Origin of the sequence: Citrobacter sp. Cpo030 (genome assembly GCF_030333005.1) — a bacterium.
GTDB lineage: Bacteria > Pseudomonadota > Gammaproteobacteria > Enterobacterales > Enterobacteriaceae > Citrobacter > Citrobacter portucalensis.
In genome coordinates this window covers 1-115,343 of the sequence record NZ_JAOWGT010000074.1, presented here as the reverse complement: position 1 = coordinate 115,343, position 115,343 = coordinate 1, and the positions used below count along the sequence as shown (strand labels likewise).

Annotated in this window: 99 protein-coding genes and 1 pseudogene (1 of these 100 running past the window's edge); 61 read left to right on the top strand and 39 right to left on the bottom strand. The window is 53.1% G+C overall.

Annotation, left to right across the window (positions count from 1 at the left end; genetic code table 11):
* Nucleotides 1–522, top strand: partial view of a gamma-glutamyltransferase gene (gene ggt, locus OGY37_RS19845; protein ID WP_003827593.1) — the 3' portion only. The gene continues 1,224 nt to the left of window position 1, outside the view; 522 of the gene's 1,746 nt are visible here — the last part of the coding sequence; its start codon lies off the left edge, out of view; the stop codon is at nt 520–522.
* Nucleotides 523–566: 44 nt separating this feature from the next.
* On the opposite strand, the gene OGY37_RS19840 is transcribed toward ggt, so the two are convergent.
* The 6 genes from OGY37_RS19840 to yhhY all read right to left on the bottom strand — a co-directional run bounded on the left by OGY37_RS19840 (nt 567) and on the right by yhhY (nt 6,359).
* Complete coding sequence (locus OGY37_RS19840; RefSeq protein WP_003827595.1) at nt 567–1,601, bottom strand: phosphotriesterase family protein; 1,035 nt, start codon at nt 1,599–1,601, stop codon at nt 567–569.
* Nucleotides 1,598–2,569 carry a DMT family transporter gene (locus OGY37_RS19835; RefSeq protein WP_079934302.1) on the bottom strand — a complete coding sequence of 324 codons (972 nt, stop codon included), beginning with the start codon at nt 2,567–2,569 and terminating at the stop codon, nt 1,598–1,600. The genes OGY37_RS19840 and OGY37_RS19835 overlap by 4 nt, the downstream gene beginning before the upstream one ends.
* A gap of 53 nt (nt 2,570–2,622) precedes the next feature.
* Complete coding sequence (locus OGY37_RS19830; RefSeq protein WP_286621661.1) at nt 2,623–3,384, bottom strand: glutamine amidotransferase; 762 nt, start codon at nt 3,382–3,384, stop codon at nt 2,623–2,625.
* Between the two features lie 15 nt (nt 3,385–3,399).
* The gene (locus OGY37_RS19825; protein WP_286621659.1) at nt 3,400–4,614 is read right to left on the bottom strand and encodes a PfkB family carbohydrate kinase; all 1,215 of its coding nucleotides are present in this window, start codon (nt 4,612–4,614) and stop codon (nt 3,400–3,402) included.
* Nucleotides 4,615–4,939: 325 nt separating this feature from the next.
* Nucleotides 4,940–5,824, bottom strand: a complete 885-nt coding sequence (locus tag OGY37_RS19820) for a hypothetical protein (protein WP_286621657.1) — start codon at nt 5,822–5,824, stop codon at nt 4,940–4,942.
* 46 nt (nt 5,825–5,870) lie between these two features.
* Nucleotides 5,871–6,359, bottom strand: a complete 489-nt coding sequence (gene yhhY, locus OGY37_RS19815; protein ID WP_003827604.1) for an N-acetyltransferase — start codon at nt 6,357–6,359, stop codon at nt 5,871–5,873.
* Nucleotides 6,360–6,787: 428 nt separating this feature from the next.
* On the opposite strand from yhhY, the gene OGY37_RS19810 reads away from it, so the two are divergent.
* From OGY37_RS19810 to gntU, 5 genes are all read left to right on the top strand, one after another.
* Nucleotides 6,788–7,825, top strand: coding sequence for an oxidoreductase (locus tag OGY37_RS19810; RefSeq protein WP_286621655.1), 1,038 nt, complete (start codon nt 6,788–6,790; stop codon nt 7,823–7,825).
* A gap of 123 nt (nt 7,826–7,948) precedes the next feature.
* Complete coding sequence (yhhW, locus tag OGY37_RS19805) at nt 7,949–8,644, top strand: quercetin 2,3-dioxygenase (RefSeq protein WP_286621653.1); 696 nt, start codon at nt 7,949–7,951, stop codon at nt 8,642–8,644.
* Nucleotides 8,645–8,772: 128 nt separating this feature from the next.
* Nucleotides 8,773–9,768, top strand: coding sequence for a gluconate operon transcriptional repressor GntR (gntR, locus tag OGY37_RS19800; RefSeq protein ID WP_003023473.1), 996 nt, complete (start codon nt 8,773–8,775; stop codon nt 9,766–9,768).
* Nucleotides 9,769–9,909: 141 nt separating this feature from the next.
* Complete coding sequence (gene gntK, locus OGY37_RS19795; RefSeq protein WP_003023475.1) at nt 9,910–10,440, top strand: gluconokinase; 531 nt, start codon at nt 9,910–9,912, stop codon at nt 10,438–10,440.
* Entirely contained in the window at nt 10,440–11,780 is a 1,341-nt protein-coding gene (gene gntU, locus OGY37_RS19790; protein ID WP_003827609.1) for a gluconate transporter, read from the top strand. The genes gntK and gntU overlap by 1 nt, the downstream gene beginning before the upstream one ends.
* A 95-nt stretch (nt 11,781–11,875) precedes the next feature.
* On the opposite strand, the gene OGY37_RS19785 is transcribed toward gntU, so the two are convergent.
* Nucleotides 11,876–12,322, bottom strand: coding sequence for a hypothetical protein (locus OGY37_RS19785; RefSeq protein WP_003827612.1), 447 nt, complete (start codon nt 12,320–12,322; stop codon nt 11,876–11,878).
* 454 nt (nt 12,323–12,776) lie between these two features.
* Nucleotides 12,777–13,370 carry an NAAT family transporter YhgN gene (yhgN, locus tag OGY37_RS19775; RefSeq protein WP_003023480.1) on the bottom strand — a complete coding sequence of 198 codons (594 nt, stop codon included), beginning with the start codon at nt 13,368–13,370 and terminating at the stop codon, nt 12,777–12,779.
* Between the two features lie 190 nt (nt 13,371–13,560).
* On the opposite strand from yhgN, the gene asd reads away from it, so the two are divergent.
* From asd to glgP, 6 genes are all read left to right on the top strand, one after another.
* Nucleotides 13,561–14,667, top strand: coding sequence for an aspartate-semialdehyde dehydrogenase (asd, locus tag OGY37_RS19770; protein ID WP_003827614.1), 1,107 nt, complete (start codon nt 13,561–13,563; stop codon nt 14,665–14,667).
* 273 nt (nt 14,668–14,940) lie between these two features.
* Entirely contained in the window at nt 14,941–17,124 is a 2,184-nt protein-coding gene (gene glgB / locus OGY37_RS19765; protein ID WP_003827616.1) for a 1,4-alpha-glucan branching enzyme, read from the top strand.
* Complete coding sequence (glgX, locus tag OGY37_RS19760) at nt 17,124–19,100, top strand: glycogen debranching protein GlgX (RefSeq protein ID WP_286621649.1); 1,977 nt, start codon at nt 17,124–17,126, stop codon at nt 19,098–19,100. Before glgB ends, glgX begins: the two co-directional genes overlap by 1 nt.
* A gap of 14 nt (nt 19,101–19,114) precedes the next feature.
* Complete coding sequence (glgC, locus tag OGY37_RS19755; RefSeq protein WP_003827621.1) at nt 19,115–20,410, top strand: glucose-1-phosphate adenylyltransferase; 1,296 nt, start codon at nt 19,115–19,117, stop codon at nt 20,408–20,410.
* Nucleotides 20,410–21,843, top strand: coding sequence for a glycogen synthase GlgA (gene glgA / locus OGY37_RS19750; protein WP_286621646.1), 1,434 nt, complete (start codon nt 20,410–20,412; stop codon nt 21,841–21,843). The genes glgC and glgA overlap by 1 nt, the downstream gene beginning before the upstream one ends.
* 19 nt (nt 21,844–21,862) lie before the next feature.
* Nucleotides 21,863–24,310, top strand: coding sequence for a glycogen phosphorylase (gene glgP / locus OGY37_RS19745; protein ID WP_003827624.1), 2,448 nt, complete (start codon nt 21,863–21,865; stop codon nt 24,308–24,310).
* A 142-nt stretch (nt 24,311–24,452) separates the two neighbouring features.
* Here the strand turns inward: glgP and glpD are convergent, their stop codons facing one another.
* Nucleotides 24,453–25,961 carry a glycerol-3-phosphate dehydrogenase gene (gene glpD / locus OGY37_RS19740; protein WP_008786343.1) on the bottom strand — a complete coding sequence of 503 codons (1,509 nt, stop codon included), beginning with the start codon at nt 25,959–25,961 and terminating at the stop codon, nt 24,453–24,455.
* A 198-nt stretch (nt 25,962–26,159) separates the two neighbouring features.
* Between glpD and glpE the strand changes: the two genes are divergently transcribed.
* The 3 genes from glpE (at nt 26,160) to OGY37_RS19725 (ending at nt 28,341) form a co-directional block, all read left to right on the top strand.
* On the top strand, nt 26,160–26,486 hold the full coding sequence (gene glpE, locus OGY37_RS19735) for a thiosulfate sulfurtransferase GlpE (protein ID WP_220771317.1): 327 nt from the start codon (nt 26,160–26,162) through the stop codon (nt 26,484–26,486).
* A gap of 170 nt (nt 26,487–26,656) precedes the next feature.
* A complete protein-coding gene (glpG, locus tag OGY37_RS19730) occupies nt 26,657–27,487 on the top strand; it encodes a rhomboid family intramembrane serine protease GlpG (RefSeq protein WP_003827632.1) in 831 nt (276 codons plus the stop codon).
* Between the two features lie 95 nt (nt 27,488–27,582).
* Nucleotides 27,583–28,341, top strand: coding sequence for a DeoR/GlpR family transcriptional regulator (locus OGY37_RS19725; protein ID WP_003023499.1), 759 nt, complete (start codon nt 27,583–27,585; stop codon nt 28,339–28,341).
* A gap of 41 nt (nt 28,342–28,382) precedes the next feature.
* On the opposite strand, the gene malT is transcribed toward OGY37_RS19725, so the two are convergent.
* Entirely contained in the window at nt 28,383–31,088 is a 2,706-nt protein-coding gene (gene malT / locus OGY37_RS19720) for an HTH-type transcriptional regulator MalT (RefSeq protein ID WP_032945235.1), read from the bottom strand.
* Between the two features lie 618 nt (nt 31,089–31,706).
* Between malT and malP the strand changes: the two genes are divergently transcribed.
* Entirely contained in the window at nt 31,707–34,100 is a 2,394-nt protein-coding gene (gene malP / locus OGY37_RS19715; protein WP_286621642.1) for a maltodextrin phosphorylase, read from the top strand.
* A 9-nt stretch (nt 34,101–34,109) separates the two neighbouring features.
* On the top strand, nt 34,110–36,197 hold the full coding sequence (malQ, locus tag OGY37_RS19710; RefSeq protein WP_126317289.1) for a 4-alpha-glucanotransferase: 2,088 nt from the start codon (nt 34,110–34,112) through the stop codon (nt 36,195–36,197).
* 138 nt (nt 36,198–36,335) lie between these two features.
* On the opposite strand, the gene gntT is transcribed toward malQ, so the two are convergent.
* The 3 genes from gntT to gntX all read right to left on the bottom strand — a co-directional run bounded on the left by gntT (nt 36,336) and on the right by gntX (nt 39,349).
* Nucleotides 36,336–37,652, bottom strand: coding sequence for a gluconate transporter (gene gntT, locus OGY37_RS19705; protein ID WP_003023507.1), 1,317 nt, complete (start codon nt 37,650–37,652; stop codon nt 36,336–36,338).
* Nucleotides 37,653–38,031: 379 nt separating this feature from the next.
* Complete coding sequence (gene nfuA, locus OGY37_RS19700; RefSeq protein ID WP_003023509.1) at nt 38,032–38,607, bottom strand: Fe-S biogenesis protein NfuA; 576 nt, start codon at nt 38,605–38,607, stop codon at nt 38,032–38,034.
* 58 nt (nt 38,608–38,665) lie between these two features.
* On the bottom strand, nt 38,666–39,349 hold the full coding sequence (gntX, locus tag OGY37_RS19695) for a DNA utilization protein GntX (protein WP_126317290.1): 684 nt from the start codon (nt 39,347–39,349) through the stop codon (nt 38,666–38,668).
* 37 nt (nt 39,350–39,386) lie between these two features.
* Between gntX and bioH the strand changes: the two genes are divergently transcribed.
* On the top strand, nt 39,387–40,157 hold the full coding sequence (gene bioH / locus OGY37_RS19690; RefSeq protein WP_126956377.1) for a pimeloyl-ACP methyl ester esterase BioH: 771 nt from the start codon (nt 39,387–39,389) through the stop codon (nt 40,155–40,157).
* Nucleotides 40,158–40,201: 44 nt separating this feature from the next.
* Here bioH and OGY37_RS19685 read toward each other — a convergent pair whose 3' ends face one another.
* The 6 genes from OGY37_RS19685 to greB all read right to left on the bottom strand — a co-directional run bounded on the left by OGY37_RS19685 (nt 40,202) and on the right by greB (nt 47,548).
* Complete coding sequence (locus OGY37_RS19685; RefSeq protein ID WP_286621639.1) at nt 40,202–41,152, bottom strand: Rpn family recombination-promoting nuclease/putative transposase; 951 nt, start codon at nt 41,150–41,152, stop codon at nt 40,202–40,204.
* 245 nt (nt 41,153–41,397) lie between these two features.
* On the bottom strand, nt 41,398–41,634 hold the full coding sequence (feoC, locus tag OGY37_RS19680) for a [Fe-S]-dependent transcriptional repressor FeoC (protein WP_003023516.1): 237 nt from the start codon (nt 41,632–41,634) through the stop codon (nt 41,398–41,400).
* 11 nt (nt 41,635–41,645) lie between these two features.
* Nucleotides 41,646–43,964 carry a Fe(2+) transporter permease subunit FeoB gene (gene feoB / locus OGY37_RS19675; RefSeq protein WP_003827652.1) on the bottom strand — a complete coding sequence of 773 codons (2,319 nt, stop codon included), beginning with the start codon at nt 43,962–43,964 and terminating at the stop codon, nt 41,646–41,648.
* 18 nt (nt 43,965–43,982) lie between these two features.
* A complete protein-coding gene (feoA, locus tag OGY37_RS19670; protein WP_003023519.1) occupies nt 43,983–44,210 on the bottom strand; it encodes a ferrous iron transporter A in 228 nt (75 codons plus the stop codon).
* A gap of 432 nt (nt 44,211–44,642) precedes the next feature.
* A complete protein-coding gene (locus OGY37_RS19665; protein WP_148361389.1) occupies nt 44,643–46,976 on the bottom strand; it encodes a Tex family protein in 2,334 nt (777 codons plus the stop codon).
* 98 nt (nt 46,977–47,074) lie between these two features.
* Nucleotides 47,075–47,548 carry a transcription elongation factor GreB gene (gene greB / locus OGY37_RS19660; protein WP_003023524.1) on the bottom strand — a complete coding sequence of 158 codons (474 nt, stop codon included), beginning with the start codon at nt 47,546–47,548 and terminating at the stop codon, nt 47,075–47,077.
* Between the two features lie 225 nt (nt 47,549–47,773).
* Here greB and ompR point away from each other — a divergent pair, with 225 nt between their 5' ends.
* Nucleotides 47,774–48,493 (top strand): osmolarity response regulator transcription factor OmpR, encoded by a 720-nt coding sequence (ompR, locus tag OGY37_RS19655; protein WP_001157751.1) that lies wholly within the window; start codon nt 47,774–47,776, stop codon nt 48,491–48,493.
* Entirely contained in the window at nt 48,490–49,842 is a 1,353-nt protein-coding gene (gene envZ / locus OGY37_RS19650) for a two-component system sensor histidine kinase EnvZ (RefSeq protein WP_003827658.1), read from the top strand. Before ompR ends, envZ begins: the two co-directional genes overlap by 4 nt.
* A 74-nt stretch (nt 49,843–49,916) precedes the next feature.
* Here envZ and pckA read toward each other — a convergent pair whose 3' ends face one another.
* Nucleotides 49,917–51,539: a phosphoenolpyruvate carboxykinase (ATP) gene (gene pckA, locus OGY37_RS19645; RefSeq protein WP_286621638.1), complete on the bottom strand. Its 1,623-nt coding sequence runs from the start codon at nt 51,537–51,539 to the stop codon at nt 49,917–49,919.
* A gap of 378 nt (nt 51,540–51,917) precedes the next feature.
* Here pckA and OGY37_RS19640 point away from each other — a divergent pair, with 378 nt between their 5' ends.
* Entirely contained in the window at nt 51,918–53,636 is a 1,719-nt protein-coding gene (locus tag OGY37_RS19640; protein ID WP_286621635.1) for a DUF4153 domain-containing protein, read from the top strand.
* A gap of 109 nt (nt 53,637–53,745) precedes the next feature.
* On the opposite strand, the gene hslO is transcribed toward OGY37_RS19640, so the two are convergent.
* The 4 genes from hslO to igaA form a co-directional block, all read right to left on the bottom strand.
* Complete coding sequence (gene hslO / locus OGY37_RS19635; protein WP_003023531.1) at nt 53,746–54,624, bottom strand: Hsp33 family molecular chaperone HslO; 879 nt, start codon at nt 54,622–54,624, stop codon at nt 53,746–53,748.
* 24 nt (nt 54,625–54,648) lie between these two features.
* The gene (gene hslR / locus OGY37_RS19630; RefSeq protein ID WP_016157639.1) at nt 54,649–55,050 is read right to left on the bottom strand and encodes a ribosome-associated heat shock protein Hsp15; all 402 of its coding nucleotides are present in this window, start codon (nt 55,048–55,050) and stop codon (nt 54,649–54,651) included.
* Between the two features lie 10 nt (nt 55,051–55,060).
* On the bottom strand, nt 55,061–55,729 hold the full coding sequence (gene yrfG, locus OGY37_RS19625) for a GMP/IMP nucleotidase (RefSeq protein WP_003023533.1): 669 nt from the start codon (nt 55,727–55,729) through the stop codon (nt 55,061–55,063).
* A gap of 62 nt (nt 55,730–55,791) precedes the next feature.
* Nucleotides 55,792–57,927, bottom strand: a complete 2,136-nt coding sequence (gene igaA, locus OGY37_RS19620; RefSeq protein ID WP_003827665.1) for an intracellular growth attenuator protein IgaA — start codon at nt 57,925–57,927, stop codon at nt 55,792–55,794.
* Nucleotides 57,928–58,249: 322 nt separating this feature from the next.
* Between igaA and nudE the strand changes: the two genes are divergently transcribed.
* On the top strand, nt 58,250–58,810 hold the full coding sequence (gene nudE / locus OGY37_RS19615; protein ID WP_003827667.1) for an ADP compounds hydrolase NudE: 561 nt from the start codon (nt 58,250–58,252) through the stop codon (nt 58,808–58,810).
* A gap of 105 nt (nt 58,811–58,915) precedes the next feature.
* On the opposite strand, the gene mrcA is transcribed toward nudE, so the two are convergent.
* Nucleotides 58,916–61,468: a peptidoglycan glycosyltransferase/peptidoglycan DD-transpeptidase MrcA gene (gene mrcA, locus OGY37_RS19610; protein WP_166465280.1), complete on the bottom strand. Its 2,553-nt coding sequence runs from the start codon at nt 61,466–61,468 to the stop codon at nt 58,916–58,918.
* A gap of 120 nt (nt 61,469–61,588) precedes the next feature.
* Between mrcA and OGY37_RS19605 the strand changes: the two genes are divergently transcribed.
* The 20 genes from OGY37_RS19605 (at nt 61,589) to OGY37_RS19510 (ending at nt 79,350) form a co-directional block, all read left to right on the top strand.
* A complete protein-coding gene (locus tag OGY37_RS19605) occupies nt 61,589–62,368 on the top strand; it encodes a type IV pilus biogenesis protein PilM (protein WP_286621632.1) in 780 nt (259 codons plus the stop codon).
* Nucleotides 62,368–62,907, top strand: a complete 540-nt coding sequence (locus OGY37_RS19600; RefSeq protein ID WP_286621630.1) for a PilN domain-containing protein — start codon at nt 62,368–62,370, stop codon at nt 62,905–62,907. Before OGY37_RS19605 ends, OGY37_RS19600 begins: the two co-directional genes overlap by 1 nt.
* A complete protein-coding gene (locus tag OGY37_RS19595) occupies nt 62,891–63,346 on the top strand; it encodes a HofO family protein (RefSeq protein WP_286621628.1) in 456 nt (151 codons plus the stop codon). The genes OGY37_RS19600 and OGY37_RS19595 overlap by 17 nt, the downstream gene beginning before the upstream one ends.
* The gene (locus tag OGY37_RS19590; RefSeq protein ID WP_032934159.1) at nt 63,336–63,749 is read left to right on the top strand and encodes a HofP DNA utilization family protein; all 414 of its coding nucleotides are present in this window, start codon (nt 63,336–63,338) and stop codon (nt 63,747–63,749) included. Before OGY37_RS19595 ends, OGY37_RS19590 begins: the two co-directional genes overlap by 11 nt.
* Complete coding sequence (gene hofQ, locus OGY37_RS19585) at nt 63,652–64,899, top strand: DNA uptake porin HofQ (protein ID WP_003827676.1); 1,248 nt, start codon at nt 63,652–63,654, stop codon at nt 64,897–64,899. Before OGY37_RS19590 ends, hofQ begins: the two co-directional genes overlap by 98 nt.
* A gap of 404 nt (nt 64,900–65,303) precedes the next feature.
* Nucleotides 65,304–65,825, top strand: a complete 522-nt coding sequence (aroK, locus tag OGY37_RS19580) for a shikimate kinase AroK (RefSeq protein ID WP_003023552.1) — start codon at nt 65,304–65,306, stop codon at nt 65,823–65,825.
* A 57-nt stretch (nt 65,826–65,882) separates the two neighbouring features.
* Nucleotides 65,883–66,971, top strand: a complete 1,089-nt coding sequence (gene aroB / locus OGY37_RS19575) for a 3-dehydroquinate synthase (RefSeq protein ID WP_003827681.1) — start codon at nt 65,883–65,885, stop codon at nt 66,969–66,971.
* Nucleotides 66,972–67,067: 96 nt separating this feature from the next.
* Entirely contained in the window at nt 67,068–68,369 is a 1,302-nt protein-coding gene (gene damX / locus OGY37_RS19570) for a cell division protein DamX (RefSeq protein ID WP_126317302.1), read from the top strand.
* Between the two features lie 117 nt (nt 68,370–68,486).
* Nucleotides 68,487–69,323: an adenine-specific DNA-methyltransferase gene (dam, locus tag OGY37_RS19565; RefSeq protein ID WP_003827684.1), complete on the top strand. Its 837-nt coding sequence runs from the start codon at nt 68,487–68,489 to the stop codon at nt 69,321–69,323.
* Nucleotides 69,324–69,340: 17 nt separating this feature from the next.
* Nucleotides 69,341–70,018: a ribulose-phosphate 3-epimerase gene (rpe, locus tag OGY37_RS19560; RefSeq protein WP_003023561.1), complete on the top strand. Its 678-nt coding sequence runs from the start codon at nt 69,341–69,343 to the stop codon at nt 70,016–70,018.
* Nucleotides 70,011–70,769 (top strand): phosphoglycolate phosphatase, encoded by a 759-nt coding sequence (gene gph, locus OGY37_RS19555; RefSeq protein WP_003827686.1) that lies wholly within the window; start codon nt 70,011–70,013, stop codon nt 70,767–70,769. The genes rpe and gph overlap by 8 nt, the downstream gene beginning before the upstream one ends.
* Nucleotides 70,762–71,766: a tryptophan--tRNA ligase gene (gene trpS / locus OGY37_RS19550; RefSeq protein WP_286621623.1), complete on the top strand. Its 1,005-nt coding sequence runs from the start codon at nt 70,762–70,764 to the stop codon at nt 71,764–71,766. Before gph ends, trpS begins: the two co-directional genes overlap by 8 nt.
* A 165-nt stretch (nt 71,767–71,931) precedes the next feature.
* Entirely contained in the window at nt 71,932–72,837 is a 906-nt protein-coding gene (gene yhfZ / locus OGY37_RS19545; protein WP_286621622.1) for a GntR family transcriptional regulator YhfZ, read from the top strand.
* A 15-nt stretch (nt 72,838–72,852) separates the two neighbouring features.
* The gene (locus OGY37_RS19540) at nt 72,853–73,215 is read left to right on the top strand and encodes a PRD domain-containing protein (RefSeq protein ID WP_181510062.1); all 363 of its coding nucleotides are present in this window, start codon (nt 72,853–72,855) and stop codon (nt 73,213–73,215) included.
* A gap of 83 nt (nt 73,216–73,298) precedes the next feature.
* Complete coding sequence (locus OGY37_RS19535) at nt 73,299–74,462, top strand: YhfX family PLP-dependent enzyme (RefSeq protein ID WP_126317305.1); 1,164 nt, start codon at nt 73,299–73,301, stop codon at nt 74,460–74,462.
* Nucleotides 74,462–75,688 (top strand): phosphopentomutase, encoded by a 1,227-nt coding sequence (locus OGY37_RS19530; RefSeq protein ID WP_286621620.1) that lies wholly within the window; start codon nt 74,462–74,464, stop codon nt 75,686–75,688. Before OGY37_RS19535 ends, OGY37_RS19530 begins: the two co-directional genes overlap by 1 nt.
* Nucleotides 75,685–76,563 (top strand): phosphotriesterase-related protein, encoded by an 879-nt coding sequence (locus OGY37_RS19525; RefSeq protein ID WP_286621618.1) that lies wholly within the window; start codon nt 75,685–75,687, stop codon nt 76,561–76,563. Before OGY37_RS19530 ends, OGY37_RS19525 begins: the two co-directional genes overlap by 4 nt.
* A 10-nt stretch (nt 76,564–76,573) precedes the next feature.
* Entirely contained in the window at nt 76,574–76,927 is a 354-nt protein-coding gene (locus OGY37_RS19520) for a DUF2620 domain-containing protein (RefSeq protein WP_003023576.1), read from the top strand.
* A gap of 11 nt (nt 76,928–76,938) precedes the next feature.
* Nucleotides 76,939–78,243 carry a YhfT family protein gene (locus tag OGY37_RS19515; RefSeq protein WP_126317308.1) on the top strand — a complete coding sequence of 435 codons (1,305 nt, stop codon included), beginning with the start codon at nt 76,939–76,941 and terminating at the stop codon, nt 78,241–78,243.
* Nucleotides 78,244–78,255: 12 nt separating this feature from the next.
* Entirely contained in the window at nt 78,256–79,350 is a 1,095-nt protein-coding gene (locus OGY37_RS19510) for an aminotransferase class I/II-fold pyridoxal phosphate-dependent enzyme (RefSeq protein ID WP_286553889.1), read from the top strand.
* A gap of 66 nt (nt 79,351–79,416) precedes the next feature.
* On the opposite strand, the gene OGY37_RS19505 is transcribed toward OGY37_RS19510, so the two are convergent.
* The 7 genes from OGY37_RS19505 to tsgA all read right to left on the bottom strand — a co-directional run bounded on the left by OGY37_RS19505 (nt 79,417) and on the right by tsgA (nt 92,572).
* Entirely contained in the window at nt 79,417–79,587 is a 171-nt protein-coding gene (locus OGY37_RS19505; RefSeq protein WP_042311973.1) for a YhfL family protein, read from the bottom strand.
* A 197-nt stretch (nt 79,588–79,784) separates the two neighbouring features.
* Nucleotides 79,785–85,499 (bottom strand): pectate lyase-fold domain-containing protein, encoded by a 5,715-nt coding sequence (locus OGY37_RS19500; protein ID WP_286621616.1) that lies wholly within the window; start codon nt 85,497–85,499, stop codon nt 79,785–79,787.
* Nucleotides 85,500–85,869: 370 nt separating this feature from the next.
* The gene (gene cysG, locus OGY37_RS19495; protein ID WP_148361401.1) at nt 85,870–87,243 is read right to left on the bottom strand and encodes a siroheme synthase CysG; all 1,374 of its coding nucleotides are present in this window, start codon (nt 87,241–87,243) and stop codon (nt 85,870–85,872) included.
* An 11-nt stretch (nt 87,244–87,254) separates the two neighbouring features.
* Nucleotides 87,255–88,064, bottom strand: a complete 810-nt coding sequence (gene nirC, locus OGY37_RS19490; RefSeq protein ID WP_008786308.1) for a nitrite transporter NirC — start codon at nt 88,062–88,064, stop codon at nt 87,255–87,257.
* A gap of 187 nt (nt 88,065–88,251) precedes the next feature.
* Complete coding sequence (gene nirD / locus OGY37_RS19485; RefSeq protein ID WP_003023590.1) at nt 88,252–88,578, bottom strand: nitrite reductase small subunit NirD; 327 nt, start codon at nt 88,576–88,578, stop codon at nt 88,252–88,254.
* Entirely contained in the window at nt 88,575–91,118 is a 2,544-nt protein-coding gene (gene nirB, locus OGY37_RS19480) for an NADPH-nitrite reductase large subunit (RefSeq protein WP_286621614.1), read from the bottom strand. Before nirB ends, nirD begins: the two co-directional genes overlap by 4 nt.
* A gap of 272 nt (nt 91,119–91,390) precedes the next feature.
* Entirely contained in the window at nt 91,391–92,572 is a 1,182-nt protein-coding gene (gene tsgA, locus OGY37_RS19475) for an MFS transporter TsgA (protein WP_048215419.1), read from the bottom strand.
* Nucleotides 92,573–92,836: 264 nt separating this feature from the next.
* On the opposite strand from tsgA, the gene ppiA reads away from it, so the two are divergent.
* From ppiA to argD, 5 genes are all read left to right on the top strand, one after another.
* A complete protein-coding gene (gene ppiA / locus OGY37_RS19470; RefSeq protein ID WP_286621611.1) occupies nt 92,837–93,409 on the top strand; it encodes a peptidylprolyl isomerase A in 573 nt (190 codons plus the stop codon).
* Nucleotides 93,410–93,515: 106 nt separating this feature from the next.
* Nucleotides 93,516–93,683 carry a FicA/YhfG family antitoxin gene (ficA, locus tag OGY37_RS19465; RefSeq protein ID WP_003827708.1) on the top strand — a complete coding sequence of 56 codons (168 nt, stop codon included), beginning with the start codon at nt 93,516–93,518 and terminating at the stop codon, nt 93,681–93,683.
* Nucleotides 93,673–94,275: a putative adenosine monophosphate-protein transferase Fic gene (locus OGY37_RS19460; RefSeq protein ID WP_003827710.1), complete on the top strand. Its 603-nt coding sequence runs from the start codon at nt 93,673–93,675 to the stop codon at nt 94,273–94,275. Before ficA ends, OGY37_RS19460 begins: the two co-directional genes overlap by 11 nt.
* Before the next feature lie 31 nt (nt 94,276–94,306).
* A complete protein-coding gene (pabA, locus tag OGY37_RS19455) occupies nt 94,307–94,870 on the top strand; it encodes an aminodeoxychorismate synthase component 2 (RefSeq protein WP_003827711.1) in 564 nt (187 codons plus the stop codon).
* Nucleotides 94,871–94,955: 85 nt separating this feature from the next.
* Nucleotides 94,956–96,173, top strand: a complete 1,218-nt coding sequence (gene argD, locus OGY37_RS19450) for a bifunctional acetylornithine/succinyldiaminopimelate transaminase (protein ID WP_286621609.1) — start codon at nt 94,956–94,958, stop codon at nt 96,171–96,173.
* Nucleotides 96,174–96,243: 70 nt separating this feature from the next.
* On the opposite strand, the gene OGY37_RS19445 is transcribed toward argD, so the two are convergent.
* The gene (locus tag OGY37_RS19445; protein WP_286621826.1) at nt 96,244–98,331 is read right to left on the bottom strand and encodes a YccS/YhfK family putative transporter; all 2,088 of its coding nucleotides are present in this window, start codon (nt 98,329–98,331) and stop codon (nt 96,244–96,246) included.
* 51 nt (nt 98,332–98,382) lie between these two features.
* Entirely contained in the window at nt 98,383–99,015 is a 633-nt protein-coding gene (gene crp / locus OGY37_RS19440) for a cAMP-activated global transcriptional regulator CRP (RefSeq protein ID WP_000242758.1), read from the bottom strand.
* 308 nt (nt 99,016–99,323) lie between these two features.
* Between crp and OGY37_RS19435 the strand changes: the two genes are divergently transcribed.
* Nucleotides 99,324–99,728 (top strand): OsmC family protein, encoded by a 405-nt coding sequence (locus tag OGY37_RS19435; protein WP_043018552.1) that lies wholly within the window; start codon nt 99,324–99,326, stop codon nt 99,726–99,728.
* Nucleotides 99,729–99,826: 98 nt separating this feature from the next.
* Here OGY37_RS19435 and OGY37_RS19430 read toward each other — a convergent pair whose 3' ends face one another.
* The 4 genes and pseudogenes from OGY37_RS19430 to OGY37_RS19415 form a co-directional block, all read right to left on the bottom strand.
* Nucleotides 99,827–100,696: a phosphoribulokinase gene (locus OGY37_RS19430; RefSeq protein WP_003827751.1), complete on the bottom strand. Its 870-nt coding sequence runs from the start codon at nt 100,694–100,696 to the stop codon at nt 99,827–99,829.
* A 53-nt stretch (nt 100,697–100,749) separates the two neighbouring features.
* Nucleotides 100,750–100,968 carry a YheU family protein gene (locus OGY37_RS19425; protein WP_003023615.1) on the bottom strand — a complete coding sequence of 73 codons (219 nt, stop codon included), beginning with the start codon at nt 100,966–100,968 and terminating at the stop codon, nt 100,750–100,752.
* Nucleotides 100,965–102,033: pseudogene (locus tag OGY37_RS19420) on the bottom strand (hydrolase). The gene OGY37_RS19425 and the pseudogene OGY37_RS19420 overlap by 4 nt, the downstream one beginning before the upstream one ends.
* Nucleotides 102,034–102,208: 175 nt before the next feature.
* Nucleotides 102,209–104,110 (bottom strand): ABC transporter ATP-binding protein, encoded by a 1,902-nt coding sequence (locus OGY37_RS19415; protein WP_149280721.1) that lies wholly within the window; start codon nt 104,108–104,110, stop codon nt 102,209–102,211.
* Between the two features lie 132 nt (nt 104,111–104,242).
* On the opposite strand from OGY37_RS19415, the gene kefG reads away from it, so the two are divergent.
* The 4 genes from kefG to slyD all read left to right on the top strand — a co-directional run bounded on the left by kefG (nt 104,243) and on the right by slyD (nt 107,515).
* Entirely contained in the window at nt 104,243–104,794 is a 552-nt protein-coding gene (kefG, locus tag OGY37_RS19410) for a glutathione-regulated potassium-efflux system ancillary protein KefG (protein WP_003023629.1), read from the top strand.
* Nucleotides 104,794–106,599, top strand: a complete 1,806-nt coding sequence (kefB, locus tag OGY37_RS19405; RefSeq protein ID WP_286621607.1) for a glutathione-regulated potassium-efflux system protein KefB — start codon at nt 104,794–104,796, stop codon at nt 106,597–106,599. Before kefG ends, kefB begins: the two co-directional genes overlap by 1 nt.
* Nucleotides 106,600–106,608: 9 nt before the next feature.
* The gene (locus tag OGY37_RS19400; RefSeq protein ID WP_286621605.1) at nt 106,609–106,809 is read left to right on the top strand and encodes a YheV family putative zinc ribbon protein; all 201 of its coding nucleotides are present in this window, start codon (nt 106,609–106,611) and stop codon (nt 106,807–106,809) included.
* A gap of 94 nt (nt 106,810–106,903) precedes the next feature.
* Nucleotides 106,904–107,515: a peptidylprolyl isomerase gene (gene slyD, locus OGY37_RS19395; RefSeq protein ID WP_008786294.1), complete on the top strand. Its 612-nt coding sequence runs from the start codon at nt 106,904–106,906 to the stop codon at nt 107,513–107,515.
* 113 nt (nt 107,516–107,628) lie between these two features.
* On the opposite strand, the gene OGY37_RS19390 is transcribed toward slyD, so the two are convergent.
* Nucleotides 107,629–107,847, bottom strand: coding sequence for a protein SlyX (locus OGY37_RS19390; protein WP_003023639.1), 219 nt, complete (start codon nt 107,845–107,847; stop codon nt 107,629–107,631).
* Nucleotides 107,848–108,079: 232 nt separating this feature from the next.
* Here OGY37_RS19390 and fkpA point away from each other — a divergent pair, with 232 nt between their 5' ends.
* From fkpA to tuf, 9 genes are all read left to right on the top strand, one after another.
* Complete coding sequence (gene fkpA, locus OGY37_RS19385) at nt 108,080–108,898, top strand: FKBP-type peptidyl-prolyl cis-trans isomerase (protein WP_003827768.1); 819 nt, start codon at nt 108,080–108,082, stop codon at nt 108,896–108,898.
* 167 nt (nt 108,899–109,065) lie between these two features.
* On the top strand, nt 109,066–109,788 hold the full coding sequence (locus OGY37_RS19380) for a helix-turn-helix transcriptional regulator (RefSeq protein ID WP_003023643.1): 723 nt from the start codon (nt 109,066–109,068) through the stop codon (nt 109,786–109,788).
* Complete coding sequence (gene tusD / locus OGY37_RS19375) at nt 109,788–110,174, top strand: sulfurtransferase complex subunit TusD (protein WP_286621603.1); 387 nt, start codon at nt 109,788–109,790, stop codon at nt 110,172–110,174. The genes OGY37_RS19380 and tusD overlap by 1 nt, the downstream gene beginning before the upstream one ends.
* On the top strand, nt 110,174–110,533 hold the full coding sequence (tusC, locus tag OGY37_RS19370) for a sulfurtransferase complex subunit TusC (RefSeq protein WP_003827771.1): 360 nt from the start codon (nt 110,174–110,176) through the stop codon (nt 110,531–110,533). Before tusD ends, tusC begins: the two co-directional genes overlap by 1 nt.
* A gap of 7 nt (nt 110,534–110,540) precedes the next feature.
* Nucleotides 110,541–110,828 (top strand): sulfurtransferase complex subunit TusB, encoded by a 288-nt coding sequence (tusB, locus tag OGY37_RS19365; RefSeq protein ID WP_003023651.1) that lies wholly within the window; start codon nt 110,541–110,543, stop codon nt 110,826–110,828.
* A gap of 125 nt (nt 110,829–110,953) precedes the next feature.
* Nucleotides 110,954–111,328 (top strand): 30S ribosomal protein S12, encoded by a 375-nt coding sequence (gene rpsL / locus OGY37_RS19360; protein WP_003023654.1) that lies wholly within the window; start codon nt 110,954–110,956, stop codon nt 111,326–111,328.
* Nucleotides 111,329–111,423: 95 nt separating this feature from the next.
* Nucleotides 111,424–111,894 (top strand): 30S ribosomal protein S7, encoded by a 471-nt coding sequence (rpsG, locus tag OGY37_RS19355; protein WP_003023657.1) that lies wholly within the window; start codon nt 111,424–111,426, stop codon nt 111,892–111,894.
* 96 nt (nt 111,895–111,990) lie between these two features.
* On the top strand, nt 111,991–114,105 hold the full coding sequence (fusA, locus tag OGY37_RS19350; RefSeq protein ID WP_003023659.1) for an elongation factor G: 2,115 nt from the start codon (nt 111,991–111,993) through the stop codon (nt 114,103–114,105).
* Between the two features lie 69 nt (nt 114,106–114,174).
* Nucleotides 114,175–115,343, top strand: a 1,169-nt coding sequence (gene tuf / locus OGY37_RS19345) for an elongation factor Tu (RefSeq protein WP_049014834.1), incomplete at its 3' end; no start/stop codon positions are given.

Sequence of the window (115,343 nt, the reverse complement as noted above, 5' to 3'; positions counted from 1 at the left end):
TATACCCTGAATACCACCTTCGGGACAGGCATCGTGGCGGGTAACACCGGCATTCTGCTCAATAATGAAATGGACGATTTCTCCGCCAAGCCGGGCGTACCGAACGTCTACGGACTGGTGGGCGGTGATGCCAACGCGGTTGGGCCGAAGAAGCGTCCGCTGTCATCGATGTCGCCGACTATCGTGGTAAAAGACGGGAAAACCTGGCTGGTTACCGGCAGCCCTGGCGGAAGCCGAATTATCACTACCGTGCTGCAAATGGTGGTCAACAGCATTGATTTCGGGATGAACGTCGCCGAAGCGACCAACGCGCCACGTTTCCATCATCAGTGGTTGCCGGATGAACTGCGCATCGAGAAGGGCTTCAGCCCGGATACAATCAAGCTGCTGGAGCAAAAAGGACAGAAAGTGGCGCTGAAAGAGGCGATGGGCAGCACGCAGAGCATTATGGTTGGACCGGATGGCGCACTGTATGGTGCTTCTGACCCGCGTTCCGTGGATGATTTAACGGCGGGATACTGATTTTTGATTAATAGCCCGGTGTCAGGCACCGGGCGTTTTGTTGGCTATGCCGTGAGTAACCGCGCTGGATTATCAATACAGAGCTTGCGAAGAGTATCGTTGTCTACTCCACGGGCAGCCAGATAGGCGAGGAAAACATTCGGGACAAACCCCCAACCGTTCCCCCCATTTTTTGCCCACATCTGTTTGAGAAAAACATCATGGCTTAAAACTATCTGATCGGCGTAACCCAGTTCAATCAGATGAGCTACCGCATCTGCGGTCTCCTGAACGCCTGGGGCGATACCTTCTTTAGGGAAGGTAATGTCCAGACCAATCATGTCAAATTCAAGCCACACGCCGCGGTCGAGCATTTTACGTTGATAGGCAACATCTTTTCCTGACGGGTCCGAGTGTGCCAGCGAAACTTTTGCCGGAGAGACGTTCATCTCTTCAAGGACAATATCCAGTACCTCATCACCCAGCCGCAGCCACCCTGGCATATGGATATTCATCGCCGTATGGGGATTATTACGTTGTGCCAGAGACGCCGCTCGCAGACTGTTACGTTCCGCTTGGGTAAATGCGGGTGACACGCCAATTTCACCGATCATACCGGCGCGAATATCCGTTTCGCCAATCCCCTGATTCAGTTCCTTATCAATCAGTGCGGCTAATGAATCGACAGGTTTATGGATCCTGGTGCTTTCAAACTTCTCCAGATAAGGTCCTGATGAAGCAACGATATTCAAACCGGTTTTTATTGCCACTTCCCGTAACGATGAAGCGTCCCGACCGATAGACTCAGAACCCGTCGCGTCGACAATCGTCCTGCCTCCTAGTGACATAAAATTATTGATTTCAAAGATGACATCATCAATCTCTTTTCTGTCCATGTTATCGGCGCAGCAGTATGGGTCGTGTTTCAGTCCCCACTGAAGGTCAGCACTGACTTTTTTTCCTACCAGTTGCTGTGAAAAAGCATAATGTGGTTCATCAACAACGGATGACAGATCGTTAAACAGATGCTCATGCGGGAGCGTTAGCCCCATATCAGTGTGCGCCACTGGGCCTGTCACTGTTTGCAGGAAACCTTTCATCCTGACACCTCCATTTTTTGCGCCATTTTGGATGCTCTGTATTCTGGAATGGTGGTAACAATTGCGCCCACTAATGCGAACAACGTGCCGATGATGGTGACCAGATAGACCGTATTGCCTAAGGATGGGATCAATTCATCAATCAATACCGACCCAAGCAACTGGCCTGCGGTAGACGCTACCCCCAGCATTAGCAGACCTAAGCCTCTGACCAGAATCGCCATCAGCCCGATGGACAGCAGACCAAGCGGGCCACCGAGATACATCCACCACGTATCGGGTAACTGGACGGTGACATGGCCTAATGCGACACGTATTGCCAGTGCAGCGCCCAGCACACAAAAGCCGACAATGAAGTTCCAGGTAATGGAAACCAGCATAGAGCCCGTGGCCTCGGCAACTTTGGCATTTCCAGCAGGCTGCCAGCCAGCGAGTAATCCTGCCAAAAATGGAAGGATAGCGAGCAGGATAAAGGAGGTTGAATGCCACTGTGGCGACACGACAAAAATCGTGGCAATAACCGCGAACAATGCGCCAGCAACGCGCCATGGGGTGAAATATTTCTTCTCATCCACACCGACACCAAAACGGTCGCACAGTAGGCCGGAAAGGAGCAGGGCGGAAATTAATGCAGTTTGAAACGTGGCAACGCCCAACGCGCTGGCTGATGCCCCTTCCGAAAATACAACCATCGCTCCACATAATCCGGCAAACCAATTCCACAGTGGGATTTTTCTCTTTTTAATCAGCGTCGGGATCGATGCGAATTGCTGGCGTGTTTCTTTACGCGCAATAATAATGAAAAACATGACGACCAGACCGCTGGCGAACGAGATTACTGCACAAGCATTACCATCTTGCAACCAGTGTCCCAATTGCCCATTAACGGCAGACTGCATTGGGGAAAGCATACCGGCTAAGATGGTTGCAAGCATCAGTAAGGGAGTTGAGTACTTATTTTTGTTCATACATCAATCCTTTTATTTTATAAAAGGAGTAACTTTCGTTACTCCATTGTTTTTTATTTTCTGGCGATGAATTGAAGCGTGTTAACCCACAGGTCGGTATAAAACGGCCAGGACATAAATTGCTGTGTTCCCCAGTGTGGCGAACAGTCGCTCATGAAGCAGGCGGTTTTACCCTGTTGGTATTCACCGAACACTAACAGCGGGTCATTATTTATTGTTAAAACAACATCGGCATCTTCTCTGGCGACAACCTGGTTATATCCAAGAAATACCGGGTAGTCTGAGAATCCGTTAACGACAGGATGTTCCGGGGAGATAGCCTCAGCGCAGATACCCTCTGGTTTTTCTACCCGGTCATCGCCGTCAAGCATAATAACTGGCAAAACCTCGGCAAGAATGGTGTTCTTGTAATTAGCCTTGGCCTCAATGCCCATAAATGACAGATAGCCGCCAATCATGAGCAGACCACCACCATTTCTGACATACTCTTTAATTGATTCCAGAGCATTTGGCTTTATTTTTAGCTGGTAGAACGTCTCGTTTTGCAACAGGAACGTATTGCTGCCGATATCGCTAATAACAATGACATCATAACGGTTTAGTTCATCAATGTTTTCTGGAAATGCAATTTGCACGGTGTGAGCCGGCATATAATCAATTTCTACACCACCTTTCTTTAAGCATTCAAGCAACCATGTAGCACCTTCTTCATATTTACTGGAGGTAAAACTGTCATAGCCTTTTGAATGAATCATGTGAATATGCCAGGATTCTCCAATAAAGAGCACCTTTAGTTTTTTCTGCGTATTGTTCATAGTCTGCTCCTTGATTTAGTGAGTAGAGATAGTTTGTTTGTAATGTGAGCCCTGAATGCGATGAAGAACGGATTCGTTTTCTGGCATGTCAGAGGCATTGGGTGTTTCAACAGCAAGCGAGGCGAATGCGCTCGCGTAGCACAATGCAGATGCCAGTGATTTTCCTTTAGCAAGGCCAGACGCGAGTGCGCCATTGAAGGCATCGCCAGCGCCAGCCGTATTTTTTACAACGGCCGGAAATGCCGGAGAATAGATGAATTGCGTTCCGTCATAAGCGAGAGAACCTTTGCTACCCAATGTGATAATGGTATTTTTGACACCTTTTTGATGAATAATCTTTGCTGCACATTTGGCTGATTCAATATCGTTGACGGACATGTTTGCCAGCAGACCAGCTTCGGTTTCATTTGGCGTGATATAATCGATGTCATCAATGATGGTATTAACCATTTCATTATATGGCGCTGGGTTAATAATGACCGGGATATCATTTTTCTGTGCGAGACGAATGGTTTGTTGAAGTGCTTCGTAATTTGTCTCCAGTTGTACGAGAACAATATCTGAATGAACGATGGCTTCTTTTTGTATGGTGATTTCATCAGGTGAAATTGTCATGTTAGCACCTGGATAGATAGCGATGACGTTATCCCCGGTATCTCCATTCACCATAATAGTCGCTGTACCTGTCTGTGTTTCTTTGTTCTGATAGATAACGCTTTTATGGATTTTTGATGAGTTTATAAAATTAATGGCGTAATCACTGAAATGGTCTGACCCTACTTTAGTAATAAAATGCACATCAGAATCGGCATAGCTTGCCGCTAATGCCTGATTGCATCCTTTACCACCGGGCGAAAAAATAAATTTATCGGCAAGCAATGATTCGCCTGTCGAGGGTAGCCTCGGTAGGTAACTGATAATATCAACATTGAACGAGCCAATAACACATACATTATTCTTCATGGCAGAGAGACCTTTTTTTATTTTCTGCGCTGATTCATATTTTTCCAGCACATAAGCAATTTCGTTTTTTGCAACGTTATCAAGAGAGTCAAGGGTAATAAATGCACCACCATGACAGCGAGTGAGATATCCCTGCCCGGCAAGTTCATTGAGATCTGAGCGAATAGTTTCCTTTGTTACCTTGAGACTTTTCGCCAGATTTGAAACTTTTACAACTCCCGAAATACTGATTTCTTTCAATATTCTATGATGGCGTTCAAATTTCATTTTTTACCTCACCGTGGTTAAGTTAGTCCCAGGGGAAGTATATTGTTGTGATTGTCACCATAAAGTGATGGCAGAAACCAAAAAAAAACAAAAATGTAATATTAATATTATTAAAGTTACGAAAAATAGCGATGAAGATAGAAAGCTGAATAACCATATAATTCAGGTGGTTGTTAAGCCTGAACATGACGGTGGGGGAAGGCGATAGGCTGTAATCAACAATTCTATGTCAGGACTGGATGGCGCTTCCGTTCTTGAATTTTTCGGTGGGATATAAAAGAGAATGGCCTACAGCGTTTTGAACGATGTAGGCCTGACTGGTAGGTTATGGTGCATATCGCTGCAGTGATTCGGACCAGCGGAATATTTGGCTGCTTTTATCCTGTAGGTTAACGCGCTCTAAGTCATAAAATCCGTGCGTCTTTGCCGAGCGCATTTTAAGAATGTACTTACTTTCGCTGATGTCGTGCTGCCTTGTACCGTCTTTATTCCAGTCTCCAGCAATGTCCGAATAGTAATAAACAAGGTCAGAAAACACGTTGATTATCTTGCTGTCTTTGATGGTGTAGAGTTCCAGCACTTCATAAAATGCGCCGCCGCCGGAGTAGGCATCGGAGTATCCACCTCGTACCCCGAACGCCAGGGTATCGGGGGCGATCTGGTACGGTGCCAGATCCAGTTTTGTATAATAAGCCAGCGGTCTGACGGACTCATCATCGCTCTCTTTTTCAGCGGCTTTATTCCACTCTGAGAGCTGGTTTAACGGTTTTTCCGAGCGTGCAATCGGCGTTAGCTGTGGATTCTGCCAGGAAAAAACGCCGAGATATAATTTATTAGCGCGCCCGTTGCTGTAGTTTTCCGGGCAGGTGTTATCCGCGTATTTTTTTGCTTGCTCGGCGTCAGCCTTATTATTGGCAAAACAGGCAATGCCAATATATTTACCGTCTTTTCCCCAAGGTTTAGCACCGCTCAGGATCAGGTTGTCAGGATCTTCATTCGGTGCAACCCAGGCAATCCACTGCTTTTCAGATAAGCCCTGAGGAAGTTCACCAAATCCTTTCGCAGGGGTTGCTCCCGCCATTTGCTCAGCAAAAATCTGTTTTCCTTCAGGATGTTGGATGGCACTGGGTACGGAATCGAGATTTTGTACGGTAGTGGCAAAAGCAGGGGAGAGCGAGGCCAGCAAAACCAGGGGGAAAAACTTTTTCACTATTGCGTCCTTTCAATAAGCAGGGCGATATGACTCGCCCTTAAATTTATTTCACGCGCGCCATAAAGTAGGCATCAACATACTCACCGTTGCGCAGGCCGTATTTCTTACCGGTACCTTCGATTTCAAAGCCGTACTTCTTATAGACTGCTACAGCAGGCTCATTATCAACAAATACCGTCAGCTCAATGCGCTCGACGCGCAGCCAGTTGTCGCACATGTCGATCATCGTACGAATCAGCGCGCTGGCAACGCCACGATTGTGCCACCTGGCATCCACGCAGATACCAAAATCGGCCACGTGGCTGCGGCGCGGGCGCTGCGCGACCTCAATACAGAGATGCCCCACGACGATACCGTCAATGCAGGCAACCAGTTGTTTGACACCGGCTTGCTCGGTTAGCCGTGCTTGCCACATTTCGAGGGAAGGATGAGGAACCTGTAGCGTGTTGTGGTACACCTCCGGCTGGGCGTGGATCTGACGAATTGCGTCGTAATCTTTCGGTTCAGCGTGGCGTATCACTATCTCACTCATTCCTTATCTCCTGCAGGGTTAATTGTGCATTTACACTCGCTGAGAAAGAAAAATCCGTCAACTGCATTTTTTTGCAAAAAGAAGTAGACAAGTGCGAATGAGAATGATTATTATTGCTCTGCGTTCAGGGGAACCCCTACGGAGAACCTGAAAGCACGACATTGCTCACATTGCTTCCAGTATTACTTTAGCCAGCTTTTGCTGGCTTTTTTTTTGGGGTTTTGTTTCAGCCTGGCTTACTTGTCATTTTGTCCCCGGGGTGGGGCGACTGATGCCGGATGGCGCTTGCGCTTATCCGGCCTACAGCTGAGACCTGGGTTTTGTAGGCCGGATAAGGCAACGCCGCATCCGGCATGATGACAGGATGGATTCAGTCTCCAGCCGCTTTGCGCTATGGTGTAGACAATCATCTTCAAAAGGATCGTCTCATGACCTTACACTGCGCATTTATTGGTTTTGGTAAAAGCACCACCCGCTACCATTTGCCGTACGTCCTCAACCGCAAAAATAGCTGGCACGTCGCGCATATTTTCCGCCGCAACGCCAGGCCGGAAGAGCAGGCGCCGCAGTATTCACATATTCACTTCACCAGCGACCTCGACGAGATCTTAAACGATCCGCAGGTGAAGCTGGTGATCGTCTGTACCCATGCTGACAGCCATTTTGAATACGCCAAACGCGCGCTGGAAGCGGGTAAAAATGTGCTGGTTGAGAAACCCTTCACCCCAACGCTTGCGCAAGCAAAAGAGTTGTTTGAGCTAGCGCAAAGCAAAGGGCTGACCGTTACGCCGTATCAGAATCGTCGTTTTGACTCCTGTTTCCTCACCGCTAAAAAAGCGATTGAGAGCGGCAAGCTCGGCAAGATTGTTGAGGTTGAAAGCCATTTCGATTACTACCGTCCTGAAGCAGAAACCAAGCCGGGACTGCCGCAGGACGGCGCGTTTTATGGTCTGGGCGTACACACCATGGATCAGATTATCTCGTTGTTCGGACGCCCCGATCATGTGGCCTACGACATCCGCAGCCTGCGCAACAAAGCGAACCCGGACGATATCTTTGAAGCGCAGCTGTTTTACGGCGACCTGAAAGCCATTGTTAAAACCAGCCATCTGGTGAAAATCGACTATCCGAAGTTTATCGTGCATGGCACCAAAGGCTCGTTTGTGAAGTACGGTATCGACCAGCAGGAAACCAGCCTGAAGGCTAATATCATGCCGGGTGAGCCAGGTTTCGCTGCCGATGATTCCATTGGAATGCTGGAATATGTCAACGATGACGGCATCACGGTGAAAGAAGAGGTGAAGCCGGAAGTGGGGGACTACGGTCGCGTCTATGATTCGCTGTACCAGACGCTAACCGCCGGTACGCCTAATTACGTCAAGGAATCTGAAGTTCTTACCAACCTGGAGATCCTCGAACGCGCCTTTGAACAGGCAACGCCTGCCACGATAACCCTCGCCAAATAGCCTGCACAGACTCCTCTGGTCTTGTTCATATTTTTTGAACAGAGGAGTCAATTTTCACCCTCTATGATCCCAGACGGATTGAGTCCACACTTACTCCATCGAAAACATCTGGGGATGAACACAATGATCTACTTACGCAAAGCTAACGACCGTGGCCACGCTAATCATGGCTGGCTTGATTCCTGGCATACCTTCTCTTTTGCCAACTACTATGACCCGAACTTTATGGGGTTCTCGGCACTGCGCGTGATTAACGATGACGTGATCGATGCAGGCCAGGGCTTTGGCACCCACCCCCATAAAGACATGGAAATCCTGACCTACGTGCTGGAAGGCGCGGTAGAGCATCAGGACAGCATGGGCAATAAAGAGCAGGTTCCGGCCGGTGAGTTTCAGATTATGAGCGCCGGGACGGGGATCCGTCACTCGGAGTACAACCCGAGCAATACTGAGAAGCTGCATCTGTATCAGATCTGGATCATGCCGCAGGAGAACGGTATTACTCCGCGTTATGAACAGCGTCGTTTCGATGCCGCTCAGGGTAAACAACTGGTGCTGTCGCCGGATGCCCGTGATGGTTCACTGAAAGTGTACCAGGATATGAAGCTGTACCGTTGGGCGCTGGTCAAAGATGAGCAGTCGGTGCATCAGATTGCCGCTGAACGCCGCGTCTGGATCCAGGTCGTAAAAGGTAACGTGACGATTAACGGGACCAAAGCGACCACCAGCGACGGTCTGGCAATCTGGGATGAACAGGCAATTTCTATTCATGCCGACAGCGACAGTGAAGTGTTACTGTTTGACCTGCCGCCAGTATAACGTGCTGTAATCCTTGTAGGCCGGATAAGACGCGAAAGCGTCGCCATCCGGCTTTTCATCGTTTGTCATTAATTCCACACGTCCGTGGTAAACTGGGGGAATCTATCCCTTTTTAACGCTTCAGGACGATGAAAAAGAAAAGACCCGTACTTCAGGATGTAGCCGACCGCGTGGGCGTGACCAAAATGACGGTAAGTCGCTTTTTGCGTAATCCGGAGCAGGTCTCCGTGGCGCTGCGGGGCAAAATTGCCGCTGCACTTGATGAGCTGGGTTATATTCCCAATCGCGCTCCTGATATCCTTTCTAACGCCACCAGCCGCGCTATCGGCGTGCTGTTACCGTCTCTCACTAACCAGGTTTTTGCTGAAGTGCTACGCGGCATTGAGGCCGTCACCGACGCCCATGGTTATCAAACCATGCTCGCGCACTACGGCTATAAGCCTGAGATGGAACAAGAGCGCCTGGAATCGATGCTGTCGTGGAATATCGATGGCCTGATCCTCACCGAACGTAGCCATACGCCCCGTACGCTGAAAATGATTGAAGTTGCCGGTATCCCGGTGGTTGAATTGATGGACAGCCAGTCTCCGTGTCTGGATATCGCCGTCGGTTTCGACAACTTCGAAGCCGCGCGTCAGATGACTGCCGCTATTATCGCCCGCGGGCACCGTCATGTAGCCTATCTTGGCGCACGTCTTGATGAGCGTACTATCATCAAACAGAGAGGCTACGAGCAGGCAATGCGCGATGCCAACCTGGTGCCGTACAGCGTGATGGTGGAACAGTCTTCTTCCTACTCCTCCGGTATTGAACTCATCCGTCAGGCGCGGCGCGAATACCCGCAGCTCGACGGCATTTTCTGTACCAACGATGACCTGGCGGTAGGGGCGGCCTTCGAATGCCAGCGTTTAGGGCTGAAAATCCCGGATGACATGGCGATTGCCGGATTCCACGGTCACGACATCGGGCAGGTGATGGAGCCGCGTCTGGCGAGTGTGCTCACGCCGCGTGAACGGATGGGCAGCATTGGCGCAGAACGCCTGCTGGCGCGCATTCGTGGTGAAGCAGTCACGCCTAAAATGTTAGATTTAGGTTTCACCTTGTCACCGGGCGGATCTATTTAAGCCAACAACTTTGAAGTAGCTCACACTTATACACTTCGAGCACGAATGGATATTGCTTCTCTATTTATCCGGCTGGACAATGTTACCGATAACAGTTACCCGTAACAATTTCCTGATTCTTGTACCAGTGGGGGCAACGCTTTGAGCACGACTAATCATGATCACCACGTTTACGTTCTGATGGGCGTATCGGGCAGCGGTAAATCTGCTGTCGCCAGCGAAGTGGCGCATCAACTGCAGGCCGCGTTTCTTGATGGCGATTTTCTCCATCCGCGCAGCAACATCATGAAAATGGCTTCCGGTGAGCCACTCAACGATGACGACCGTAAACCGTGGCTACAGGCGCTGAATGACGCCGCTTTTGCGATGCAGCGTACCAACAAGGTTTCGCTGATCGTCTGTTCTGCCTTGAAAAAAGTCTACCGCGACCAGTTGCGCGACGGTAACCCGAACCTCTCTTTCATTTATCTGAAAGGGGATTTTGACGTTATCGAAAGCCGTCTGAAGGCGCGTAAAGGCCACTTCTTCAAAACACAGATGCTGGTTACCCAGTTTGAAGCGCTGGAAGAACCGGGTGCGAATGAAAACGATGTACTGGTGGTCGATATCGATCAACCACTGGACGGTGTGGTCGCCAGCACCATTGAGGTTATTAACCAAGGCAGTAAGTAGTGAGCACATTAACGCTTGTTTTAACAGCAGTAGGGTCCGTTTTATTGCTGCTGTTTTTAGTGATGAAGGCGCGTATGCACGCCTTCGTTGCTTTGATGGTGGTATCCATTGGTGCAGGTCTCTTTTCCGGTATGCCGCTCGATAAAATCGCGGCGACCATGGAAAAAGGGATGGGAGGCACGCTCGGTTTCCTGGCGATTGTGGTGGCGCTGGGGGCGATGTTCGGCAAGATTTTGCATGAGACCGGCGCGGTCGATCAGATTGCCGTCAAAATGCTGAAATCCTTCGGTCACAGCCGCGCACATTACGCGATTGGCCTGGCCGGTCTGATTTGCGCGCTGCCGCTGTTCTTTGAGGTGGCGATTGTGCTACTGATTAGCGTAGCGTTTTCAATGGCACGCCATACCGGTACTAACCTGGTTAAGTTGGTCATTCCGCTGTTTGCGGGCGTGGCGGCTGCCGCAGCGTTCCTGCTGCCGGGGCCTGCGCCGATGCTGCTGGCCTCTCAGATGCACGCCGACTTTGGCTGGATGATCCTGATTGGCCTGTGCGCTGCGATTCCGGGCATGATTATCGCCGGGCCGCTGTGGGGTAATTTCATCAGCCGTTACGTTGAGCTGCATGTACCGGAAGACATTACCGAGCCGCATCTGGGCGAAGGCAAAATGCCCTCCTTTGGCTTCAGCTTATCGCTTATCCTGCTGCCGCTGGTGCTGGTTGGTCTGAAAACCATCGCCGCACGCTTTGTTCCGGTCGGTTCTTCAACCTACGAATGGTTCGAGTTTATCGGTCATCCGTTTACCGCGATTCTGGTTGCCTGTCTGGTGGCGATTTATGGTCTGGCGGTGCGCCAGGGCATGCCAAAAGACCGCGTGATGGAAATCTGCGGCCATGCGCTGCAGCCAGCGGGGATTATTCTGCTGGTGATTGGCGCGGGCGGCGTGTTCAAACAGGTGCTGGTAGATTCCGGTGTTGGTCCTGCACTGGGCGAAGCGTTAACCGGTATGGGCTTGCCGATCGCTATCACCTGCTTCGTGCTGGCGGCGGCGGTGCGTATTATTCAGGGGTCCGCGACAGTGGCCTGCTTAACGGCGGTCGGTCTGGTGATGCCAGTGATTGAGCAACTGAACTACTCCGGTGCTCAGATGGCGGCGCTGTCTATCTGTATCGCGGGCGGCTCTATCGTGGTCAGCCATGTTAACGACGCTGGTTTCTGGTTGTTCGGTAAATTTACCGGCGCGACTGAAGCGCAAACGCTGAAGACCTGGACGATGATGGAAACCATCCTCGGTACGGTTGGCGCGATTGTCGGTATGATTGCTTTCCAGCTGTTGAGCTGATGGCATTGCCCGGTGGCGCTTGCGCTTACCGGGCCTGGAAACGAGCACATATCGACACCGTAGGCCGGGTAAGGCGAAGCCGCCACCCGGCTTTTTTACAGCACCATCACACCATCCTCGGTTTTCAACCAACGCGGCGCTTTTAACGTATCGGCGAAATAGCCTACCAAATCCTGCAGTAAATCGCCCGCCACGCGTTCCATCTCGTCAGACAGCGTTTTGCTCATCAGTAAATGCGTCAAAAGCTGGCAGTAACGCCCCATCTGATCTGGTTCGGGTTCAAAGAGGGGAGTGCGGGTCGGTAAGGTTTCTACCGTCAGGCTGGCCTGTAGATGCTGCGGTACAGGTTCCGTTAAGGTTGGTTGTAGTAGTGCCAGACAGGCCGACAGGCGCGCACAAATCGCCAGTTTTTCAACAGGGTCATGACATTCAACAAGCCCTTCGACAAAACGCTCACAGTTATCTGCCAGCTCGGTAAAATCCGTTGCATGGCTAAAGGGCAGGGTAAATAAAGAGTGTGAAAAGAGAGGGGTAGTCGCCATAGGGCAGCCTCCAATGAGTGAAATTTACCACCACCGAAGGGACCAACCTTTTGGTGGCGGGCTGAACGGAGTTGGTCCTACCGGCCTCATTGGATACCGGTGCGTCTTGTGACGCCACCGTCCAGCCCACCATTGAGGTGTAGCTGGTCGCACGACAAAAGTGAATTTTATCGCGAATGAGGTAATCAGGGGACCAATCCTGGCACCTGATTTTGCAAGTGCAGCGAGAAGATAATGCTTATCCGCGATGCTGACAAGAGCGTATTCCGGAAGGTGCTTCGCAGAAATGAAAATACGCTTTTTCAGAGACTTAAATGATTGAAGTGTTTCTCACAAACACATTCACGGCGCTGATTGCCCGGTGGCGCTAGCGCTTACCGGGCCTACAAACGAGCACATATCGACACCGTAGGCCGGGTAAGGCGAAGCCGCCACCCGGCATAAAGTGAGTGCGTTACCCCTTCATCCACATCCGAACGCCGTCGAGGAACATCTGGGTTGCCATCATCACCAGAATCAGCCCCATCAGGCGCTCCAGCGCGTTAACCCCTTTCTCTCCCAGCAGGCGTAAAAATAGCGAAGACTGCAGCAAAATCACGAATGTGCCGCCCCAGGCGATCAGCAGCGCAATCACCAGGTGCCCCATCTGGTTTGGATACTGATGCGACAACAACATTAATGAGGCCAGGATTGTCGGCCCGGCTACCAGCGGAATCGCCAGCGGTACGATAAACGGCTCTTCACCAGCCGGAAGCCCGGTGCTATTCCCGGTGGCGCTGGGGAAAATCATCTTAATGGCGATCAGGAACAGAATGATGCCCCCGGAGATCGATACGGTTTCTGCACGCAGGTTAAGAAATGCCAGAATTTTCTCGCCCGCAAACAGGAATATCAGCATCACCAACAGCGCAATAAACAGCTCGCGAATCATAATCGCGCGGCGACGTTTTGGTTCGGTATGTTTCAATACGGACATGAAAATGGGCAGATTTCCGAGCGGATCCATAATCAGGATCAATAAAACTGCCGCTGAAATGATTTCATTCATAACTCAAATTCCCTGATAATTACCGCGGACTTTCTGCTTGCTTGCGCAGCGGGATAAGTCGCATTACTGATGGCTTCGCTATCATTGATTAATTTCACTTGCGACTTTGGCTGCTTTTTGTATGGTGAAGGATAGGCCAGTAGGATACTGGTTAGCATACACAGCACACATCTCTGCAGGAAAAAACGCTATGAAAAATGTTGGTTTTATCGGCTGGCGCGGTATGGTCGGCTCTGTTCTCATGCAACGCATGGTTGAGGAGCGTGACTTCGACGCCATTCGCCCTGTTTTCTTTTCTACTTCCCAGCTTGGGCAGGCGGCACCGACGTTCGGTGGCACCGCGACCGGCACACTTCAGGACGCTTTTGATCTGGATGCGCTGAAGGCGCTCGATATCATCGTGACCTGTCAGGGCGGCGATTATACCAACGAAATCTATCCAAAGCTTCGTGAAAGCGGTTGGCAAGGTTACTGGATTGACGCAGCCTCTTCGCTGCGTATGAAAGACGATGCCATCATTATTCTCGATCCGGTTAACCAGGATGTCATCACCGACGGCCTGAATAAAGGTATTAAGACCTTTGTCGGCGGCAACTGTACCGTTAGCCTGATGCTGATGTCTCTCGGTGGCCTGTTTGCCAATGACCTGGTTGACTGGGTTTCCGTGGCAACCTATCAGGCGGCTTCCGGCGGCGGCGCGCGCCATATGCGTGAGCTGCTGTCTCAGATGGGTCATCTGTATGGCCATGTGGCCGAGGAACTGGCGACCCCTTCCTCTGCTATTCTCGACATCGAACGTAAAGTGACGACCCTGTCCCGCAGCGGCGAACTGCCGGTTGATAACTTTGGCGTACCGCTGGCCGGTAGCCTGATTCCGTGGATCGACAAACAGCTCGATAACGGTCAGAGCCGCGAAGAGTGGAAGGGACAGGCGGAAACCAACAAAATTCTCAACACGTCTTCCGTGATCCCGGTTGATGGTCTGTGCGTGCGCGTCGGCGCGCTGCGCTGCCACAGCCAGGCGTTCACCATTAAACTGAAAAAAGATGTGTCTATTCCGACCGTGGAAGAACTGCTGGCGGCACACAATCCGTGGGCCAAAGTCGTGCCAAACGATCGGGATATCACCATGCGTGAGTTAACCCCGGCGGCCGTTACCGGTACGCTGACCACGCCAGTAGGCCGTCTGCGTAAGCTGAACATGGGACCGGAGTTCCTGTCAGCCTTTACCGTGGGCGACCAGTTGCTGTGGGGTGCTGCGGAGCCATTGCGCCGTATGCTGCGCCAATTGGCGTAATAGTTTGTTAACGATCAAGGGGTGAGGAATCACCCCTTTTTTTGCGTAATACAGGAGTAAGCGCAGATGTTTCATTTTTTACCAGGAGTAAGATAAAGCATTGGCTATTCTTTAAGGGTGACTTAGTACCGGAGGTATTAAGTTGTTGCCTGAAGGTGGGACGACGCAGAGAGGATGCACAATTGTGCTGCGCCGTTCAGGTCAAAAAAAGTGTCACTACCTGATGTCGAAAATCAGTTGGAAGGGGTGACACCATAAAACAGGATGACAACCATGTCCGTTCGTATCGATAGAGACGTGATTAATGCGCTAATTGCAGGCCATTTTGCGGATCCTTTTTCCGTACTCGGTATGCACCAAACTGATGCTGGACTCGAAGTCCGCGCCCTATTACCTGACGCCACCGAAGTGTGGGTGATCGAACCCAAAACCGGACGCAAAGTCGGCAAGCTGGATTGCCTCGACTCTCGCGGTTTTTTCTGTGCAGTACTTCCCCGCCGTAAAAATTTCTTTCGCTATCAGCTGGCCGTTGTCTGGCATGGACAGCAGAATCTGATTGATGACCCTTATCGTTTTGGTCCGCTGATCCAGGATATGGATGCATGGCTGTTATCTGAAGGTACGCATCTGCGACCTTACGAAACGCTGGGTGCGCATGCGGATACCATGGATGGCGTCACCGGTACTCGTTTCTCCGTCTGGGCACCCAACGCCCAGCGTGTTTCGGTGGTTGGTCAGTTCAACTACTGGGATGGCCGTCGCCACCCGATGCGCCTGCGTAAAGAAAGCGGTATCTGGGAGTTGTTTATCCCCGGTGCGCAGCATGGTCAGCTGTATAAATACGAGATGATCGATGCCAACGGTAAGCTGCGGATTAAAGCCGACCCTTACGCGTTTGAAGCGCAAATGCGCCCGGAAACCGCGTCACTTATTTGCGGTCTGCCGGAAAAAGTGGTGCAAAGCGAGGAGCGTAAAAAAGCCAATCAGTTTGATGCGCCGATCTCTATCTATGAAGTACATCTGGGTTCATGGCGTCGTCATACCGATAACAACTTCTGGCTGAGCTACCGCGAGCTGGCGGATCAGTTAGTGCCTTACGCCAAGTGGATGGGCTTTACCCACCTCGAACTGTTGCCGATTAACGAGCATCCGTTCGACGGTAGCTGGGGTTACCAACCTACCGGCATGTATGCGCCGACCCGTCGCTTCGGGACTCGCGATGATTTCCGCTATTTCGTGAATGCCGCGCATCAGGCGGGGCTGAACGTCATTCTCGACTGGGTGCCGGGCCATTTCCCATCGGACGACTTTGGTTTGGCAGAGTTTGATGGCACTAACCTTTATGAGCACAGCGACCCGCGCGAAGGGTATCACCAGGACTGGAACACGCTGATCTACAACTACGGTCGCCGTGAAGTCAGCAACTACCTGGTGGGTAATGCTCTGTACTGGATTGAACGTTTTGGGATCGACGCGTTGCGCGTGGATGCCGTGGCGTCGATGATTTATCGCGACTACAGCCGCAAAGAAGGGGAATGGATCCCAAACGAATTTGGTGGTCGTGAAAACCTTGAAGCCATTGAGTTTTTGCGCAATACCAACCGCATTCTTGGCGAGCAAGTTCCGGGCGCGGTGAGCATGGCGGAAGAGTCCACCGACTTTGCCGGCGTTTCAAGACCACAGGATATGGGCGGTTTAGGGTTCTGGTATAAGTGGAACCTCGGCTGGATGCACGACACGCTGGACTACATGAAGCTGGACCCGATTCATCGTCAGTACCATCACGACAAGCTGACCTTCGGCATGCTGTACAACTACACCGAAAACTTTGTCCTGCCGCTGTCGCATGATGAAGTGGTACACGGTAAAAAATCCATTCTCGATCGCATGCCGGGAGACGCATGGCAGAAGTTTGCCAACCTGCGCGCCTACTACGGCTGGATGTGGGCCTTCCCGGGCAAAAAACTGCTGTTTATGGGCAACGAGTTTGCGCAGGGACGTGAATGGAACCATGACGCCAGCCTCGACTGGCACCTGCTGGAAGGTGGCGATAACTGGCACCACGGCGTACAGCGTCTGGTGCGCGATCTGAACCACACCTACCGTCATCACAAAGCGCTGCACGAGCTCGACTTTGACGCCTATGGCTTTGAGTGGCTGGTGGTAGATGACAATGAACGTTCGGTGCTGGCTTTCGTGCGTCGTGACAAGGTCGGCAATGAAATCATCGTGGTCAGTAACTTTACGCCTGTGCCCCGCCACGGCTATCGCTTCGGTATCAATCAGCCAGGCAAATGGCGTGAGATCCTCAATACCGACTCGATGCATTACCACGGCAGCAATACCGGTAACGGCGGTGCGGTGCACAGCGATGAAATCGCCAGCCATGGTCGTCAGCACTCACTGAGCCTCACGTTACCGCCGTTGGCAACGATTTGGCTGGTCCGGGAGGGGTAATGACGCAACTGGCAACCGGCAACGCCACCCCCCATGGTGCAACGTATGACGGCCATGGTGTCAATTTCACACTCTTCTCGGCCCACGCTGAACGCGTTGAATTATGCGTATTCGATGAGCAAGGGTGCGAACTTCGCTATGACCTGCCGGGGCGTAGCGGTGATGTCTGGCATGGCTATCTGGCCAACGCCCGGCCCGGTCTGCGCTATGGCTATCGTGTTCATGGCCCATGGCAACCGCAGCAGGGCCACCGGTTTAATCCGGCCAAGCTGCTGCTTGACCCTTGCGCCCGTCGGGTGGATGGCGAGTTAAAAGATAACCCGCTGCTGCACGGTGGGCTAAATGAACCGGATCATCATGATAATGCCACCATCGCGCTGAAGGGCGTGGTGGTGTCCGATCATTATGACTGGGAGGATGATGCCCCGCCGCGCACGCCGTGGGGCAATACCGTGATTTACGAAGCGCATGTCAAAGGGTTGACGTATTTGCATCCTGAGCTGCCGGAAGAGATTCGCGGAACCTACAAAGCGCTGGGCCATCCAGTGATGATCGATTACTTCAAGCGCCTCGGCATTACCGCGCTGGAGCTGCTGCCGGTGGCGCATTTTGCCAGCGAACCACGGCTTCAACGGCTGGGGCTGCCGAACTATTGGGGCTACAACCCGGTAGCGATGTTCGCGCTGCATCCGGCCTATGCCTGTTCGCCGGAGAGTGCGCTTGATGAGTTTCGCGACGCGGTAAAAGCGCTGCACAAAGCGGGGATTGAGGTCATTCTCGATATCGTTTTGAACCACAGCGCCGAGCTGGATCTCGAAGGCCCCGTCTTCTCGCTGCGCGGAATTGATAACCGTAGCTATTATTGGATCAGGGACGATGGTGATTACTACAACTGGACCGGTTGTGGGAACACCCTCAATCTGAGCCATCCCGGCGTTGTGGAATACGCATGTGAATGCCTGCGCTACTGGGTTGAAACCTGCCATGTGGATGGTTTTCGTTTTGATTTGGCTTCCGTCATGGGGCGTACACCTGCGTTTCGTCAGGATGCGCCGCTGTTTACCGCGATCCAAAACTGTCCGCAGCTCTCACGCGTTAAGCTGATTGCGGAACCGTGGGATATTGGTGAAGGCGGCTATCAGGTGGGGAATTTCCCTCCGCCGTTTGCCGAGTGGAATGACCATTTCCGCGATGCGACCCGACGCTTCTGGCTCCAGCGTAATCTCTCGTTGGGTGAGTTTGCCGGGCGTTTTGCCGCATCAAGCGACGTGTTTAAACGCAATGGTCGCAAACCCAGCGCGACGGTCAATCTGGTGACTGCGCACGACGGTTTTACGCTACGCGACTGTGTGTGCTTCACAAATAAGCACAATGAAGCGAATGGTGAGGAAAATCGCGACGGCACTAGCAATAACTACAGCGACAATCATGGTAAAGAAGGATTAGGCGGCACGCTGGACCTGATTGAGCGGCGGCGCGACAGCATTCATGCGCTGTTAACCACGCTGTTGCTCTCCCAGGGTACGCCGATGTTGCTGGCGGGCGATGAGCATGGTCATAGCCAGCACGGCAACAATAACGCTTACTGCCAGGATAACGCCCTAACCTGGCTGGACTGGCAGCAGGCAAACAGCGGACTAACCACATTTACCGCTGCCCTGATCCATCTTCGTCAGCAAATTCCTGCATTAACGGACGATCGCTGGTGGGAAGAGGGCGATGGCAATGTTCGTTGGCTGAATAAGTACGCACAACCCTTAAGTGCGGATGAGTGGCAAAACGGCCCGAGGCAGATGCAAATCCTGCTTTCAGACCGTTTTCTGATTGCAATAAATGCCACGCTTGAGGTGACAGATATCGTTTTACCTGAAGGGGGATGGTGCGCCGTTCCCCCATTTGCCGGAGAGGATAATCCGGTGCTTACGGCTGTCTGGCAGGGACCTGCGCACGGACTGTGTGTGTTCCAGAGAAGATAAAAAAGGAGTTAGTCATGGTGAGTTTAGAGAAGAACGATCGTGTAATGTTGGCGCGCCAGCTGCCATTAAAATCTGTTGCCCTGATCCTGGCCGGTGGCCGCGGTACCCGCTTAAAAGATTTAACCAACAAACGTGCCAAACCTGCTGTGCACTTTGGCGGTAAGTTCCGCATTATCGATTTTGCCTTATCCAACTGTATTAACTCCGGGATCCGCCGTATTGGCGTGATCACTCAGTACCAGTCCCACACGCTGGTGCAGCATATTCAGCGCGGCTGGTCGTTCTTTAGCGAAGAGATGAACGAGTTCGTCGATCTGCTACCTGCTCAGCAGAGAATGCAGGGTGAAAACTGGTATCGCGGCACGGCGGATGCGGTGACCCAAAACCTGGACATCATTCGACGCTATAAAGCGGAATATGTGGTGATCCTCGCGGGCGATCATATCTACAAGCAGGACTACTCACGCATGCTGATCGACCACGTCGAGAAAGGCGCGCGTTGCACCGTGGCCTGTATGCCAGTGCCTATTGAAGAGGCCAGCGCGTTTGGCGTGATGGACGTGGACGACACCGATAAAATTATCGAGTTCGTTGAAAAACCCGCCAACCCGCCAGCCATGCCTGGCGACCCGACCAAATCTCTTGCCAGTATGGGGATCTACGTTTTCAACGCCGATTATCTGTATGAATTGCTGGCGGAAGATGACCTTGATGAAAACTCCAGTCACGATTTCGGTAAAGACATTATCCCGAAAATCACCGAAGCTGGCATGGCGTATGCACATCCATTCCCGTTGTCCTGCGTGCAGTCTGACCCGGAATCCGAGCCGTACTGGCGTGACGTGGGTACGCTGGAAGCCTACTGGAAGGCGAACCTCGATCTGGCTTCGGTGACGCCTGAACTGGACATGTACGACCAGGACTGGCCAATCCGTACGCACATGGAATCGCTGCCACCGGCAAAATTTGTTCAGGACCGTTCCGGCAGCCACGGAATGACGCTGAACTCGCTGGTTTCTGGCGGATGCATAATTTCAGGTTCAGTGGTGGTGCAGTCCGTTCTGTTCCCGCGAGTGCGGGTGAATTCATTCTGTAACATTGATTCGGCAGTGTTGTTACCTGAAGTGTGGGTGGGACGTTCGTGCCGCTTACGTCGTTGCATTATCGACCGCGCCTGCGTTATTCCCGAAGGCATGGTGATTGGTGAAAACGCGGAAGAAGATGCGCGTCGTTTCTACCGTTCAGAGGAAGGTATTGTGCTGGTCACGCGTGAAATGCTGCGCAAACTGCAGATCAAACAGGAGCGATAATGCAGGTTTTACACGTTTGTTCAGAGATGTTCCCCCTGTTAAAAACCGGGGGACTGGCGGATGTTATTGGGGCGTTACCCGCAGCGCAAATAGCGGACGGCGTGGATGCCCGCGTGCTGCTTCCGGCGTTTCCTGATATTCGTCGCGGCATTCCCGATGCGCAGGTAGTGACGCGTCGGGATACCTTCGCCGGACGTATCACGCTGCTGTTCGGGCATTTCAACGGCGTGGGTATTTACCTGATTGACGCGCCGCATCTCTATGACCGCCCCGGTAGTCCGTATCACGACACTAACCTGTTTGCTTATACCGATAACGTGCAGCGTTTTGCATTGCTGGGCTGGGTTGGCTGTGAAATGGCCTGTGGCCTTGACCCATTCTGGCGCCCGGATGTGGTGCATGCGCACGACTGGCATGCGGGTCTGGCTCCGGCGTATCTGGCGGCGCGCGGCCATCCGGCGAAATCGGTGTTCACCGTCCACAACCTGGCGTATCAAGGCATGTTTTATGCAAAGCATATGGATGACATCCAATTGCCATGGTCGTTCTTTAATATGCACGGACTGGAGTTTAACGGGCAGATTTCGTTTCTGAAGGCAGGGTTGTACTACGCCGACCACATTACGGCGGTCAGTCCGACCTACGCGCGGGAAATTACCGAGCCGCAGTTTGCCTACGGCATGGAAGGTCTGTTGCAGCAACGTCATCGCGAAGGGCGCCTTTCCGGCGTGCTGAACGGCGTTGATGAAAAAATCTGGAGCCCGGAAACCGATCTCCTGCTGGCATCGCGATATACGCGCGACACGCTGGAGGAGAAGGCAGAAAACAAACGTCAGCTTCAGATAGCGATGGGACTTAAGGTCAACGATAAAGTACCGCTGTTTGCTGTGGTGAGCCGTCTGACCAGTCAAAAAGGGCTGGATCTGGTGCTGGAAGCGCTGCCGGGGTTGTTAGAGCAGGGTGGACAGCTGGCATTGCTAGGCGCGGGCGATCCGGTATTACAGGAAGGATTCCTCGCCGCAGCGGCGGAACATCCAGGACAGGTGGGTGTGCAGATCGGCTATCACGAAGCCTTCTCGCACCGCATCATGGGTGGGGCCGATGTGATATTGGTTCCCAGCCGTTTTGAGCCGTGTGGCTTAACGCAGTTGTATGGACTGAAGTACGGCACGCTGCCGCTGGTGCGGCGCACCGGTGGGCTGGCTGATACAGTCTCTGACAGTTCGCTGGAAAACCTGGCGGACGGTATCGCCAGTGGGTTTGTATTTGAAGATAGTAATGCCTGGTCGCTGTTACGCGCGATCCGGCGTGCTTTCGTATTGTGGTCCCGGCCTTCGCTTTGGCGGTTTGTACAACGTCAGGCCATGACCATGGATTTTAGCTGGCAAGTCGCGGCGAAGTCATACCGTGAGCTTTACTATCGCTTGAAATAGATATCCAGGAATCACCTATATGAATGCTCCATTTACTTATGCATCGCCCACACTCAGCGTAGAGGCACTTAAGCATTCTATTGCCTATAAGCTGATGTTCACGATTGGTAAGGACCCGGTCATTGCCAATAAACATGAGTGGCTGAACGCCACGTTGTTCGCGGTGCGCGACCGTCTCGTGGAGCGCTGGCTGCGTTCTAACCGTGCGCAATTATCTCAGGAAACTCGTCAGGTCTATTACCTGTCTATGGAGTTTCTGATTGGCCGCACGCTTTCCAATGCACTGTTATCGCTGGGCATTTATGACGATGTCAAAAATGCGCTGGAAGGAATGGGGTTGGATCTTGAAGATCTGATCGACGAAGAAAACGACCCGGGTCTTGGCAATGGCGGTCTCGGGCGCCTGGCGGCCTGCTTTCTGGACTCTCTGGCAACGCTGGGATTGCCGGGACGCGGCTACGGTATTCGTTATGACTACGGCATGTTCAAGCAGAACATTGTTGATGGCCGCCAGAAAGAGTCGCCGGACTACTGGCTGGAATACGGTAACCCGTGGGAATTCAAACGCCACAACACGCGCTACAAAGTGCGTTTTGGTGGGCGTATTCAGCAGGAAGGTAAGAAAACACGCTGGATAGAAACCGAAGAGATCCTCGCGGTCGCCTACGACCAGATTATCCCCGGCTACGACACCGACGCCACCAACACGCTGCGTCTGTGGAATGCCCAGGCCAGTAGCGAGATCAACCTCGGTAAATTTAACCAGGGCGACTACTTTGCGGCGGTGGAAGATAAAAACCACTCCGAAAACGTCTCCCGCGTACTGTACCCGGATGACTCCACCTATTCAGGACGCGAGCTGCGTTTGCGCCAGGAGTATTTCCTGGTCTCCTCCACGGTGCAGGACATTCTGAGCCGTCATTATCAGCTGCACAAAACCTACGACAACCTGGCGGATAAAATCGCCATTCACCTCAACGACACCCATCCGGTGCTGTCGATCCCTGAGCTGATGCGACTGCTGATCGATGAGCATAAGTTCAGCTGGGACGATGCGTTTGAGGTCTGCTGCCAGGTCTTCTCGTATACCAACCACACCTTGATGAGTGAAGCGCTGGAGACCTGGCCTGTCGATATGCTGGGCAAAATTCTGCCGCGCCATCTGCAAATCATCTTTGAGATCAACGACTACTTCCTGAAGACGTTGCAGGAACAGTATCCGAACGATACCGCTCTGCTGGGACGGACGTCGATTATCGATGAATCTAACGGCCGTCGTGTGCGTATGGCATGGCTGGCGGTGGTGGTGAGCCACAAGGTTAACGGTGTTTCTGAACTGCACTCCAACCTGATGGTGCAGTCGCTGTTTGCTGATTTTGCGAAGATTTTCCCGACTCGCTTCTGTAACGTCACCAACGGCGTGACGCCGCGCCGCTGGCTGGCGCTGGCCAACCCGTCGCTCTCTGAAGTGTTGGATGAGAACATTGGCCGTACCTGGCGCACCGATCTCAGCCAGCTCAGCGAGCTTGAGCAGCACTGCGATTACCCACTGGTAAATCAGGCGGTGCGCCGCGCGAAGCTGGAGAACAAAAAGCGTCTGGCCACGCTCATTGCCCAGCAGCTGAACGTGGTGGTGAACCCGAAATCGCTGTTTGATGTGCAGATAAAGCGTATTCACGAATACAAACGCCAGTTGATGAACGTGCTGCATGTGATCACCCGCTACAATCGCATTAAGGCCGATCCTGATGCTGAGTGGGTACCGCGTGTGAATATCTTCGCCGGTAAAGCGGCTTCGGCTTATTACATGGCGAAACACATCATTCACCTGATCAACGACGTCGCCAAAGTGATCAACAACGATCCGCAAATTGGCGACAAGCTGAAAGTGGTGTTTATCCCCAACTACAGCGTCAGCCTGGCGCAGGTGATTATTCCTGCCGCCGACCTTTCTGAACAGATTTCTCTGGCCGGGACCGAAGCCTCCGGTACCAGTAATATGAAATTTGCTCTTAACGGTGCGCTGACCATCGGGACGCTGGACGGTGCCAACGTTGAGATGCTGGAGCATGTGGGCGCAGAAAATATCTTTATCTTTGGTAATACGGCGGAAGAGGTCGAGGCTTTACGCAGCCAGGGCTACAAGCCGCGTGAGTATTATGAGAAAGACGAAGAGCTGCACCAGGTGCTGACGCAGATCGGCAGCGGCGTATTCAGCCCTGAGGAGCCGGGACGCTATCGCGACCTGGTGGATTCGCTGATTAACTTTGGCGACCACTATCAGGTTCTGGCGGATTATCGCAGCTACGTTGATTGCCAGGATAAGGTTGATGAACTGTATCGTCACCCGGAAGAGTGGACCACCAAGTCGATGATTAATATCGCCAACATGGGGTACTTCTCGTCGGACAGGACGATCAAAGAGTACGCCGAAAACATCTGGCATATTGATTCGGTGCGGTTGTAATAAGGGATAGGACTACCTGTAGGCCGGATAAGGCGCTAGCCGCCATCCGGCAAAAGGCCCGATAGCGATGACGCTTACCGGGCCTACAGGGCGCTCGTTGCCGGGGGCGCTTCGCTTGCCCGGCCTACGTTCGTGTACTTGCTTACGACGCCAGCGACAGCTGGTGTTTCTCGATATACTCCGCCAGCCACTGGGTCATGCGTGACTGCTGCTCAGCGTTCAGCCACATACCTTCTTTCGTGCGACGCCACAGCGCATCTTCCGCGCGACGAACCCATTCGTGATCGACCAGATATTTCAGCTCGGCCTCATAAAACTCATGGCCAAAGTCTTCACCTAACTCGGCAAGCGAGGTGGCTTCGCCGATGACCCATTCGGTGTTGCTGCCGTAGGTGCGAGAATAATGGCGTGCCAGCGACTCGGTCAGGAACGGGTATCGACGGCGCAGTTTGGCTGCGTAATCTTCGCGATCGCCGCCAATGTCGCCGCCAGGCAGAATGCACTCTTTCGTCCACGCCGGACCAATTCCCTGATAGTACGATGCCAGTTTTTCCATCGCGTGCTCAGCCAGCTTACGATAGGTCGTCAGCTTACCGCCAAAGACCGACAGCAGCGGCGCTTTGCCGTTTTCGTCGTGGATATCCAGCGTGTAATCACGGGTGATCGCCTGCGGTGAGTCAGACTCGTCATCGCACAGCGGACGCACGCCCGAGTAAGTCCAGACGATATCATCACGACCCAGTTGTTTCTTAAAGTGCGCGTTGTAGACCTTCAGCAGGTAATTGATTTCGCTTTCATCAATTTTCACTGCTTTCGGATCGCCTTTGTATTCAACGTCTGTCGTCCCGATGATCGAGAATTCGTCCATCCATGGGATAACAAACACGATACGCTTATCTTCGTTCTGCAGAATATAAGCTTGCTTCTGGGTATGTACGCGCGGCACTACGATGTGGCTGCCTTTAATCAGGCGAATGCCGTACGGCGATGGCAGGTGCATACCGTCGTCGAAGAACTCTTTCACCCACGGACCTGTGGCGTTGACCAGGCCACGCGCCTGCCAGGTGTATTTTTTGCCGGTATCGATATCTTCAGCTTCAACAATCCACAAACCGTTTTCACGGCGAGCAGAAGTGGCGCGAGTGCGGGTTAATACTTCTCCGCCTTTGCGTACGACCATTTGGGCGTTTGCCAAAACCAGTCGCGCATCGTCTACCCAGCAGTCAGAATATTCGAAACCGCGCACAATCTCAGGTTTCATTACGGAGTCTGCGCCAAAACGCAAACCGGTAGAACTTGGCAAACTGGTGCGTTTGCCCAGATGATCGTACATAAACAAACCAATGCGGATCATCCACGCCGGACGCAGGTGCGGGCGGTGGGGCAGACGAAAGCGCATCGGGAAGGCGATATGCGGTGCCATTTTCAACAGCACTTCACGTTCGGCCAGCGCTTCGCTTACCAGACGAAATTCGTAGTGTTCCAGGTAGCGCAGGCCACCGTGGATGAGTTTGGAGCTAGCGGAAGAGGTGGCGCAGGCTAAATCCTGCGCTTCCAGCATCAGCACGGATAAACCGCGTCCAGCGGCATCTGCCGCGATACCGGCACCGTTGATGCCTCCACCTATCACAATCAGATCTTTGGTTTCCATGCTGGCCTCTCGCACTTTCGTTATAGCTCATTAATGTTCGTTATCGAGCATAATAGCAAAGAATCGCGCCATTGGTAACATCGGATAAACAATTTACAGTGATACATATAACATTATGGTGTTTAACTGCCGTCGGGACGTACACTAAGCAGTAACATGTCTGAAAAGCGTCACCTGCTATATAAAGAAGAGAGAGCAATGGATCAGTTTGAATGTATTAATGTCGAAGAAGCGCATCAGAAGCTGCATCAGGGGAGCGTGGTGTTAGTGGATATCCGTGATCCGCAAAGCTATGCCATGGGTCATGCCCCGCAGGCGTTTCATCTGACGAACGACACGCTGGGGTCATTTATGCGCGAGCATGATTTCGACACCGCCGTGTTGGTGATGTGTTATCACGGCAACAGCAGTAAAGGCGCGGCGCAATATCTTCTTCAGCAGGGCTATGACGCGGTTTACAGCGTTGACGGCGGCTTCGACGCCTGGCATCGACATTTTCCGGCAGAAGTGGCATACGGTTCGTAAGGCTATACCCAAATTAATTCGAGTTGCATCGCGACGGCGACGCAGCGAATCTCCGGGAGCGTACGAACAGTACGTGACCGGAGTGAGCGAGGAAAGCCAACAAAGATGCAGCTCGAAGTAAGAAGGGTATATATACTGTCCTCTTTTGTGTGGATGAAGCGACAGCAACCATGTTGATGATTACCTCTTTTGCTAACCCCCGCGTGGCGCAGGCATTTGTTGATTATATGGCGACACAGGGCGTTATCCTGACGATTCAACAACATCAGCAAACGGATGTCTGGCTGGCGGATGAGTCCCAGGCCGAGCGCGTGCATGCTGAACTGGCGCGATTTCTGGAGAATCCGGGCGATCCGCGCTACCTCGCGGCAAGCTGGCAGTCGGGTCAGACCGACAGCGGTCTGCACTACCAACGTTATCCGTTCCTGGCCACATTGCGCGAACGCGCAGGTCCGGTAACCTGGTTGGTGATGGCCGCGTGTGTGCTGGTGTTTATTGCGATGAACGTGCTGGGCGACCAGGCGGTGATGCTCTGGCTGGCATGGCCGTTTGATCCTTCGCTGAAATTTGAATTCTGGCGTTATTTCACCCACGCTTTTATGCACTTCTCGCTGATGCATATTCTGTTCAACCTGCTGTGGTGGTGGTATCTCGGCGGTGCGGTTGAAAAGCGTCTGGGCAGTGGAAAACTGATTGTAATTACCGTGATCAGCGCCCTGTTGAGCGGCTATGTTCAGCAGAAATTTAGCGGCCCGTGGTTTGGTGGACTGTCTGGCGTGGTATATGCGCTGATGGGCTACGTGTGGTTGCGCGGCGAGCGCGATCCGCAAAGCGGTATTTTCCTGCAGCGTGGTTTGATTATCTTTGCTTTGATCTGGATTGTTGCCGGCTGGTTTGATCTATTCGGCATGTCGATGGCGAATGGCGCTCATATCGCCGGATTGGCCGTGGGTCTGGCAATGGCGTTTGCCGATACTATAAATGTACGAAAACGAACTTGACTCAAGTTTTGTGGTGCCGGAAGGCGGTGTGCGTTTGGACCAATTTGTAGGCCGGATAAGCGTCAGCGCATCCGGCAAAATTTCAGGGAACCATAATGAAGCAAACACAACGACATGACGCGATCATCGAGCTGGTAAAAAAACAGGGATACGTCAGTACTGAAGAGCTGGTGGAGCATTTCTCCGTCAGCCCGCAGACGATTCGCCGCGATCTTAACGATCTGGCCGATCAGAACATGATTTTGCGCCATCACGGCGGCGCGGCGTTGCCATCCAGCTCGGTCAACACCCCGTGGCATGACCGTAAAGCGACGCAGACTGCGGAAAAAGAGCGCATTGCCCGCAAAGTTGCCACGCAGATCCCGAACGGCTCTACGCTGTTTATTGATATCGGAACCACGCCGGAAGCGGTGGCTCACGCGCTGCTTAATCACAGCAATTTACGCATTGTGACCAACAACCTCAATGTGGCGAACACGCTGATGGCGAAAGAGGATTTCCGCATAATACTCGCCGGTGGTGAACTGCGTAGCCGCGACGGCGGTATTATGGGCGAAGCGACCCTCGACTTTATTTCTCAGTTCCGTCTGGACTTCGGCATCTTAGGGATCAGCGGCATCGACAGCGACGGTTCCCTGCTGGAGTTTGATTATCACGAAGTTCGCACCAAGCGCGCGATCATTGAGAATTCACGGCATGTGATGCTGGTGGTGGACCACTCGAAGTTTGGGCGTAACGCGATGGTTAATATGGGCAGCATCAGCATGGTGGATGCGGTGTATACCGACACGCTGCCGCCTGCTGGTGTGATGCAGGTGATTGCTGACCATCATATCCAGTTAGAGCTGTGCTAAGGTAATCCCAGGCCTGATAAGCGTTGCGTATCAGGCATTAACTAAACGCCGTACCCCATCATCTTCAGCAGCTTCTGCGCATGTTGCACCGCATCCTGGCGATGTGCGACGCCGAGCTTTTGGTACAAATTGCGGATGTGCGTCTTGATGGTCGTTGCCGCGACGGCCAGCTCTCCGGCGATCTGCTCGTTGCTGTAGCCCGAATAAATCAGTCCCAGAACCTGCCATTCGCGCTGGGTCAGCGGGCTGGTGCGGATAAGCTCCGGCACTTCCGGGTGAGTAAGCAGACGCTCAACGAACCCTTCATCGAAGTGGGCAAATTTATGGCGGTGGTGCTGGTTAATCTCACGCAAAATGCGCTGGGCGCGGTGCTGATCGAGTTCCGGTAAGGTATTGAGCTGAATCAGCTGACGCAGTTGTTGCGCCATGGCCTCGCCTTCGATAACAAAGTGGCTGATGAATCCGGTGCGGTTCGCCAGCTGTAGGGCGTCGAGTAACACACGCTGGGCGTCATTTTTGCGCCCTGCCTGCCAGTAGAGCTGATTAAGCAGCAACAGGTTACGGTTCAGATCGCTCATCAGGCGCAGATTGCGCGCATTTTCATTCAACTCTTCCAGCACAATCTCAGCCGGTTCAAACTCGCCGAGCAGGATTTGCGCGCGAGCGATGTTGCGCCACTGGCTTTGCAGGAAGTGGTTATTGGCGAATTCTGGTTTTGGCGTGTGGCGCAGCCAGTTGGCGGCCGAGTTTTTGTCGCCCACCATTTGCCAGTAAATCACCCGCACCTTATCGGCGTTGGAGATCCAGTCGCTGTGATAGTGACCGTTACCCAGCAGGTTTTCCAGGCGGTTGAGCAGGCTGCGAGCGTTATCGAGATCGCCCCGTGCCAGTGAACACTGAACCAGCAGCGCCAGACACTGTAGCTGTTGCTGCGGCTGGAAAGTGGAAAGCAGTTCAATACCGCTACGGGCAGAGGCTTCTGATTCGTCCAGACGCGCCCATGCCCACAGTAGCTGCGCACGAATACGTACCAGAAATTCGTGCATCGGCAGCTGTTCCAGGTGCTGCTCTTTGATCAGCTGGAATGCTTTTTCCTGAGTTTCCCAGGCGGCCTGTAAAAAGCCCTGGGCAAACAAAATTTCGCTTTGCTGGATAAGACTCCACAGCGCGTAATGCCAGACGTCATGATGACGCGCCATTTGCTCGGTTTGCTGCATTAACGCCAGAGAGCGCGTGAGATCGCCCTTACAGTGCAGGACTTCGCCGTGCACCGAGGTGGCGACGATCCGGCTATAGAACCAGGCGATGGGTAACTCATCCAGGGCCAGTTTCGCCAGGCGTTCGGCTTCGTCAGGGTTGCCGTCGTTAATCGCTACCTGCGCCCGTAAAGCGTTGAATTCGGCGTGCAGTGTCGGCTCCATGTCGCCTTTCATTTCCTGCTCTGCGCGCGCCAGCAAGGTGTTAACCTCTCCGTAGCGGTGCTGGCTTTGCATCAGCCAGGCTTGCAACAGAACCAGACGCGGATTTTCCAGCAGGCTTTCCCACGGCAGGGCTTTCAGCGACTCTTCCAGTAACGTCAGCTCGCTATGGTTAAACAGTCCCCACGCATGATTCAGCAGGATATCGCGTAGCATATGGGCGTCGCCGGCTGCCAGCGCGTGGTGGATAGCTTCGCTGGGGAAGCCTTGCGCCATCCAGCTTTCGGCGGCGGCGCGGTGTATTTCGGGCAGTTCGTTCGCCAGCTCCCATTGGCAGCGCTGGCGTAAAAAGCTGCCAAACAGCGGGTGATAGCTGAACCACTCGCCAACGTCATCCATCCGCTGCAGGAATAACCCCTGGCGCTCAATTTCTTCCAGCCGCATCTGGCCGTTTTCTTCCCCGGTAACGCGGACGATTAGCGCATCGTTCATGGAACGCAGAATGGCGCTTTTCAGCAGGAAGTGACGGGTGCCGAGGTCGACGCTGTCCAGCACTTCATCAACCAGATAATCGGACAAATGGCTGGCGTTGATCCCGGCGAGGCGTCGTGCCGACTGGTGAGCAGAGTTATTATTCTGACGGGCGGAAAGGGCGATCAGTTGTAACGCTGTGGCCCAGCCAGCAACGTCATCGCACATCCGGCTGCTTTCTGCCGCTTCGATGGGGGAGGACAAACGTCGGTCGAAAAATTGTTTGGCTTCCTGATGGTTAAAGGCCAACTGTTGGCTGCCTATCTCCAGCAGTTGATCGCGTACCCGCAGGTTGGCAATACCCAACTGCGGCAGATTGCGCGACAGCACGACCAGCGTGAGGTTCTCAGGCTGGTGACGCAGGAAGAAACGCATCGCTTCGTGAATGGCCGGGTTAGAGATCAGATGATAATCATCTACTACCAGGTAGAGCGGGCGGTGCCACTCGGCCAGTTCGATAAATAGCTGGGCAAACAGTGATGTCAGGCTGGCGTACTGACGTTTTTGCACCATTGCTTCACTGGTGGTGCAGTGTCCACCTGTTGCCTGTTGGATAGCGGCGATCAGATAACTGGCAAAGCGCTCTTGCTGATTATCGCCCTCATCCAGAGAATACCAGCCTAAATCATTTTTCCCTGCCGCCCATTGTGAAACCAGCGTCGTTTTTCCATAACCAGCAGGACTTGTTATCAGGGCAAGCCTGAAATTGTTCGCGCCGGAAAGTTTAGCCAACAGGCGCTCACGAACCACCGTATGGTCGAGTCGAACCGGACGACTTAATTTAGACGGAATCAACATAAGTTAGTCACTTCACTGTGTGAAAATAGGGAAGAATGATTTTTTTTGCGCTTCGTAATTAATAGATATAAGGTCGGCCAGATTGGTGTTTTATGCAAGCTAAGCGGACTTTTTGTGTGTCTGATTTTGCACTATGTCACAAATCTATACATCTATTGCAATAAATGCTTTAAAGAGTCGCAACAGGCGTGGCGACTGGATCCGTTGTAATTTTGACTGTGTCGAAAAATCCCTCTCTTTTTATATGGTTACTCAAATAGCTAATGAATATCACCGAATCTTGTGGCCGACTTAAAAGTTTTATGTGAATTATCTTATCGGGCACAGATATTTCAGGTTAGAAACTATTTCCCTATTTACACATTGTTTCTCATCGTCATATCGCTATTTGATATTGTCGATTAATCCTTTGTTACTAATGCGTCATTCGAAGAGCGTTATGCGGGGTTTGCGCGAATTTACGGGCAATTACCTCCCCTTTAAGTGGCGGAGATCACACTTTTATGCTCATCCCCGCTCCTCCTCCCTCCCTAATCCGTGCCAGGATGAGGAATGTCAACAACGAGCCAGGCAAACTAGCGATAACGTTGTTTTATTACCTAAGGATCTGGAACCCCTATGTCACAGCCTACTTTCAACAAAGATCAATTTCAGGCTGCCCTGACGCGTCAGTGGCAGCGCTTCGGTTTACTGTCGGCTCAAGAAATGACGTCGCGCCAGTGGTGGCAGGCAGTGAGTGGGGCGTTGGCTGAGTTACTCAGCGCCCAGCCTGCGGCAAAACCGGCAAAAAATCAGCGTCACGTTAACTACATCTCGATGGAGTTTTTGATTGGTCGCCTGACCGGCAACAATTTACTCAACCTCGGCTGGTATCAGGTGGTGAGCGATGAGCTGAAAGCGCATGACGTCAATCTGACTGACCTGCTGGAAGAAGAGATCGATCCGGCGTTGGGTAACGGTGGATTGGGACGCCTGGCGGCTTGCTTCCTTGATTCGATGGCGACAGTCGGCCAGTCGGCGACGGGCTATGGCCTCAACTACCAGTACGGCCTGTTCCGTCAGTCGTTTGCCGATGGCCAACAGATGGAAGCCCCGGATGACTGGCATCGTGGCAGCTACCCGTGGTTCCGTCACAACGAGGCGCTGGATGTGCAGGTTGGGATTGGTGGCAAGGTCACCAAAGAAGGGCACTGGGAGCCAGGGTTTACCATCACCGGCCAGGCATGGGATCTGCCGGTTCTCGGTTACCGTAACGGCGTAGCGCAACCGCTGCGTCTGTGGCAGGCCAGCCATGCGCACCCGTTTAACCTGACCAAATTTAATGACGGCGATTTCCTGCGCGCAGAGCAGCAGGGCATCGACGCTGAAAAACTGACGAAAGTGCTGTACCCGAACGACAACCACACCGCGGGTAAAAAGCTGCGCCTGATGCAGCAGTACTTCCAGTGCGCCTGCTCCGTAGCCGACATTCTGCGTCGTCATCATCTGGCAGGGCGTAAACTGCACGAACTGGCTGATTATGAAGTCATTCAACTTAACGATACTCACCCGACAATCGCGATCCCTGAACTGTTGCGTGTGCTGATTGATGAGCACCAGATGAGCTGGGACGACGCGTGGACCATTACCAGCAAGACCTTCGCTTACACCAACCACACCCTGATGCCGGAAGCGTTAGAGTGCTGGGATGAGAAGCTGGTGAAAGCGCTACTGCCGCGCCACATGCAAATCATCAAAGAGATTAACGACCGCTTTAAGACGTTGGTCGATAAAACCTGGCCGGGTGATGCTGAAGTCTGGGCGAAACTGGCAGTGGTACACAATAAACAGGTGCGTATGGCCAACATGTGCGTGGTCAGCGGCTTTGCGGTCAACGGCGTGGCGGCGTTGCACTCCGATCTGGTGGTGAAAGACTTGTTCCCGGAATATCACCAGCTCTGGCCGAACAAATTCCATAACGTCACCAACGGGATTACTCCGCGTCGCTGGATTAAGCAATGCAACCCGGCGCTTGCCGCACTGCTGGATAAATCGCTGAAAAAAGAGTGGGCTAACGATCTCGATCAGCTGATCAATCTGGAAAAATACGCCGACGACGCGAAGTTCCGCCAGCAGTATCGTGACATCAAACTGGCGAACAAAGAGCGCCTGGTGAAGTTTATTAAAGCGCGTACCGGTATTGAAATAACGACTAACGCTATCTTTGATATTCAGATTAAACGTCTGCATGAGTACAAGCGCCAGCACCTGAATCTGCTGCATATTCTGGCGTTGTACAAAGAAATCCGTGAGAACCCGCAGGCAGATCGCGTGCCGCGCGTATTCCTGTTTGGCGCAAAAGCTGCTCCGGGTTACTACCTGGCGAAAAATATCATCTTCGCCATCAACCAGGTTGCACAAACCATCAATAACGACCCGAAAGTCGGCGACAAGCTGAAGGTCGTCTTCCTGCCGGATTATTGTGTCTCGGCGGCGGAAATGCTGATTCCGGCGGCGGATATCTCTGAACAGATTTCAACCGCAGGGAAAGAGGCTTCCGGCACCGGTAACATGAAGCTGGCGCTGAACGGTGCGTTAACCGTAGGTACGCTGGATGGCGCAAACGTCGAAATCGCCGAGAAGGTGGGTGACGAGAATATCTTTATCTTTGGTCATACCGTGGAAGAGGTGAAGGCGCTCAAAGCCAAAGGCTACGACCCGGTGAAATGGCGTAAAAAAGACAAAGTGCTGGATGCTGTCCTGAAAGAGCTGGAAAGCGGGAAATACAGCGATGGCGACAAGCATGCCTTTGACCAGATGCTGCACAGTATCGGCAAGCAGGGCGGCGACCCGTATCTGGTGATGGCGGACTTCGCGGCCTACGTTGAAGCTCAGAAGCAGGTTGACGTGTTGTATCGTGACCAGGACGCCTGGACCCGGGCGGCGATTCTGAATACCGCGCGTTGCGGCATGTTCAGCTCGGATCGCTCCATCCGCGATTATCAGGCTCGTATCTGGCAGGCGAAACGTTAAGGAATCGCGATGGAAAGCAAACGTCTGGATAATGCCGCGCTGGCGGCGGGGATCAGCCCCAATTACATTAATGCCCACGGTAAACCGCAGTCTATTGGCGCCGAAACCAAACGGCGTTTGCTTGACGCCATGCATCGCACCACCGCTGCCACTCAGGTGGCGGTAACCCCGGTGCCGAATGTCATGGTCTATACCGCTGGCAAGAAAATGTCGCTGGCGGTTGAGGGAAGCGGAGAGTTTAACTGGCTGCTGACCACCGAAGAGGGCGTGCAGCACAAAGGGCATGCCGTCGGCGGTAAATCTTTTAACCTTCCGGCGAAGCTGCCGGAGGGGTATCACACGTTGACCCTGACCCAGGGCGAGCTGCGTTCCCATTGTCGTATCATCGTGGCACCAAAGCGCTGCTATGAACCGCAGGCGTTGTTAGCCGGGCAGAAGCTGTGGGGGGCATGTGTTCAGCTCTACACCCTGCGATCGGAAAAGAACTGGGGGATCGGCGATTTTGGCGATCTCCGCACCATGCTGGTGGATGTGGCGCAACGCGGCGGCGCGTTTATCGGGCTTAATCCGATTCACGCGCTGTATCCGGCGAATCCGGAGAGCGCCAGCCCGTACAGCCCGTCGTCACGCCGCTGGCTGAACATTATTTATATTGATGTGAACGCCGTAGATGATTTCCGTCTGAGTAAAGAGGCGCAGGCGTGGTGGCAGAAACCCGCGACTCAGCAAGCTCTGCAACGCGCCCGCGATGCCGAGTGGGTTGATTATTCTGCTGTTACCGCACTGAAGATGACGGCGCTACGTATGGCGTGGAAAAGCTTCTCTGCGCGTGATGATGAGCAGATGGCGGCATTTCGCCAGTTTGTGGCTCAGGAAGGGGATAGCCTCTACTGGCAGGCGGCCTTTGATGCGCTGCATGCGCATCAGGTGAAAGAGGACGCATTGCGCTGGGGCTGGCCGGTGTGGCCAGAAGCTTTCCAGTCAGTGGACTCGCCAGAGGTAAAACGCTTCTGCGAAGAACATCGTGATGACGTAGATTTCTACCTGTGGTTACAGTGGCTGGCGTATACCCAGTTTGCTGACTGCTGGAAAACCAGCCAGGGCTTTGCAATGCCGATAGGGCTGTATCGCGACCTGGCCGTTGGCGTGGCCGAAGGCGGGGCGGAAACCTGGTGTGACCGCGAGTTGTATTGCCTGAAAGCTTCAGTTGGCGCACCGCCGGATATTCTCGGTCCGCTTGGGCAAAACTGGGGACTGCCGCCGATGGATCCGCACATCATCGCGGCACGTGCTTACGAACCGTTTATCGAACTGCTGCGCGCCAATATGCAGAACTGCGGCGCGTTGCGTATCGACCATGTCATGTCGATGCTGCGTCTGTGGTGGATCCCTTACGGTGAAACTGCCGATCACGGTGCCTACGTGCATTATCCGGTCGACGATCTGCTGTCAATTTTGGCGCTGGAAAGTAAACGTCACCACTGCATGGTGATTGGTGAAGATCTGGGTACCGTGCCGGTGGAGATCGTCAGCAAGCTGCGTGACAGCGGCGTCTACTCCTACAAAGTGCTTTATTTTGAGAATGACCATGAGAAAAACTTCCGTGCGCCGAAAGCGTACCCGGAACAATCAATGGCAGTCGCGGCGACGCATGACCTTCCTACGCTTAAAGGTTATTGGGATAGCGGCGATCTGACGCTGGGTAAAGCACTGGGCCTGTACCCGGATGAAGTCGTGCTGCGCGGGTTGTATCAGGACCGGGAACTGGCGAAACAGGGGCTGCTGGACGCGCTGCACAAATACGGCTGCCTGCCAAAACGTGCCGGTCACAAGGCTTCCCTGATGTCGATGACGCCGATTCTGAATCGCGGCATGCAACGCTACATCGCTGACAGCAACAGTGCGTTGCTGGGCCTGCAACCGGAAGACTGGCTGGATATGGCTGAGCCGGTCAACATTCCGGGGACCAGCGACCAGTACAAGAACTGGCGGCGAAAACTCACCGCCACGCTGGAGCAGATGTTTGCCGATGAGGGCGTGAATAAGCTGATTAAGGATTTGGATAAGCGGCGAAAAGCGGCCGCGAAGAAGAAGTAAAAATGCCGGGGATTTCCCCGGCTTTTTTATGGTGATAGCTCGTAGCTCGTAGGCCTGATAAGCGCAGCGCCATCAGGCAATTCTGACGCACATTGCCGGATGGTGGCTTTACCTTATCCGGCCTACAAACTGTCTCGATTAAACCACCATACCCAGCAGCAGACACCCTACCAGACCGCAGACGGAGATAATGGTTTCCAGCATTGACCATGACTTGATGGTTTCACCGATGGTCAGGTTGAAATACTCCTTGAACAGCCAGAACCCAGGATCGTTCACGTGGGAGAAGATGACGGAACCGGAGCCAACCGCAATAACCATCAGCTCAGGGCTTACGCCGGTCGTTGCAATCAGCGGTGCCACAATCCCACCTGCAGTAATCGCTGCAACGGTTGCGGAACCCAGTGCGATACGCAGTACTGCAGCGATAGACCATGCCATCAGCAGCGGAGAAACGTTAGAGCCGTGCATCATTGAGGCGATGTATTTGTCCACGCCGCTATCAACCAGAACCTGTTTAAAGGCACCGCCACCACCGATGATCAACAGCATCATCGCGATGATTTTGATTGAGGACACCAGCGTGTCGTTAATCTGATCCATCGAACGTCCGCGGTTCAGACCAAAAGTGAACATCGCAATCAGCACCGCAATCAACGTTGCCATGACCGGGTCACCGAGGAATTCAGCAACCGTCAGGAAAGCATGGCCTTTCGGCAGAATCATCTCCGCCACGGCGCGCATTGCCATCAGGATAACCGGGACCAGAGAGGTCCAGACGCTGACGCCAAAGCCTGGCATCTCTTCTTCAGTGAAGGTTTTTGCGCTGTACAGACCTTCCGGGATTGGCTTATCGATGCCTTTCAGGAAACGCGCGTATACCGGACCGGCGAGAATAACGGTCGGGATTGCCAGAATCGTACCAAACAGCAGAGTTTTACCCATATCTGCGTGGAAAATGGTGGCAATAGCGGTTGGACCCGGGTGCGGCGGCAGGAAGCCGTGAGTAACGGACAGCGCAGCCGCCATCGGCACACCAACGTACAGCAGCGGGATGTTAGCAGCAGCGGCGATGGTGAATACCAGCGGCAACATCAGCACGAAGCCAACTTCGTAAAACAGGGCAAAACCGACGGTGAAGCCGGTTAATACCACCGCCCACTGAATGTGTTTTTTGCCGAATTTAGCAATCAGCGTGGTTGCGATGCGCTGTGCGCCGCCGCAGTCCGCCAGCATTTTGCCCAGCATGGCGCCAAAACCCATAATCAGGGCGAGGCTGCCAAGGGTTCCGCCGACGCCGGCTTTAATCGAACCGATGACTTTATCCAGTGGCATCCCTTGCATCAATCCGACAGCAAGCGCCACCAGGACGAGAGCGATGAAGCCGTTCATTTTGAAACGGATCATCAGGAGGAGTAACAAGATTACACCGATAGCAACGATGACTAATGGCATGATTTACCTGGCCTTTACTTTGTTATGGGTAACGTCAGTGTTTAGATGACAAATTCCGATTGTCCCGACCGGGAACAGAGTATTCTCAGCACCAATGCTGGTTGCCTTCAAAACTAATCAGTTTAACTGGCTATTATGTGTGTGTTAGGTGCTGATACGAATGATACGGGTAACATACTGCGCTTGAAAATCACCTGGATAGGCAAAATTTAAAATATGAGAGGCTGGTCAAATTATGCAGGGGATTGTTGCAGGATAAATGCGAAAAAATGTTGGGACGTAAGCCGGAGTCAGCGATTACGCTACCACCCGGCATTAATGCCCGATAGCGACGCGGGGGCGTCTTATCGGGCCTACGGATACTCTACAGGTTCAGGCGTTAGTAGTAAGAGTGCTCGCCGCGCTGGTGTTCGGTTAAATCGCGAACGCCTTTCAGTTCAGGGAATTCAGCCAGCAGCTGCTTCTCGATACCTTCTTTCAGCGTTACATCTACCATTGAACAGCCGTTACAGCCGCCGCCAAACTGCAGAATGGCGTAGCCTTCATCGGTGATTTCCATCAGAGAGACACGACCACCGTGGCCAGCCAGCTGTGGGTTGATCTGCGATTGCAGCATGTACTCCACGCGTTCCATCAGCGGCGCATCATCGGCAACTTTACGCATTTTGGCGTTTGGTGCTTTCAGGGTCAGTTGGGAGCCTAACTGGTCGGTAACGAAATCGATTTCTGCATCTTCCAGATACGGTGCGCTCAGTTCATCAACATATGCGGTCAGCAGGTCAAATTTAATGGCGGTGTCGGTTGCTTCCACGGCGTCCGGCGGACAATAAGAAACGCCGCATTCAGCGTTAGGCGTGCCGGGATTAATCACAAATACGCGGATTTGTGTCCCTTCTTCCTGATTTGCCAGCAGTTTGGCAAAGTGCGCTTGTGCAGCATCGGAAATATGGATCATAGTAATGGCCTAATAGTTGACTATTTTACTTGGTTATAATACGCCCATCATCGAGGCTCTACAAGGTTCGACACAGGCACCATACCTGGACAGTCGCCGCGCCGTTGCGTAAAAGCAGCTGCGCGATTTCCGCGACGGTACTTCCGGTAGTGACGACATCATCCACAATAACCATATGGAGTCCCTGCACCGGCAATTCAAGGCGAAAGGCATTTTTCAGGTTTTGTTTACGTAATCGGGCGCTGAGATGGTGCTGTGTGGCGGTTGCCCGAACCCGCGAGATGGTCCGGCTGTCCCAGTCGCAACCCAGCCAGCGTGCCAGCGGACGGCACAGTAAATCGCTCTGATTAAACCCTCTGCGCCAGTGTCGGCGTTGCCAGAGCGGGACGCTGACCAGCCTGTCCGGTAGAAGAAGGCCGCTGGCGCGCCGGGCCTGTAGTACCTCCAGCAATAACAAACGTGAAAGAGCTGAGGCTGTTTCGCTGCGTCGTGAAAACTTGAGCTGGTGGATAAGCCCGCTCAACGGCGGAACATAGTCGCTGACGGTAACCAGTCTCTGCCACGGCGGCGGTTTTTGCAGGCAGCGCCCACAGGGAATGACGGTATGAGCGGCAGGGAGTCCACATTGAGGGCACAGGCTGGCGTGTTGACGCGTTGCCCGCGTACAGACTGAGCAGATCCCCCAATGCCCTAACGTCAGGGGCATTCGGCATAGCCAGCACAATCCCGGTACTGTTAGCATAGATGCATCCTTTCAGGCTAAAAGAGAACAATAACTGATGAATGACATCTGGTGGCAGACCCAGGGTTCGGGAAATTGCCATCTTGTGCTGCTGCACGGATGGGGACTGAATGCGCAAGTGTGGCATTGCATAAGCGAGGAACTGAGCTCGCATTTTACGCTGCATCTTGTCGACTTACCGGGATTTGGTCGTAGCCAGGGTTTCGGTGCAATGTCGCTGGAAGAGATGGCTGAGCGGGTATTGAAACAGGCACCGGAGAAAGCTATTTGGCTCGGCTGGAGTCTGGGTGGGCTGGTCGCGAGTCAGGTAGCGTTAACGCATCCTGAGCGTGTTCAGGCGCTGGTGACCGTCGCGTCTTCCCCTTGCTTTAGCGCGCGGGATGAGTGGCCGGGAATCAAGCCAGAGGTGCTGGCAGGTTTCCAGCAGCAGCTGAGCGAAGATTTCCAGCGTACGGTGGAGCGTTTTCTGGCATTGCAAACGATGGGCACAGAAACTGCGCGTCAGGATGCGCGAGCGCTGAAGAAAACGGTACTGGCTTTACCCATGCCGGACGTCGAGGTGCTCAATGGTGGACTTGAGATCCTGAAAACGGTCGATCTGCGAGAACCGCTGTGCGCGGTGGCAATGCCTTTCCTGCGGTTGTATGGCTATCTTGACGGGCTGGTGCCGCGCAAAGTCGTCCCGATGCTGGATGCACTGTGGCCGCAGAGCGAGTCTTTGGTGTTTGCCAAAGCGGCGCATGCGCCGTTTATCTCGCATCCCGCCGAATTCTGTGCTGCGCTTGTGGCGTTAAAACAGAAACTATAAATTTGATGTGTTGCCCGGTGGTGCCATGCTCGCCGGGCCTGAGATTAATGGCTGCGCGTAGCCAGATCCTCAGCGGTCAGGCCAGTAATTCTGAAGATGGTTAGTGGGTCTATACCATCAGCCTGCATAGTTGATGCAATACGTAATGCTTCCTCTCGTTTGCCTTGTTGCAGACCCGTTTGCAACCCTTCTTGCAACCCTTTCCTATGGCCTTCCTGAAGACCATTAAGGTGCCCTTCCTGTCGTAATCTTTCGGCGATAGTCATCAACTTGTCCTTATGTTGGGGTAAACGTTCGGCGACTTCATGAAGAAACTCGGCAAAATGTGTGGTGTTACCGGCCTGCATTAAATAATTAAACAAGGCTTTCAACTGGTTGTCATTAGCGTGTCCTTTAACAAGCAGGATGGCCAGTTTTTCTACCAGCCCCATCAAATCGCGTTTACGAATATGCTTTTGGATGAGCTCCAACAGCGCCACCCGGCGATGCTGCATAATCTCGTCATCGGGCACAACAGTGATATCGATCAGTGGAAACGCGGTGCTATAAAGTTGTCTGGCGGACTCCGGGTCATCAAACTCGTCCAGCCAACAAAGTGAATAGGGGTATGGGCTTGCTGAGCCATGATAAAAAAGCATGGGTATCACCAGCGGGAGTTTCTTGTGGCCTGCCGCCAAATGACGATGCATTACCGCAATGGCGTAACGCATCAGTCGAAATGCCATATGGCTATCCGTGGTGCTCTGATGCTCAATGATGGTATAAATATAGCCATCACCTTCGCGAGTTTTTAACGACCACAGCACATCAGAGTAGTACGCGCGCAAATCGTCCTCAATAAAGCTACCCGATTCCAGTTGCAGCGTTTTAAGATCGCAAAGTTTTTGCAAAGAGGCTGGAAGATGAAGCTGAAGAAAGTCGCGTGCGGTCGCCGGGTGGTTTAAGAACGTTTTGAAAATCGCGTCATGCGGCGTAGCAGTCGTGTCAGTATTCATGGCGATCCGTCACCTGAGAAAAAAGATGACGAGACTCTACTTCCCAGGTTACCAGTAATCATCCACGAATTAATAACGATGCGTGGCTGGCTGGAGGATAGATCTTTTTTGCTGAAATAATGAAATCTGCGTGGAATCCATTTCGCAAAAAAGCTGGATATCAGCGTAAACGCGTTATCCGGCCTGGACGTTTGCATCATTTGTAGGCCGGATAAGCGTAGCGCCATCCGGCAAAGAGCATCTGATTAGCGTAAAGCCCACCACTCGCGCAGGCAGGCTTTACCTTCTGGGCAACTTTTGCAGCTTCCGGAAAGACACCCGTCGGCATCTTCCTGAATCCGCACCGCTTTGCCCATCTTTTCTAACTGATTCAGCATGGCGTCAATCATGGGCTGCGGGGTATGCAGCGTGTGGCTAATTTGTGTCGCCTCCATGCGCCCCCGCAAAGCCAGTAAATCACGAACCTGAATAAGCGATGCCATTGTCGATAACCTTAGTGGCAATCGCCAGTCGTGCTGGAACAGCAGGAACTCGCCGTTCTGTTGGTTGCCAGCAGTGCGAGGTCCACGCGGCTACGAGCGCGACGCAGCAGGCCCAGCAACACGATGTTAAACAGGATGACCGCTAAAATGCACACCAGGCTGTAGGTCGGGTGTTCTTTGTAGCTGACCGTCTGATAAAACAGCGTCGACAGAGAGTAGGCGATATTCAGGCCCCACAGAATCGAGAAGCTCATCCAGCCACGGCTGGATTCACGTGCGATAGCGCCCATCACTGAAATGCACGGTACATACAGCAGAACAAAGATCAGATAGCTGTACGCGGCGGCGGCGCTGCCAAATTTCTCGCCCATCACGCCCATTGCACCGGTAGCCATTTCACCGTCGCCCTTGCTGGCTTCGATAGGGTTAGCCAGCACGCTCAGGCTGAAAGTGTCTTTCAGGCTTTGCCAGGTTTCATCTACCGCGCCGAGCAGCTCGTCACCGAGGTGGAAATCTGCCGGGTTGAACTCTTCTTCCTGAATGTTTTCTGCGGTATAGAGCGTGTTCAGCGTACCGACAACCACTTCTTTCGCCATCGCGCCGGTGAACAGACCTACGGTTGCCTGCCAGTTATCTTCGTGAACACCAATCGGCTTAAAGACCGGGGTAATGACGCGGCTAACTGAAGCCAGAGCAGAGTCGTTGATGTTGTCGACGATTTTTCCGCTCAGTGAGAAGCTGTTAAACGCGCTGAGGAAAATGCTGACGATGATGATGACTTTACCTGCACGCAGAACGAAGCCTTTCAGACGTTGCCAGGTTTGAATGATCAGACTCTTAATGTGCGGTACGTGATATACCGGCAGCTCCATCACGAACGGCGTTGCTTCGCCACGCATGATGGTGTGTTTGAGCATCAGGCCGGTCAACACCGCCATAACGATACCCAGCACGTACAGCGAGAAGACCGCCAGCGCGCCGTTCTGACCAAAGAACGCGGCGGCAAAGACGGCGAAAATCGCCAGACGTGCGCCACAGGACATAAACGGCGCCATCATGATGGTCATCAGACGCTCACGCGGGGCGTCCAGCGTACGCGCGCCCATCACTGACGGTACGTTACAACCAAAGCCGACGATCAGCGGGACAAATGATTTCCCCGGCAGTCCCAGCGCCTGCATTAGACGGTCCATCACAAATGCGGCTCGCGCCATGTAGCCGGAGTCTTCAAGGAAAGAGAGGAACAGATACATCATGCCGATTTGCGGTACTAGCGGCAGCACGGTGTTAATCCCGCCGCCAAGGCCCTGGGCCAGGAAGATAGTCAGCCAGTCCGGGAAATGCAGCGTATAGCCAATCCACTGAATACCATGGATAAAGAGCGCCACGGAGCCAACATCAAACAACGGCTGCAGCGCGCCGCCAATGTTGATGGCAAGCAGGAACATCAGGTACATCACGAACAGGAAAATCGGTAGACCGAGGAAGCGGTTGAGGATAATTTTATCTACCGCTGTGGTGAAACGGCTCGGCTCTGCCGTCAGGGTATTACTGACGGTATCGCAGATAGCGGCAATGCACTGGTAACGTGCATCGGCAATATGTAGCGCCGGGTCGTCCATTGTCTCACTCAGGCGAGCAACAGCGGCATCAAGGTTTTGTGCTGCATCACCGGCGTAAGCACGGCTGTAGATATCGCCTTCGAGCATCTGCAGGCCTAGCCAGCGGCGCTGTTTGAGCGGCATATCTTTGGCCATTGCGTCGGCGAGGGAATCAGCTTCTTGCAGCAGCGGCTGGGCATAATGGACCAGCTCAACGGTGTCGTTTTCTTTGTAGCGATCGATCGCCAGCTTCAGTGCTTCAATGCCGCGCGCACGAGTGGAAACCAGTGGAACCACCGGACAGCCAAGACGAGCGGAGAGGGCGTCGATATCGATACGGATTTGCTGTTTCTCAGCAATATCCAGCATGTTCAGTGCAACGATACAGGGAATACCCAGCTCAAGCAGTTGCAACGTCAGGTAGAGGTTGCGTTCAAGGTTTGAAGCATCGACCACGTTGATCAACAGATCCGCGTCGCCGCTTAAAATATAGTGGCAGGCAATCTGCTCATCGAGAGAGGTTTGGGATGAGATTGTCGTCAGAGAATAAGTGCCGGGTAAATCGACCAGCGTGACCTGGTGGTCCGTCGTGGCGAAATGGCCTTCTTTACGCTCAACGGTAACGCCAGCCCAGTTGCCTACACGCTGGCGCGCGCCGGTGAGCTGGTTGAATAAAGTTGTCTTGCCGGAATTAGGATTACCAATTAAACCAATGGTTAGTTTTTTCATTTTTATAGACTCACTGTATTAACAGGAAACCGCTTCCACTTCTAATAACGCCAAATCCTTCTTACGCAATACCAGACTTACGCGACGCGTTTCGATATGGATAGGATCGCCGAGCGGGGCGACGCGTACCACGTTGAAGGATGAGCCGGGTAGCATGCCAAGTGACAACAGTTTCTGACGATAAGCCGGGCTGATTTCACGGGCAAAACCGGTAATTTTCCACGCACTGTCAGGAGTGAATTGCATAGGGACCTACTTATATCTCGCTAACTGGATGATTACCTCATGGGGCGACAGGGCGGCATGAGACCAGATGATTAGCCAACGTAAGGGAAGAGTAAATAATCAACAAATCAATGATAATGAGAATGGTTTCTATCATCAATAGAATAAATGTGACGGAATGTACAATTGGATAATAATTTAAGCCAATTTTGATATTCCTCAATATTTATTCTGGTTGGAAACGAGTGATTCGCGGAAGTAATTATTGGGGATCTTAATGTTTAATTAAGGTTTCATCTGTTAATGAAGTGATAAATATATTGTGGTGCAAAGCGGGGCATAGATTAAATATGCCGGATGGCGACGCTCATGCGTCTTATCCGGCCTGCAAATTAATTGCGATAACCTGGCCGGACAGGGCGTTTACACCACCATCCGGCACAGGGTTTAAACTTAGCGTTTTTTACCCATCGCCGCCGCCAACGCATCCATCATCGCACTGTTGCCTGTAGGCTGTGCGTCACGGCCACGCGGTTTCGCCGCTTTTGGTGCCGGGCGATTGCCCTGAGCGCGATCGTTATTCCCGCCGCCGCGACGCGCATTGGTTTCACCCGGCTGCTCGTCCAGACGCATGGTCAGCGCGATACGCTTACGTTGCAGGTCCACTTCCAGCACTTTCACCTTCACAATGTCGCCCGCTTTCACCACGGTGTGTGGATCTTCGACGAACTTATTCGACAGCGAAGAGATATGCACCAGACCATCCTGATGAACGCCGATATCAACAAACGCGCCGAAGTTGGTAACGTTGGTGACAGCACCTTCCAGAATCATTCCCGGCAGCAGGTCGTTCATGGTTTCGACGCCATCAGCAAACTGTGCGGTTTTAAATTCAGGACGCGGATCGCGGCCCGGCTTTTCCAGCTCTTTGATGATGTCGGTGACGGTCGGCACCCCGAAGCGTTCGTCGGTAAAATCAGCGGGTTTCAGATTGCGCAATTCGCTGCTGTTACCCATCAGATCACGCAACGATTGCTCGGTGGCGGCCAGAATGCGTTCCACAACCGGATAAGCTTCCGGGTGGACGGTAGAGGCATCCAGCGGGTTATCGCCGTGGTTGATACGCAGGAAGCCCGCGCACTGTTCAAAGGCTTTAGGTCCAAGACGGCTGACTTTTAACAGTTGCTGACGGTTCTGGAATTGACCGTTCTCATCACGCCAGGCAACGATATTCTGCGCCATCATGCGCGTCAGACCAGCAACACGGGTCAGCAGCGGTACGGAGGCGGTATTCAGATCGACGCCGACGGCGTTCACGCAGTCTTCCACCACCGCATCCAGCTTACGCGCCAACTGAGTCTGGCTTACGTCGTGCTGATACTGGCCCACGCCGATAGATTTCGGATCGATTTTCACCAGCTCAGCCAGCGGATCCTGCAGACGACGGGCGATAGACACCGCGCCACGCAGAGATACGTCGAGGTCCGGGAACTCCAGCGCCGCCAGTTCGGATGCAGAGTAAACCGACGCGCCGGCTTCACTGACGATCACTTTCTGCGCGGTCACTTGCGGGAACTGCTTTTGCACGTCGAGGAAGAAACGCTCGGTTTCGCGCGATGCCGTACCGTTACCAATCGCCACCAGTTCAACGTTGTGTTTTTCACACAGCGTCGCAACGGCAACGGCGGCTTTGGCGGCCTGACCGGTATGCGGATAAATAGTGTCGGTCGCGACCAGCTTGCCGGTACCGTCAACCACTGCCACTTTTACACCGGTACGCAGACCTGGATCGAGGCCCATGGTGGCGCGCAGCCCGGCCGGAGCGGCCATCAGCAGGTCATGCAGGTTACGGGCAAAGACGTTGATAGCTTCATCTTCCGCACGTTCGCGCACGGTACCCATCAGCTCCGTTTCGAGGTGCATCAGCACTTTGATGCGCCAGGTCCAGCTAACCACGCCTTTACGCCAGCTGTCTGCTGGGGCGTTGTTCAGGCGCAGCCCCAGATGATCCCGGATAATCTGCTCGCCGTGGCTCTCTTTTGGTGGCTCATCGAATTGCGGATCGGCATTCAGTGAAAGCTGTAACACGCCTTCGTTACGACCACGGAACATGGCCAGCGCACGGTGGGATGGCACGGTAGAAATCGGTTCGTGGTGATCGAAGTAGTCGCGGAACTTAGCGCCTTCCTCTTCTTTACCGCTTACCACGGTGGCGACCAGGTGGGCGTTTTTCCACAGATAATCACGTACTTTCGCCAGCAGAGCAGCATCTTCAGCGAAGCGCTCCATTAGAATGTAGCGCGCGCCGTCGAGGGCGGCTTTGGTATCCGCCACGCCGTTTTCGGCGTTGAGATATTTTGCGGCTTCCGTTTCCGGGTCGTGAGACGGTTCGTTCCACAGCAGGTCTGCCAGCGGCTCCAGTCCAGCCTCAATGGCGATCTGCCCACGGGTGCGGCGCTTTGGTTTATACGGCAGATAGAGATCTTCGAGTTCGGTCTTACTTAACGTGCCGTTGATCGCTTTCGCCAGATCGTCAGTCAGTTTGCCTTGCTCGCCGATAGATTTCAGGATTGCCTGACGGCGGTCTTCCAGTTCACGCAGATATCCCAGACGGGTTTCCAGATTACGCAGTTGCGTATCGTCCAGACCGCCGGTGATTTCCTTACGATATCGTGCGATAAACGGCACGGTGTTCCCTTCGTCAAGCAGGCGAACGGCAGCTTCTACCTGTTCAGCACGAGCCTGAATTTCACCTGCGATAATGCGGCAGAAAGAATCATTCATCATGGATAGCTTCGTCTATAGGATAAAAAATCAGGGGATAGTTATACGGATTGACTGGCAAAAATGCCAGCCATCTGCCGGGGCTTCGGATTGTTCCGGTCTCACTTCACGTATTCAATCTCATTCACGTACCAGCTGGCTTCGCCACCTGGGGTGTTTACTACTGCGAGATCGCCGACCTCTTTTTTCAATAGCGCCCGCGCCATTGGTGAGTCGATTGAGATGTAATCCTTACGACCGAAGATCTCATCGTAGCCAACAATACGGAATTTGCGGATGTCGCCATCGTCATTTTCAATCTCAACCCATGCGCCAAAGAAGACTTTGCCTTCCTGCTGCGGGGAGTAATCGACGATTTTTAGATTCTCCATGCACTTGGTCAAATAACGGACGCGGCGGTCGATCTCACGCAGGCGCTTTTTATTATACTGGTAGTCGGCATTTTCGCTGCGGTCACCCAGACTTGCAGCCCAGGTAACTTTTTTGGTGACTTCCGGGCGCTCTTCACGCCAGAGATAATTCAGCTCTTGTTTAAGTTTTTCATACCCTTCACGGGTTATCAGGGGCGTTTTCATCTTATTGTTTTACCTTCGACTCTGTGATGATGCGCACAATTAGTATTACGTGAGCATATCAACAGAATAAATAATGTATTGCGAGAAACATTGTATACTTAAGCTGCTGTTTAATATGCTTTGTAACAATTTAGCCTGGAATTCATACCAGAATTCGCTGGTGACTCACGTTAGCTTTCTTAAGAATATACACTTAATTGTTGCGAACCTTTGGGAGTAATAACAATGCAAGAGAACTATAAGATTCTGGTGGTCGATGACGACATGCGCTTGCGTGCGCTTCTGGAGCGTTATCTGACCGAGCAGGGCTTCCAGGTTCGAAGCGTCGCAAACGCTGAGCAGATGGATCGTCTGCTGACCCGTGAGTCCTTTCACCTGATGGTGCTGGATTTAATGCTGCCTGGAGAAGATGGCCTGTCTATTTGCCGTCGCCTGCGCAGCCAGAGCAACCCGATGCCGATCATTATGGTCACAGCGAAGGGTGAAGAAGTTGACCGTATCGTAGGGCTGGAAATCGGTGCCGACGATTACATCCCGAAACCGTTTAACCCGCGTGAGCTGCTGGCTCGTATTCGCGCAGTCCTGCGTCGTCAGGCGAATGAACTGCCGGGCGCACCTTCTCAGGAAGAAGCGGTTATCGCTTTTGGTAAGTTCAAGCTGAACCTCGGTACGCGTGAAATGTTCCGCGAAGATGAGCCGATGCCGCTCACTAGCGGGGAATTTGCAGTACTGAAAGCGCTGGTAAGCCACCCGCGCGAGCCGCTGTCGCGAGACAAGCTGATGAACCTCGCCCGTGGTCGTGAATATTCTGCGATGGAACGTTCTATCGACGTCCAGATCTCCCGTCTGCGCCGCATGGTGGAAGAAGATCCGGCTCATCCACGCTACATTCAGACCGTATGGGGTCTGGGCTACGTCTTTGTTCCGGACGGTTCTAAAGCATGAGGCGAATGCGCTTCTCGCCACGAAGTTCGTTTGCCCGCACGTTATTGCTCATCGTCACCTTGCTGTTTGCCAGCCTGGTGACGACATACCTGGTAGTGCTGAACTTCGCGATTCTGCCGAGCCTCCAGCAGTTTAATAAGGTCCTGGCGTACGAAGTTCGTATGCTGATGACCGATAAACTGCAGCTGGAGGACGGTACGCAATTGGTGGTGCCGCCCGCATTCCGCCGGGAAATTTATCGTGAGCTGGGTATTTCCCTCTATTCCAACGAGGCCGCTGAAGAAGCCGGACTGCGTTGGGCGCAACACTATGAATTCTTAAGCCATCAGATGGCGCAGCAACTGGGTGGCCCAACGGAAGTCCGCGTTGAGGTAAACAAAAGCTCGCCGGTCGTGTGGTTGAAAACCTGGCTGTCGCCCAATATCTGGGTACGCGTGCCGCTTACGGAAATTCATCAGGGCGACTTCTCACCGCTATTCCGCTATACGCTGGCGATTATGCTGTTGGCTATCGGTGGGGCCTGGTTGTTTATCCGTATCCAGAACCGGCCATTGGTGGATCTTGAACATGCGGCGCTGCAGGTGGGGAAAGGTATCATTCCGCCGCCGTTGCGTGAGTATGGCGCTTCGGAGGTGCGCTCCGTAACCCGAGCCTTTAACCATATGGCTGCGGGCGTGAAGCAGCTGGCCGATGACCGTACGCTGTTAATGGCGGGCGTGAGCCACGATTTACGTACCCCGCTGACGCGTATTCGTCTGGCGACGGAAATGATGGGCGAAGAGGACGGTTATCTTGCGGAGTCCATCAATAAGGACATCGAAGAGTGTAACGCCATCATCGAGCAGTTCATCGACTACCTGCGTACCGGTCAGGAGATGCCAATGGAGATGGCGGATCTGAACTCGGTGCTGGGTGAAGTGGTTGCGGCAGAAAGCGGCTACGAACGTGAAATCGAAACTGCGTTGCTGCCGGGCAGCATTCAGGTGAAGATGCACCCGCTGTCGATCAAGCGTGCGGTTGCCAATATGGTGGTTAACGCCGCCCGCTACGGCAACGGCTGGATTAAGGTCAGTAGCGGAATGGAGCAGCATCGCGCCTGGTTCCAGGTAGAAGATGATGGTCCGGGCATCAAGCCGGAGCAGCGTAAGCACCTGTTCCAGCCGTTTGTCCGCGGAGACAGCGCGCGCAGTACCAGCGGTACGGGCCTGGGTCTGGCGATTGTGCAGCGTATTATTGATAACCATAACGGGATGCTGGAGATTGGTACCAGTGAACGCGGTGGGCTGTCGATTCGTGCATGGCTTCCGGTGCCCTTCACTCGCGCGCCGGGCAACACGAAAGACGCATAACAAAGGGAGGCGAAATGCCTCCCTTTTTGTTGCTGTAGGCCGGATAAGGCGAAACCGCCATCCGGCACTTTTCGTTACAGCTTCGGTCCGGCGCTAACCAGCGCTTCACCCGCAGGGGTGTCGGTGTATTTCTCGAAGTTCTCGATAAACAGTTTCGCCAGTGCGTTGGCTTTTTCCTGCCACTGCTCCGGAGATGCGTAGGTATTACGCGGATCGAGAATGCGAGTGTCCACACCCGGCAGCTCGGTCGGGATAGCCAGGTCAAACATCGGCAGACGGAACGTTTCCGCGTCATCCAGCGAACCGTTCAGGATGGCGTCGATAATCGCACGGGTATCTTTGATAGAGATACGCTTGCCGGTACCGTTCCAGCCGGTGTTAACCAGATACGCCTGCGCACCTGCCGCCTGCATACGTTTCACCAGTACTTCTGCGTACTGCGTTGGGTGCAGAGACAGGAATGCTGCGCCGAAACAGGCAGAGAAGGTCGGGGTCGGTTCGGTGACGCCGCGTTCGGTACCGGCCAGTTTGGCGGTGAAGCCAGACAGGAAGTGGTACTGCGTTTGGTCTGCCGTCAGGCGAGAAACCGGCGGCAGCACGCCAAATGCGTCGGCGGTCAGGAAGATCACTTTGGTAGCATGGCCCGCTTTTGACACCGGCTTAACGATATTATCGATGTGATAAATCGGGTAGGAAACGCGGGTGTTCTCAGTTTTTGAACCATCATCGAAATCGATGGAACCATCTTCGCGCACGGTGACGTTTTCCAGCAGCGCGTCACGACGGATCGCGTTGTAGATTTCCGGCTCGGCATCTTTAGACAGTTTGATGGTCTTCGCGTAGCAACCGCCTTCGAAGTTAAACACGCCGTCGTCATCCCAGCCGTGTTCGTCATCGCCAATCAGGCGACGTTTCGGGTCGGTGGACAGCGTGGTTTTACCGGTGCCGGACAGGCCAAAGAAGACTGCCACATCGCCTTTTTTCCCAACGTTTGCTGAGCAGTGCATGGAGGCAATGCCTTTCAGCGGCAGCAGGTAGTTCATTACGGAGAACATACCTTTCTTCATTTCGCCGCCGTACCAAGTGCCACCAATCAACTGGATACGCTCAGTCAGGTTGAAAGCCACGAAGTTTTCGGAGTTCAGACCCTGCTCTTTCCACTGCGGGTTGGTGCATTTAGCGCCGTTCATCACGATGAAATCAGGTTTGAAATCAACCAGCTCTTCGTCGCTTGGGCGGATGAACATGTTTTTGACAAAATGCGCCTGCCAGGCAACTTCGGTAATGAAGCGCACGGAAAGACGGGTATCGGCGTTAGCGCCGCAGAAAGCATCAATGATAAACAGGCGCTTGCCGGAAAGTTGCTGGGTGACTAATCCTTTCAGATGCTGCCAGGTTTCCGGAGAGAGCGGTTTGTTGTCGTTCTTACCTTTACCTTTGTCGGACCACCACAGCGTGTCGCGCGTGGTGTCGTCACGGACAATGTACTTATCCTTTGGCGAACGTCCGGTAAAGATACCGGTATCAACGGCAACGGCGCCCAGATTCGTTAACACGCCACGTTCATAACCTTCCAGGTTTGGATCAAGTTCTTCCTGGAAAAGCGTGTCGTAGTCTGGATTGTAAACGATATCCTGAACGTCATTGATACCATAAGCCTTGAGATCTTGCGGGGTTAAACTGTTGTTCACACGCATTTCACTGCTCCTTAGCCAATATGTATTACCTGGAATAGTAAGGTTTTTTAGGGATTGTTAACCGCGACAAGGCTCATAGATTTACGCATCCGGGAAAAACACGGGCGACCGAATGCGCTGCGACTCCTGTCACAAAGAGGCAGATATTATGGCAGGAAACCCTTTTTTGTTGTGGAAAATGTTCTTAAAACGTTAATGGAGAGTGTTTTTGGCGGAAATCTTGTGAGTGTAATCGCATTCATGTAAGAAATGAGCGTGGGTTATACATAAACAATATCGATTCACTTCCCGTCGTCGTAGTCCGAAATCGTTCTACCAATGCTCAAAATTGTGAAGTTGATGCGATAATTAGCTTTTCCCTTCATTCTGGAAACTGACATGGATAGTGCTGAAATTTCACGTACGACGCGTTGGGGCATGATATTTATCGGCCTGTTGCAGGGGACATTATGCTATCTGCTGATGACATATCTGGCGCCCCATAATGACGGCTGGCTGTTCTATGGCCTGCCTGCGACGATTGCGATCACCTCGGCCCTTTTGCTTACTGTTGTTTCTTTCAAACAACGCGCGCTGTGGTACTGGATGGCGTTGATCTTTGTTGTCGTGCTGGCGATGAGCGTCTGGCTAAAGTGGCAAGTCGAGGACAGTGATAAGTGGCGGCAACATGAAGTTTTTATGTTCTACGGTTGGCGCTTACTGCTGATGGCGATGCTGGCTTTGCCCTGGATTCAGTACTCGCTTCATGTCTCTCGTGAGCAGGCGCGTTACCCGCATTTTTATCGGCAATTGTGGCTTAATGCGTTGACGTTGCTGATTGTCTTTGTCGCCAACGGTTTGTTCTGGCTGGTGCTCCTGCTATGGAGCGAGATGTTTAAGCTGGTCGGTATTCCCTTCTTCAGCACGCTCTTCTTTGATACCGACTGGTTTGGCTATGTGGCCTTTGGTCTGATTACCGCACTGGCAGTGGTACTGGCCCGTACACAGTCGCGTCTGGTCACGGCGGTACAAAAATTACTGACGTTTATCGCCACCGGTCTGTTACCTCTGGTCGCGCTGTTGGCGCTGATGTTCATACTGACCTTACCCTTCACCGGGCTGGAGGCTATTTCGCAACGCGTGTCTGCGGCTGGGTTGATGTCAACGCTGACGCTGCTCCTGTTGCTGTTGATAGCTATCGTGCGTGAACCGCAAAAAGAGGCGTTACCCTATCCTGGCGCGTTACGCTACCTGATCAAATGCTCTCTGATTGTCGCGCCCATCTATATGCTGATTGCCGGTTGGTCACTGTGGGTGCGAATACAGCAGTACGGTTGGACGCCTGAGCGCGTTTATGGCGTGCTGGTGGTCGTGGTGCTGCTGGTATGGTCGTTTGGCTATCTGGCCAGCATTTTGCGCCGCGGGCGCAATCCGCTTGAGCTTCAGGGGCCGGTCATTCTTGGCGTTTCGTTGCTGGCGTTGGGGCTGTTGGTTCTGCTGTCATCGCCGGTTATTGATGCCTGGCGCATCAGCGTTAACAGCCATATGGGGTTGTATCACAGCGGGAAAATTAAACCGGATCAAGTCAGCCTGTATATGTTGGATCACAGCGGAAAACCGGGGCGCGCAGCGTTGGAAGCATTACAAAAAGATGTGGCGTTTAATCAAGACAGTAAACGCAGACGCGACTTGAATTCTCTGCTGCAAGGGCGCCGGGATCCGGTTAAAGAGCTAACCGCAACACAGTTAGTATCGAAGGTTGTGATGGCTCCGGGGAGCCAGAAGCCAGACGATGCGTTCTGGGTGTTTGTCAAAACACAGGGGTATCGCATCACCTCTTGTGCTGAGCAGAATGCGTGCGTACTGGTGAGTCAGGACCTCAATGCGGATGGTCATCCTGAGCAGGTGTTATATGCCTTTGGCGATGGGGAGAGTCTGGTCTTCGGCATGCAGAAAAACAAATGGGATTTGTTAGCGGTTGCCAGGCTACCTGAAGGATTCAATAAGGATAAATTGCTGCAGGCGGTGGCGAATCAGCAACTGGGTTCAGCACCCAGAATCTGGCGGGATATCACTATTGATGGCAAAAGACTGCCAATGACTTATTACACCGAGTGAGTGTGTTGCCGACATCGTTTTTGCCGGATGGCAGCGTGAACGTCTTATCAGGCCTACGACAGTTTTTCCGTAGGCCTGATAAGCGCCGTGCCATCAGGCAAGACAGTGATTAATGCACCTGGGGATCGGCAGGGGAGGCATTGCTGCGGATCTCAGCAATATCCATGGCGTTAAACAGATAGTGACTACCGCAGTAATCGCAGTGCATATCGATCTCGCCTTCTTCCGCCAGAATGCTGTCCACTTCTTCGTCCGGCAACGTTTTCAGTGCGCCTGCGCAGCGTTCGCGTGAACAGGTGCATTTGAACTCAACGTCCTGCGGATCGTAGAGAGTAACTTCTTCTTCGTGGTACAGGCGCCACAGCACTTCGTTGGCCGGCAGAGTCAGCAGCTCTTCGGCTTTGATGGTTTCAGTCAGGGCTGTCAGGTGATCGAAATCATCTGCCTGCGCGTTTTGCGCCGGCATTACCTGCAGCAGCATTCCGCCAGCAGCGGGTTTGCCATCAACGTCGCCAGTGCGGATGAACAGGCGTGTCGGCAGCTGTTCAGAACGCATGAAGTAATCTTCCAGACACGCTGCCAGCGTGTCACCTTCCAGACCGACCACGCCTTGATAACGCTCGCCTTCTTCCGGGGTAATGGTGATCACCAGGTAGCCGTTGCCCACCAGCGTTTTCAGGTCGGCATCTTCAGGAATATCACCCTGCATGCGGGCCACGCCGCGCATCTGCTGATTGTTGTTGCCGTTGATGACGGCCAGGCTCAGCGGACCATCACCCTGCAACTGCACAGTGATATCACCGGCAAATTTCAGCGTGGCGGTGAGCAGGCTGGTGGCAACCAGTAGCTCAGCCAGTACGTTTTTGACCGGTTGCGGGTAAGTATGATTTTCGAGGATCTGTTGCAGGGTTTCCGAAACGGTCACCAGTTCGCCGCGCACGGCAAAGTTTTCAAACAGATAACGATGTAATTGGTCATGTTGCGGCATAATCATCTCTCTTGCAGGTGACAGTCACTCGCTGTCGCCGTGTTTAAATCGTAACAGGTCGCGGCGCTCTTTTTTGTCCGGTCGCCTGTCCGGGTGCGGCATGGTTAACGCGTTAAGTTTACGCGCCAGCGCCACTTTTTCGCGTTTTTCCACGCTTTCCGCGGTTTCTTCATACAGCGTAACGGCTTCCGTTGCCGGGCGACGCTGCTCGGTAATGGCCTTGATAATGACCGTTCGCTCGTCATTTCCCTGGCGCAGGGTGAGGGTGGCGTTCAGCTCGACAATCTTGCTTGGCTTACTGCGCTGGCCGTTGTAGTGCACCTTACCGCCTTCAACCATTTCGCGGGCTAGCGCACGCGTTTTGTAAAAGCGTGCAGCCCACAGCCATTTATCCAGCCTGACTTCAGCAGAGGGCTTTTCTTTCATGGCGTCTCCTTCACATCAGTGAGGGGATCAGTCGGCGGTAGTCATTCAGTGACGGATGGCGTGCGTACTGTTTTTCGGCGATGCCGGAGTCGGGATTGGTCACGCCGAGGCAGTAACGAATACCGTACAGAGCAGCGGCGTCGAGAATGGGTTCGCTGTCGTCAATAAACAGCGTCTTCTCTGCACTCATTCCCGTTTCTTCAGCCACAGCGTGCCATAACCGCTGATCCTCTTTGGGATAACCAAATGTGTGGGTGGAAAGTAATAAATCAAGGTGTGAGGCCAGACCGGTATGCTCAAGCTTCACCGCCAGATTATGCGGATGCGCGTTGGTGAGCAAAATGCGGCGCTTGCCGCTGGCTTTTAAGGCATCAAGAAACGGTACGGTATCTTCGCGCAAAACGGCGCGCGGTCCCTGTTCCGTGGTCATGGCGCAAATATCCAGATCCAGGCACTCGCTCCAGTAATCCAGGCAATACCAGTTTAGCGTATGCTGCACGGCATGATACTGCTGACGAATATAGTCCTGAGCTTCCTGAGGAGAGATACCCTGCTTCGCGCCATAGGTTTCCGGCACCAATTTTTGCCAGAAATAGTTATCGAATGCCAGGTCGAGCAGCGTGCCGTCCATATCTAACAACACGGTGTCGACATCCTGCCAGGCAATATTGATATGCATGGAAACTCCCCAGAAGAAAACATGATGCGCGACAGGGTAGCATATCCTGTCGCGCGAGCGTGTTATCGAATCAGGCTTTCCGGGTTGTCAATCAGTGTTGGATTGAGACAACTTTCGTAGTAGCTCTGAATTTCCGCGATGCGGGTGCGGTGACGCTGGTAGCGTCTGAATGCCTGTATGCTGTTGTAGATAGCGCATCCGAGCATGGAGAACATCAGCAGCGTCGTGCCAAGGTAGCGCCATAATCCTGAACGATCCGGAATACGATGCAGGCCAATGTGCTGGGTGCCATTGGCGTCAGTCGAAATATTGGTGACGATCCCCTCCGCGCGAAATGGTGTCTGCATTAGCATCTGCGCCAGGCGCTGGAAGGCGTTCCACTGTTCCTGGGGAGGATAGTCATATAGCGAGGTCGTCGGCCACGGCTGATCGACCAGATCGCTGCCTTCGTCGCTGATAATCAGGAAACCGCCAGGGGCAGGGCTATTCAGCGCCTGGGCTGCTCGCGCAGTCTCGCGTGAAATAAACGGCGCCGTAGAGGTATTCACCAGATTATCCAACGACTCTGCGCTTACCGGACGTAGCAGCACGTTCACGCCATCCAGTTTGCCTGCGTTCGCTCGCTTCACCAGCGCGGCCCAGTCTTTACTGTTACCGAGGTTAACCAGCGCATTTTTTAAGCGTACACATTCATCTTTGGCTGCACACAGATCGGCCGTTTTAAGGACTATCTCACCAAAATCGTCCAGTAACACCATGCCGGACTTTTGGATTGCCGAGCGTAGCGATGCGCTGACGCGAGAGTCATCGTCAGGTTTGGGATGCAACTGACGGCTCACGGCCTGCGTGAGCGCGGTGGCCTTATTCACCAGGTCAGACTCAGGCAGCGGTAATGCGCGCGCATCATTCCAGATAATTTGCGAGCAATCGAAAGGCATAAACGGCGTGGCAGGCTGCGCATTCCAGCTCCCTTGGGTATGAATGTTACACATACCCGTACCACTCAGGTGCAGCGTGTCACCCACGCGAACGCCCGCGTTTTCGAGCTGTTTAACGCTGGTGGCTTCGATAGTTTGCGCGCCCTTCATCCAGGAGAGCGTGACCTTTATTGGCATATCCAGCGGGATCCAAAACAGCAGCATCAGCAGTACCAGCAACGAGCCGCCTGCGATGACAGCGTTGCGCAGCCAGTGCTGTAACGGGAAGTTTTTCACTTCATCGTGCAGAGATAAAAAACGCCCCTGGCGGGCAACGTGGCGATCGAGATAAATATCGATATCCGTTTGCTGGCCAAGGTCTTGGGCGATGTAAGGTTGCCAGTGAGCTGGGTAGATCAGATCAATAATACCCAGCGAGATATTATTAATTTGTTCCTGGTCGTTTTCGCCAAACAATCCCCAGCGACGCGGCGTACCGCGCAGACAATGAATTTCCCGCAGGGCGCTTTTAGACGGCGGGGCGAACAATCCCCACAGACCCGCAGCTAACAGCAACACCGCGCCACCGACTGCCCACGGAACAAACGTGTTCGGGATAACCAAACAGAAAAAGAACAGCAGGAATGATGCGGTTATCAGCAACGCCTCGCGCAATCCCGAAGGGCGGCTGAGCGCATATTCTTCATGGGTTTCCTGGCGAATATTCAGCAGTTCAATCTGCTCACTTTCTTCACCACGAATGGACGCCTGGGTAGAAGCGGTGTGCTGTAACGCATAACCTCGCGCTTCCTGCATATATTCCTGCAGCGTATGGCCGTTCAACGAGATAACCAGCGGTATCGTATTGGTGTGGATTATCTCAACGCTGTTTTCGTCGTTGATGTATTGTTCCCAGAAAGGGGGAAGATGTACCTCAACGGAATCAAGATAGTAGCGCCATTTGTTAGGATCGTCGGTGGTAATGCCGTAACGTGTAATCGAACGAGTAAGCACGATGACGCTATTACTTTGGGCATTCAACGTTAATGAGACCGGCGCAGCACTGGCTCCCGTGGGACCGGGTACTTGCTGAATTTGACTAAGGCTTTCGAGATAGTTTTCGACTGCGCTGCGTTCTTCAGGTGTGAGTTTACGTTTCGAGGCGTCTGAGAAGACGCTGCTCAAGGGTAAATTTTTCTGCCTGGATTTTGATTTGAGTAGCCATCCTGCAAGCAATGAGCAGGCCAGCAAAGCAGCTAAAAAAATCAGAATGGTGCTCATGCTTTCCCCATCTTACTTAGTCTGTCAGGCGTGGTCAGTCGCACCCTGTTCAATATTCGTGATTCTGTGGTTGGCTATCGGCAAGTGTGGAGTCGAACTTGAGCATCTTTAAGTACAGCCCAGTAAATGCGAATCATAGCAAAATCACCAAAAATGGAATATCAGCAAATTCCTGGAGTTATTTCAACCTATTGACTTTTAATTTGAAATAGGGATTAACTTTTAGTACGTTACATAAATGTAAATAAACGGCAATTCACATTGCCGAAACCGTGCGGTATATCGCACAATAACCCCAGATTTCACAGCAAAGATCCTCACAATGAGCAAATCATTACAGAAACCCACGATTTTGAAAGTGGAAACCGTCGCCCAATCCCGGCTGTTTAAGGTTGAAAGCGTGGACCTTGAGTTCAGCAATGGCGTACGCCGCGTTTATGAACGTATGCGTCCATCCACGCGTGAAGCGGTAATGATTGTGCCGATTGTTGACGACCATCTGATCCTTATTCGCGAATATGCGGTCGGGACCGAGTCCTACGAACTGGGTTTTTCCAAGGGATTAATCGACCCTGGCGAAAGCGTGTTTGAGGCGGCGAATCGGGAGCTGAAAGAAGAGGTGGGGTTTGGCGCAAAAGATCTGACGTTTTTAAAGAAACTCAGCATGGCGCCATCTTATTTCTCCAGCAAGATGAACATCGTGGTGGCAGAGGACTTATATCCTGAATCGCTGGAGGGTGATGAACCTGAGCCATTACCGCAGGTGCGCTGGCCGCTGGCGCATTTGATGGACCTGCTGGAAGATCCTGATTTTCATGAAGCACGTAATGTCAGTGCGCTGTTCCTCGTACGCGAATGGCTGAAAGGGCAGGGGCGGCTTTAATTACGATTGCCAACTGATGCCTTACCCGGCCTACAACATCCAGCAATATCAAATAATTGCGCCGAAATTGTAGGCCGGATAAGCGAAGCGCTATCCGGCAATCGATCAGAACAGTTCGTGCGTTTCACCATTATCAATAATGGTTGTTCCCACCTCATGCACCGCCTGTTGCGTCGGCTGAGTGCCTTCAATGAAGTATTCTGCGCGGCTATTGCCACCGCTTGCCAGCTGTCCTGTGCTGCGATCGATATTGACCGTCACGATACCCGGCGGCGGCGTCAGCGGCTGCTCAGGCACACCTTCCAGCACGGACTTCATGTAGGCATCCCATGCAGGCTGCGCACTCTTCGCGCCACCTTCGTAGCCGGAGATTTGGTCTTTGATAGCGCCTGAAGCTGTCGTATGACCAAGGTTGCGGCGATGGTCATCAAAGCCGATCCATACCGACGTCACTACCCCTGGTCCGTAACCGGAGAACCACGCATCTTTTGAGCTGTTGGTGGTCCCGGTTTTCCCGCCGATATCATGACGCTGTAAATCGCGACCTGCGCGCCAACCGGTTCCCATCCAGCCTGGTTCACCAAAGATATTGGTGTTCAGCGCGCTTTTAATCAGGAAAGCCAGCGGTGTGTTGATCACGTGCGGAGCGTACTCTTGTGTGCCGCTTTGCGCGACCAGAGCCTGGTTAGCCTGCTCAAGCTGCGGCATAGGCACGGCGGAATTTTGCTGTTCCTGCGAGACGGCGACATCTTCTACGTTACTGTTTTCCAGCACGTTAGATTTCTGGGTATCGCCGTAAATCACCGGAATATCGCATTCCGGACAGGCAATTTTCGGCTTCGCTTCGAAGATAACGCCGCCCATATCGCTTTCAATCTTACTGATGAAATACGGATCGACCAGGAAGCCGCCATTAGACATCACTGCGTAACCGCGTGCCACCTGCAACGGTGTGAACGAAGCAGAACCCAGCGCCAGCGACTCGGTATGCACAATGTTCTGTGCCGGGAAGCCGAAACGTTGCAGATACTCTGCCGCGTAATCCACGCCCATGGCGCGCATGGCGCGTACCATGACTACGTTTTTCGACTGACCCAGCCCCTGACGTAAACGGATAGGACCGGCGTACTGCGGCGGGGAGTTCTTCGGCTGCCAGTCGGAACCAGCACCGGCATCCCAGCGGGAGATCGGCACGTCGTTGAGCATGCTCGCCAGCGTCAGACCTTTATCCATCGCGGCGGTATACAGGAATGGCTTGATGTTGGAGCCCACCTGACGTAACGCCTGGGTTGCACGGTTAAACTTGCTCTGGTTGAAGTCAAAACCACCCACCAGCGCCAGCACCGCGCCGTTTTGCGGATTGATGGAGACCAGTGCGGAGTTGACGTCTGGCACTTGCGCCAGCCACCAGGCATCGCCCACCTGGCGTACCCAGATTTGCTGGCCGGTCTGTACCACGTCGGTCACTTTACGCGGCGTTGGGCCTTGTTGAGTATCCGAGCGGTAAGGACGCGCCCAGCGCATACCATCCATGCGTAATGACACTGACGTACCATCCGCCAGCGCGGCAATGGCTTCCTGCGGATTGGCGCTGGTAACAACCGCCGGCAGCAGGGGGCCATAAGTCGGCAGCGCTTTCAGCGTATCGGTAATTTTCTTGCTGTCCCAACTGCTTTCGCCCACTTTCCACAACACGTTCGACGGGCCGCGGTAGCCGTGGCGCATGTCGTAATCCATCACGTTGTTACGTACTGCCTGCTGAGCCGCCTGCTGTACTTTTCGCGTAATGGTAGTGGTGATGCGATACCCGTCTTCATAGGCTTTCTCGCCATAACGGTTATACATCTCCTGGCGCACCATTTCAGACAGATACGGTGCAGAGAAAGCGATTTCCGGCGCGTGGTAGTTGGCGTCAATGGCCTCGCCGCGCGCCTGATCGTACTGGGCCTGCGTGATGTAGTTTTCGCTCAACATACGCGACAGTACAACGTTACGTCGCGCGGTTGCACGGTCCATCGAATAGAGCGGGTTGAAGGTTGACGGCGCTTTTGGCAGACCGGCAATCACCGCAATTTCACTTAAGCTAAGTTGATCCACCGTCTTACCGAAATAGACCTGCGCGGCAGCACCCACGCCATAGGCGCGATACCCCAGATAGATCTTGTTCAGATACAGTTCGAGGATCTCATCTTTACTCAGCAGTTGTTCAATGCGGATCGCCAGGAACACTTCCTTGATCTTACGCATCAGCGTGCGTTCCGGGCTCAGGAAGAAGTTTCTCGCCAACTGTTGGGTAATGGTACTCGCCCCTTGCGACGCGTGACCGGAGAACAACGCGACGCTGGCCGCACGGAAGATCCCCACCGGGTCTACCCCGTGGTGCTCATAAAAGCGGCTGTCTTCTGTGGCGATAAAGGCTTTAACCATTACCGGCGGCATCTGATCCAGTGTGACCGGGATTCGACGTTTCTCGCCATATTGCGCGATTAGCTCGCCGTCAGCGCTGTAAACCTGCATCGGGATCTGTAAACGCACATCTTTGAGCGTCGCGACGTCAGGTAATTGCGGCTCGATATAGCGATAAAGGCCATAAATCGAGCCTGCTCCCAGCAGGATGCAACATACTGCAAGGATTAATAAATACTTTACGAACTTCACTGGAGATTTCCCATTTAGTGGCATTTGGGCAGTTTATAAACAAACGCGCGGTAGTATAAAGGCAAGCCAGACGCATTGATATACCCGTTAAAGCGACGGGTGATAAGGAGATCATCAGCAATGGCTTTCAATATCTGGAAAATTGGTCTGCATATTCAGCAACATGAAGCGCTGGCTGTCGCTATCGTTCGCGAAGCATCAGGTTGGTATCTGCAACGCTGGTGGCGTATACCGCTGACGCCTCAGGTTATCGTCGATGGCCACATTCGCGAGCCTGAACAGCTGGTCGCCGCGCTACTGCCGTGGAGCCGGGAGCTCCCTCGCCGACACCATATTCATCTCTCTTTTCCCGCCAACAGGACGTTACAAAAAAAGTTTCCTCGTCCGACAATGACGTTACGCGAGCCAGAGCAAACCGCATGGTTGTCCGGTTCGATGGCGCGTGAACTCGATATGGTGCCGGATGCGCTGCATTTTGATTATAGCGAAGACACGTTGAGCCCGGCGTTTAACGTCACTGCTGCGCAAAGCAAAGAGATTTCAGCGCTTCTGACGCTTATCCAAACCCTGAAGGTGCAGGTTACGGCGATTACACCGGATGCCAGCGCGTTACAGCGATTTATTCCCTTCTTGCCAGAGCATCAGCAGTGTCTGGTATGGCGTGATGACGCCCAGTGGTTATGGGCGACCCGTTCGGCATGGGGACGTAAATCAACGGGCGATATTGGCAGTATCGATGAGCTTGCCACGACATTATCTCTGCCCACGACAGCCATTGCGCAATGCTCCCCTGGCGGCTTCGACCCTTTGAGCGCCGTGTCTGTACGCCAGCCGCCCATTCCAACGCAAAGCCATCACTTCGCCATTGCGCTGGGACTCGCTATGGGAGGCGCGTACTGATGATAGCGACCATTAATCTTCTGCCCTGGCGTCAGACTCGGCGTTACGCTTACCTGCGCTTCTGGGGCATCTTATTTAGCGCTTCGCTACTGCTTAGTATTGGCGTGTTGTTGCGCTATTACAGCGTGTTGAGTGTAGAAAATCGGGCTGAATTGTTGCTGGCAGATGCCGAAAAGACGCGTGCCGAGGCCTTAATGGCGCTAAAGCCGCGTATGCAGCAGCGCCAGCAACGATGGCAACAGGTGCAGGCACGGAACAAACAGCGTGAGCAGACCCGAAGCTGGCAGTCGGTATTGCAAGAGCTGGCGGAATTCCTGCCTGAGCAGGCGTGGTTAACAAAAATGGCCTGGCAGCAGGACACGCTGGAACTGACGGGAAACACGCTGAACTTTGCCGCGCTGCAGGCGCTGGAGGCGCAATTACGCCAGCAGCCATTGTTTCAGTTGAGCAGCCCCGGTGAAACGCAGCAGGATGCGCAGGGACGCTGGCAATTCCACTATCGACTGACACGGAGCGGTGCGCATGATAACGCTCTGTGATGTCTGGTTAGCGCAGTCGCCGCGCTTTCGACTCATCTGCTGGTGCGGCTGGATGTTAGGGCTACTCATACTGGTGATGTTATGTCTTTATCCCGTCGCGCGGGAGCGGACGATGCAACGCGAGACGCTGGTCCAACAACGGGCAGCTATTCAGATGCAATGGCGAGATGTCTATCTGCTGGCGGCATCACCAGCAGAGCCGGAAGAGAAACTGACCCTGTTCTCCCCGCTGCTGTTTCAGACTTCACTTACTCGTCTTATCCACTGGCAACCCTCCGCGCAAGGCGGAGAGATGGCGCTGATATCGGCCTGGGATGCTATCCCGCAGACGTTTGTCCAGTTGGCGGAACAGGGGATGAACGTCAGCCGATTTTCGCTTAGCGCAGAAGACACGGAGTTGCTGCTAACGCTACAGCTGGAGCGTCTGAATGACGGTTGAACGCTGGCTGTTGGCATGTATGAGCGTACTGATGCTCACCGGTATGCGTAATCCCTTCCTGCCGCCGGAGGACCGCTGCCAAATTGCTGAGATGTCGACATGGCGCTTTCAGGGCATGGTGAGCCAGGGCACGCGACCCATCGGCATCGTTCAGGATAGCCAGAAAAAATGGCGGCGGGTTAAGCCAAATGACGTCCTGAAAAACGGTTGGACGATTACGCAGATAACGGCCCAGAACATAACCCTCGATACAGAAAAAAACTGCGAACCGCCGCGATGGCAGTGGCAACGACAAGGAGCGGTAAATGAAGCGATGGATAGCGTGGATAGTAATAGCGCTGGCGGTCGGGATAACGAGCGCGCTGGCGACGAAACCGCAAAACGTGACGCTGGTGCTCGATGATGTGCCGGTTACGCAGGTATTGCAGGCGCTGGCTGAACAGGAACAGAAAAACCTGGTGGTTTCGCCAGATGTCAGCGGTGTGCTGTCGTTGCATTTGACGGATGTCCCCTGGAAGCAGGCATTGCAGACGGTGGTAAAAAGTGCCGGGCTGGTATTACGCCAGGAGGGCAATATCCTGCATGTGCATTCTGTTCAATGGCAGAGTGAAAATGCGGCCCGCCAGGACAATGAACAGGCGCGGATTCAGGCCAGTATGCCGCTGGAGCAGCGCAGCATTATTTTGCACTATGCCGATGCTGCCGAGCTGGCAAAAGCAGGAGAAAAGCTGCTCAGTGCCAAGGGAAGCATGACGGTGGATAAACGGACCAACCGCTTACTGCTGCGTGATAATAGCGTTGCGCTTAACACCCTGGAAAAGTGGGTATCGCAAATGGATTTGCCGGTTGCCCAGGTCGAACTGGCGGCGCATATCGTCACCATAAATGAAAAAAGTTTGCGCGAGCTGGGGGTGAAGTGGTCGCTGGCTGACGCACAACAATCGGGGGCGGTTGGGAATGTTACAACGCTTGCCAGCGATCTCTCTGTAGCCACCGCCACATCCCGCGTGGGATTTAACATTGGCCGCATTAACGGTCGTTTACTGGAACTGGAGTTGTCTGCGCTGGAGCAAAAACAGCAGTTGGATATCATCGCCAGTCCACGATTACTGGCATCTCACCTGCAACCTGCCAGTATTAAGCAGGGCAGTGAGATCCCTTATCAGGTCTCCAGCGGTGAAAGCGGTGCGACATCCGTCGAGTTCAAGGAAGCGGTACTGGGGATGGAGGTAACACCAACGGTATTGCAGAAAGGGAGAATCAGGCTGAAACTGCATATCAGCCAGAATGTTCCCGGACAGGTTCTACAGCAGGCAGATGGCGAAGTGCTGGCTATCGACAAGCAGGAGATTGAAACGCAGGTCGAGGTAAAAAACGGCGAGACAATTGCGCTTGGCGGGATTTTTTCACATAAGAATAAATCCGCAGCCGACAGCGTGCCGCTATTAGGCGACATTCCCTGGCTTGGCTCTCTTTTTCGCCATGATGGTAAAGAAGATGAACGGCGCGAATTAGTGGTCTTTATTACGCCCAGACTGGTTTCAACGGAATAACTTATGCATGAAAAGCCATTGTTTTTGCACTGAACACGTTTCAGGGATTTGACGTGAGGGTGTATTTAGCATACAAGGAGTACCGATTTGAGCGTCGGTACTTTTCTTTACTTATGCGGCAGTGAATACGCTTTGCCTTTCCGGTGGTGTGCCATAGGCTTATTGGGTGTCATTTGGCTGCGCGATACGTCGCCAGGTCTGATGTTTGCAGGGTAGCATGCCTGCCACGACCAGAAATGCGTTAGGTTTGGTGATTTATTCAGTTGCCAAACCCGCTTGAGTATTGAGATAATTTTCAGTCTGACTCTCGCAATATCTTATGAGGTTTCAGTTCATGTCCTGCTGCGCTGGGTGTCTGCGAAGCGGGTTTACCATTAACGAATAGTCTTAGTAGTACCGAAAAAATGGCAGAGAAACGCAATATCTTTCTGGTTGGGCCTATGGGTGCCGGAAAAAGCACTATTGGGCGCCAGTTAGCTCAACAACTCAATATGGAATTTTACGATTCTGATCAAGAGATTGAGAAACGAACCGGAGCTGATGTGGGCTGGGTCTTCGATGTAGAAGGTGAAGACGGCTTCCGTGATCGCGAAGAAAAAGTCATCAACGAGTTGACGGAAAAACAGGGTATTGTGCTGGCAACTGGCGGTGGCTCTGTAAAATCACGTGAAACACGTAACCGTCTTTCCGCGCGTGGCGTCGTGGTCTATCTTGAAACGACAATTGAAAAACAACTTGCGCGTACTCAACGTGACAAGAAACGCCCGCTGCTGCAGGTAGAATCACCGCCTCGTGAAGTTCTGGAAGCGTTGGCTGACGAACGCAATCCTCTGTACGAAGAGATTGCTGACGTGACCATTCGCACCGACGATCAGAGCGCAAAAGTCGTAGCAAACCAGATTATTCATATGTTGGAAAGCAACTGATTCTGGCTGAATACACACTCGTCTGCGGGTACAAGTAACTAAGGTGGATGTCGCGTAATGGAGAGGATCACAGTCACTCTCGGGGAACGTAGTTACCCTATCACCATCGCGGCTGGTTTGTTCAATGAGCCAGCTTCATTCTTACCGCTGAAATCGGGCGATCAGGTTATGTTGGTGACCAACGAAACCCTGGCTCCCCTTTATCTCGATAAGGTTCGCGGCGTACTTGAACAGGCGGGTGTTAACGTTGATAGCGTTATCCTTCCCGATGGCGAGCAGTATAAAAGCCTGACGGTTCTGGATACGGTTTTCACCGCGTTACTGCAAAAACCGCACGGTCGTGATACCACGTTAGTTGCCCTTGGCGGCGGCGTGATTGGCGATCTGACCGGTTTTGCGGCAGCCAGTTATCAGCGTGGTGTACGTTTTATTCAAGTCCCAACAACCCTGTTGTCGCAGGTCGACTCCTCCGTTGGCGGCAAAACCGCCGTAAACCATCCCCTCGGTAAAAACATGATTGGCGCGTTTTACCAACCGGCCTCCGTGGTGGTGGATCTCGATTGTCTGAAAACGCTTCCTGCGCGTGAGCTGGCATCGGGGCTGGCGGAAGTGATCAAATACGGCATCATCCTTGACGGTGAATTTTTCAGCTGGCTGGAAGACAATCTGGATGCGTTGTTGCGTCTGGATGGTCCGGCAATGGCGTACTGTATTCGTCGTTGTTGTGAGCTGAAAGCAGAAGTTGTCGCAGCAGACGAGCGTGAAATGGGCTTACGTGCTTTACTGAATCTGGGACACACGTTTGGCCATGCGATCGAAGCTGAAATGGGTTATGGCAATTGGTTACATGGTGAAGCAGTCGCAGCAGGTATGGTAATGGCTGCCCGTACGTCAGAACGTTTGGGTCAGTTCACCTCCGCTGATACGCAGCGCATCATTACGCTGTTACAGCGAGCAGGCTTACCGGTGAATGGGCCGCGTGAAATGTCCACCGAGGCCTATCTGCCGCACATGCTGCGAGATAAAAAAGTGTTAGCGGGAGAGATTCGTTTGGTGCTTCCGCGAGCGATAGGGAAGAGTGAAGTGCGCGGCGGAGTGTCGCACGAGGTGGTTCTTAACGCTATTGCTGATTGCCAGCAGGCGTAACAACAAGAAAGGTCAGGCTTACGTTGCGAAACGTAGGTCTTTTAGCTTCAGGTTATGTGCAAAGTCGTAAGCATTAACCTTTGAGTGGGGTGTTAAATGGATGAATTCAAACCAGAAGACGAGCTGAAACCCGATCCCAGCGATCGTCGTACTGGTCGTTCTCGTCAATCGTCTGAACGCGATAATGAGCCGCAAATCAATTTTGATGATGTTGATCTGGATGCTGACGATCGCCGTCCTGCGCGCGCACGCAAAGAGCGTGATGAAGAGCAGGACATTGAAGAAGAGTATGAATCTGATGACGATGCGGTGGATGAAGAGCGTGTAGAACGTCGTCCGCGCAAGCGTAAGAAAGCCGTCAGCAAACCTGCCTCCCGCCAGTATATGATGATGGGCGTGGGTGTTTTGGTACTGCTGCTGCTGATTATCGGCATTGGTTCTGCGCTGAAAGCCCCCTCATCTTCTTCCAATGAGCAGGCAGCATCTGGCGAGAAGAGCATCGATCTCTCTGGCAGCAATGCAACGGATCAGGCGAGTGCAACGACACCTGCAACGGGCGCTGAGCAGACCGCTGGCAATACCCAGCAGGATGTTTCCCTGCCACCGATTTCCTCTACCCCGACTCAAGGTCAGGCACCTGCGGCAACTGAAGGGCAGCAGCGTGTTGAAGTGCAGGGCGATTTGAACAACGCTCTGACGCAACCGCAAGGTCAGGAACAGGTTAACAACGTTGTGGTTAACTCTACGCTGCCGACCGAACCTGCGACCGTTGCGCCGATGCGTAATGGTAATGCTGTGCGCCAGACTGCGAAAACGGAAACGACTGAACGTCCTGCGGCTTCGCATCAGGAACGCAAACAGGCCGTCATTGAGCCGAAGAGCAAACCGCAAACTACGGTGAAAGCGACGCCGACAGAGCCGAAACCTGTTGCCCAGGCAAAACCAACCGTAACTGCTACCGCGCCGACCACCACAACTAAAGCACCTGTGGTAACCGCTACGCCGAAAGCGACCGCTGAGCCGAAAGCAACCACAACTGCGCCAGCACAGACTGCAACGCCTGCGCCAACGGCGACAGCAACAACGCCTGTTGCTGGCGGAGCGAAAAGTGCAGGTAATGTTGGAGCGTTAAAATCTGCGCCGTCCAGCCATTACACGCTGCAGCTCAGCAGTTCTTCTAACTACGACAACCTGAACGGTTGGGCGAAGAAAGAAAACCTGAAGAACTACGTGGTGTACCAGACGACGCGTAACGGTCAACCGTGGTATGTTCTGGTGACAGGCGTGTATGCGTCTAAAGAAGATGCGAAACGTGCAGTGTCTACGTTACCCGCTGATATTCAGGCGAAAAACCCGTGGGCAAAACCGCTGCATCAGGTTCAGGCCGATTTGAAGTAAGATAGGATATGTTCTGCAATGGTTTGATGTTTCGCCCAATTGCGGGACAAAGACTAAAGCGCAGGATGCTGTCGGAGCTTTCTCCACAGCCGGAGAAGGTGTAATTAGTTAGTCAGCATGAAAAAAAATCGCGCTTTTTTGAAATGGGCAGGGGGGAAATACCCCCTGCTTGATGATATCAAACGGCATTTACCTCAGGGTGAGTGCCTGATTGAACCTTTCGTGGGTGCCGGGTCGGTGTTTCTCAACACCGACTTTTCTCGTTATATTCTTGCCGATATCAACAGCGACCTTATCAGTCTCTATAACATCGTGAAGACGCGTACCGATGAGTATGTGCAGGCTTCGCGTGAGCTGTTTATGCCTGAAACCAACCAGGCTGAGGTGTACTATCGGTTCAGAGAAGAATTTAATGCCAGCGAGGATCCGTTCCGCAGAGCAGTACTGTTCTTGTATCTGAACCGCTTTGGTTACAACGGATTGTGCCGTTATAACCTGCGCGGCGAGTTTAACGTCCCGTTTGGGCGTTATAAAAAACCTTACTTCCCAGAAGCCGAGTTGTACCATTTTGCTGAGAAAGCGCAGAATGCAGAGTTCCATTGCCTCTCCTATGAAGAGTGCATGAACCGTGCGGATAGCAACTCTGTGGTCTATTGTGACCCGCCTTATGCACCGCTTTCGGCGACGGCAAATTTCACTGCGTATCACACCAACAGCTTTAGCCCGAAAGAGCAGGCGCATTTGGCCGAGATGGCAGAAAAGCTGGTCAGTAAGCAGATCCCGGTGTTAATTTCGAACCACGATACGCCCGATACCCGTGAATGGTACCGAGCGGCGAAACATTTTCAGGTCAAAGTGCGGCGCAGCATAAGCAGCAATGGCGGCACGCGTAAAAAGGTGAACGAACTGCTGGCACTGTATAAACCAGGAGTCGTAACGCCTGCGAAGAAATAAATCTCAAGGAGAAGCGGATGAAACAGTATTTGATCGCCCCCTCAATTCTGTCGGCTGATTTTGCCCGCCTGGGTGAGGACACCGCGAGAGCGCTGACTGCCGGTGCCGATGTCGTGCACTTCGACGTCATGGACAATCACTACGTACCGAACCTGACCATCGGACCGATGGTACTGAAATCGCTGCGTAAATATGGCATCACCGCCCCGATTGATGTTCACCTGATGGTGAAACCGGTCGATCGTATTGTCCCGGACTTCGCCGCCGCTGGCGCCAGCATCATTACTTTTCATCCGGAAGCCTCCGAGCATGTCGATCGCACTTTACAGCTGATCAAAGAGCATGGCTGTAAAGCGGGTCTGGTGTTCAACCCGGCAACACCGCTGAGCTATCTGGACTACGTCATGGATAAGCTCGATGTGATCCTGCTGATGTCCGTTAACCCAGGCTTTGGCGGACAGTCCTTCATCCCACAAACGCTGGATAAGCTGCGCGAAGTGCGTCGTCGTATTGATGAATCTGGCTACGATATCCGCCTCGAAGTGGACGGTGGCGTCAAAGTGAATAACATTGGTGAAATTGCCGCGGCAGGCGCAGATATGTTTGTCGCAGGCTCCGCTATTTTCGACCAACCAGACTACAAAAAAGTCATTGATGAAATGCGCAATGAACTGGCGAAGGTAAGTCATGGATAAGTTTCAGGATATTCGGGGTGCTGCATTTGACCTCGACGGCACGCTGGTCGACAGCGCGCCGGGATTAGCCGCAGCGGTGGACATGGCGCTATATGCGCTGGAACTGCCGGTTGCCGGAGAAGAACGCGTTATCACCTGGATTGGTAATGGTGCAGATGTACTGATGGAACGCGCGCTAACGTGGTCCCGTCAGGAGCGCGCAACATTACGTAAAACGATGGGTAAACCGCCCGTTGATGATGATATTCCCGCCGAGGAGCAGGTACGTATTTTGCGTAAGCTGTTCGACAGATACTACGGCGATGTCGCAGAAGAGGGGACATTCCTGTTCCCTGATGTTGCCGACACGCTGGGCGCGCTGCATGCGAAAGGATTGCCGCTGGGTCTGGTGACCAACAAACCGACCCCGTTTGTCGCGCCATTGCTCGAAGCATTAGATATTGCCAAGTACTTTAGCGTGGTCATCGGTGGTGACGACGTGCAGAATAAAAAACCGCATCCGGATCCGCTGCTGCTGGTGGCAAGTAAGCTTGGCATCAAGCCTGAGCAAATGCTCTTCGTAGGGGATTCACGCAATGATATTCAGGCGGCAAAAGCTGCTGGCTGTCCGTCCGTTGGCCTGACCTATGGCTACAACTACGGCGAGTCAATCGCGCTGAGCCAGCCCGACGTTATTTACGACCGTATTAATGAACTACTGCCCGCTCTCGGGCTTCCGCATAGCGAAAATCAGGAATCAAAAAATGACTAAGCCCATCGTTTTTAGTGGCGCACAGCCCTCAGGTGAATTGACCATTGGCAACTATATGGGTGCGCTGCGTCAGTGGGTGAGCATGCAGGATGATTACCATTGCATCTACTGCATCGTTGACCAACATGCCATCACCGTTCGTCAGGATGCTCAGCAGCTGCGTAAAGCAACGCTCGATACGCTGGCGCTGTATCTGGCATGCGGTATCGATCCTGAAAAAAGCACCATTTTCGTGCAGTCTCACGTACCGGAGCATGCACAGTTAGGTTGGGCGCTGAACTGCTACACCTACTTCGGCGAGCTGAGCCGTATGACCCAGTTCAAAGACAAATCCGCGCGCTATGCGGAGAACATCAACGCCGGTCTGTTTGATTATCCGGTACTGATGGCGGCAGACATCCTTCTGTATCAGACCAACCAGGTACCGGTTGGCGAAGATCAGAAACAGCATCTGGAACTGAGCCGCGATATCGCCCAGCGCTTCAACGCCCTGTATGGCGACATCTTCAAAGTGCCTGAGCCGTTCATTCCTAAATCCGGCGCGCGCGTAATGTCGCTGCTGGAGCCGACGAAGAAAATGTCCAAGTCGGATGACAACCGCAACAACGTGATCGGCCTGCTGGAAGATCCGAAATCTGTGGTTAAGAAAATCAAACGCGCGATGACCGACTCTGAAGAGCCGCCTGTTGTACGCTACGACGTGCAGAACAAAGCGGGTGTTTCCAACCTGCTGGATATCCTCTCTGCGGTCACCGGTAAGAGCATTCCGGAGCTGGAGCAGCACTTCGAAGGCAAAATGTATGGTCATCTGAAAGGTGAAGTCGCAGAGGCCGTTTCCGGTATGCTGACTGAGCTTCAGGAGCGTTATCACCGTTTCCGTAACGATGAATCTTTCCTGCAGAAAGTGATGAAAGACGGTGCAGAAAAAGCCAGCGCCCGCGCATCTGTTACGCTGAAAGCTGTTTACGAAGCGATTGGTTTTGTCGCCAAGCCGTAATGCGCTCTGTGTTGTTGAAGAAACCGGGTTACGCCCGGTTTTTTTTCGCCTGTTGGTTTGTGAACCTCAAAAAATGTGAAGCGCCTCGCCGTTTGCATATTTCCTCATTGCGTTATATCTTCACTTTAATGAAGATATAAATATTCAATTTACTGAAAATATAAAATGCGTCGGACATTTATCAAGAAAGAGGGGGTTGTGCTGACAACCCTGGCCCGCTACCTGCTCGGTGAGAAGTGCGGTAACAGATTGAAAACTATTGATGAACTGGCAGCCGAGTGTCACTCATCGGTAGGGTTAACCCAGGCTGCGTTGAAAACGCTGGAATCCTCAGGGGCGATCCGTATTGAGCGTCGCGGGCGTAACGGTAGCTATCTGGTGGAGATGGATAACCGTACGCTGCTGAAGCATGTGGATATTAATAACGTGGTCTGTGCGATGCCGCTGCCCTACACCCGTTTATATGAAGGACTGGCGAGTGGGCTGAAGGCGCAGTTCGATGGGATCCCGTTTTATTACGCACACATGCGTGGGGCTGATATTCGTGTGGAATGCCTGCTAAACGGCGTCTACGACATGGCGGTGGTTTCTCGTCTGGCGGCGGAAAGTTACCTTGCTCAGGACGGACTGCGCATCACGTTGGCGCTGGGACCGCATACCTACGTCGGCGAGCATCAGCTGATTTGTCGCAAGGGCGAATCTGCAGATGTAAAACGTGTCGGACTCGATAACCGTTCGGCGGATCAGAAAATCATGACCGAGGCCTGTTTTGGCAACCGTGACGTTGAATTGATCGATATGCCTTATCACGAAAGCTTGCAGCGCATCGCGAAAGGGGATGTGGATGCGGTTATCTGGAACGTGGTTGCAGAGGCCGAGCTGGCGGTACTGGGGTTAGAAGCCACGCCGCTCACCAACGATCCGCGATTTCTGCAGGCCACGGAGGCCGTGGTACTGACCCGCGCAGAGGATTATCCGATGCAGCAGCTACTGCGGGCGGTTGTTAACAAAGAGGCGCTGCTTGCCCACCAACAGCGTGTGGTGAACGGTGAACAGGAACCCAGTTATTAAGTGAAGGCAAACGACATGGAAAACAGGCTTAACCTGCTGTGTGAAGCAGGCGTTATCGACAAGGATATTTGTAGCGGCATGCTGCAGGTGGTCAGGCGGTTGGATGAAGAGTGGCGTTTGCCGATTCACAGCGAGCAAGGGACCATGGCGATGACCCATATGGCGAGTGCGTTAATGCGCAGTCGCCAGGGCGAAGTGATTGAAGCGCTGGATGGTGAGCTGCTGGAGGAGTTGGCGCAATCTCATCTCTGGCCAACTATTTTATTGGTACATCAGGCGCTGATGAAAGAGTTTACGGTGGCGCTGCACACCAATGAAGAAGGCTATATGCTGGCGAACTTGTATGGATTGTGGATGGCGGCGAACGAAGGCGTCTGAAATCAATGGGCAATGAGCTTATTGCACCTTAAATATTCAAAAAAATGAATATTTAACTGAAGGATTAGAAACGAGGCAGAGAAATGTTTATAGACGCATTGAAACGCCAGAACCCCGCGCTAATCTCGGCTGCTATCGCGTTATGGCAGCAGGGAAAGATCGCACCTGACAGTTGGGTCATTGATGTTGACCAGGTCATTGAGAATGGCAAACGCCTACTGGATGTCGCCAGGCAACATGGTATCTCGCTGTATCTGATGACCAAACAGGTAGGACGTAACCCGTGGCTGGCGGAGAAGCTGTTGCAGCTTGGCTATGAAGGCATCGTGGTTGTGGATTACAAGGAGAGTCGCGTCATGCGCCGTGCCGGGTTGCCGGTTGCGCATCAGGGACATCTGGTGCAGATCCCGTCGCGGCTGGTCAATGAGGCTGTAGCGCAGGGTACTGAAGTCATCACATTGTTCTCACTGGAGAAAGCGCGCGAAGTTTCCGCTGCTGCAGTGAAGGCCGGTTGTGAACAGAACGTGATGCTGAAGGTGTACGACAAGGATGATTTTCTCTACCCGGGGCAGGAAAGCGGATTTCCGCTGATGTATCTGACGGATGTGGTCAATGAAATCCGCAGGCTTCCGGGTCTGCGTCTGAGCGGCCTCACTCATTTCCCCTGCCTGTTATGGGATGAAAACTCAGCGCAGACTATGCCGACGCCTAATCTGCATACGCTGGTAAATGCCCGACGTCAGTTGGCTGAGGCCGGGATTGCCATTGAGCAGCTTAATGCGCCGTCAGCCAGTAGCTGTTCGTCACTCCCCCTGCTGGCGGAATATGGCGTCACCCATGCGGAGCCGGGTCATGCGTTGACCGGCACCATTCCTTCCAATCAAAAAGGCGACCAGCCGGAGCGCATTGCGATGCTGTGGTTGAGCGAGGTATCGCACAATTTTCGTGGAGACAGTTATTGCTACGGTGGCGGCTATTACCGTCGCGGCCATGCGCAAAATGCGCTGGTCTTTACGCCAGAAAGTGACACGCCGATCGCAGCGAAGCTAAAACCCGTGGACGACAGCAGTATTGACTACTACCTGCCTGTTGCCGGGGAGTTTCCGGTGAGCAGTGCGGTGATCTTCTGTTTTCGCACCCAGATCTTCGTGACGCGTAGCGACGTGGTGCTGGTATCGGGCATTCAGCGCGGTGCAGCTGAAATCGTCGCGCGTTACGACAGTCTCGGCAATATTCTGGAGGACTAATGGCCCGATTCGTGGTGTTAGTAATCGACAGTTTCGGCGTTGGCGCCATGAAAGACGTCACGCTGGTCAGGCCGCAGGATGCAGGAGCGAATACCTGTGGCCATATCCTGGGAGAACTCCCGCAGTTACGCCTGCCAACGCTTGAGAAGCTGGGGCTGATTAACGCTCTGGGCTTTGCCCCGGGTGTGATGCAACCTTCAGCATCGGCAGTCTGGGGCGTTGCAGAGCTGCAGCATGAAGGGGGAGATACCTTTATGGGCCATCAGGAGATTTTAGGTACGCGGCCTCAGGCCCCGCTGCGGATGCCATTTAGCGACGTCATTGATAGCGTTGAGCAAGCGCTGAAAGCCGCGGGCTGGCAGGTGGAACGTCGCGGCGGCGATCTGGCGTTTCTTTGGGTCAACGATGCGGTTGCAGTGGGCGATAACCTCGAAGCGGATTTAGGTCAGGTCTACAACATTACTGCCAATCTTGCCGTTATCCCGTTTGATGAGGTGCTAAAGATAGGCCACGTGGTGCGTGAGCAGGTTCAGGTTGGGCGCGTGATTGCGTTTGGCGGTCAGCTTGCAGACAGCCAGCGCATTCTGGATGCCGCCGAGACCAAAGAGGGACGCTTTATCGGCATTAACGCTCCACGTTCCGGCGCCTATGAAAATGGCTTCCAGGTCAGGCATATGGGTTTTGGCGTCGATGAGCAGGTACAGGTACCGCAAAAACTGCATGACACCGGGATCCCTACCGTGCTGGTCGGTAAAGTGGCGGACATCGTTGGCAATCCACACGGGCGCAGCTGGCAAAACCTGGTGGATAGTCAGCAGATTATGGATATCACGCTTAACGAATTTAACGCGGAATCGACGGTATTTATCTGTACCAACATTCAGGAAACCGATCTCGCCGGGCACGCTGAAGACGTAGCACGTTATGCCGAACGGCTGCAGCTTGTTGATCTTAATCTTTCACGCCTTCTGGCCGCTATGGATCCAAATGACTGTCTGGTGGTTATGGCCGATCACGGCAACGATCCGACCATCGGTCACAGCCACCATACCCGGGAAGTTGTACCGGTTCTGGTGTATCGGGAGGGGTTAGAGCCTGCGCAATTAGGCGTCCGGGCGACGTTATCTGACGTTGGCGCTACGGTGTGTGAGTTTTTCGGCGCGGCGGCGCCACAAAACGGCTGCTCTTTTCTTTCGGCATTACGCCTTACAGGAGACACCTTATGAATTTTGATCCGACGGGCTACACCTGGGTTCACGAACATCTGCATATTGATCTCTCTGGGTTCAAGAATAATCTCGACTGCCGGTTAGATCAGTACGATCTCATTTGTCAGGAAATGAAGGATCTCCGGGCGTTAGGCGTCAGCAACATTATTGAGATGACCAACCGCTATATGGGGCGTAATCCGCAATTCATGATCGATCTGATGCGCGATACCGGTATCAACGTGATGGCCTGCACAGGCTATTACCAGGATGCGTTTTTCCCTGAACATGTCGCGGCCCGCAGCGTGGAACAGCTCGCGCAGGAGATGGTCGATGAGATAGTCATCGGTATAGATGGCACTGAATTGAAGGCCGGAATTATCGCCGAAATTGGTTCCAGCGAAGGGGTGATTACGCCGCTTGAAGAGAAGGTATTTATCGCCGCGGCGCGGGCGCACATCGAAACCGGACGCCCCATCTCGACCCACACCTCTTTTAGCACCATGGGCCTGGAACAGCTGGTGTTGCTACAGGCTCACGGCGTCGACCTTTCCCGCGTAACCGTTGGTCACTGCGACCTGAAAGATAACCTCGACAATATCTTACGCATGATCGATCTCGGTGCGTATGTGCAATTCGATACCATCGGTAAAAACAACTATTACCCGGACGAGAACCGCATTGGCATGCTGCATGAGCTACGTAATCGCGGGCTGCTTAATCGCGTGATGCTCTCCATGGACATTACCCGCCGCTCGCATTTAAAAGCCAATGGCGGCAATGGCTATGACTATCTGTTAACCACTTTTATCCCACAGTTGCGCCAGTCAGGATTCAGCCAGGCCGATGTGGACACGATGTTGCGTGATAACCCCTCACAATTTTTCCAATAAGGACAGAATCATGAAAAAGATTGGCGTTGCTGGCTTACAGCGTGAGCAGATTAAAAAGACCATCGAAACCGCAGCTCCGGGCTGCTTTGAAGTCTCCATTCATAACGATATGGAAGCGGCGATGAAGGTGAAATCCGGACAACTGGATTACTACATCGGCGCTTGTAACACCGGCGCGGGTGCAGCGCTGTCGATTGCCATTGCGGTGATTGGCTACAACAAAAGCTGCACTATCGCCAAGCCGGGTATTAAGGCGAAAGACGAACATATCGCAAAAATGGTTGCGGAAGGGAAAGTGGCTTTTGGTCTCTCCGTCGAACATGTTGAACATGCGATTCCGATGCTGGTTAACCACCTGAAATAAAAGGCATGACTATGGATCTGTATATTCAGATTGTGGTGGTGGCCTGCCTGACCGGCATGACGTCACTTCTGGCACATCGCTCGGCGGCTGTCTTTCATGACGGTATCCGTCCGATTCTGCCGCAGCTGATCGAGGGGTACATGAACCGCCGTGAGGCGGGAAGTATCGCGTTTGGTCTGAGTATTGGCTTTGTGGCGTCGGTTGGGATCTCTTTTACCCTGAAAACCGGCTTGCTCAACGCCTGGCTGCTGTTCCTACCGACGGATATTCTCGGCGTGTTGGCGATGAACAGCCTGCTGGCGTTCGGTCTGGGCGCTATCTGGGGCGTATTGATTCTGACCTGCCTGCTGCCGGTGAACCATCTGCTCACGGCGCTGCCGGTTGATGTACTGGGTAGCCTCGGTGAACTGAGTTCTCCGGTGGTTTCCGCATTCGCACTCTTCCCGCTGGTGGCGATTTTCTACCAGTTTGGCTGGAAGCACAGCATTATCGCGGCGGTGGTGGTACTGATGACCCGCGTGGTGGTGGTGCGTTACTTCCCGCATCTGAACCCGGAATCAATTGAGATTTTTGTGGGGATGATGATGCTGCTGGCGATCGCCATTACGCATGATATTCGCCACCGCGGCGATGACGAGATGGATGCCAGCGGGCTATCGGTCTTTGAAGAACGAACCTCGCGGATTATAAAAAACCTGCCGTACATCGCCATTGTCGGCGCACTGATTGCCGCCGTCGCCAGTATGAAGATTTTCGCTGGCAGCGAGGTTTCAATTTTTACGCTGGAAAAAGCCTATTCGGCGGGGATTACGCCGGAGCAGTCGCAGACGCTGGTGAATCAGGCTGCCCTGGCGGAGTTTATGCGCGGGCTGGGCTTTGTGCCGATGATTGCGACAACGGCGCTGGCGACGGGCGTTTATGCGGTAGCGGGTTTCACCTTCGTTTATTCCGTTGGCTACCTGGCGCCGAACCCGTGGATTGCGGCAATCCTGGGCGCGATCGTGATTTCAGCTGAAGTGCTGCTGCTGCGCTCTATCGGTAAATGGCTGGGGCGTTATCCATCGGTACGTAACGCATCGGACAATATTCGTAATGCGATGAATATGCTGATGGAAATGGCGCTGTTGATAGGCTCGATTTTTGCCGCTATCAAGATGGCAGGTTATACCGGCTTTTCGATTGCGGTAGCGATTTACTTCCTCAACGAATCGATTGGACGTCCGGTACAGAAGATGGCCGCGCCGGTCGTGGCGGTGATGATCACCGGTATTGTGCTGAATATTCTCTACTGGTTTGGTCTGTTTGTTCCGGCCTGAGGAGGCTAAAGCATGAAGACGTTTCCTCTGCAAAGTCTGACGCTCGCGCAGGCACAGCAAAAGCAGTTTGCGCTGGTGGATACGCTCTGCCGTCACTTTCCTGGCGCTGATTTTCTGGCGGGTGGTGATTTGGGGCTGGTCCCGGGGCTGAATCAGCCTCGGGTCACGCAGCGTGTGGAAAAGGTACTGGCTGAGGCGTTTCATGCTGAGGCCGCAGCGTTGGTTCAGGGGGCTGGCACCGGGGCTATTCGTGCCGGGCTGGCTGCGTTACTCAAACCCGGCCAGCGGCTGCTGGTTCATGACGCGCCAGTGTATCCTACGACACAGGTGCTCATTGAGCAGATGGGTATTATCCTCGTCAGGGCAGATTTCAACGATCTTAAGACCATAAAGCAGTTCATTGAAGAGCATCGCCCTGATGCTGCGCTGGTACAGCATACGCGTCAACAGCCGCAGGATCGTTACGTTTTAGCTGAGGTGCTGGCGGAGATTACGCAGTGTGGCGTACCGACGTTGACCGATGATAACTACGCGGTGATGAAAGTCGATCGTATCGGTTGTGAATGCGGGGCGACGCTGTCTACTTTTTCGTGCTTTAAACTCTTCGGCCCGGAAGGCGTCGGAGCGGTGGTCGGCAAGGCGGAGGCTATCGCTAAAATCCGCGCGACGTTTTATTCCGGCGGCAGCCAGATCCAGGGGGCGCAGGCGCTGGAAGTGCTTCGTGGCCTGGTTTTCGCGCCAGTGATGCATGCAGTACAGGCTGGCGTTTCCGAACGGCTGCTAACGATTCTCAATAGCGGCGTGCTACCCGAGGTGAAAAAGGCGGTTATCGCTAATGCCCAGTCGAAGGTGCTGATTGTGGAGTTTCATCAGCCGATTGCCGCCCGTGTGCTGAAAGCGGCGCAAGAGAGAGGTGCGCTGCCATACCCGGTGGGGGCTGAGTCGAAGTATGAGATCCCTCCGCTGTTCTATCGCCTTTCGGGGACGTTTCGCGAAGCGAACCCGTCGTTGGGCGATTATGCGATTCGTATCAATCCAAACCGCAGTGGAGAAGAGACGGTGCTGCGTATTTTGCGAGAAAGCGTGAGTGCGATGACGTTTGAATGAGCATCTAATCTATAAATGCAAAAACCGGGAAGCTCCCGGTTTTTTGTATCTGCGCAATCGCTTCTATTACTGATCTGCAGCCGGGCCACAGCCACCAATAATTTTAGAAATTGAAATTGCTGGATGCAGGAAATAATCGTAGCTGCAGTTATTTTTTTTGTTTTCGATATGACCAGTACACGCGGTCAGTGTAGCCAGAACCCCAGCAACAATAGTGATCTTTGCAAATTTAAACATGTCAAAATCCTTGTTAGATATCTATTTCTAAATGGATGAAATCCATTTTTCGACGGTTAAGATATCAACTAACATAAACTTTAAGTAGTCCAGAAAAGGACATGTCTGTTTATATATAAAACATACGATTAGTGAATTGGATTCAAATAAAAAAGCCTGGTATTAATAAATAATACCAGGCTGCTGGGTTTAATTAATTAGCGGAATGTTTTTCTGAAATTCAACATAAAGCCTTTATCGCTGATGTTGTCCTCTTTCCACTGGTAAGCGTCCAGATTCAGGCTGGCATCTTTGGTGCTGTACTTCACGCCGACCGTCGCCAGACCGTTGACGCCGCCGCCTTTTTGGTCGTCGTCTACGCTAAAGGACTGGCCTGCGGCACCTTGCAACGACGCGGTACGCTGGCTTTTCGCATAGCTCAGGTTCGGTCCACCTTCCAGTGTGGCGCTGGCACTCCAGCCATTTTCACCGGTGTAGTCGAACTTCATTCCGACAATGGAATCTACGGCGGTTTCGCTGCCAGCGTTCATCGACAGGTTGAAGTCCCCCGCGCTGCGCTCTTTGTAGCCGCCTTCCAGCGTGTGACGGAATTTCACCCCGGCGTACGGCGTGACTTTCAGCGTATCATTCATCAGCGTGAAGGTTTTCGCCCCTTCGCTGCGGAACTCAAGATACTGTTGGTGTACGTCGGAGTCCGCTACTTTGTTGGTATCGCCATAAGAGACAGAGCGGCTGCTGTCGAGGTTGTGGAGGTCATAACGCAGGCTGTTATTCCAGGCCAGACCTTCATTAAACGCCATGCTGTGCTTCAGACCAAAGAACTGGCTGTAGCCACCGGTCAGGCCGTTGTCGCCCGCCGTCTGCGAACCGTCACCGTCCAGACGCGCTATACCGTACTCCAGCGTCAGATTCTGGCTGGCGGTCAGATCCAACGTCTGGCGCAATGCGAGCATGTCGTACTGGGTATCGTTGCCCAGCTCGGCGCGTGGATCTCCTTTTGCCACCACGTTGAACGCCAGACCATCTTTAATTTGCGGCGCGGCATCGGCCAGCATCGTAAAGCGGTTGCTTAATACCCGTGCTTCCCGGAACACGGTTGTCGCCTGTCTGCCGCTGACCTGCTTCAGTGCGCTGTTGAGTTCGGCGGTCGTGCCGACGTTGAGGCTGGTGTACAGCTCGTTGTTGGTGTAGCCCGCATCCAGGGCGCTTGCCACATCGGATACGCTGCTGTCGGTTGCGACATCCGCGTAGGCGTTTTTGGTCATGGTGACGTCCACATTACCGTCGGCGTCCTGGCTGCCGTTAGCGTTCCACACGACAGAAGTGGACTGGATTGCGCTGGCATCTGACAAGTTGTTGCCTTCGACCACGTTGTCAAAGCTGACGGTAGTATCGGCGGTGCCTGCGGTAAAGCCAGTATTGATACCGACGCCATTCATGCTGGCGTTGCTCACTTTCAACTGGCCTGCGCTGCCGTCGGCGCTGGTGCCGACCACGTAGCCGGAAAGATCGTTCGTCCCTGACGATGTAGCGGTGCTGTCAGCGGTCACGGTTGTCGTGCCGTTGTTAACGGTGGGCTCTGTCGGGGCGGTAAAGTCAACATAATGCACTTCCGTGCCGTCGCCGTTTTCGCCGCTGCCTTCGATGGTTTTACCTTGCTGCTTGATAAAGCCGGAGTTTGTCACGCTGTCGTCGATATAGACCGTGCCGTTGTTGACAATATGACCGTTGCTGCCCAACTGGCTAAAGGCGTAGGAGTTGCTGGCATAGATATTAATCGCACCATTGTTTTCGATGACGGCATCGGATTTGGCGTTGGATTCCAACTGCATCGCTACCATGCCGGTATCACTGGTGCCTTCGGCACCCAGATTAATTACGCCGTTGTTTACCATTTTTGCGCTGCCGGAAGCTGACATGGCGACGGTGTTATTGCCGCTGGCGTTGATAACGCCATCATTAATTACCTTACCGCCATTTGCGCTGGCGGTTTTAACCTTACCGTTGAACGTTCCTGCGTTATAGAAGGTAAACGCACTGCTGGCGATATTTATCGTGCCATCAACTTCGCCCCAGTTGTTCAGCGTTCCTTTCCACATATCTTCCGGCACGCTGAGCACGCCACTGCTCAAATTATTGAAGGTGGCACCCTGGGCTATGGCTGCATCATTTACCGTACCGTTGTTGTTAAATACGGTGGCAGCGTTGAAATTGATTTTGTTAATCGTACCTTCATTGCTCACTACGCCCGTGGTGTTTTCCAGCGTCAGTGCGCCAATATACCCCTGGTTATCCAGCGTCCCTTTCCACATCTCGACTTTGTTAATAGAGGCTGTGTTACCGTTAATGACCGTTGAGCCGCCGCCTACAGTTAATGTGCCGGTAACTTCGCCACCGTTCGTGAATGTGCTCCCGCCTTCCGCATCAACAGAGCCTATTTTACCGCTGTTGGTAATCGTACCGCCCTGGGAGGAAACCGTACCGGAAATCTCTCCGTTATTAGTTAGCGTTCCCTTATCAAGACTGATATTGCTATTAAGCGTACCGCTGGTGTTATTCGAAAGATTGCCACTCTCAATAACAGAGATATTATCGGTGTTGACCGTGCCATCATTCCCCACTTTACCGGAAACATATATGTTATTGGGTGACGTCATGTTTTCACCCTCGGCGGTGATAAGACCGTCAGCATAGTTCAACGAGACATTTGTATCGGTTGGGTTATATTCCGCGCTGTCCTGGCAATCATCGCCGATACAGACCGTACCGTAGTTAATTACCATGCTGCTGCTATCGGCAAAAAATGGTTTGCCATAATCAGCATAAATATTGATAACCCCGGTCGTGTCGTTCACCACCGTACCACCGTTTAATGCCGCCATGCCAACCAGTTGGTTTTCATCGGTTTTTGTTACGCCTTCGTCTGCGGTCAGCGTAATGATGCCCTGGTTAATCGCCGTCCCGCCATTGAGCGCCATCATGCCGAAGCCTGCGTTGTTGACGGTTATCGTGCCAGTATTGGTTGCCGTGGCGTCGCCGTTTCCTTTATCCGTTGAGCCTGCGACCATGCCGGAACTGGTCAGATAAAGGGATGACGGGTGCCAGTACGTACTGCCGAGGGTATTGCCTTCTTCATCCAGCGTCGGGACAAAGCCGTCCAGGTCGATATCACCTGCATTCAGCGCCGTTCCTTTACTGGCTGAGACACCATATACGCCAGCCCCCTGCAGGTGAATGGTTGCGCCTTTATCGTTAATGACGTTGCCGTATGCGGAGGCCAGCATTGCATAGAAGGTGTGGGTGTACCAGACTATGGGATATGAGGAAGTACCGTCGTCGCCTGCTGGCGTCTGATCGGTTATGACGGTGATATCACCGCCGGATTTGTTATGAACAACACTCTCTTTACCACTGGCGGAAGCAATAGCGATATTATCATCGCCGCCGCTGCTGGTAGCATAGACCAGAATATTTCCGTTGTTGGTTATTTCAGCGCCATTATCCGCACGCATGACGGAATATACGCCGTTGCTGGTAATATCGCCTCGGTTATCAATAGATGTGCCTTCCCCATTAGCCATGAGCAGGGCATTGTCGGTGTAATAGTTCGAGTTTTTGTAACTGACATTAATATCAATAGCGGAATCTTCATCCAGAACCAGAGAACCGCCGTTGGCTACCTGCGCCAGTATGACACTACCACCTGCTATAGTGGTGGTATCCACAGTAGATTGACCGCTCAGCACAACTTCGCTGTTGCCATCAATCTCAATGCCCGTGATAGTTACAAAATCATAACCCGGGGTTCCGCTGTTGTGGGTGATGTCAATACCGCCAGTAATGTTAGCGCTGTTACCGTCGCCCGTTACGTTCAGGCCAACAGCGTCCAGATACTGCCCATTGCCCGTGGCCAGGTCGTTAACGTCAATGTTAAGTTCGCCGTCAAGAGCAATAGTATTATTGTTGCCGCTGATGCTGACGCCGGTCAGTGGCGTATTACTGGTAATTTTTGAATCCGGCGCATAGTCGGCACTCATGTTGACGTCGCCTACGATATTCACCGTATTGCTGTTGCCGCTAATGCTCACGCCGGTTGCGCCGCGAAATATATCATCGCTGTCCTGGGCGGAGATAACGTTGATATTGCCGTCCAGAGAAACCAGTGAACCCTCACCACTTACCTGTGCGCCCGTACCGTTGAGGCTGGTATTGATATCGCCGTTGCTGTTAAATGTATTTTGTTTACCGGCAATAACGAAACCAACAGAACCTTCGCCACTCACCGTTGTTTGACCGCTGTTAACGAGTTTGCCACCCTCTCCGTTGATGGTGAGTCCCGTCGCGCCATTGATAACCAGCAGGTCGCCATTCTGCGTCAGCCTCGCGTTATTGCCTGTAATGGTGGAGATGGTTGAACCTGCGCCATCAACGGTCATATTACCTGTATTGATTATTCGGGCGTTGTCGCCATCAATATAGGTACCCGTTGCACCGTCAGCAATAACCTGATCCCCTTCATTGATAACGAGCGCATTATCACCGTCGATATACAGGCCCGTTGAGCCTTCGCCGCTGACGGTGGAAGTACCTGTGTTATCGACAATGGCGCCATCACCGATGATTTTTGCTCCGGTGGCGCCGTCCAAAATGTTCAGGTTACCGTCGTTGGCGACTTGTGCATTATTACCGTTAATAATCGAGCCAGTGGAGTCTTTGCCGCTAATGTCGGAGATACCTGTATTGCTAATCGACATATTGTCGCCATCGAAAACGATGCCGGTGCCGCCACCGCTGACGGTAACGTCGCCGGAAAAGGTGGAGGAGGTGCTATTACCGGAAATCAGCGCGCCTGTTGCCCCATCTACTGTTGTATGGCCTGAAATCGTATTGGTCGTGTTATCGCCGGTAATCACCAGACCCACAGCGCCGCCAGTAACGGTGGAATCGCCAGTCAGCGTGTTGTGGGTCTTATCGCCGGAAATAATTGCAGCGGTATTGTTTGCGCCACTGATCTCCAACCCGCGATCGGTGATATTGGTCGTGCCATCGCCAGCAATGACTTGTGTGTTCTCATTGGCAAGGATTAAGTATCCCCGGCTGTCATACTTCCAGTACTGACCGTTTTCCTGCGTCCCTTCAATTACGGCGGCATTATCGCTGGTAACGTGCCAGCCGGTAATTTGCAGCGTTTTGCCATCCGGCGTGGTGAGTTGCCATTGATCGTTTTGCTGGCTGTAACTGACCGTAGCTTCGCCGAGGCTGGTACCGTTATCCAGTTTGATGTTGTCAAAATGGAGCGTATCTGCACCTTTATCGAGGGTGACGCCGTTGCTGAAGGTAATGACTGAGGTGTCGGGAGGAGTTACATCACCGCCGCCATCGTCGGGAGGAGTTACATCACCGCCGTCATCGTCGGGAGGAGTTACATCACCGCCGTCATCGTCAGGAGGAGTTACATCACCGCCGTCATCGTCGGGAGGAGTCACGTCACCACCGTCGTCGTCGGGAGGGGTCACATTACCTCCACCATCGTCGGGAGGGGTCACATTACCTCCACCATCGTCGGGAGGAGTCACATTACCTCCACCATCGTCTGGAGGGGTAACGTCGCCGCCATCGGGTATTGCTGGCGTACTGCTATGATGAGCATCGTGGTCATTGCTGTCTACGCCAATTGCTACTCCTGCGGCAAGCGCCGCAATACCGCCAATGGCCCATCCCCAGTGGTTATCTTGTGTTTTATAATCGGCAAGGCAACGTTTGGAAAGTTTGTCGCGTTCTATTTTAGATAATACGGATACATCAGTAGGGCAATCGTTGTCATCGTCGCTGCTATCTGCGGCTATCGCCGGGAGATAGTAAGTTTGCAACGCAAGAGCAATACCCACGGCAATGAGTTTTTTCCTTTGCATAATCGACATCCTTAAATAAATACGTGCAGAATATGCCATTGAAGGCATAAAGTTATTTTTAGGTATTTTTTGATTTTGCCACTGAATGACCATACTTCGTCAAATTATTCAATGATCATGTATTATTTAGGATGTGAATCCTATTGGTGAGTTACAGGGATATAAATGATTTTTTTACGCGATTTTTATAAATCAGAATATAAATGTATTTTAATGGTGAATAAAATGAATATTTCTTAATGCAGATTTAAGAATAAATAATGATAAACAGGCGAGAAAAATAAATGCCCTGAATTGGACTGCACCTTACTCAGTTGGGTGTCCAACTTTTGGGGTGCAGCCCAATATCAGGGCATTTTTCAGCGTTCAATTAATAGTTCGAGAACCAGTTCAGCTTATCGCGAAGGCCTACCACACGACCGACGATAATCAGCGCCGGACTTTCAACCTGTTGCGCCAGTTCGCCGAGCTGGGTCAGCACGCCATTGACGACGCGTTGCTTCACGGAAGTCCCGTTTTCTACCAATGCAACGGGCATATCAGGCTGCATGCCAAATTCGATCAGTTTTTCCTGAATGGTGGCCGCCTGATTCAGACCCATATAGAACACCAGCGTCTGTTTCTCTGCCGCCAGGTTTTCCCAGTCCAGCTCTCCACCGGTTTTCAGGTGTCCGGTAACCAGACGTACGCTCTGGGCGTAATCACGATGGGTCAGTGGAATGCCGGAATAGGCGGAACAACCGGAGGCTGCGGTAATACCGGGTACTACAGAGAATGGAATACCGGCATGGCACAGGGTTTCCAGCTCTTCGCCACCGCGGCCAAAGATGAACGGGTCGCCACCTTTCAGTCGAACCACGCGTTTACCCTGTTGCGCTTCACGCAGCAGGATCTGGTTGATCTCTTCCTGCGGTACGCAGTGATAGCCCGCACGTTTACCGACGAACACCCGGTCTGCATCGCGGCGTACAAGGTTCATGATGTCGTCGGAAACCAGACGGTCATAGACCACGACATCCGCTTGCTGGATCTGCTGTAGCCCTTTCAGCGTCAGCAGGCCGGCATCGCCAGGACCAGCGCCAACCAGTACCACTTCACCACGGTGATCCAGTGGTTCGCTGAGCATGTGCTCGGTGGTTTCCTCGACGGCTTTCAGGTCATTGTTCGCCAGCGACTGCGCCAGGCGGTCATTCACGAACAATTTTTCCCAGAAGCGGCGACGCTCACCCATGCTGGCAAACTGCTGCTTCACGCGGGAGCGCAACTTGCCGGCATACTGCGCGACCTGGCCCAAATGCTGAGGCAGTACGGATTCAAGCCTTTCACGCAGCAGACGGGCAAGCACCGGCGATGTTCCGCCGGAGGAGACCGCCACCATCAGCGGCGAGCGGTCGATAATGGACGGCATGATAAAACTGGCTGCTTTTGGCGCATCGACCACGTTGCAGAAGATACGACGTGATTCTGCGGCGGTGCTGACGCTTTGGTTGACGGCATCGTCATCTGTGGCGGCAATAGCCAGCCAGCAGGTGTCGAGCAGGGACTCATCGAACGGTCCCTCCACCAGCGTCAGCATGCCTTCATCTGCCCATACGGTGAACTGTGGAATAAACGCCAGCGCATTAACTGTTAAACGAGCGCCCGCTTCCAGCAGTAACCGCGCTTTGCGTTCTGCGACATCACCACCGCCGACGATCAAGCAGTCGCGGTCACGTAGTTGACAAAATATAGGCAAATGATCCACGACATTACCCCTTAATTATTGGCAGCAGCCTCTGGCTGATTGATTTTTGCCGGAGCCGGACGCTCCGATTTTGGCGTAGCATACCAATAACCTAATCCCATGAATACGACACCGGACAAAGTATTACCGAGTGTCACCCACAGCAGGTTATGACCAATTCCTGACAGGGTATAGGCTTCGCTGTGATGGCCGAACCAGGAGAGGGCAAACAGCGTCATGTTGGCAACGGAGTGCTCGTAGCCGGAAGCGATAAACGCCAGCAGACACCACCAGATAGCGAGGAATTTTGCCGCGCCTTCGGTACGGATTGCCATCCAGATTGCCAGACAAACCAACCAGTTACACAGTGCCCCTTTAAAGAACAGCACCATCGCAGGCGCGGTGGTTTTCGCCAGAGCAACCGAATGGACGATGCTGGTATCGACCGGCAGCAGGCTACCGCCGCCCCAGCTGTAAAGCAGGGCGACAAATACGGAACCGACCAGGTTACCCAGCCAGGTTTTTGGCAGGATTGCCCACATCTGGCCGTGACTGATGGTGCCCGCTTTGACACCGAGCGTCAGGAACATGGTGTGTCCGGTGAACAGTTCAGAACCGGCGATAATGACCAGCGTTAAGGCGATACCAAAGGTTGCACCCATCACCAGAGGACGAACGGACGGGTCAAGCAGATTACCGAGGGTGAAAATAAGAATGATGCCGAGACCAACATAGGCTCCCGCCATTGCCGAACTAATCCAGAATCCGAGCGGGTTATTAGCCGACAGGCGTGCGATGCGCGCAGCGTTAGCCGCACACTTATTAATAGTGTCTGTGAACATGTGTTGATTATCCTTGAAGTACAAACAATAAAAAGAAATCGTAACCGTAGGCCGGATAAGGCATTTATGCCGCCATCCGGCAATGTGCTTGTGCAATTGCCTGATGGCGCTACGCTTATCAGGCCTACTAATAAAAGACCTACAAATACGTCAAAAAAGGGGAGGCGTTGCGCCTCCCAAAAATTTATTAACCGCGCAGTTGCACCGTGCCGTCTTTCACTCGCGCTTCGTAATGTTTCACGGAGAACTGTTCGTCTTCCATGCACAAACCGTCGCTTAAGCGAAAACGCTGTTTTTTCAGCGGGCTGGCAACCCACAATTCGCCCTGATGTTCAGCAATCAGCCCGCGAGAAAGCACGCTGGACTCAAAGAACGGGTCGATGTTGCTGATCGCAAACACCTGGTCGCTGTGATACGGGCGGAAAATCGCAACCTGCTCGTTACCTAACAGGGCGCAGACGCCTGTTGCAGGCAGAATGTCATCGATTTTGCAGATGTTTTTCCACTGGCTCATGCGTTTTCCTCCACCAGAGTCACCGGGATACGCTCATAAGGCGTGGCCGGACGATGTTGTTCACGTTCAGGCACAACCTGGACATTCGGATCGCGTTTTTCGCTGTTGATAAAGTGTTTGAAGCGAACCTGCGCAGATGGGGTGTTAACGGTTTCTGTCCATTCGCAGACCACCGCTTCACGCAGACGGGTCATCTCTTCTTCCAGGTGCTGGTTCAGACCCAGCTTGTCGTCGATGATGACAGATTTCAGATACTCGATACCGCCTTCCAGATTGTCTAACCACGGTGCGGTACGGGTCAGTTTGTCGGCGGTACGGATGTAGAACATCATGAAACGGTCAAGGTACTTGAGCAGAGTTTCGCGATCGATATCCGCGGCCAGCAGGTCCGCATGACGAGGTTTCATCCCGCCGTTACCGCAAACGTACAGGTTCCAGCCTTTCTCAGTGGCGATGATACCCACGTCTTTGCCCTGAGCTTCCGCACATTCACGGGTACAGCCGGAGACGCCGAATTTCATTTTGTGCGGGGTACGGATGCCTTTGTAGCGATTTTCCAGCTCCACGCCGAAGCCAACGCTATCGCCGACGCCGTAACGGCACCAGGTGCTGCCTACGCAGGTTTTCGCCATACGCAGCGCTTTGGCATACGCGTGACCGGTTTCAAAACCGGCTTCAATCAGCTGACGCCAGATTTCCGGCAGGTCATCTTTCTGCGCGCCGAACAGACCGATACGCTGAGAACCGGTAATTTTGGTGTACAGGTTAAACTCACGCGCGATACGGCCCACAGCCACCAGGCCTTCAGGGGTAATTTCGCCACCCGCAGAGCGCGGGATCACGGAGTAAGTACCGTCTTTCTGGATGTTCGCCAGGAAGTTGTCGTTGGTGTCCTGCAACGGCGTGTGCTGTGGTTTGAGGATGTACTCATTCCAGCAGGAAGCCAGCAGGGAACCGACGGTCGGTTTACACACTTCGCAGCCGTAGCCTTTCCCGTGTTTTGCCAGCAGCTCTTCGAAGGTTTTGATGCCTTCTACGCGGATGAGATGGAACAGTTCCTGACGTGAGTACGGGAAGTGTTCGCACAGATTGTTGTTAACTTCGATACCCTGTTTCGCCAGTTCGGCGTTCAGGACCTGCGTTACCAGTGGGATACACCCACCGCAACCGGTACCCGCTTTGGTTTCCGCTTTCAGCGCCGCAACGGTATGACAGCCTTTGTTGATAGCGGCAATCAGCATGCCTTTGGTGACATCGAAGCAGGAGCAAATCTGCGCGCTATCCGGCAGTTTATCGACACCGATAGACGGCTTACCGCTGCCCGCGTGTGCTGGCAGAATCAGTGAATCCGGGTTTTCCGACAGCTCGATGGCGTTCAGCACCAGTTGCAGCAGATTGCCGTAATCGCTGGTATCGCCCACCAGAACCGCGCCGAGCAGGGTTTTGTTATCTTCGCTAACGATGAGGCGTTTGTAGACTTCTTTGCTTTCGTCGAGATAGACATAGCTACGTGCGCCCGGCGTGCGCGCATGCGCGTCGCCAATACCGCCGACGTCAACGCCGAGCAGCTTCAGCTTGGCGCTCAGGTCCGCGCCTTCAAAGGCGTTTTCGGTCTCGAGAATATGGTCAACGGCAACCTGCGCCATTTTGTAGCCCGGAGCGACCAGACCATACACGCGGTTGTTCCAGCTGGCGCATTCGCCGATAGCATAGATGTCCGGGTCAGAGGTCTGGCAGGTGTCGTTAATGACGATACCGCCGCGAGGGGCGACGTCCAGGCCGCACTGGGTGGCCAGTTTGTCGCGTGGACGAATACCGGTAGAGAAGACGATGAAATCGACTTCCAGTTCGCTACCGTCGGCAAAACGCATGGTTTTGCGCGCTTCGGTGCCTTCCTGAACGATCTCTTTGGTGTTTTTGCTGGTGTGCACACGCACGCCCATGCTTTCAATTTTGCGACGTAACTGCTCGCCACCCATATGATCCAGCTGTTCAGCCATCAGCATTGGGGCGAATTCAATCACGTGGGTTTCAACGCCGAGGCTTTTCAGCGCACCGGCGGCTTCCAGGCCCAGCAGACCACCGCCGACCACGGCACCGCGTTTGCTGCGGCGTGCGCAAGACTCAATGGCGTTGAGGTCTTCGATGGTGCGGTAAACGAAGCAGTCCTGGGTTTCCGAACCTTTAATCGGTGGGATCCACGGGTAAGAGCCCGTCGCCATGATCAGCTTATCGTAGTAAACCGTACGACCTGCGCTGGAGTGGATCACCTTCTCCTGGCGGTTAATGGTAATTGCGCGCTCGCCCACTAACACCTTAACGCCGTGCTTCTCGTAGAATCCTTCACGCACCAGAGAAAGCTCTTCAGCGGTGTGGTGGGAGAAGTAGGAAGACAGGTGTACGCGGTCGTACGCTTTGCGGGGTTCTTCACAGAAGACGGTAATATCAAAATTGGCAGCGTCGGATTTATCAAGAAGATCCTCAATAAAGCGATGGCCGACCATACCATTACCGATAATAGCGAGTCTGACTTTGCTCATTTTTGCCTCGATTTCTTTTCTATTACTGCCTACCTTAACGATTCAGCAACCGCGCTTATTGATGCAAATCAAATTCGCCCTTATATACTCCTTAAGAGGTATATAACTGATTTGTCAGCATTTTTATAAGTGACGGAATTATTTGGGTTTTCGTGTTTGTATAAATAGCGTACAAATTAAGGGGTTTTTGTAGGAATTGGCCTACATGACCAGTGAAAGAAGAGAGGAGGAGAAAATATGCCGGATGATGTGGATACCATCCGGCAGTGAGATTAATGCGCTGCTGGGGCGTTATGCTGGCGATGACGCGTGACGAATCCAAGAATAAAGCACATCACGAATACAACCGCATACAAGCCGTTAGCCGTTTGCAATGCCGCCTGCGGGCCGCTGTGTGCCACGATAGGGCCGGTGACGACGAAAGTGAGCATAGTGCCGATGGTGCCGCAGGTCAGAACGAAGTTAACCAGTTTGGGTGAGGCGACCTTCGTCTGCTGGGAGCCAAGGGTAATGATGGTGGTATAAATCGCGCTGGAGAAGAAGCCCAGCGTCATAATAAACCACGGCATATGCTCTGGCGTACCGGTGATAAACAGATACATCAGCACGGTGGCCAGACCCGCCAGTACGGTCAGGATGCGCTGCAAATCGAAGAAACGCAGAATGAAGCTAAACGCCCACATGCCAACCATGTAAGACATCCAGAAGTCGCTGACCAGTTTACCCGCATCGTTCAGGCTCATGCCCAGACTTTTGGCGTACTCCGGGACCCAGGAGATAAAACCCAACTGACCGAGGATGTAGCACAGTGCAGCGATCGCCAGAAACAGCACGCCAATCCCCCATTTTTCTTTTACTACCGGCGCGTCTGACTGCTGAGCGTGTTTACCCAGTGCCGGGAATTCACAACCGAAGGTCAGCAGGAAAATGGCGACGTATACGAGGCCGATGCAGGCATAGACCCAATACCATTCGATGCTGCGCGCTAACAAGAACGCGGCAACCATCGGGAAAATCATGCCGGCCATGCTGAAGAAAGAGTCAGTAAACAGCAGGCGGGAACCGCGCTGGCGACCTTCGTACATTTGAGTTACCAGGAACGTACCAATCGACATGGTAATACCGCTCACCAGACCCAATACAAACATGGCGGCGGAGAACAAGGCCAGGCTATGGCTGAACATCAGTCCGGCAACGGCCAGTACCATCAGGATAAAGCCGAAGCGCAACTGGGTTTTCAGTGGCACGATTTCCATTAACCATGCATTCAGAAAGATAGAGATCAGAATGCCGGCATTCAGGAAGGTGAAGGTGTTACTCATGCTGGAAACGGGCAAATGGAAGTAATCTGCGATGTTTCCCATCACCATCCCGGTGACAATTACCAACGCACCTGTCAGGGCGTAGGAGAGAAAGCTAATCCATGTGAGCTTGATGCGATTGCTGTTAGTCATGACTGGCCTGTATAGAAGTGTAAGGCGCATTGACTGCGCCGTGAGCGGGCAGATTTTAGGCGCTTTAGTGACGTATTTAAATATTTATTGGTAATAACTTGGTGCGTTACATTTTTCTGTGTGATCTTGATCACATTGATACTTGCAGCCATGAGGTTACATTTGTTTCAGGTACGTAAAATTAAGTAAAGGGATGGCCTTGTCCTTGAAGGCTCTTTAGAATCAATTCACTTGCTTCATTTCTGCTCTTGTTAAGGAATTCTCATGCTCAAATCGACTCTGGCGGCTGTTGCAGCTGTTCTCGCTCTTTCTGCTCTCTCTCCCGCAGCACTGGCAGCAAAAGGTGACCCGCATGTTCTGCTGACAACCTCTGCCGGTAACATTGAGCTGGAGCTGAACAGTCAGAAAGCCCCGGTTTCAGTGCAAAACTTTGTCGATTATGTCAACAGTGGTTTCTATAACAACACCACGTTCCACCGTGTGATCCCAGGCTTCATGGTGCAGAGCGGCGGTTTTACCGAGCAGATGCAGCAGAAGAAACCTAATCCGCCAATCAAGAATGAAGCCGATAACGGACTGCGTAACACTCGCGGCACGATTGCTATGGCGCGTACAGCGGATAAAGACAGCGCGACCAGCCAGTTCTTTATCAACATTGCAGATAACGCTTTTCTCGATCACGGCCAGCGCGACTTTGGCTACGCTGTTTTTGGTAAAGTTGTGAAAGGTATGGATGTCGCGGATAAGATCTCTCAGGTACAGACCCATGATGTCGGTCCATACCAGAATGTCCCGTCAAAACCGATTGTTATCCTTTCTGCTAAAGTCCTGCCGTAATCGTATCTTGCGCGGGTAGTTCTTGCCCGCGTTCACCCCTCTCTCTGCGTAACCCTAAATTGCTGCTTATACTTGTGGCAAGTGTCGGCTCATTCAGGGAGGTCACGTGAAAAAACTCACCGATAAACAAAAGTCCAGGCTGTGGGAACAACGGCGAAACGCCAATTTCCAGGCCAGCCGACGGCTGGAAGGCGTAGATATTCCGCGGGTTACTCTGAGTGCTGAAGACGCTCTGGCGCGTCTTGAAGAGCTGAGGAGGCACTATGAGCGATAAATTCGGTGATGGTCGCGACCCGTATTTATATCCGGGCCTGAATGTCATGCGTAACCGTCTGGGGATTCATCAGGCGCAGCGTTTAGCGCAGGCGGCTTATGAACTGACAGCGCTGCGTGCGGCGACTATCGAATTGGGGCCGCTTAAACGGGGCTTACCGCACCTGTGCGCCATTCATCGCCAGCTGTATCGGGATATTTTTGACTGGGCGGGACTCCTGCGCGAAGTCGATATTTACCAGGGCGATACTCGCTTTTGCCATTTCGCCTATATCGAGAAAGAGGGCAATGCGCTGATGCAGGACCTGGAAGATGAGTCCTGGCTGGTGGGATTGCCGGAAGACAAGTTTGTCGATCGTCTTGCGCACTATTATTGCGAAATCAATGTGCTGCATCCGTTTCGCATTGGCAGTGGCCTGGCGCAGCGTATTTTCTTCGAACAGTTAGCGATTCATGCCGGGTATATGCTGAGCTGGGATGGCATTCCGGTTGAAGAGTGGAATCAGGCTAATCAGAGCGGGGCGATGGGTGACCTGTCTGCATTGCGGGCGATATTTCGTAAAGTGGTAAGCGAAGCCCCGGAAACTGAGTAGAATAGCGCGGTTCTTATGTACCGGAGCCGCCATGATCCTGCTTATTGATAACTATGATTCTTTTACCTGGAACCTGTACCAATACTTCTGCGAACTGGGCGCTGATGTCCTTGTCCGGCGCAACGACGATCTGACGCTGGCGCAAATCGATGCGCTGAACCCGCAAAAAATCGTGATTTCCCCTGGGCCATGCACGCCGGATGACGCCGGTATCTCACTGGACGTTATTCGTCATTTCGCCGGTAAGCTTCCCTTGTTGGGTGTTTGTCTTGGTCACCAGGCGATGGCGCAGGCCTTTGGCGCGAACGTAGTTCGGGCGGCTAAAGTGATGCACGGTAAAACCTCGCCGATTACCCATACCGGGCAGGGTGTTTTTCAGGGACTCGCTAACCCATTAACGGTGACGCGCTACCACTCTCTGGTGGTTGCCCCTGAGACGCTTCCCGAGTGCTTTGAGGTAACAGCCTGGAGTGAAACGCAGGAGATAATGGGCATTCGTCACCGCGAGTGGGATATGGAAGGGGTACAGTTTCACCCGGAGAGTATTCTCAGCGAACAGGGGCATCAGCTACTGGCTAATTTCCTCAATCGCTGATTTGTAGTTGCTATTCAGTGATTTTTTATTCATATTTTGTGATTGTAATTTCACTGGCGTTTCTGCTTAACAGGGTGGTAATGACATGGCAACTGAACAAACTGCAATTACGCGCGCGACATTCGATGAAGTGATTCTGCCGATTTATGCACCGGCTGAGTTTATCCCGGTAAAAGGAAAAGGGAGTCGAGTGTGGGATCAACAGGGCAAAGAGTATGTTGATTTCGCGGGCGGCATTGCAGTGACCGCGTTAGGGCATTGCCATCCGGCATTGGTTGAGGCGTTAAAAACTCAGGGCGAAACCCTGTGGCATACCAGCAACGTTTTTACCAACGAACCGGCGTTGCGCTTAGGCCGTAAAATTATTGATGCGACCTTTGCCGAGCGCGTGCTGTTCATGAACTCCGGTACTGAAGCCAACGAAACCGCCTTTAAGCTGGCGCGCCACTATGCCTGCGTGCGTCATAGCCCGTTCAAAACCAAAATCATTGCCTTCCATAATGCGTTTCACGGCCGTTCGCTGTTTACCGTATCCGTTGGCGGGCAGCCGAAATACTCCGACGGCTTTGGGCCAAAACCGGCGGATATCATCCATGTCCCGTTTAACGATCTGCATGCGGTCAAAGCGGTGATGGACGATCACACCTGCGCGCTGGTGGTTGAGCCTATTCAGGGAGAGGGCGGCGTCACTGCGGCAACGCCGGAATTCCTGCAAGGTTTGCGTGAACTTTGTGACCAGCACCAGGCGCTGTTGGTATTTGATGAAGTGCAGAGCGGGATGGGGCGTACCGGCGATTTGTTTGCCTATATGCACTACGGCGTGACGCCGGATATCCTCACCAGCGCGAAGGCGCTCGGTGGCGGTTTCCCGGTGAGCGCGGTGTTGACCACTCAAGAGATTGCCTCCGCGTTCCACGTGGGTTCGCACGGCTCCACTTACGGCGGTAACCCGCTGGCCTGCGCGGTAGCGGGGGCAGCGTTTGATATCATCAACACGCCGGAAGTGCTGGGAGGCATTCAGGCCCGGCGTCAGGCGTTTGTCCAGCATTTGCGCAAGATTGATCAACAGTTCGACATTTTCAGCGATATTCGCGGGATGGGGCTGCTAATTGGCGCCGAGTTGAAGCCGCAGTTTAAAGGCCGGGCGCGCGATTTCCTCTATGCCGCCGCGCACGAAGGCGTGATGGTACTGAACGCCGGGCCGGACGTGATGCGTTTCGCGCCGTCGCTGGTGGTGGAGCAGGAGGATATCGATGAAGGGATGCAGCGCTTCGCGCAGGCGGTAGCGAAAGTGGTGGGCTGATTGCCGGATGGCGTACAGGGTAAGCTGTGATTCGTAGGCCGGATAAGCGTAGCGCATCCGGCAGTCGAGCTTAACCCTTCATATCCCGCAGTCGGCGGCTCAGCCAGATCCCGTGGTGCGGTCGCTGACGCCATGCTACCGACGAAATGGTATGCATGGTGTTCAGGTGCCCAAGAACCCGCTGCAGATGCTGCTCAAGGGTGCTTAACGGACCATGGGACAGCATCTCTGGCGCTTCGAGAATATTCACATCTCCCGAGCTTCCCGGCCCATCATATTCCAGCCGCTGCTGACAGCGCTGGAGCGCAATTTCACAGGACTCCAGATACCGCTGCGCCAAATCCGGCGTCAGCATCGTATGTTCCCTTGCCAGCGTGGTCATCGCGTTGATGTGTTCGACGATGAACTGGCTGTGCGTGACCCACAGTTTCATGTCAGCCAGGTAGTGCGAGTTAAATCCTGGCTCCTGCATTGCCTGGTTCAGCGAGTTGAACAGTGTGTTTTGCGTCTGGTTGACCCGCATACGTTGATACGCCAGCGGTGTAGCCTGCGGGTCGTTGCTGAGAATCAGGCGAATAGCCTCCTGGTCGGCTTCTAACGCATCGTGGGCGTTCTTACGCAGCAGACCGCTCTGCCACTGTGGCCACAGCCAGAGCGTGCCGCCAAAGGCGATTAAGCAGCCAATGACCGTATCGACAAACCGTGGCACGATAAACTGTTCCCCGTTCAGCGTCAGCAGTTGCAGGGTATATACCGCCGTGACCGTAAAACCGACGGTAGCCCAGCCGTAGTTTTTACGGATGATCAGATAGCTTACCAGGGTTATCAGCAGCATGGCCGCCAGCGTGAAACCTTCGGGAATATGAAAGTGCAACGTGACGCCGGCAATGACCAGTCCAACGAGCGTACCTACGGAACGGTGTAAGATGCGCACCCGGGTCGCCCCGTAGCCATTTTGCGTAACAAACAGGACTGTCATCAAAATCCAGTAAGGCTTTGGCAGGTGTAAGGCGCTGCCCATCAGGCTGGCGATACTCAACATAACGCTGATGCGTCCGGCATTGCGCAGCGCCGGGGATTTCAACGACAGGTAGTTTTTCAGGGCAGGGATCAGCGGCAACCGACGCTGCTTGTCAGCCATTAAGTCACGGGCATACAGCGGGCGCTGGGTCCGTAGCACGCGGGCAATACGGCTGAAGTGCCAGTAGCAAAATTGCCCCACCGGATTGTCCGGATGCTGCCTGGCGATTTTCTCCAGCGTGCCAATCTGCTTTTCCATCGAGAAACGGGTTGGCAAGCGGTGATACAAAATATCATCGGCCAGTACCCGAAGGCGTTCGGCGACGGTTCGCGCGTTCCAGCGAATCACCTGTTCGGCGTGGCTACGCTCAACCAGTTTTTGCACTTCTTCCGGCTGGTGGAGGCTAACGGAAATATGTTCCTGTAAATCCAGCGCCTCCTGAAAGGCACGCAGCAGGCGTTTGTATTCGTTGTTGTGATGCGCCGACAGCATATGCATTTGCTGATAGCACTGGGTAATCAGATCCACTGCCTTTTGTTGGCGAACCAGCAGGGGAGGCAGCGCTTTTTCTGGGTCGGCATGCTGGGTCAGCATGCTGTACTTGGCTTCACAGTAATCGGCTAATTCACGGTACAGCAAGCTGAGCGATTCGCGGAGCGGTTGCTCGCGCCACATCCAGAACCAGAACCAGTTGAACAGGCCGTACCATAACGTGCCCAGCGCGTAGATCAGCAGTGGCTCCCAGACGGGCATATTCCCGGCCAGGCTGAGCGTGAAAATCGCCGCGATAAGCGAGGCTGGCAGTAATCGCGCATGCAAAGGGCTTAGCTCGGCGGTTACGCCAAGAATCAGCGTCAGGCCGGTGAGGATCAATGGTAACGGTATAGTTTGCGCAAGCAGTAACTGCATGATCAAACTGCACCCGGCAAACAGCGATGCACCAATGACTAAGCGTTTGAAAAAGCGCTTGTGCGGAGTATCAAGACCGGCAATGTTGCAGCAGGCAGGGACGAGGGAAAAGAGAAGCCCCAAATGAAGCTGACCGATGATCAGACCAACAGCCACAGGTAAACATAGCACCAGCGTTTGTCGTAGTGCGTAGTTGATCTCTGGGTGGTATATCAGTCTTCGCCACATCGGAGTAAACAAAAGTGGCGCATTACTGGGTAACGCGCCACTTCGATGGGGTTAACGCGTGCCGTAGACGACGATGGTCTTACCGTGTGCGGAGATCAGGTTCTGATCTTCCAGCATCTTCAGAATACGACCGACGGTCTCACGGGAGCAGCCAACGATCTGGCCGATTTCCTGACGGGTAATTTTAATCTGCATGCCGTCCGGGTGGGTCATCGCATCAGGCTGTTTCGCCAGATTCAGCAGAGTCTGCGCGATACGACCGGTTACGTCGAGGAAGGCAAGGTTGCCCACTTTTTCAGACGTGACCTGCAGACGACGAGCCATCTGAGAAGACAGGCGCATCAGAATATCCGGGTTGACCTGGATTAATTGGCGAAATTTTTTGTAGGAAATTTCAGCGACTTCACATGCGGTTTTGGCACGTACCCAGGCGCTACGTTCCTGACCTTCTTCGAAGAGGCCTAATTCACCAATAAAATCGCCCTGATTCAGATAAGAAAGGATCATTTCTTTCCCTTCTTCATCTTTGATCAGCACTGCCACGGAGCCTTTAACGATGTAATACAACGTTTCCGCTTTTTCACCCTGGTGAATCAGCGTGCTCTTCGATGGGTACTTATGAATATGGCAATGAGACAAGAACCATTCGAGAGTCGGGTCTGTTTGCGGTTTGCCAAGCACCATGCGCGGTTATCCTCTGTTATAAGCTGTCTCCAGAGCCAGAAAACGACGCTGCCTCTGGGTTTGCAAAAATATGCTTCCCGCTACCTGGGAAAGGGGCTGTCAAAAATATACTGCAGCCTGTAATGTGATGTCCTCTGCATACATGCAGTACGTCAATGTATTACTGTAGCATCCCGTCTGTTTTAGCATAGCTTTCGCCGTGTGTCTCCTGGTGTCTCGCTTCAGCATGACGCAGGTCGCCTTCCGTTGCGAGAATTGTTATGTGCGCGTAATCTGTCAGGAAAATTGAAACATTGGAGTTACGAAATATGCAAGCGCGTGTAAAGTGGGTTGAGGGGTTAACCTTCCTCGGTGAGTCCGCCTCTGGTCACCAAATTTTGATGGACGGTAACTCCGGTGATAAAGCGCCGAGCCCGATGGAAATGGTATTAATGGCTGCTGGCGGTTGTAGCGCGATTGATGTGGTATCGATCCTGCAAAAGGGTCGTCAGGATGTGACCAACTGCGAAGTGAAACTGACTTCAGAGCGTCGTGATGAAGCGCCGCGCCTGTTTACCCACATCAACCTGCATTTCATCGTAACGGGTAACGATCTGAAAGATGCGTCTGTCTCCCGCGCCGTCGATCTTTCAGCGGAAAAATACTGCTCCGTAGCGTTGATGCTGGAAAAGGCAGTGAATATTACCCATTCCTATGAAGTGGTTGCTGCGTAATCTCTGATGCCGGATGGCGGCGTTGCCTTATCCGGCCTACAGGATGATGTTGATTCGTAGGCCCGATAAGCGAAGCGTCATCGGGCACTTTCCACACCTCACTCTATCTTCTTACCTTCCATCAGTCGCTGCACCAGCGGCAGCATAATCAATTCCATCGCCAGACCCATTTTGCCACCCGGTACGACTAACGTATTGATATGGGAAATGAATGAGCCCTGCAGCATGGCCAGTAACCACGGGAAGTCGATCCCTTCCAGGTTACGAAAATGAATCACGACAAAGCTTTCATCCAGTGACGGAATACTCTTAGCGGCAAAGGGATTAGAGGTATCGACGGTCGGTACGCGCTGGAAGTTAATATGCGTCCGGGAAAACTGCGGCGTGATGTAATTGATGTAATCGTCCATTGAGCGCACCACCGAGTCCATCACCGCTTCACGCGAATGGCCACGCTCGCTGGTATCGCGAGTCAGCTTCTGGATCCATTCCAGGTTTACAATAGGTACCACGCCAACCAGCAGATCGACATGCCGGGCCACGTTTTGCTGCGGGGTGACGACACCACCGTGCAGCCCTTCGTAGAACAGTACATCCGTCGGTTCAGGCAGCGGCTGCCAGGGCGTGAATGTCCCCGGAACCTGGTTCCATGGTACGGCCTCATCGTAAGTGTGCAGATATTTTCGCGACTGGCCTTTGCCCGTCTGACCGTATTCGATGAAGGTTTGTTCCAGCAAGCCGAAGTCATTAGCTTCGGGGCCAAAATAGCTGATATGCCGTCCGGCATCGCGTGCTTTGCGAATCGCCATATCCATTTCCGGACGGGTATAGCGATGAAAACTGTCACCTTCCACCTCGGCGGCGCGCAGATTTAACTGCGCGAAAATTTTACGAAACGCGAGGCTGGTGGTAGTGGTCCCCGCGCCGCTGGATCCTGTTACCGCAATCACCGGATGTTTGGCAGACATAACAACTCCATGAAATGGTTGTAATTATAGTAAAGTCGGCCGGCGGCTACGGATTACTCGTGAATCTGCTTCCTCGGCATAATGTTGACCGTTTCATGCAGTTCGGACCACACCAGCACGGCTTCACCTGATTGTAGTTGGCGTTTGACGTCGGCGACTTTTTGTTCGAGCGAGCGTTCATGTTCACCATAATCGGTGCCTTCGCGCAAGACAAAGCTTTCAATCAAATTGTCCAGCGCGTCCGGGGAGATATCTTGCCATGGGATAATCATGATGATGCCTCCAGATACGTTGTCAGCCAGTCCGGAATTCTTGATTCCAGCCACATCTCAGGACGGCGCACCGTGCCACCTATAAATCCAACGTGGCCGCCGTGTTCAGTAAGCTGGTACTCCACCTGTGAGGGCAGATTTTCCGGTTTCGGGATCACATGATGATCCATAAACGGATCGTCTTTCGCATGGATAATCAGCGTTGGTTTGGCGATCCGATTGAGCAACGGCATGGCGCTGCACTGGCGGTAATAGTCTATAGCATCGGCGAAACCGTGGATTTTGGCGGTGATTAGATCGTCAAAATCGCGAATGCGGCGTAAAGATTTCAACTGGGCCAGACTCACCGGCAGCGAACCTGGATAAGCTTCAAGCTTACGTGAGGCATTGGCTTTCAACAGATTGAGCAGGTAGCGCTGGTAGACCCGGGAGAAGCCCTTGTCCATATGGTAGCTACAGGCTTCGAGCACGAAAGGTGCAGAAACGATAACCGCCGCATCTATCGGAATATCGTTGCCTTCTTTTGCCAGCAGGCAAGCCAGCATGTTTCCACCGAGTGAATAACCTACCGCCGCGGTCGGTACGCGACCGAACTCACGCTCCAGCCAGTGTAAAAACCAGGTGCCATCTTCTGTTTCGCCCGAGTGATAAATGCGGTTCAGACGATTGGGTTCGCCGCTGCAGCCGCGAAAATGCATTACCACGCCCAGCCAGCCGCGCTTTTGTGCTGCTTCAATCAGGCCATGTGCGTAGGGGCTGTTTAGACTGCCTTCCAGACCGTGAAAAACCACCAGGCGCGGTTTGTGTTTCGCCTGTTGCGGATCTTCGCTCCACGCCAGATCGACGAAATCACCGTCGGGCAATTCCAGACGCTGCCAGTGGGCGTCGAACTTCACCTTGCGGCGAATTAAACGCGGCAGCATCGTCTGCAGATGGCGGTTACTGATACCGCGCATCGGGCGGAATTCTCGCGAATCGTCGGTAGGTGGGGTCATTTCTGTGGACGTGATTTCAACCATAACACCGGAGCAATTAATAATCGGAAAGAGTAACTATACCGCGCACAGCGCGTGCGGGTTAGCCAATATGTGATTTTGTCGCTAGTCAGTCAGCAGGTTACGCGAGATTGGGTCACAACTACGTCAACGAAACGTAGGCCTGATAAGACGCGCGAGCGTCCTCATCAGGCATTTTCGGCTCTGGCGCCGGATGGCAGCTTCGCCTTCTCCGGCAATCATGACTACTCGGCGAGCATTTGCTCAAGCTGCTCCTGAGCCTCCAGCCAGGCCATTTCACACTCTTCCAGCCCGGATTTCGCACTGGCCTGCTGCTGCAAACAGGCGGTAAGTTCGGCTTTGCGACTTTGGTCGTACAGTTCGCTGTCGCCGAGTTTTTCTTCCGCCTGCGCCAGCTGTGCGTGCAGTTTCTCCATCTCTTTTTCCAGACGGGTAATCTCTTTACGCAGCGGCTGCGTCAGGGAGCGCAGTTCCGCTTCGCGGCGCTTCTGGTCTTTACGCGCCTGGGCGCTGTTAACGCTCTCTTTCGCCGGTTCGTCGCCCTGGTTTTCCTGTTTCTGGACATCGCTCAGCCACTGCTGATAATCCTCCAGATCGCCATCAAACGGCTCGACTTTCTTGTCGTGTACCAGATAGAGGTCGTCGGTGGTGGAGCGGATCAGGTGACGGTCGTGCGAGACGACAACCAGCGCGCCTTCAAAATCGATCAGCGCCTCGGTCAGCGCCTGGCGCATATCCAGGTCCAGGTGGTTGGTCGGTTCATCGAGCAGCAGTAGGTTAGGGCGCTGCCAGACGATCAACGCCAGCACCAGACGCGCTTTTTCGCCACCGGAGAAGCGGCGTGTCTCTTCGCTGACTTTATCGCCCTGGAAGCCGAATCCACCCAGGTAGTCACGCAGTTTCTGTTCCAACTCCTGCGGTGCCATGCGTGCCAGATGCTGAATGGGTGATTCATCGGCGCGTAAAAACTCCAGCTGGTGCTGCGCGAAGTACCCCAGCTTGATGCCTTTCGCCAGGCCAATCTCGCCGCTGATAGGGGCCAGTTCGCCGGCCAGCAGCTTAATCAGCGTCGATTTACCCGCGCCGTTGCGACCGAGCAGGCCGATGCGGGAACCCGGCACCAGATTCAGTTTGATCGAATCGAGAATGACGCGATCGCCGTAGCCAGCGCTGACCTTTTCCATCTTCAGCAGCGGGTTTGGCAGGCTTTCCGGCTCACGGAAGCTGAAGTGGAACGGGTTGTCCACGTGCGCTGGGGCAATCAGCTCCATGCGTTCCAGCATTTTGATACGGCTCTGTGCCTGCTTCGCTTTCGTTGCTTTAGCGCGGAAACGATCGATATAGCTTTGCAGATGCGCCACGCGCTCCTGCTGGCTTTCGTACATTGCCTGTTGCTGTGCGAGGCGCGTCGCACGCTGGATTTCAAACGCGCTGTAGTTGCCGGTGTACTCGAACATGGTTTGCTGTTCGATATGAATAATTTTATCTACAACCGGATCGAGGAAGTCGCGATCGTGGGAGATCAAAATCAGCGTACCCTGATAGCTTTTCAGCCATCTTTCCAGCCAGATCACCGCGTCGAGATCGAGGTGGTTGGTGGGTTCATCGAGCAGCAGTAGGTCTGAACGGCAAATCAGCGCCTGGGCCAGGTTGAGACGCATACGCCAGCCACCGGAGAAGTCGCTGACCGGGCGCTCAAGCTGTTCGTTGGTGAAGCCGAGGCCATGCAGCAGGCTGGCGGCGCGTGAGCGCACAGTCCAGGCGTCGATGGCATCCAGCTTGCCATGGACAGTGGCAATGGCATGTCCATCGTTACGTTCGTTAGCGTCGTTCAACTGCGCTTCCAGTTGACGATACTCGCGGTCGCCGTCAATCACATACTCCAGCGCGGGCTGCGGCAATGCTGGCGTTTCCTGATTCACCCACGCAAGCTGCCAGTTTCCCGGATAGGTAAATCCTCCAGCGTCGGCGCTGAGTTCATTCTTCAGCAATGCCAGCAGGGTAGATTTACCGCAGCCATTTTTACCCACCAGGCCAACCTTCTGCCCTGGATTAATGGTGGCCGTGGCATTGTCCAGCAAGACGCGCACGCCGCGACGAATTTGTAACGATGAGAAAACAATCATAAGGCGCCGTATGTTCAGACTATGTTAATTTATCATTATGATAATGTAATGTGCGGGCCGTTTGCCGCACCGAGGCGCAATGGTAGCCCAAAACGTCGAAAATAGACAAAAGACAAAACCGGGAGGGGGATGATGTTCCAGCCAGCGAAAGTCTTGCTGCTGTATGCCCATCCGGAATCTCAGGACTCGGTCGCGAACCGTGTTCTGCTTAAACCGGCCATGCAGCTCAGCAATGTTACCGTGCACGACCTTTACGCGCACTATCCTGATTTTTTTATCGATATTCCGCATGAACAGGCGCTGCTGCGTGAGCATGATGTGATTGTTTTTCAGCACCCACTCTATACCTATAGCTGTCCGGCGCTGTTAAAGGAATGGCTTGACCGCGTACTGAGCCGCGGATTTGCCAGCGGTCCCGGAGGGAATCAACTGGCGGGAAAGTACTGGCGTAGCGTTATCACTACCGGAGAACCGGAAAGTGCCTACCGCTATGACGCGCTAAACCGTTATCCAATGAGCGATGTGCTGCGTCCTTTCGAGCTAACGGCCGGTATGTGCCGCATGCACTGGATGAGCCCAATTATCGTTTACTGGGCCAGACGGCAAACGAAGCAGGAGCTGGACAGCCATGCGAAAGCGTATGGTGACTGGCTGGCGAATCCAATCCCTGTGGGAGGCCGCTAATGGAAGGTTCTGATTTATTGACAGCGGGAGTGTTGTTCCTCTTCGCGGCGGTGGCTGCAGTTCCCCTGGCCTCAAAGCTGGGTATCGGTCCTGTGCTGGGTTACTTGCTGGCGGGTATTGCTATCGGCCCGTGGGGATTAGGATTCATCAGCGATGTGGATGAAATTCTGCACTTCTCCGAGCTGGGCGTAGTCTTTCTGATGTTCATCATTGGGCTGGAACTTAATCCCGCCAAACTGTGGCAACTGCGGCGTTCAATTTTTGGCGTCGGTGCCGCGCAGGTGATGCTGAGCGCGGTGGTGCTGGCCGGATTATTGATGCTCACTGCGTTCTCCTGGCAGGCGGCAGTGGTTGGCGGCATTGGTCTGGCGATGTCATCGACCGCTATGGCGCTACAGTTGATGCGCGAAAAAGGCATGAACCGCAGTGAATCCGGACAACTGGGTTTTTCGGTACTGCTGTTTCAGGATCTGGCGGTGATCCCCGCGCTGGCACTGGTTCCGCTGCTGGCGGGTTCTGCTGACGAACATTTTGACTGGATCAAAGTGGGAATGAAGGTGCTGGCCTTTGCCGGCATGCTGATTGGCGGTCGCTATTTGCTGCGTCCGGTTTTCCGCTTTATTGCGGATTCTGGCGTGCGGGAAGTGTTCACCGCTGCCACGCTGCTGTTGGTGCTGGGTTCTGCTCTATTTATGGATGCGCTGGGGCTGTCAATGGCGCTGGGAACGTTTATCGCGGGCGTGCTGCTGGCGGAAAGCGAATACCGACATGAGCTGGAAACGGCAATCGAACCGTTTAAAGGCCTGTTGCTCGGGCTGTTTTTTATCTCCGTTGGCATGTCGCTCAACCTCGGCGTGCTCTACACCCATATTCTGTGGGTGGCAGCGAGCGTGATAGTGCTGGTGGTCGTAAAAATGCTGGTGCTGTATGTGCTGGCGCGTCTTAACGGCATGAGAAGCTCTGAACGGATGCAATTTGCCGGGGTTTTAAGTCAGGGTGGTGAATTCGCTTTCGTGCTGTTTTCAACGGCATCCTCGCAACGGCTGTTTCAGGGCGACCAAATGGCGTTGCTGCTGGTGACCGTCACGCTGTCGATGATGACCACACCGCTGGTGATGAAGCTGATTGATAAATGGCTCTCCCGCCAGTTTAACGGCACGGATGAGGAAGATGAAAAACCCTGGGTGGAAGATGATAAACCGCAGGTGATTGTGGTGGGGTTTGGGCGTTTTGGTCAGGTTATTGGTCGCCTTTTGATGGCCAATAAAATGCGCATTACCGTTCTGGAGCGGGATATCAGCGCGGTGAATCTGATGCGTAAATATGGCTATAAGGTTTATTACGGTGATGCCACGCAGGTGGAACTGTTGCGCTCCGCAGGGGCAGAGGCGGCGCAATCTATTGTTATTACGTGTAATGAGCCTGAAGACACCATGAAACTGGTGGAACTGTGCCAACAGTATTTTCCGCATTTGCATATTCTTGCGCGAGCGCGCGGACGTGTAGAGGCACATGAGTTATTACAGGCTGGTGTGACGCAGTTTTCCCGCGAAACGTTCTCCAGTGCGCTGGAGTTGGGGCGTAAAACGCTGGTTACACTGGGAATGCATCCGCACCAGGCTCAGCGCGCTCAGCTGCATTTTCGGCGGCTGGATATGCGCATGCTGCGGGAACTGATCCCCATGCATACGGATACGGTACAAATCTCTCGAGCCAGGGAAGCCCGGCGCGAGCTGGAGGAAATTTTCCAACGAGAGATGCAGCAAGAGCGACGTCAGCTGGACGGCTGGGATGAATTTGAGTAGAGGATAACCATGGCAATTCGTAAACGTTTTATCGCAGGTGCAAAATGTCCGTCCTGCCAGTCGCAGGATACGCTGGCGATGTGGCGCGAAAATAATATCAATATTGTTGAGTGTGTTAAGTGCGGTCATCAGATGCGGGAAGCAGATAAAGAGGCGCGCGAGCACGTTCGCAAAGAAGAGCAAGTGATCGGGATTTTTCATCCGGACTAGCGATATGGCGCAGCTTTTTTTAAGCTAGAGGGTACACGGGTGCAGAATTCCGCTACAATCTGCGCCACTATTCTTTCCATGCTCAGGAGATATCATGAAAGTAGCAAAGGACCTGGTGGTCAGCCTGGCCTATCAGGTACGTACAGAAGACGGTGTGTTGGTTGATGAGTCTCCGGTGAGTGCACCGCTGGACTACCTGCATGGTCACGGTTCCCTGATTTCTGGCCTGGAAACAGCGCTGGACGGTCATGAAGTTGGCGACAAATTCGATGTTGCTGTTGGCGCAAACGACGCATACGGTCAGTACGACGAAAACCTGGTGCAGCGCGTTCCTAAAGACGTCTTCATGGGCGTTGACGAACTGCAGGTTGGCATGCGTTTCCTGGCTGAAACTGACCAGGGTCCAGTACCGGTAGAAATTACCGAAGTGGAAGACGACCACGTTGTGGTTGATGGTAACCACATGCTGGCTGGCCAGAATCTGAAATTCAACGTAGAAGTTGTTGCTATCCGCGAAGCGACCGAAGAAGAACTGGCTCACGGCCACGTTCACGGTGCGCACGGTCACGACCACGATCATGACCACGGTCATGACGGTTGCTGCGGTGGTCACGGCCACGGTCACGACCATGGTCACGAGCACGGTGGCGAAGGCTGCTGCGGCGGTGGCGGTAAAGGTAACGGCGGCGGCTGCGGTTGCCACTGATCGGTATGATTGCCTGATGGCGCTACGCTTATCAGGCCTACCGTAGGCCGGATAAGACGTTTACGTCGTCATCCGGCACAAAAAAGCGGGGATATCCCCGCTTTTTTTACGTCTCAATAATGTGGCGGCGGGGTCTCTTCAGACTGCGACGCAATGTGGGACGGCTGCGTTGCTTTGAGCTTTTCCGTCAGCAGACGCAGATGGTCGCGCAGTTTGGCCATTTCCAGTTCATGCGCGGTCACCGTCACGTTGAGCTCTTCAATGGTTATCTCCTGAAATGCCAGGCGACTTTCCAGTTCAGCCAGGCGAGTTTCCATTGTTGTATCCTGCATGATTCACCTCTTTCTTTTTTCTCCGGCAGATCGCGGACTGCGGCGAATTCTACTTAACTTTGCCTGTTTGCACAGCACTCAATCTTCGGTAACGAAACTAATTTAAACAAAAAGAGTCTGAAAAGTGGTGATAATAGGGCGTGCCTGTATGTTGATTTGTTCTGCAACGCTTTATAGTACATTTTTATGTTAGCTAACCCTGGGGTGAGATGCCCCGGCCCTGGAGATATGGATGAAATCACTGTTTAAAGTAACGCTGCTGGCGACCACAATGGCTGTTGCTCTGCATGCCCCGATCACCTTCGCTGCTGATGCTGCGAAACCAGCCGCTACTGCTGACAGCAAAGCAGCATTCAAGAATGACGACCAAAAAGCCGCTTACGCGCTGGGCGCGTCCCTGGGTCGTTATATGGAAAACTCTCTGAAAGAGCAGGAAAAACTGGGCATCAAACTGGATAAAGATCAGCTGATCGCTGGTGTTCAGGATGCGTTTGCAGACAAGAGCAAACTGTCTGACCAGGAAATCGAACAAACTCTGCAGGCGTTTGAAGCGCGCGTGAAGAGCTCCGCTCAGGCGAAAATGGAAAAAGACGCGGCTGACAACGAAGCCAAAGGTAAAGTTTACCGCGAGAAATTTGCTAAAGAGAAAGGCGTTAAAACCTCTTCTACTGGCCTGGTCTACAAAGTAGAGAAAGAAGGTACTGGCGCTGCACCGAAAGACAGCGATACGGTGGTAGTCAACTACAAAGGTACGCTGATCGATGGTAAAGAGTTTGATAACTCTTATACCCGTGGTGAGCCGCTCTCTTTCCGTCTTGACGGTGTAATCCCTGGCTGGACTGAAGGCCTGAAAAATATCAAGAAAGGCGGCAAAATCCAGCTGGTTATCCCACCGGATCTGGCTTACGGCAAAACGGGCGTCCCGGGTATTCCGGCCAACTCTACGCTGGTCTTTGATGTTGAACTGTTAGACATCAAACCGGCACCGAAAGCTGACGCGCAGCCAGATGCTGCACCGGCAGATAAAGCTGCAGACAGCAGCAAAAAATAAGCTAACAGAAACCGCCGCCCACAGGGCGGCGGTTTTTTATTATCGACAGGATATAATTAATACTGGAAAGCGCCTTGTGCGCTGTATTACTTTAGATGCCCCTATAATAGTGATGAGCCTGCCCTGACAACATAACGACAGGCTCCTGAAAAGGAGTGCTTTTTTTCATGTCCAGGTCGCTTTTAACCAACGAAACCAGTGAGCTAGATTTGCTGGATCAACGTCCTTTCGATCAAACCGACTTCGATATCCTCAAATCCTACGAAGCGGTAGTGGACGGGTTGGCGATGCTCATTGGTTCCCATTGTGAAATCGTATTGCACTCTTTGCAGGATTTGAAATGCTCGGCCATCCGCATTGCTAACGGTGAACACACGGGCCGTAAAATTGGCTCACCGATTACCGACCTTGCGTTGCGTATGCTGCATGATATGACGGGTGCGGATAGCAGCGTGTCGAAGTGTTACTTCACACGTGCGAAAAGCGGTGTCTTGATGAAGTCGGTGACGATTGCCATTCGCAACCGTGAGCATCGCGTGATTGGTCTGCTGTGCATCAACATGAACCTTGATGTTCCATTCTCGCAGATAATGAATACCTTTATCCCACCGGAAACCCCGGAAGTGGGCTCTGCCGTCAACTTCGCGTCTTCGGTGGAAGATCTGGTTACCCAGACGCTGGAATTCACAATCGAAGAAGTGAATGCCGATCGCAATGTTTCCAACAATGCGAAGAACCGCCAGATCGTCCTGAATTTGTATGAGAAAGGCATCTTCGATATTAAAGATGCCATCAACCAGGTCGCCGATCGGCTGAACATCTCCAAACATACGGTCTACCTCTATATTCGTCAGTTCAAAAGCGGCGATTTCCAGGGGCAAGACAAGTAATGCGTTTTGCCATCATGGTGACAGGGCCTGCTTATGGCACGCAGCAGGCGAGTAGCGCGTTGCAATTTGCTCATGCGCTTTTCGAAGAAGGGCATGAGTTATGCAGCGTCTTTTTCTATCGTGAAGGTGTATATAACGCCAATTTCCTGACTTCACCCGCCAGTGATGAATATGATCTGGTGCGGGCCTGGCAACAGCTGAACCAACAGCATGGTGTAACGCTGAATATCTGCGTGGCGGCGGCGTTGCGTCGCGGCGTTGTTGATGAAACTGAGGCAAAGCGGCTGGGGCTGGCAGGGGCTAATTTACAACCAGGTTTTAACCTCAGCGGGCTTGGATCGCTGGCTGAGGCATCCCTGACCTGCGATCGCGTGGTGCAGTTCTGATGAAACGTGTTGCTTTTGTTTTTTCTACCGTACCGCACGGCAGCGCATCAGGCCGTGAAGGATTAGATGCATTGCTGGCGACATCTGCATTAACGGAAGACCTCGGCGTGTTTTTTATCGGCGATGGCGTCTTTCAAATCCTCCAGGGACAACAACCGGATGCCGTGCTGGCGCGAGACTATATCGCAACCTTTAAGCTGTTAGGGTTGTACGATATCGATCAATGTTGGTTGTGCGCCGCTTCATTACGCGAGCGGGGCCTTCAGCAGGGGGTTAATTTTGTGGTCGATGCGACAGCGCTTGAACCGGAAGATTTACGCCGTGAGTTAGGCAACTTTGACGTCATTTTAAGGTTTTGAGACTCTCATGCTGCACACACTACATCGCTCCGCGTGGCTTACCGATTTCTCCTCTCTTCTTCGCCTGATAGATAAAGACGATGAACTTTTATTGCTCCAGGATGGCGTGACGGCGGCAATTGAAGGCAGCCGTTTCCTTGAAAGTCTGCAAAATGCCTCCATTAAGGTCTATGTACTGGAAGAAGACATTAAGGCCCGCGGGTTGAGTGGTCAAATTTCAGACAGTGTCGTCAGGGTTAGCTATACTGACTTCGTCAGACTTACGGTGAAGCATCCCAGCCAGATGTCCTGGTAATTGTGGGATCGTTGTATATTTCTTGACACCTTTTCGACACCGACCTAAAATTCTGCGTCCTCATATTGTATGAGGTCGTTTTATTACGTGTTTACGAAGCAAAAGCTAAAACCAGGAGCTATTTAATGGCAACAGTTAACCAGCTGGTACGCAAACCACGTGCACGCAAAGTTGCAAAAAGCAACGTGCCTGCGCTGGAAGCATGCCCGCAGAAACGTGGCGTATGTACTCGTGTATATACTACCACTCCTAAAAAACCGAACTCCGCACTGCGTAAAGTTTGCCGTGTTCGTCTGACTAACGGTTTTGAAGTGACTTCCTACATCGGTGGTGAAGGTCACAACCTGCAGGAGCACTCCGTGATCCTGATCCGTGGCGGTCGTGTAAAAGACCTCCCGGGTGTTCGTTACCACACCGTTCGTGGTGCGCTTGACTGCTCCGGCGTTAAAGACCGTAAGCAATCACGCTCCAAGTATGGCGTGAAACGTCCTAAGGCTTAATGGTTCTCCGTTAAGTAAGGCCAAACGTTTTATATTAATGTCAAACTAAACTCTTAGAGTTTTGGACAATCCTGAATTAACAACGGAGTATTTCCATGCCACGTCGTCGCGTCATTGGTCAGCGTAAAATTCTGCCGGATCCGAAGTTCGGATCAGAACTGCTGGCTAAATTTGTAAATATCCTGATGGTAGATGGTAAAAAATCTACTGCCGAAACTATCGTATACAGCGCGCTGGAGACCCTGGCTCAGCGTTCTGGTAAAAACGAACTGGAAGCTTTCGAAGTAGCTCTCGAAAACGTGCGCCCGACTGTCGAAGTTAAGTCTCGCCGCGTTGGTGGTTCTACTTATCAGGTACCAGTTGAAGTCCGTCCGGTCCGTCGTAATGCTCTGGCAATGCGTTGGATCGTTGAAGCTGCTCGTAAACGCGGTGATAAATCCATGGCTCTGCGCCTGGCGAACGAACTTTCTGATGCTGCAGAAAACAAAGGTACTGCAGTTAAGAAACGTGAAGACGTTCACCGTATGGCAGAAGCCAACAAGGCGTTCGCACACTACCGTTGGTAATCCCTTCGGAGTTTTAGTCACCAGGCGGGCGCTTCTAGTAAGCAGCCCGCTTTGGGCTACTTAAATTGAACGCCTAAAAGATAAACGAGGAATCAAATGGCTCGTACAACACCCATCGCGCGCTACCGTAACATCGGTATCAGTGCGCACATCGACGCCGGTAAAACCACTACTACCGAACGTATTCTGTTCTACACCGGTGTAAACCATAAAATCGGTGAAGTTCATGACGGCGCAGCCACCATGGACTGGATGGAGCAGGAGCAGGAACGTGGTATTACTATCACCTCCGCAGCGACTACTGCATTCTGGTCTGGTATGGCTAAGCAGTATGAACCGCATCGCGTAAACATCATCGACACCCCGGGGCACGTTGACTTCACTATCGAAGTAGAACGTTCCATGCGTGTGCTTGATGGTGCAGTAATGGTTTACTGCGCAGTTGGTGGTGTTCAGCCTCAGTCTGAAACCGTATGGCGTCAGGCAAACAAATATAAAGTTCCGCGCATTGCGTTCGTTAACAAAATGGACCGTATGGGTGCGAACTTCCTGAAAGTTGTTGGTCAGATCAAAACCCGTCTGGGCGCGAACCCTGTTCCGCTGCAGCTGGCAATTGGCGCTGAAGAAGCGTTCACCGGTGTTGTTGACCTGGTGAAAATGAAAGCCATCAACTGGAACGAAGAAGATGCAGGCGTAACCTTCACTTATGAAGATATCCCGGCTGACATGCAGGAACTGGCTGAAGAATGGCACCAGAACCTGATCGAGTCCGCTGCAGAAGCTTCAGAAGAGCTGATGGAGAAATACCTGGGTGGTGAAGAACTGACTGAAGAAGAGATCAAAAAAGCTCTGCGTCAGCGCGTTCTGAACAACGAAATCATCCTGGTAACCTGTGGTTCTGCGTTCAAGAACAAAGGTGTTCAGGCGATGCTGGATGCGGTAATTGATTACCTGCCATCCCCAGTAGACGTACCTGCGATCAACGGTATTCTGGACGACGGTAAAGATACTCCTGCTGAGCGTCATGCTAGCGATGACGAGCCGTTTGCTGCTCTGGCATTCAAAATCGCTACCGACCCGTTCGTGGGTAACCTGACCTTCTTCCGTGTGTACTCTGGTGTGGTTAACTCCGGTGACACCATCCTGAACTCCGTGAAAACTGCACGTGAACGTTTCGGCCGTATCGTACAGATGCACGCTAACAAACGTGAAGAGATCAAAGAAGTTCGCGCGGGCGATATCGCTGCTGCAATCGGTCTGAAAGACGTGACCACTGGTGACACCCTGTGTGACCCGGATCACCCGATCATTCTGGAACGTATGGAATTCCCTGAGCCGGTAATTTCCATCGCGGTAGAACCGAAAACCAAAGCTGACCAGGAAAAAATGGGTCTGGCTCTGGGCCGTCTGGCGAAAGAAGACCCGTCATTCCGCGTATGGACTGACGAAGAATCTAACCAGACCATTATCGCTGGTATGGGTGAGCTGCACCTCGACATCATCGTTGACCGTATGAAGCGTGAATTCAACGTTGAAGCGAACGTCGGTAAACCTCAGGTTGCTTACCGTGAAGCGATTCGCGCGAAAGTTACCGATATCGAAGGTAAACACGCTAAGCAGTCTGGTGGTCGCGGTCAGTACGGTCATGTTGTTATCGACATGTACCCGCTGGAGCCGGGTTCAAACCCGAAAGGCTACGAGTTCATCAACGACATCAAAGGTGGTGTAATTCCTGGCGAATACATCCCGGCCGTTGATAAAGGCATCCAGGAACAGCTGAAATCTGGCCCGCTGGCTGGTTACCCGGTTGTTGATCTGGGCGTGCGTCTGCACTTCGGTTCTTACCATGACGTTGACTCCTCTGAGCTGGCGTTTAAACTGGCCGCTTCTATCGCCTTCAAAGATGGCTTTAAGAAAGCGAAACCAGTTCTGCTTGAGCCTATCATGAAGGTTGAAGTAGAGACTCCGGAAGAGAACACCGGTGACGTAATCGGTGACTTGAGCCGCCGTCGTGGTATGCTTCGTGGTCAGGAATCCAACGTCACTGGCGTTGTTATCCATGCTGAAGTTCCGCTGTCTGAAATGTTCGGATATGCAACCCAGCTGCGTTCTCTGACCAAAGGCCGTGCTTCTTACTCCATGGAGTTCCTGAAGTACGACGATGCGCCGAACAACGTTGCTCAGGCCGTTATTGAAGCCCGTGGTAAATAATCCACAGGATTAAAACCTAAGTCCCGTGCTCTCTCCATAGGGGAGAGCACTATAGTAAGGAATATAGCCGTGTCTAAAGAAAAATTTGAACGTACAAAACCGCACGTTAACGTCGGCACCATCGGCCACGTTGACCACGGTAAAACTACCCTGACCGCTGCAATCACTACCGTACTGGCTAAAACCTACGGCGGTGCTGCTCGTGCATTCGACCAGATCGATAACGCGCCGGAAGAAAAAGCTCGTGGTATCACCATCAACACTTCTCACGTTGAATATGACACCCCGACTCGCCACTACGCACACGTAGACTGCCCGGGCCACGCCGACTATGTTAAAAACATGATCACCGGTGCTGCGCAGATGGACGGCGCGATCCTGGTTGTTGCTGCGACTGACGGCCCGATGCCGCAGACTCGTGAGCACATCCTGCTGGGTCGTCAGGTAGGTGTTCCGTACATCATCGTGTTCCTGAATAAATGCGACATGGTTGATGACGAAGAGCTGCTGGAACTGGTAGAAATGGAAGTTCGTGAACTTCTGTCTCAGTACGATTTCCCGGGCGACGACACTCCGATCGTTCGTGGTTCTGCTCTGAAAGCGCTGGAAGGCGAAGCAGAGTGGGAAGCGAAAATCATCGAACTGGCTGGCTTCCTGGATTCTTACATCCCAGAACCAGAGCGTGCGATTGACAAGCCGTTCCTGCTGCCTATCGAAGACGTATTCTCCATCTCCGGTCGTGGTACCGTTGTTACCGGTCGTGTAGAGCGCGGTATCATCAAAGTTGGTGAAGAAGTTGAAATCGTTGGTATCAAAGAGACTGCTAAGTCTACCTGTACTGGCGTTGAAATGTTCCGCAAACTGCTGGACGAAGGCCGTGCTGGTGAGAACGTTGGTGTTCTGCTGCGTGGTATCAAGCGTGAAGAAATCGAACGTGGTCAGGTACTGGCTAAGCCGGGCTCTATCAAGCCGCACACCAAGTTTGAATCTGAAGTGTACATTCTGTCCAAAGACGAAGGCGGCCGTCATACTCCGTTCTTCAAAGGCTACCGTCCGCAGTTCTACTTCCGTACTACTGACGTGACTGGTACCATCGAACTGCCGGAAGGCGTAGAGATGGTAATGCCGGGCGACAACATCAAAATGGTTGTTACCCTGATCCACCCGATCGCGATGGACGACGGTCTGCGTTTCGCAATCCGTGAAGGCGGCCGTACTGTTGGTGCGGGCGTTGTTGC

Coding starts and splice junctions, on each gene's coding strand:
- OGY37_RS19605 (WP_286621632.1), top strand. CDS start 61,589: ATGGCTTTCAATATCTGGAAAATTGGTCTGCATATTCAGCAACATGAA.
- argD (WP_286621609.1), top strand. CDS start 94,956: ATGGCAACTGAACAAACTGCAATTACGCGCGCGACATTCGATGAAGTG.
- glgX (WP_286621649.1), top strand. CDS start 17,124: ATGACGCAACTGGCAACCGGCAACGCCACCCCCCATGGTGCAACGTAT.
- dam (WP_003827684.1), top strand. CDS start 68,487: ATGAAAAAAAATCGCGCTTTTTTGAAATGGGCAGGGGGGAAATACCCC.
- yhhW (WP_286621653.1), top strand. CDS start 7,949: ATGATCTACTTACGCAAAGCTAACGACCGTGGCCACGCTAATCATGGC.
- feoC (WP_003023516.1), bottom strand. CDS start 41,634: ATGGCATCGCTTATTCAGGTTCGTGATTTACTGGCTTTGCGGGGGCGC.
- OGY37_RS19380 (WP_003023643.1), top strand. CDS start 109,066: ATGTCCAGGTCGCTTTTAACCAACGAAACCAGTGAGCTAGATTTGCTG.
- OGY37_RS19640 (WP_286621635.1), top strand. CDS start 51,918: ATGGATAGTGCTGAAATTTCACGTACGACGCGTTGGGGCATGATATTT.
- glgC (WP_003827621.1), top strand. CDS start 19,115: ATGGTGAGTTTAGAGAAGAACGATCGTGTAATGTTGGCGCGCCAGCTG.
- OGY37_RS19835 (WP_079934302.1), bottom strand. CDS start 2,569: ATGAACAAAAATAAGTACTCAACTCCCTTACTGATGCTTGCAACCATC.
- OGY37_RS19590 (WP_032934159.1), top strand. CDS start 63,336: ATGACGGTTGAACGCTGGCTGTTGGCATGTATGAGCGTACTGATGCTC.
- pckA (WP_286621638.1), bottom strand. CDS start 51,539: ATGCGTGTGAACAACAGTTTAACCCCGCAAGATCTCAAGGCTTATGGT.
- nirB (WP_286621614.1), bottom strand. CDS start 91,118: ATGAGCAAAGTCAGACTCGCTATTATCGGTAATGGTATGGTCGGCCAT.
- fkpA (WP_003827768.1), top strand. CDS start 108,080: ATGAAATCACTGTTTAAAGTAACGCTGCTGGCGACCACAATGGCTGTT.
- yhgN (WP_003023480.1), bottom strand. CDS start 13,370: ATGAATGAAATCATTTCAGCGGCAGTTTTATTGATCCTGATTATGGAT.
- yhfZ (WP_286621622.1), top strand. CDS start 71,932: ATGCGTCGGACATTTATCAAGAAAGAGGGGGTTGTGCTGACAACCCTG.
- tusD (WP_286621603.1), top strand. CDS start 109,788: ATGCGTTTTGCCATCATGGTGACAGGGCCTGCTTATGGCACGCAGCAG.
- yrfG (WP_003023533.1), bottom strand. CDS start 55,729: ATGCATATCAATATTGCCTGGCAGGATGTCGACACCGTGTTGTTAGAT.
- asd (WP_003827614.1), top strand. CDS start 13,561: ATGAAAAATGTTGGTTTTATCGGCTGGCGCGGTATGGTCGGCTCTGTT.
- OGY37_RS19505 (WP_042311973.1), bottom strand. CDS start 79,587: ATGTTTAAATTTGCAAAGATCACTATTGTTGCTGGGGTTCTGGCTACA.
- ompR (WP_001157751.1), top strand. CDS start 47,774: ATGCAAGAGAACTATAAGATTCTGGTGGTCGATGACGACATGCGCTTG.
- greB (WP_003023524.1), bottom strand. CDS start 47,548: ATGAAAACGCCCCTGATAACCCGTGAAGGGTATGAAAAACTTAAACAA.
- feoA (WP_003023519.1), bottom strand. CDS start 44,210: ATGCAATTCACTCCTGACAGTGCGTGGAAAATTACCGGTTTTGCCCGT.
- nirD (WP_003023590.1), bottom strand. CDS start 88,578: ATGAGCCAGTGGAAAAACATCTGCAAAATCGATGACATTCTGCCTGCA.
- OGY37_RS19725 (WP_003023499.1), top strand. CDS start 27,583: ATGAAGCAAACACAACGACATGACGCGATCATCGAGCTGGTAAAAAAA.
- OGY37_RS19390 (WP_003023639.1), bottom strand. CDS start 107,847: ATGCAGGATACAACAATGGAAACTCGCCTGGCTGAACTGGAAAGTCGC.
- glgB (WP_003827616.1), top strand. CDS start 14,941: ATGTCCGTTCGTATCGATAGAGACGTGATTAATGCGCTAATTGCAGGC.
- damX (WP_126317302.1), top strand. CDS start 67,068: ATGGATGAATTCAAACCAGAAGACGAGCTGAAACCCGATCCCAGCGAT.
- glpD (WP_008786343.1), bottom strand. CDS start 25,961: ATGGAAACCAAAGATCTGATTGTGATAGGTGGAGGCATCAACGGTGCC.
- hslR (WP_016157639.1), bottom strand. CDS start 55,050: ATGAAAGAAAAGCCCTCTGCTGAAGTCAGGCTGGATAAATGGCTGTGG.
- slyD (WP_008786294.1), top strand. CDS start 106,904: ATGAAAGTAGCAAAGGACCTGGTGGTCAGCCTGGCCTATCAGGTACGT.
- kefG (WP_003023629.1), top strand. CDS start 104,243: ATGTTCCAGCCAGCGAAAGTCTTGCTGCTGTATGCCCATCCGGAATCT.
- OGY37_RS19530 (WP_286621620.1), top strand. CDS start 74,462: ATGGCCCGATTCGTGGTGTTAGTAATCGACAGTTTCGGCGTTGGCGCC.
- nudE (WP_003827667.1), top strand. CDS start 58,250: ATGAGCAAATCATTACAGAAACCCACGATTTTGAAAGTGGAAACCGTC.
- pabA (WP_003827711.1), top strand. CDS start 94,307: ATGATCCTGCTTATTGATAACTATGATTCTTTTACCTGGAACCTGTAC.
- OGY37_RS19425 (WP_003023615.1), bottom strand. CDS start 100,968: ATGATTATCCCATGGCAAGATATCTCCCCGGACGCGCTGGACAATTTG.
- OGY37_RS19825 (WP_286621659.1), bottom strand. CDS start 4,614: ATGAAATTTGAACGCCATCATAGAATATTGAAAGAAATCAGTATTTCG.
- OGY37_RS19460 (WP_003827710.1), top strand. CDS start 93,673: ATGAGCGATAAATTCGGTGATGGTCGCGACCCGTATTTATATCCGGGC.
- OGY37_RS19785 (WP_003827612.1), bottom strand. CDS start 12,322: ATGGCGACTACCCCTCTCTTTTCACACTCTTTATTTACCCTGCCCTTT.
- OGY37_RS19810 (WP_286621655.1), top strand. CDS start 6,788: ATGACCTTACACTGCGCATTTATTGGTTTTGGTAAAAGCACCACCCGC.
- OGY37_RS19510 (WP_286553889.1), top strand. CDS start 78,256: ATGAAGACGTTTCCTCTGCAAAGTCTGACGCTCGCGCAGGCACAGCAA.
- tsgA (WP_048215419.1), bottom strand. CDS start 92,572: ATGACTAACAGCAATCGCATCAAGCTCACATGGATTAGCTTTCTCTCC.
- ppiA (WP_286621611.1), top strand. CDS start 92,837: ATGCTCAAATCGACTCTGGCGGCTGTTGCAGCTGTTCTCGCTCTTTCT.
- OGY37_RS19515 (WP_126317308.1), top strand. CDS start 76,939: ATGGATCTGTATATTCAGATTGTGGTGGTGGCCTGCCTGACCGGCATG.
- glpG (WP_003827632.1), top strand. CDS start 26,657: ATGTTGATGATTACCTCTTTTGCTAACCCCCGCGTGGCGCAGGCATTT.
- glpE (WP_220771317.1), top strand. CDS start 26,160: ATGGATCAGTTTGAATGTATTAATGTCGAAGAAGCGCATCAGAAGCTG.
- tusB (WP_003023651.1), top strand. CDS start 110,541: ATGCTGCACACACTACATCGCTCCGCGTGGCTTACCGATTTCTCCTCT.
- gph (WP_003827686.1), top strand. CDS start 70,011: ATGGATAAGTTTCAGGATATTCGGGGTGCTGCATTTGACCTCGACGGC.
- gntT (WP_003023507.1), bottom strand. CDS start 37,652: ATGCCATTAGTCATCGTTGCTATCGGTGTAATCTTGTTACTCCTCCTG.
- malT (WP_032945235.1), bottom strand. CDS start 31,088: ATGTTGATTCCGTCTAAATTAAGTCGTCCGGTTCGACTCGACCATACG.
- OGY37_RS19830 (WP_286621661.1), bottom strand. CDS start 3,384: ATGAACAATACGCAGAAAAAACTAAAGGTGCTCTTTATTGGAGAATCC.
- tusC (WP_003827771.1), top strand. CDS start 110,174: ATGAAACGTGTTGCTTTTGTTTTTTCTACCGTACCGCACGGCAGCGCA.
- OGY37_RS19415 (WP_149280721.1), bottom strand. CDS start 104,110: ATGATTGTTTTCTCATCGTTACAAATTCGTCGCGGCGTGCGCGTCTTG.
- OGY37_RS19525 (WP_286621618.1), top strand. CDS start 75,685: ATGAATTTTGATCCGACGGGCTACACCTGGGTTCACGAACATCTGCAT.
- gntR (WP_003023473.1), top strand. CDS start 8,773: ATGAAAAAGAAAAGACCCGTACTTCAGGATGTAGCCGACCGCGTGGGC.
- glgA (WP_286621646.1), top strand. CDS start 20,410: ATGCAGGTTTTACACGTTTGTTCAGAGATGTTCCCCCTGTTAAAAACC.
- igaA (WP_003827665.1), bottom strand. CDS start 57,927: ATGAGCACCATTCTGATTTTTTTAGCTGCTTTGCTGGCCTGCTCATTG.
- aroK (WP_003023552.1), top strand. CDS start 65,304: ATGGCAGAGAAACGCAATATCTTTCTGGTTGGGCCTATGGGTGCCGGA.
- envZ (WP_003827658.1), top strand. CDS start 48,490: ATGAGGCGAATGCGCTTCTCGCCACGAAGTTCGTTTGCCCGCACGTTA.
- OGY37_RS19520 (WP_003023576.1), top strand. CDS start 76,574: ATGAAAAAGATTGGCGTTGCTGGCTTACAGCGTGAGCAGATTAAAAAG.
- OGY37_RS19685 (WP_286621639.1), bottom strand. CDS start 41,152: ATGAATACTGACACGACTGCTACGCCGCATGACGCGATTTTCAAAACG.
- OGY37_RS19595 (WP_286621628.1), top strand. CDS start 62,891: ATGATAACGCTCTGTGATGTCTGGTTAGCGCAGTCGCCGCGCTTTCGA.
- malP (WP_286621642.1), top strand. CDS start 31,707: ATGTCACAGCCTACTTTCAACAAAGATCAATTTCAGGCTGCCCTGACG.
- aroB (WP_003827681.1), top strand. CDS start 65,883: ATGGAGAGGATCACAGTCACTCTCGGGGAACGTAGTTACCCTATCACC.
- OGY37_RS19445 (WP_286621826.1), bottom strand. CDS start 98,331: ATGTGGCGAAGACTGATATACCACCCAGAGATCAACTACGCACTACGA.
- glgP (WP_003827624.1), top strand. CDS start 21,863: ATGAATGCTCCATTTACTTATGCATCGCCCACACTCAGCGTAGAGGCA.
- feoB (WP_003827652.1), bottom strand. CDS start 43,964: ATGAAAAAACTAACCATTGGTTTAATTGGTAATCCTAATTCCGGCAAG.
- rpe (WP_003023561.1), top strand. CDS start 69,341: ATGAAACAGTATTTGATCGCCCCCTCAATTCTGTCGGCTGATTTTGCC.
- nirC (WP_008786308.1), bottom strand. CDS start 88,064: ATGTTCACAGACACTATTAATAAGTGTGCGGCTAACGCTGCGCGCATC.
- OGY37_RS19665 (WP_148361389.1), bottom strand. CDS start 46,976: ATGATGAATGATTCTTTCTGCCGCATTATCGCAGGTGAAATTCAGGCT.
- OGY37_RS19840 (WP_003827595.1), bottom strand. CDS start 1,601: ATGAAAGGTTTCCTGCAAACAGTGACAGGCCCAGTGGCGCACACTGAT.
- nfuA (WP_003023509.1), bottom strand. CDS start 38,607: ATGATCCATATTTCCGATGCTGCACAAGCGCACTTTGCCAAACTGCTG.
- malQ (WP_126317289.1), top strand. CDS start 34,110: ATGGAAAGCAAACGTCTGGATAATGCCGCGCTGGCGGCGGGGATCAGC.
- rpsL (WP_003023654.1), top strand. CDS start 110,954: ATGGCAACAGTTAACCAGCTGGTACGCAAACCACGTGCACGCAAAGTT.
- fusA (WP_003023659.1), top strand. CDS start 111,991: ATGGCTCGTACAACACCCATCGCGCGCTACCGTAACATCGGTATCAGT.
- OGY37_RS19535 (WP_126317305.1), top strand. CDS start 73,299: ATGTTTATAGACGCATTGAAACGCCAGAACCCCGCGCTAATCTCGGCT.
- OGY37_RS19430 (WP_003827751.1), bottom strand. CDS start 100,696: ATGTCTGCCAAACATCCGGTGATTGCGGTAACAGGATCCAGCGGCGCG.
- crp (WP_000242758.1), bottom strand. CDS start 99,015: ATGGTGCTTGGCAAACCGCAAACAGACCCGACTCTCGAATGGTTCTTG.
- kefB (WP_286621607.1), top strand. CDS start 104,794: ATGGAAGGTTCTGATTTATTGACAGCGGGAGTGTTGTTCCTCTTCGCG.
- hslO (WP_003023531.1), bottom strand. CDS start 54,624: ATGCCGCAACATGACCAATTACATCGTTATCTGTTTGAAAACTTTGCC.
- bioH (WP_126956377.1), top strand. CDS start 39,387: ATGAATGACATCTGGTGGCAGACCCAGGGTTCGGGAAATTGCCATCTT.
- OGY37_RS19600 (WP_286621630.1), top strand. CDS start 62,368: ATGATAGCGACCATTAATCTTCTGCCCTGGCGTCAGACTCGGCGTTAC.
- yhhY (WP_003827604.1), bottom strand. CDS start 6,359: ATGAGTGAGATAGTGATACGCCACGCTGAACCGAAAGATTACGACGCA.
- OGY37_RS19400 (WP_286621605.1), top strand. CDS start 106,609: ATGGCAATTCGTAAACGTTTTATCGCAGGTGCAAAATGTCCGTCCTGC.
- hofQ (WP_003827676.1), top strand. CDS start 63,652: ATGAAGCGATGGATAGCGTGGATAGTAATAGCGCTGGCGGTCGGGATA.
- OGY37_RS19500 (WP_286621616.1), bottom strand. CDS start 85,499: ATGCAAAGGAAAAAACTCATTGCCGTGGGTATTGCTCTTGCGTTGCAA.
- OGY37_RS19540 (WP_181510062.1), top strand. CDS start 72,853: ATGGAAAACAGGCTTAACCTGCTGTGTGAAGCAGGCGTTATCGACAAG.
- trpS (WP_286621623.1), top strand. CDS start 70,762: ATGACTAAGCCCATCGTTTTTAGTGGCGCACAGCCCTCAGGTGAATTG.
- OGY37_RS19435 (WP_043018552.1), top strand. CDS start 99,324: ATGCAAGCGCGTGTAAAGTGGGTTGAGGGGTTAACCTTCCTCGGTGAG.
- gntX (WP_126317290.1), bottom strand. CDS start 39,349: ATGCTAACAGTACCGGGATTGTGCTGGCTATGCCGAATGCCCCTGACG.
- rpsG (WP_003023657.1), top strand. CDS start 111,424: ATGCCACGTCGTCGCGTCATTGGTCAGCGTAAAATTCTGCCGGATCCG.